Origin of the sequence: Pseudodesulfovibrio sp. S3, from assembly GCF_004025585.1 — a bacterium.
In the GTDB taxonomy this organism is placed as follows: Bacteria; Desulfobacterota; Desulfovibrionia; order Desulfovibrionales; family Desulfovibrionaceae; genus Pseudodesulfovibrio.
This window is the reverse complement of record NZ_QTZO01000001.1, coordinates 283,835-399,177: the sequence shown is the minus strand read 5'-3', so window position 1 is coordinate 399,177 and position 115,343 is coordinate 283,835. Positions and strand designations below refer to the sequence as shown.

The window sequence follows — 115,343 nt, the reverse complement described above, 5'->3', positions numbered from 1 at the left end:
CTGGAGCGGGAAAGTCTCCTGATCGGCCTCACCAATGACCTCCAGGGTCTTGCCCCGTACCTCCCACTTCTGGCCTTTGCCGGGAGACTCGACCAGTTCGCCCGTTATGGCCACGGACGCACCGGTCCCCACCCGCGTCAAGGACTCCTCAATCTCGGGCGTGTGATCGACCACGACCTGGATGGTGGCCAGGCAGGAGCCGTCATTGAGGGTCAAGAAAGAGAACCCCTTGCTGTCGCGCTTGGAACGCACCCACCCCTTGATGCAGATGTCATCCATGGAAATCGTAGCGTTCAACGCATCCTTTATCTTGGTTCGTTTCATATTTTCATCCTTTTGGTGAATTTTTATCTCGCTCTTAGCCGCTTGACTGAGTAATGGCAACATGAAGGTAGCCATATCGTCTATTGCCACCAGTAGTCAGGTAGGCTATTAACTACGCCCGAACAACAACGATATCAATGTAAGAGGCCCTGGATGGGATTTTTTAGCAAATTGAAAAAAGCCTGGGCAAGCCCCGAAGACGCAGCGCAACAGGCTCTTGAAGAATACAGGAAAGAACAGGGATTGGAGGCCGAAAAGCCCAACATCCCCAAACCGACTCCGGCCGCACAGACTGTTGCGCCTCCCCTCGTAAACGAGGCCGCGCCAACACCCACCGAAGAGTGGCAGGCAGGCCTGACCCTGTCCCTGCGTCAGGCCGAGCCCAAACTCTCCCACTGGCTGAACATCATAGTTGAAGGACTGGACGAGAAAGGCCCGGCCCTATGGGACCGGCTCGCCTTCCTGTTCAAGGCTCTGGGAGCGCCGGAAGACGAAGCCCAGGATTTCATCAGAAAGTTCAAGGCCTGGTTGGACGACATGGGCTACGTGGCCGTGGCCGAATTCAAGTCCGAATTGCAATATCGTCTGGCTCTGGCTCTTGAACTCGAGGATGAGGAGGATGAACGCGATCGGTTGTTCCTCAAACTCTCCGAAGGCATTTCCAAGACTCGCGAGCAGATCACCAAGCGCATCGACAGCCTGCTCTCCTCCCATTCTTCCCTGAACGACGACTTCTGGGATGAATTCGAGGAAATCCTGATCATGGCCGACGTGGGCATGGAGGCCGCAGGCCAACTCATGGACAACCTCAAGGCGCGGGCGCGCAAGGCCGGGACCGACAACCCGGACGATTTCAAGGATATCCTGCGCGAAGAACTGGAAGAAATTTTCAAGGTGCCGCCACGAATCGAGGCCGTGAACCCGCCTGAAGTACTGATGATGGTCGGCGTCAACGGGGTTGGCAAGACCACGACCATCGCCAAACTGGCATACCGCGCCCAGTTGCAGGGCCGCAAGGTACTCATCGCCGCAGGCGACACTTTCCGCGCAGCCGCCATTGAGCAGCTCGAAGTCTGGGCCAACCGCATCGGCGCGGGCTTCTTTGCCAAAGCCGAGGGCTCCGACCCGGCTGCCGTGGCCTATGAAGCCATGGACAAGGCGATCAGCGAGGGGTACGACCTGCTCCTGCTCGACACGGCCGGACGGCTGCACACCAAGACCAACCTCATGGACGAGTTGACGAAGATTCAACGCGTAGTGGGTAAAAAACACGCAGGTGCGCCCCACCGCAACGTCCTGGTCATTGACGCAACCACCGGCCAGAACGCGCTGAGCCAAACCAAACTTTTTCACCAGGCAGTGGGCGTGGACGAAATCATCCTGACAAAACTCGACGGCACGGCCAAAGGTGGCGTTGTGGTCGCCGTAACATTACAAAACAAACTCCCGATCACCTTTGTGGGGCTCGGCGAGAAGATGGAAGACCTTCGCCCGTTTGACGGCAAGGACTTTGCCAAGGCTTTGCTTACATAAACCTCAATTAACAACGGTGACTATCGTGTCCGAAGAATTCAAAGATCGTAATGGCGTGGAAGAAGGCGAAGCGTCCTTCGCCGAACTGTTCGAACAGTACAGCGAAGGCGGCGGGGATGACCTGAGCATCGGCGACAAGGTGTCCGGCACCGTCATCCAGGTGGGCGAGACTTCGGTCTTTGTGGACACCGGAACCAAGCTTGACGGCGTGGTGGAAAAAGCTGAACTGCTGGACGAGGACGGCAACTGCACCGTTGCCGACGGCGACACGGTTGAGTTATACGTGGTCGGCAAGGATTCGGGCGGCATCAAGCTGTCCCGCGCCATCTCCGGCATCGGCGGCCTGGCCATGCTCGAAGAAGCTCAAGCCGGCGGCTTGCCCGTGGAGGGCAAAGTGGAATCCACCTGCAAAGGCGGATTCAACGTCACCCTTCTGCAACGACGTGCATTTTGCCCCGTAAGCCAGATCGACGCCCGCTTTGTGGAAACCCCCGAGGAATACGTGGGCAAAACCTTTGAATTCCTCGTCACCAAGCTGGAACAGCATGGTCGCAATATCGTGGTCTCCCGCCGCTCCCTTATCGAACGCGATGCCGCCGAATCAGCAGAAACCTTTATCTCCGAGACCAAAGTGGGCGACGAAGTGGAAGGCACCATAACCCGGCTGGCCGGTTTCGGCGCCTTTGTTGAAATCCTGCCCGGACTGGAAGGATTGGTCCATATCTCCCAGATTTCCTATGGTCGCATCGGGCATCCCGAGGAAGCGGTCACTGTAGGACAAAAGGTCAAAGCCAAGATCGTCCGCATGGAGAATGACGACAAGGGCCGTCTGAAGATATCCCTGTCCATGAAGGAATTGGCTCAGGATCCGTGGGACACCCTCTCCTCCACTTTCGCCGAAGGCGATATGGTCACCGGCAAGGTCGTCCGTCTGGCCGACTTCGGTGCATTCGTCGAAATTGCACCCGGCATCGACGGCCTGGTCCACGTATCCGAAATGAGCTACACAAAGCGCGTAAACAAACCTGCGGACTTCGTCTCTGAAGGTGACCAGGTCACGGTCAAGATCAAATCCATCGACCCGGATCAGCGGCGCATCGGCCTGTCCATGAAGGACGCCGAAGGCGACCCCTGGGGCGACGTGGCAGAGCGCTATCAGGCAGGCCAGAAAGTCCAAGGCACCGTGGAGAAGCTGGAACAGTTCGGCATTTTCATCCAGCTTGAACCGGGCATTACCGGCCTGCTGCCCAAGTCCGTCATTGCCCGCTCTGAAAAGCCTGCCACCTATGAAAAACTGCATGCCGGAGACACCGTGGAAGTGGTCATCGGCCAGGTCAAAACGGCTGAACGCAGGATATCCCTGACCACTGGTGACGTACAGGACGACGGTGACTGGAAGGAGTTCGCTCCCAAGAAACAACAGTCCTCGGGAAATTCCGGAAACATGGGCCTGCTCGGCACCAAACTCCAGGCAGCCTTCGACAAAAAAAAATAGGTACCCTACACGAGTGATAAAGCCCGGTTCCGAAAGGCAACCGGGCTTTTTTCTTATATTCCCTTTTTTATAAATCCGGGCTATGGATTTGGCAATTCAAAGCTCACTCAACTATGAACCGCACAATTCTCTATATACTATTGCTTCTTTTGGCAGTGCCAGCACATGCTGAAGTCATCAAAGTAGCCACCTCCGCTTATTGCCCATTGGCATGTTCCCCGGAGGAATACCCTCACGACGGCATCATGCATGAAGTCCTTCGCAAAGCCTTTGCCGGTACCGAATACACACTGGACTTCACTTACATGCCCTACGGCAGGGCCATCCAGGAGACACTGGACGGCCTCCATGACGTTGTGACCTATGCCGGAACGCCGAATACGCCAGATTTCGTGTTCGTGCGCAATCTGGATATGATCAACGTGGTTCAATTCGCAACCCTTGCAGGAGCCAAATGGAGTTATACAGGCCATGAATCCTTAGAAGACATTCGCTTCTCCACACCTGCCGGATTCAGGACAGGCGACCCCTTCATCGACAATCTCATTACTGGACATGAGCAGAACCCGCCACGAATCAAGACGACATCATCCCCCAGCCCGTCAGAAGCGCAGAGAATCAATCTCCAATGCCTTCTGGAAGGACGTATTGATGCCATGCTAGTAGGTTCCCTTGCATTCAGGCACATTACCCGAAAGACAACTCTGGAGAACAAGCTTCGCCTCGACCAGACCCCGGTGGCGATGTTCTACAACAGAATAGCCTTTTCGCCGAAACACCCAAATGCCGATATCCTGCGAGACATCGTTGAGAACAGAATCAGGGAAATGCGTATATCAGGAGAATTGGGAACCATACTCGACCATTACGGGGTTAAACCTTGACCCCCTGCCTCAGAAAAGCGGCGTAGACTCGGCCCAGAAACCGGGCAATTCAATACGCTGATGATGCAACATCAGCCCCTTTGAGGATTCGCCCTCGCCGTAGAGAGGATCACCGACAATGGAATGGCCTATGGACGCAAGATGCGCCCGTATCTGGTGACGAGCTCCCTTCATGATCAGGCAGCGGACCAGCGAGGTGTTCGCTGTGTTGTCATGGGACAACGCCGTGACATCCGTCCAGCGGCGTATGTCAGAATCTCGAGTCGCCAACACCCTGGTCTTCTTCCGGTCGTCGGAATCCAGCTTGCTCCGAATGGAGACGATGCCGTCCAGTCGTCCATGGACCCGGGCCAGATAAAATTTCTTGATCGCCCCGTCCTCTTCCCGAAGCAGGTAGGCCTCACGGGCCTCAGGGGTAAGGGCCACTAGCAGAAGGCCAGATGTGAGATAATCCAGCCGATTCAACAACACCGGAGAATTTTTTGGAAAAAGCACCGACAAAACGCCTTCGACGCTTGGCTCTTCCTTGCCCGCAATGGCCGCTGAATGTATGTTGCCGGGCTTATTTATGGCCGCAAATCCCGCTTCCTGCTTGACGACCTTCAGTCCCAGTTCTCTCGGTTGCATCCCCTCTCTCCCCTGCAAAATCTCCACATGTTGTCCGGTGCGGACCTTATACCCCGGCCTTTGCACCTTCCCCTCCACCAAAACTCGACCTTCAGTACACAACCGGCGCCTGAGCCGCAAACCGGCACCGGGCAGGACCATTTCCAGGACCTTGTCCAGCCGCCAGCCGTCCGCTTCCGCACAGACATCGAATGCATCGTCCCACGTCATGCGAGGGACCTTACTCATATCCCCAGGCTGCCGCAAGAGTTTCCACTTCCGTTGACGGGGCATTCAAATCGTCCTAAAACGAGTTTCCAATTCAATATACTACATTCAAAAGGACACGAAATGACCGCTGAAGTACTGTGGATATCGGCCAAAGAAATTAATCAACTCGGCATCTCCATGGTTGAAATAATGGACGCGGTTGAAACGGGATTTGCAACGTTAGGCCGGGGGGAAGGCGAAATGCCTGCCAAGATCGGCATCCACCCCCGCGAAGACTGTTTCATCCACGCCATGCCATGCTACCTCGGCGGCGACATCGACCGAGCCGGTGTCAAATGTGTCTCGGGCTACCCGCCCAACCCGGCCAAAGGGCACCCCTACATCACCGGTATCATGGTCCTGAACGATGCCGCCACAGGTCTGCCTCTGGCGGTCATGGACGCGGGATGGGTCACTGCCTGGCGCACAGGGGCGGCCTCCGGCGTCTACGCCCGCCACTTCGGCAATCCCGAAACCACGACCGTGACCATCGTCGGAACCGGCGTTCAGGGCCGCGTCAATCTCCTGGCCATGAAAGAAGTCTTTCCCAAACTCAAACAGGTCCGCTGCTTCGACCTCTTCGGAGCTGCTGTGGAGCGGTTCATCACTGACATGCAGCCTCAATTACCCAATGCCGAATTCATTACCTGTACCGACATGAAAGACGCCGTGACAGACACGGACGTGCTCATCACCTGCACGCCCATCGTGGAATCACCGAATCGGGCCATCCCCTTTTCCTGGATCAAGGACGACTGCCTGGTCATTGCCGTGGACTACGATTCCGCCATCAAGGAAGATGTCTTTCGAGGCGCGAACTTCACCTGCGACAACCGCAACCAGTACGTCTGGACCCAGGAACATGGAACCTACTTCCAAAACGGCTACCCCCTAGCGGCGGACATTGATGCCGACATGTGCGAGGTCTGCGCCGGGCTGAAGCCGGGCATACGTGAAGGCCGTCGCGGAGCCGTACTCATGGGCATCGCCTCCCATGACATCATGACCGCTTCCCTTATCTTCGACCGCGCCGTCAAAGCCGATCTGGGCACCAAGGTAGAACTGTAAACATGACCGGATTCTTCTATGTCCTGGCCGCCGCCTTCATGTGGGGCCTCATCGGCGTTTTCACCAAATACATCCTGGCCGAAGGAATCGGAGCGTTGGAAATAGCTTTCTGGCGGGCCATTTTTGCCTGGGTATTTTTTCTGGTCCATGCGATCATGGCCAAACAGGTCAGGGCACACCGATCCGACCTGCCCGCCCTGCTGGGCTTCGGCGTCATCTGCGTGACCCTGTTCTACGGTGCCTATCAGGTCGCCATCCGTGACGTGGGCGTGGCCATGGCTGCCGTACTCCTTTACACCGCCCCGGCCTGGGTGGCCTTCCTGTCCTGGCTGGTGCTCAAAGAAAAGATGACCACCGTCAAGACAACCTGCGTGGCCATGACCATTCTGGGCGTAGCCTGCATCAGCCTGGGCCCCAAACTCATGAGCGGCAGCACCATCAACCTCAACCTGTTCGGCCTGGCAGCGGGGTTGCTCTCCGGTTTCACATACGCCCTCTACTACATCTTCGGAAAGGCGTTCCTGTTTCGCTATCCCACGCCGACCATTTTCGTCTACGCCTTGCCCTTCGGCGCACTCCTGCTCCTGCCCTTCATAGATTTCACGCACAAATCCCCGCAGGCCTGGATGCTCCTGGCCGTCATGGCCCTGGTCACCTCCTACGGAGCTTTTTCGGTCTACTACGCAGGTCTCAAACGGATGGAGGCCACCCGTGCGTCGGTCATCGCCACCTTTGAACCGCTGGTGGCGTCCGTGTCGGCCTACTTCCTGTTCGGAGAGAAGTTCACCCTGCTCGGCTATGTGGGGTCCTCCCTGATCATAGCCGCCGTGCTTATGGTCATATTGTTCAGATCCGGCGCCAAGACCGTTAGTGCCGAAGAGGTATAGACATGTCCGAACTCAAACAGGTCAAGGCTTCCGCCGGGTCCGGAAAAACATACCAGCTCACCCGCCGTTTCCTGACGCTGTTGGACGCATCCGGCGACACCACCCGCCCCTTCGTGTGCACCAAGGCTCCCGGCAAAGGCTTTTCCTGGCCCGAGATCATGGCCGTGACCTTCACCAACAAGGCCGCCGCCGAGATGAAGGAACGCGTGGTCGACGGACTGAAGGCGAGCGCCCTTTCCCTTGACGACAACCCCGCCTGCTCCCCGGAAACGGCCAGACAGACCCTGAGCGCCATACTGCGCCGCTATCACCGCCTGAACGTCCGCACCATCGACTCCCTGCTGGTCCTGCTGCTCAGGCTCTTTGCCCTGGAGTTCGGCATCCGGCCCGATTTCGAAATCGTGTTCGACGAAAGGGAGCTGTTCAACGCCATCTTCGACCACTACATGGGCATCTGCGAAACAGAAGAAACGGAACATGCCCTGCTGTCCAATGCCCTGACCACCCTGATCATCGACGAGGGCCGTGCCGGTTTCTGGGTTCAGAACACCATCCGCGACCGACTCCGGGAACTGACCAATTGCCTGGATTCCCACAAGACCTCCATCCTGATCGACCAGGACGCCATCAAGGATCTGCTCGCCCTTGAATACGCGGCCCTGGTGAAGGCCGTTGACCGCATGCAAAGCTATCTTGCGGAAACCGGCCTGCCTGTCCACGCCAATTTCCCGAAACTCCTGGCCAAATACGATGGACTCGGACTGTTCGACACCCCGGAATCCAAGTCGGCCTACCTGTACAAGGAGTCCCTCTACGAGTTTGTGAACAAAGCGGGAAAGTCCATGGTGGACGACCGCGCCGAAGCGATCTACGCAAGCTTCAAGGAGACCTGCCTGGGCTACGCCAACGCCCACGCCATCCTTGCCGGAGCCTATTTCCTGGCTCCGGCCATAGGGATCGCCCTGCGCCTGATGAACGGGCTGAACGTACTGCAACGCCAGCGCGGCATGGTTCTCAACTCAAGCGTTGCCAGGCACGTCATCGACCTGCTCTCCGAAGACGGGTCCGTGTCGGAAGCCTACTGCCGACTCGGCTGCCGTTTGCACCACCTCCTGGTGGACGAATTTCAGGACACGAACCGGGATCAATGGCAGGCCATTACCCCCCTGGCCGCAGAATGCCTGGCCAAGGGCGGCAGTCTTTTCTTCGTGGGTGACGTCAAACAGGCCATCTACGGCTGGCGCGGCGGAGACTCCGCCCTGTTCGACGAGGTCATGGTCCAGCCGGACATAGCCGGGCTGGCCGAAAAAGCCGAGGCCGACACCCTGCCGGACAACTGGCGCAGCTTCCGCAACGTGGTGGAATTCAACAATGGCTTTTTCAGCAATCTCGAAGACCCTGACATGGTCGCCGATCTGGCGGACAAGCTCTTTTCCGGCGCTCCAAACGATTTCAAAGGAGATTTCACAGGTCAGGTAAACCGCAGCTTCTTCAAATGCGCCCAGTCCCTGCCTGCCAAAAGCATGGAGACCGGAGGCTACGTCCGCATGGAGCGACTCCCGGCGGATGGCGATACCGAAGAATCGACCCTGGAACGGCTGGACGCACTCATGGACGACCTGACCGCCCGGCGCAGTTACCGGGACATCGGCATCCTGGTCCGCTCCCACAAGCATGCCTCTCTGGTCTGCGACCTGCTGGTGCAAAAGAACATCCCGGTGATCACGGAAAACTCGCTGCAACTGGACCGGCATCCCGTGGTGCGCCAACTGGCCGGACTGCTCGGGTTCCTGGATTTTCCCCGGAACGACACCGCCTTCCTGACCTTCATCGGCGGAGCCGAACTCTTCCTTGCGGAATCGGGATTGGCCGAAGCGGACCTGTTGGACTGGCTGGTCACCCCTAGGAAAAAACCGCTCGGCGTCCATTTCCGGGAGGAGTATCCGAAATTGTGGCAGCGATTCATCGAGCCGTTCTTCAATCAATCCGGCCTGATGACCCCGTACGACCTGACCATGGAAGCCATCCGCGTCTTCCGTGTGCTGGAGCGACACCCCGAAGCGGAACTCTACGTGCGCCGCTTCCTCGAAGTGGTCCACCTGGCCGAAGAAAACGGATACGGCTCTCTCTCTGCCTTCCTCGACTTCTGGGAAGAAAAATCCGACCAGGAAAAGGTTCCCCTGCCCGAAAACATCGATGCCGTGCGCATCATGACCATCCACAAGGCCAAGGGGTTGGAGTTCCCGGTGACCATCGTCCCCTTCCACAACTGGGACGCGAAAAAGGACAGAAATTTCATTGTGCAGGAATTCAAGGGCCACGAGATGCTGGTCCCCATGAAAAAAGAACTGGGCCAGCCCTATTTCGAGAGCCTGGGACGCACCGTGCAGGAACAGCTCAACCTTCTCTACGTGGCCTGGACCAGGGCGCGCGAAGAACTCTACGGGTTCTTTACGGAAAAACCGGTCAACTCCCCGGCGCTGGCCGTCATGGACCTGCTCCTGGACCTGGACGACCACGGGATATTCGAGCAGGGACTGACCCCGGTGGAAACCTGTCCGTCCAGCCGTGCGTCCGTACCGCAGCCGCAACAACTGCCTGACAATGACACGAGCGTCGACCTCATGGCATGGCTGCCCAGACTGCGGGTCTACCGCCACAATCTGGATGATTATTTCTTCAATGAACGCATGCGCGGCGAGGTGGCGCACCGGGTCATGGAGCATCTCCGCGTGACCGACGACGATTCCGCCGACGCCCTCCGGGCAGTACGCCTCGCCTGCGAGGACTTCCCGGAGCTGGGCGCACTGGCCGAAGACGAACGAAAGACGCTGGCCAGCGACCTGCACGCCATGGCCTTATGGGCCCTTGGCGAAGACCGTCTGCGCTCCTGGCTCGCCCGTGGCGTGCGCGAACCGGAACTCATGGACGACAAAGGACAATTCAAGCGGCTGGACCTGCTCTATACGGACGAGGCAACCGTGATCGTGGACTTCAAAACCGGGCAGCCCACCCCAAAAAATGATGCGCAGGTACGGAAATACATGACGATACTCGATGCCATGCCGGGTTACGGTTCACCCTCCGGCTTTCTGGTGTATCTTGACCTCCGGGAAATTCGTGCAGTCGGGAGGGAGGCGTAAATGCGAACCATTCCCCTGATACCGTGGCAGATCGATTTCATGCCTGCCCTGACCGACATGGTGGTCGAGTTCGACAACCTTGCCGACCTGATCGTCCTCTTCCCGCACAACCGCCCGCGCCGCCATCTCAAGGGGATGCTCGCGGGCCACCACGACATGAACCGCCCCGCGTTCATGCCGCACATGACCTCCATTGCGGACTTCATGACAAACCTGCACCGGCAATTGGCCCCGCAGCCGCCGGTCAAAGCCAACCAGCTCGATCTGGTCGAGTTGCTCCATCAGGTTGTCCGCGACCTTGGCGAACGGCAGGGAAGCATCCTTGCCCGATTGCCCGAACTTGATCGTGAAGCCTTTCTTCCCTGGGGCATGTTGTTGGCCCGACTCATGGACGATCTCCTGCGCCAGGCCATTGATCCGCAGGATCTCAAGTACATGGAAGGCGAGGTCTCGTCCTTTGCCGCCGGTCTGCTCGAACAGTTGCACGACATCCACGAGGCGTATCTCTCCAGGCTTGAAGCCAAGGGATGGACCACCCCGGGCCTGAGCGCCCGATTCATCCTGAACAACATGAACTCGGTGACCGAGGCCTTGCGCGGAAAAACCATCTTTGCAGCCGGGTTCTACGCATTGAGCGGCACCGAAGACAACCTGTTCAAATCCCTCTGGGAACAGGGCATACTGCTCCCGATCCTGCACTCCGACCCAGCCCTGGCAACCGGCGGACAACCGCACTGGGCCGCAGCCGAGCATGTGGCCTGGCTCCGGCGATGGCATGTCGGAGCCGAAATCCCACCCGATGCGGAAACCGCTCCCGGAACACCGCAAATCCGGTTCTGCGAGGGGTACGACCGCCACTCGCAACTGGCCGGGCTGGCCAAAGACATGCAAAAATGCGCCACTCTCGATGCTACCGCAGTGGTCCTGCCCGACGAAGGAGCGCTCCTGCCCGTACTGCACATGCTGCCGGACGTGGACCCGGACCTTGAGCCGAACATTTCCATGGGATACCCGCTGGAGCGGACCTCCCTGGCCCGCCTCATCGAGACCCTGCTCACCCTGCAGGAGAATCGCAGCAAGGATGGGCGGTATTACTGGAAAGACTTTATCGCACTGATCCGGCACCCCTACCTGCGACTGCTCGGATCGGAAAACCGACCCCTCAGACCCATTTTCCATCTCTGGGAAGCGAACATCCGCAATGGGGACAAATTCGTGGATCCCCTGGCCTGGGAACCGCCATGGGAAGAGGATGCCCTGGAGAACGTGGACCAGGCCGAAGCCGCCCCCCTGCTCCGGGATATCCTGCACTGCTGCCTGACGACTTTCGAATCCGCCCGCAGCCTGGCCGAACTCGGCAACGCTCTGGCAGGCGTGGTCACCCTGCTGCACACCAGGGGCGAAAGGCTCTGGCATACCTATCTTATCGACGCCGAGTGCCTGTTCCGGCTGACCAACTCCGTCATCCCGCAACTCAAGAGCGCGGAAATGAGCCATGAACCGTTCAGCCGGTCAACGCTCCATTCCTTCCTGCGCAGGATGCTCTCCCTGGAACGCGTCTCCTTCGAGCCCGACCCCTTGTCCGGGCTGCAGGTGCTCGGTGTGCTGGAAACCCGCCTGCTGCACTTCAACAGACTCTTCATCCTCGATGCCGTGGAGGAACGCCTGCCCGGCACCAACCCGTATGACCCGCTCCTGCCCGACCCCCTGCGCAAACTGCTCGGCCTGCCGGATGCCCGCGAACGGGACAATGTCTCGGGCTACAACTTCTATCGCCTGCTCATGGGCGCCGAAGAGGCGGTCATATATTACCAAAACGGCGTCCAACCGGGCCTGCTCGACTCCAAGTCCGTGCGCAGCCGCTTCGTGGAACAGCTCCTGTGGGACCGGGAGCAGGAAGCGCAACGGCTCCTGACAACGGATGACGCCCTCATCCACGCCGTGACCTTCCCGGCCAGTTCGCTGCCGTCAGGCCCTTCGCCCATTTCCATGACCGATTCCATCCGCGAAGCCTTGATGGACAAACTGCGCGAAAAGGGCCTCTCTCCGTCCAGCCTTGACCGGTACATGAACTGCCCGAAACAGTTCTTCTATTCCTACCTCACCAATGTCCGCCCGGTTGCCACGGTGGACGAGGAAGGGGACAAGAGCGAGTTCGGCTCCCTCATCCACGAGGTCCTCAAGGACTTTCTCACGCCCTACATCGGCGTTGAGACCGAATTGTGCAAGCTTGACAGCGCGCCCCTGCTGGCAGCCTTCACCGAAAGATTCAGAACCAGCCCCCTTTACTCACGCCTGCCCCTGGACACCCGTATGGGACTCATGGAAGCCGGACGCTATCGACTGGGCCTGTTCCTGACGAACCAAAAGACAGCCACCCTGCTCGGATTGGAAAAAACACTGAAATCACAGATCGAAGCATATGGCGTGACCGTTCCCCTGAACGGACAGATCGACCGCATGGAACGACGCGGCGAAGGTGTTTTCATACTGGACTACAAGACCGGCAACGCCCAACTGCCCCGGAAGGATTTCTGGCAGGACATGGAACTGCAAGACAGAATGGCTTCATTTGACCGGGACGTGGTCGACCCCACCCTGTTGCCCGACCTGTGCCGCTCCGTTCGCAGTGTCCAGCTCCCGGCCTACGTCCATCTCTACAACGAAAGCGAACACACAGCACCGACAAACGCCGGACTGATCAAACTTGCAGACAACGGCAAGGAACAACTCCTCTTTAATCAGAAATGGACTGACGAGGAACTGGCCGAAGCAGTGGACGACCGGACGCCGCTGCTGATACAAACCCTGATCCGCCACATGGTGCTGGCCTCCCGCTTTGCACCGCAGCCCGGAGAGCGCTGCAAGTGGTGCGACTTCACCAACCCATGCGGGCAGACCCCGCCGAAAGACAGGAACAGGTAACCCATGCAATACAGCCAGGGCAGCATCGGCAGGATATTCACCCTGCGCCTTGAAGACGACGAGCGGGTGCCGGACTGCATCGAGCAATTCGCACGCGATCACGACATCAAAGCCGCCATGTGCACCATGATCGGCGGCATTGACCGGGGCAACATCGTGGCCGGGCCGAAAGACGGCGAGTCCCCAGTCATCGACCCCATTCTCCATGCCATAGGCGAGGCGCACGAAGTCCTGGCTATGGGCACCCTGTTTCCCGACGAATCCGGCGAACCGGTCCTACACATGCACGCCGCACTGGGTCGCGACGGTCAGACCCGCACCGGCTGCATCCGTCCCGGTCTGGACGTCTGGCTGGTGGGCGAAGTGATCATCATGGAAATTCTGCACACCGACATGTTGCGCAAGAAAGAAGCCAAGAGCGGCCTGGCCCTGCTCTGCAAGGGATAAACCGATGTTTGCAGCACACACCGTCATCTGCGGCGCAGGCATCCTCGGTCTGACCATCGCCCGCGAACTTATCAAGGCCGGATGCGGTGACATCATCATTTTCGACAAGGAATTAGCGCCAGGCAAGCACGCCTCGGGTCGGAACAGCGGTGTGCTCCATGCGGGCATATACTATGATCCCGGCACACTGAAGGCAAAGATGTGCCTGGAAGGAAACCTCCGCATGCAGGCTTACTGCGAAGCACACGGCCTGCCGCTCTTCAAGTCGGGCAAGGTTATCGTGGCCAGAACCGAAGACGAGTTGCCCACCCTTGACGAATTGGAACGGCGGGCAACGGCCAACGGCGCCACCGTGGAGATGATCGACGAAACCCAACTGGCTGAAATCGAACCCAATGCCCGGACAGTCCAACGCGCCCTTCACTCACCACTCACCAGTGTGGTCGATCCGAAAATGATCCTGACGGCCATGAGGGATGAGCTGGAAAGAAGCGGCAAAGTCCGGTTCTTCTTCGACACCCGATTCACGGGAGCCGGGACAAACATGGTCCACACCAGTCAAGGAGATATCGGCTACGACCTGTTCATCAACGCAGCCGGAGCTTACAGCGACAAGGTGGCCCAGTCTTTCGGCATTGCAAAGAACTACCGACTGCTTCCCTTCAAAGGCATTTACAAGGTATTGCGAAAACCCGCGGCGGACAAAATCAGAGGGTCCATCTACCCGGTTCCCAACATCAAGAATCCGTTTCTGGGAGTCCATTTCACCCGCAGCGTCCATGGTGACGTGTACGTCGGTCCCACGGCCATCCCCGCCTTCGGGCGGGAAAACTACGGAATTCTCAAGGGACTGGACTCGGAACTCTTGTCAATCCTATCCCGCGACCTATATATGTTTATGAAGAACGAAAAATTCAGGCAGGTCGCCTTGGAAGAACCTCGCAAATATTCTTCCAATTATTTTTTCAACGATGCGGCCAAACTGGTGAAACATATCACCCCACACGACGTACTCCCCTCATCCAAGGCGGGCATACGTCCCCAATTGGTGGATATCGAAACCAACGAGCTGGTCATGGATTTCGTGGTAAAACGACATAACAACAGCGTTCACATCCTCAACTCGATCTCCCCGGCATTTACAAGTTCCATGTATTTCGCCGAGTTAGTCGTCAAGGAATACACGACAACCCCTTGATGCCTGTTTCAAACAATCGTTTATCTTGACTTGACCTTCAATTCAGCGCAAGGGACATCTAGCATTAGTAATATACGAGGTATGAGAATGAAACTTCCGAGTCTCAATTTTGGTGATTTAAGCGCCAGACTGCCCATCATTCAGGGTGGAATGGGTGTGGGTATTTCCCTCTCCGGCCTGGCAAGTGCCGTTGCAAATGAAGGCGGCGTAGGCGTCATTGCCACATCCATGATCGGCATGCGAGACCCGCAGCGGGCCAAAGACCCCATCGGGGCCGACCGCCGGGGTTTGATCGACGAAATCCGCAAGGCGCGGGCCAAGATGACCGACGGACTGCTCGGTGTGAATATCATGTGCGCCCTGACCAACTACGGCGACATGGTCCGCACTTCCATCCGCGAAAAGGTGGATCTGATCATATCCGGTGCCGGTCTGCCCCTGGACCTGCCGGGCTATCTCCGCGAGATGTCCGGAGAGATGAAAGAGGAGCTGCGCACCAAACTCGTGCCGATAGTCTCCTCTGGCCGTGCGGCCTCCATCCTGTGCCGCAAGTGGGCAAATAAATTCGATTATCTTCCTGACGGTTTTGTGGTGGAAGGCCCCAAGGCTGGCGGTCATCTCGGTTTCAAGGCCGAGCAGATCGACGACCCCGACTACCAATTGGAAAAAATTCTGGCCGAAGTGGTCGAGGCCGTGACGCCTTTCCGCGAACAGCATAAAAAGAATATCCCGGTCATCGCTGCCGGTGGTGTCTACACCGGTGAAGATATCGCCCGTTTTCTCGAGATGGGCGCCTCTGGGGTGCAAATGGGCACCCGCTTCGTGGCCACCAAGGAATGCGATGCCGATGAGGCCTTCAAGCAGGCCTATGTCAACGCGCACAAAGAGGACGTGACCATCATCAAGAGTCCGGTAGGCATGCCCGGCCGGGCCTTGAAGAACGCCTTCCTTGACGCCGTGGCCTCGGGACTCAAAAAGCCCAAGAAGTGCATGCACAAGTGCCTGCATTCCTGCGCCGAGGAAAAGTCCCCCTACTGCATCGCCCAGGCCCTGGTTAACGCCTACAAAGGCAGACTCAAGCACGGCTTTGCCTTTGCCGGCGCCAACGCCTACCTCGTGGATAAGATCGTTACGGTCAAGGAACTGATGACATCACTCAGGGAAGACGCCGAACGCAAATTCCAAGAAGCCGAGAAGATTCTGCGCGGCTAGACATTATCCATCTGAAACACAAAAAGGCCTTCCATACGGAAGGCCTTTTCATTCATTGGTGCCTATTCGAAGCGACGAGCGGTGATGATGGAAACAGGGTCCACAGGGACATCGGCAAACCCCTGGTACGTCTTTGTCCTGGCCTTGCTGATCTTGACGGCCACGTCCATCCCGTCAACCACTTCCCCGAACACGCAGTAGCCGAAGTTTTCGTCTTCTTCCCCGGTATGATCCAGGTCCGCGTTATCCGCCACATTGATGTAGAACTGTGAAGCGGCACTGTGCGGTTCCGGCAGACGCCCCATGGCAACCGATCCGGTAACGTTCTTCAGTCCGTTGGCGGCCTCGTTCTCGATAGGTTCGTGGGTCTCCTTCTCCTGCATGGAAAAGGTCAGCCCGCCCGTCTGGATCATGAACCCCTTGATAACCCGGTGAAACAAGGTGCCGTCATAAAATTTCTCATCCACGTAGCGGAGAAAGTTCTCCACTGTTTTCGGTGCCTTGTCAGGGAAAAGTTCAATCAGAATTTCGCCTTCCGGGGTCTCCAGAAGAACCATGGGATTTTCCATTATCTACTCCGTATCATGTGTTGTTTTTATCAGAATCACCCACCCCGGCCAGCGGGTGGGCAGAGTCATATACCTGCATGATGCGCTGCATGTCCAGATGCGTATAGCGCTGTGTCGTGGTCAGGTTCTCGTGTCCCAAAAGCTCCTGCACGCTGCGCAGGTCTGCCCCCGCCTCAAGGAGATGGGTGGCGAAACTGTGCCGAAGCATATGCGGATGGACATCCTTGGGCAACCCGGCCAACTGGGCCAGCTTGGCCACGATGCGATTGGCCTGCCGCCGATTCAGCCGTTTGCCCGCCCGGACGCTGAGAAACAACGCCTGCTCGGAATAATCGTCCTTGAGAAATGCGTGGCGCTGCTCCATGTACCGCCGTATGCGCTGGATGGCCGCCCCTGAAAGAGGAACAATGCGCTCCTTGCTTCCCTTGCCCACAACACGAATCATGTCGGAATCCACATCGTTGAGATCAAGGCCGATGGCTTCACTAATGCGCAACCCGGAACCGTAGAGCACTTCCGCCAGGGCAATATCCCGCAACCCCTCGGGGTCCGGCTCCACGGCCGCCTCCATCAAGGACACGGCCTGATCCACGTTGAGCATCTGCGGATGCCGCTTTTCCTGCTTGGGGTTACGGATACCCGCCATGGGGTCTTTGGCAACCTGCTTGTGCCGCATGAGATATTTAAAATATGCCCGCAGACTGGAGAGCTTGCGGCCCATGGACGTCTTGGATATCTGCCGCCGATGCAGTTCGGCCAGGAACCCGCGCACATGGTCCCGGTTGACGCGGTTCGGTCTTTCCAGCGACTGCTTTCTGGATTTCAAGAAAACCTGGAACTGTTCAAGATCGGTCCCATACGATCGGACAGTGGCTTCGGAATACCCCTTTTCCACCGCAAGATACGCGAGAAATCCCCGAACGAAATCGCCCTGTTCGTTACGCCTTTCGTTGATCGATGACATAGCTGCTCTTGGGATCTTCCTTGGCTTTCTTCTTCAGCTCCATGGCAATGGAAGAAACCTCTCCATAATGCTGAATCTGTTTCCCGGTGTTGACCACCACGGCCAGGGAAATGGCCATGAGCGGAAAGACCTTGGTATTGCCCTCCCGGTCAATGGAGGTGATGTTGCCCCGCTTGCGATCATCCGGGTCATAAAAATGGGGCACGATGTCGTCAAAGGCCGCAATGATGCGCTTGCAGGCGTCTTCCACCTTGTCCGGCGGCAGGATGAACACGAAATCGTCGCCACCCACATGCCCCACGAAACTCTGCACCCCCTGGTAGCTGCGGATGGTGTTGACGATAAGCCGGGCGGACATCATCAGAATTTCATCTCCTCGGGAGAAGCCGTACTTGTCATTGTAGGACTTGAAATAATCAAGGTCGCAATAGGCCAGGGCAAAATCGTCGCCATTGTCGATGAGCTGCTGAATGCGCTGGATTATCGAGGTGTTGCCCGGCAGTTTGGACAGCGGATTGGCATCCAGGGCGCGCATGGCGCGGCACAGCGTCAGGTTGATGCGATCGCGCACCTCGGCCGGATTGAACGGCCGGACCAGAAAATCGTCAACTTCCACCTGGTTCCAGTTCCACGGCTCTTCCACGTCGATGGGGTCCACGCACATGACCACCGGCAGTTGGCGGTACACGTTTTCACTCTTGACCAGATTTGCGACCTCCTGGCCGGTGATATCCTTGAGACGATTGTCCACCACCAAAAGATCCGGCGGTTCATTGAACATGTGCTCGATGGCCTTGGCCCCTTGGGTAAAGACCGTGAATTCCATGACATCGGGAGACCATAATGTTTGCAACATCTCGGCAAGAAACTTGTCCGGCGAAAGCAAAAACCCCGTCTGCTTGCGCTGAAACAGGGATTCTTCAAGGGTTTTGTTCATATGAAACAACCTATCACCGGCCGGGGGTGCAGGTCAAAAGTTAGTGTGGAACCGCTAAAAAGTCAGATCGGAAACTTCGATAAGCTGGTCGGACATCTCATCCATGACCTTGTCGAGATCGCTCATCTTGAATTTGAGCTCGATGAGCGCCTCGGGACGGAGATAGGCTGTCTGGTCGTCACCGGAATTACCGAACTCGAGCAACCGGACCAGGAAATCACCGATGTGGACCACGCAGGACATGGGTTTGTAGAACTCGGCCAATTGCGGGGTATGATGGCGGCTCATGGCTTCGCGGATATTGGGCGGCAAACCCCAGTGCCGGGCGAGCCAGGCGTTGATGCGGTCGTGCCCGAAGCCCAGAACATCCTTCTCGGCTTGGAAATAGGTCATCTGCTTGACCTGGACCGTATCGAGAATGGAGGCGTGCAGTTCCGGGAGCTGGACCGCTGTGACGACCTTGCCCAGGTCATGGAGCAAACCGGCCACGGCATACTCTTCCGGGTCCTCGAACCCGGCCCGGCGGGCAATGATGTTGCATGCTGTGGCACACCCAAGACTGTGCTCCCACAGCCCCTTCATGGCCTGAACCATCATGTCGAAAACCGAAGTGGATATGATGATGCCCCGGACCACGTTGAACCCCAGAAGCACCAGCGCGTGTTGAATGGAGCTTATGCGACCGGGAAAACCGTAAATCGGCGAATTGACCATCTTGAGAACCTTGGCGGACAGCACCTGGTCCGTGGAAATGACCTTGGCAATGGCTTCACTGGAAGCATCCGGGTCCTCCACGAGCATGGTCAACTTTTCCAGGACGTGCGGGAGTGTCGGCAGGTCCTTGACCTGAAGGATTTCTCCCTTAACACTGGTTTTCAGATCTTCGTCCATTCCTATGCCCCGCTCCCGCCGTTTTCGACTTCCGCCTCGTCCTCGTTGGACTCGATGCTCTTCATGGCTTGCATCTTGGCCTCCTGGGCCGCAGCCTTGATCTGGAAATACTGCCCCATGCGATCTTTGACCCGCGTCATCCATTTGTCGTCGGCATGTTTTCGGAACAAATAGTCGAGTCGGTCCTTGCGTTCGCCCCACTTGGTACCGGAGCCAGCCCCCCCCATATCCACGGGATGCCCCTGCACGGTGATCCGATCGATTTTCATGGCCTCCAATCGGGAAATGAGGCTGTCCGTCAGCTCCATACCCTCGGCCATGATGGTCATGCCCCCCTCCTTGGTGACGGGCTTGGCCAGCTTCATGCCTGCAGCGGCGAGATTGATGGGTATTTTTTGCATGCGATAAAGCTTCTGTACGGTTTAAGGTTCAAAGGAAAAGTACACTTCGACCGGATTTCCCACAACCCCGAAGATCAGACTTTATCAAAGAATATCAGACATCCCATCAGCACAAAGGCGACTGCCGCAATCTTTTTGATAACCTGCGGCGAGATGTACTGACAAATGAACTGGGCAAACATGACTCCAAGGAAACTGACAAGAACCAAGGCCAGAGAAGAACCGAGGAACACTGTCCAGGGTTTTTGCGTCTTGGCCGTCATGAGCATGCAGGCAAGCTGCGTCTTGTCGCCCAGTTCGGCGACGAATAGAGTTCCAAAGGTCGTGGCTAGCAATTTCCAATCCATGTTTTCCTCTGCTATTTATGATTCCCGCACAAGATACCACATGCCGGGCAACTGCTGCACGGCACCACGCATCTCAAGCATGAGCAATATGCGGCTGATGGTGGAGGAATCCAAATCCAACTGCCGCCCCAGGGCGTCGATATGCATCTTGTCCGTCGTATCGAGAAGATCCAGCACCCGTTTCTCGTCTTGGTTCAAAGCCATGGAATCCCGATCGGCACGAGATGTCCGCCTTTGCGATGCAGTTGAAGACGCCCCCTCCGGCTTCCCTGTTTTTTTATTATTCTTAACCACAGCCTTTTCCACATCAACCCCTTTCTCATCCCGAGCCGGGGCCGGATCAGGCACATGGGCCAATTCACGGGCAAAGTCGTAGCGCAGAATCTCGACAATATCGGCGGCGGATTCAATGAGGGCCGCCCCCTGCTTGATGAGTCGATGGCAACCGGTGAATGTCGGCTGCCCAATGGGACCGGGCACTGCAAAGACATCCCGTCCCTGCTCTCCGGCCAACCGGGCCGTGATCAGGCTGCCGCTATTGTGAGCGGCCTCAGCCACCAGCACCCCCAGCGCAAGCGCGCTGATGATACGATTCCGATAGGGAAAATAACCGCCCCGAGGTTCTTCTCCGGGGCCATGCTCCGTGACCACCAGCCCTTTGCGGTAAAGCTCCTGCCTGACGTCGGCATTGCCAGTGGGGTAGTCTATATCCAAACCGCACCCAAGGACCGCGATGGAACTGCCGATCCCCTTGAGGCCACCCAGATGCGCCTGCCTGTCGATACCGAGCGCAAGGCCGGACACCACGGTAATGCCGATTTTCGAGAGCTGCGCGCTGATGCGCCCGGCTGTTTCCAGCCCCAGACGGGTGCATTCCCTGGCACCGACTACGGCCACACCGGGATTCTTGAAAAGCGTGATGTCCCCACGCACATACAGCATGGACGGAGGATCGGCTATCATCTTGAGCGCATCGGGAAACCTTGGATCGAACCAGGTGACAAAATCCATCTCCTGCTTGAGCACCGCCTTGTATTCCCGCTCGGCCTTCTCCCTCCAGACCTCCCCGGCGCAGGCCACGGCCACAGCGTTGCCAGCCAACGACAGCACGGGCCATCGCGCCGCGTCCTGCACGGCATCGAAAGCACTCGGATAATGGGCGAACAATTCCTTCCACACCTTGGGACCAAGGCGGGGCGTATGTTTGAGGGCCAGGCAGGAAAAAAATTCTTTTTGCAGATCCATGGAAACGCAGTTCCTCTCAAAAGCAGCATGGCCGGACCCCGAACATGGCGAGATACCGGCCATTCATGCCATTCATGGTCAATGCAGACGTCAGCCGCCCAAACGCTTCAGTTCCTTACGGGCCAGACCGGCGGCATCGGAATCCGGGAAATCCTCCAGCAGAGCACGCATGTAAAAAACCGCGTTGTCCCGGTCTCCGACCCGATCATAGGACATGCCTATCTTGAGCATGGCCGAAGCGGATTTGTCGTGCTTGGGGAATCGCCCCGTAACCTCCTTGAAGGTCAGTATTGCCTGGGCATAATCCTTCTGAGAATAGTAGGTCTCCCCTTTCCAATACAAGGAATTGGGAGCTAGCGGATCATTGGGATACTTGGCCAAAAACGTGTCAAAAGTAGCGCGGGATGCATCGAAACTTCCGGCATTGTATTGGGCATACGCCTTGTCATACAAGCCCTTGGAAGAAGACGTCTCCTGTAACGGCTTAACTTTGATAGGCTTCTTGGCCTCAGGACGTTTGATCACTTTCGGCGCGGGAATAACTGCCGGCGGCTTGGGGACAGTGGCCCACGGCTTTTCCTCATCGCTTTCGATCATGGGATTTTCAGCCGTTTTCTGCCCTTCCACCCATCCGTCATCCTCCGGCTTGAGATCGGTCACCCATCCTTGATCCATGGGCGGGGCCTCGTCAGGGGCATCAGTTACGCCGCCTGTCCGCAAGGCTGCAAGCTCGGTCTCGATGTCCGCCAGGCGTCGGTCGAGCTTTTCCATGTTCTGGGTATTTTCGTCAGCCGCCTGCCGCTGCTTTTCACGAAAATTCAGGAAGCTTTCTTCAAGGCTCTTTATGCGCCATTCCGTGCTAGCCGAAGTGGTGTCCGCATTCTTCTTTGTCGTGGCACAGCCAACGAAAGACAGGCAGAACAGGGTGAGCAAAACGAGCTTCAGGCATTTCATCAAGGGAATCTCCGCTATTTCACGGTTGAACGTTTCATAGGAAATAGGCGATACAACGATTTATTGCAAGGAGTCGATGACCTGAATCCGATAATCGCGCCCAAATGGCCCCTTGCATGCCTCACGTTTTTCAGGCAAAAACGCGCACAGGACATCATTCCCTTTAGGCAACCCTACCGGAGTTCCAATCAACCATGAGCATACAAGAAACCCTGACCCTCATCGCCTTCCTGCTGGCACCGGCATTTTTCAGCCTGCTCGGCATGGGAGCCCTCGGCAGCCCGGCCATTGCTTTCCTTGCGGAAATCTCCGCAAAAACCCGAAGCAAGGTTTTCATCGACAAATACGGCCAACAGACAGCTTCCATGGGCCTGATCCTGATCGTGGCGTTGGTCCTCATATATGCGGCCACCCTCGGCCTGACCCTGTTCAAGTTTCCGCACCTTCTCAAATCCTACCTCACGCCCGGCTCCCCCTTCAACAATGGGATCATCGCATTCGGAGTATTTGCCATATCCGGCCTGACCTATTGTCTGACCTGGAAAAAACTGCGCAACTCCAAAGGCATGCATATGGTTCTGGGCGGTGTGGCCACCTTGTCCGCCATGACGGGCCTGGCCATTGTCATCCCGGCCAAGCTCGCCCTCAACCTCTCTCAGGATACCCCGGCGGCCGAAGCCACAGCCAATGCCGCGATTCTGGCCCTGCCCATGTCCACCATGTATGCGCTTCTGGTTCTCTCGGCCGCAGCCGCACTCAGCCTGGTCTACATGATCATCAGGCGAAACAAGGACGACTTCGGACGAGACTACTACAATTTCTCGCTCAGATTGGCCGCCCGCTGGGCCGTACTGCCCATGATCGGCTTTCTCGGATGCCAAGGCTGGGTCTTTGCCAGACTCCCCGAAAATATCAAGACCATCGTCCTGGGAACGCCGCTGGCATACGTATGGGCGGGCCTGACTGCCACCGGTGCCGTCTGCGCCTTCATCTGGATCATTTTCGCCCGCAGCGAGTCGCCCCTCAGACTCAAGGGCCTGGCCTTTCTGACCGTGGGCCTTTTCTGGCTCATGCACGCCCTGAACGCCACCCTGTTCGTGAACTTCATGACCATGATGTAAGTATCCAAAATCGGACAAAAAAAAAAAGCCGGGAACACATGCTGCCCGGCCTTTTTTCATACTTTAGGAAAGACGCTACTTGCCGCTCTGCAACGCCCCGGCCACGGTCAGTGGTTCCTGCTTGCGTCCCATCTGTGTGGACAGGCTGTATATCTCATGCGGATCGAGAATCAGGACCACGGAACCATCGCCCATGATAGTCGCGCCCGACAGCCCTTTCAAATTGAAATTGTTCAGATATTGCCCCAAAGGCTTGATAACGATTTCCTGGCGTTCCAGGAGTCTGTCCACCACCAGGCCGAGCCGACGGTCGTTGTCCTGAATGACAACCATGGGCAGCACGTCCCGTTCGTCCATGGACTGGGGCAGGTCCAGCAGTTCGGCCAGCTCCACGATGCCCAGCACCTCACCGCGCAGGGTAACGGCTTTGCGGTTGTTGATATCGGACAGTTTTTCCACCTCGATTTTGGTGGTCTCGGAAACGGCATCCAGGGGGATGGCGAAGGTATCGCCTGCCACCTGAACCATGAGCGCGTCGATGATGGCGAGAGTCAAGGGCAAGGTCAGGGTCAGCTTGGAGCCTTTGCCCACCTCGGATTGGGTGTGCACACTGCCTTTCAGGTTCTTGATGTTGGTCTTGACCACATCCATACCGACACCGCGACCGGAAATATCCGTGACCTTTTCTGCGGATGAAAAACCCGGAGCAAAAATAAGGTCCAAGGCCTCACGGTCATCCATGGCATTGGCTTCATCCTGGGTAATAACACCTTTACGGACGGCCACTTGTTTCAATTTATCCGGGTCCATACCCCGTCCATCGTCCTCCACCTCAATGGCGACGGAATTGCCTTTGTGGTAGGCTCTGAGCCAGACATGCCCCTTGGGTTTCTTGCCTGCGGCGACACGCTCGGCTTCGTCCTCCAGACCATGATCGACCGCATTCCTAACGAGGTGGACCAACGGATCGCCGATCTCCTCCACCACGGACTTGTCGAATTCGGTCTCTTCTCCTTCAAGAATCAGTTCCACCTGCTTGCCGGATTTTCGGCTCAAGTCCCTGACCAAGCGGGGGAAACGGGAAAATACGGTCTGCACCGGCACCATGCGAACCTTCATGATGGTATCCTGAAGATCGTCGGAAATACGGGCCATGGCATAGGTGGTTTCCGTGAGTTGCTGGGCAACCACATGGACGGCCTCCTGCCCGTCTTCAAGGGCGCGGGCCAGCATGGCGTAACGGTTCCTGTTGATGATCAACTCACCGATGACATTCATGAGATGGTCAAGTTTGTGATGGTCCACACGGATGGTGCTTGAGCCCTTGGGCTTGGACCCAGATTGACTTTCGCCATCCTTCTTGTTGACGCTGGACATAGGTGTAGTCGCCGCCTTAGCGGGCTTGGGAGCGGGTTTGGGTGCAGGTTTGGGGTCCGGGACAGGAGCCTCGACCTTTTGTACCGGGGCGGCGACGGGCTTGGACGCAACCACCGGTTCGGGGACAGGAGCAGGATCAACCTTCGCAGGTGCAGCTGCAACGGCAACTACCTGAGGCTCTTCGACAGTACTACCGGCCAATTTCTCCAAAACAACCATGATCATATCTTTGAGAATGGCGTATTCCTGCTCCAGAATATCGAGCATCAGGGAAAAATCCATATCGGATTTGCGGGCCTGATCAACCAGCCCCACCGTCCGGCCAGCATATTCCTTGATCTCATCGAAGCCCATATAGCCAGTGGAATTCTGAATGGTCTGAAACGTTCTGAACAACCCGTCGATGATATCCTTCTGCCCGGAATCCTCCTTGAGCATGTCAAAGGCCACCACGACAGCCTCAAACTGCTGATTGATGGTCTGCACGAACAGAGCGACATCCTCGGAATCATACTCGGCGCTCGCAGCGACTTCAGGTTCAGCGACAACGGTATCGGCTGCCTGAATTTCTGGAATGGAAGCCTGGGACTCGGCCTGGACTGGAGCCTGAGATTCCACCCTGGCCTCCCCGTTCTTGGCATCGCTGACAATACCATTGACAGCGTCCACATTGCCGTCCTCGGTTACCCGTTGCAATACCTGCACCATGATACTGGTATCCAGAGGCTCAATCTTGCTGGTCTCCACATCCACTTTGGAAACCAATGCCTCGATTAAATCCACAGCGGCCAGCAAAAGGTCTATCAAACCCTGACTCGAAGCTATCTCGCCCTTTCGGACCTTGTTGAGCAGCGTCTCAGCCTCATGGGTCAGAGAATTGAGTTCCTTGAAGCCGATGATTCCGCTATTGCCCTTCAGGTTATGGAAATACCTGAATGTGTCATTAATCAATTCATCATTGCCGTCATGATCGCCTTCCAGGGCCAACAGACAACGGTTCAAATTTTCAATGATCTCCTGGGCTTCCTCAAGAAAATCTGCCAGATGCCCCTCCCCGACCGTGGTCAGACCATACGGGGTGGCGTCGAAATCGGGATCCGGTTGCGGATTGAACGCTTCGGTCACAGGCTCTTCAACGGAAACCGCCTCCTCAAGAACAGGATCCGGTTCCTTGTGCGCTGGCTCGACCATAGCGACCGGTTCAACAACCGGCGCAGACACAGGGGCTGAAGCGGCCTCCACAACCGGCGGAGCATCTTCTACGTCAGGCAACTGGCCTGCAAGGGCCAGCTCGATCTGAGCAATAATGGGCGCAGTGTCGACATGACCCTCGACACCGCTGGTCTCCAGATTGTCAACCATGGTCCGCAGGGCGTCAGTGGCCGAAAGGATCAGATCCATGATAGCCGCAGTGACGCGCATGGACCCCTGGCGCAACTCATCAAGTATGTTTTCTGCCTTATGCGCCAAGCCATTGATCTTGTTCAGCCCAAGAAAGCCAGATGCCCCTTTCAGGGAATGCATGGGCCTGAAGATTTCATTGAGAAGACCAAGGTTGTCAGGGCTCTTCTCAAGCTCCAACAAGTTGGGCTCGATGGTCTCCAAATGCTCTTTCGCTTCGACAAAAAAGTCGGATAAGATTTCCGGATCGAGAAAGTCCTGGTTCATCAAGTTCCCTCTGGCTGCGGGACAGCGTTATGATTCAAAAGCCGTTTCCCGCCGCGTCGGTTGGATTTCCACCGATTATATAAGGCGTTACCCCAGCAACATTTTGACGTTTCTCACCAATTTCTCTGGTTGAGCAGGTTTTACCATGTAGAGGTTCGCGCCCACTGTAAGCCCGGTCTGAACATCCTTATCCTGGCCCTCGGTAGAAAGAACCACGATAGGAATATCCCGATACGCCGCTTGTTCCCTGACAGTTTTAATAAAAGTCAAGCCGTCCATGCGAGGCATATTGACATCTGAAACGATCAAATCGACTGCACCGAGACTGTACAGCTTTTCCAGGCCGTCCAAACCGTCTTCAGCGGTCGTCACCTTGAACCCTTCCTTTTTCATGATGAAGGCCACAAGGTTCCGGACAGTCTTCGAATCGTCCACAATCAGAATATGTTTAGGCATACTTCCCCCTTGAATAACATAATCCGGGTCACTTTATCAAATCCGATTAAGTGCATACCCTACTCTTCCTTCTTGTAAATTATAGCGCCAGGATAGTGAATGGGTTTGAACGCACGCGTGATGTTATGCAACGATTCGGAATGCCCGATAATCAGGTAACCGCCCGGCAGCAAATTGTCGTAAAATGCGTTGATAACCCGCTTCTTCATCTCATCATCAAAATAAATTATGACATTTCGGCAAAAAATCACCTGCGATCGCTCTACCCGTTTTACCTGTACTCGATCCCTCAGATTAATCTGCCCAAAACTCACCAGCCTTTTGACTTCCTGCTTGATCTTGTTCTGTCCATTGTCCATGACAAAATACCGCGCTACGATATCTGGAGGAGTCGTCCTGAGAGTATAGTCATTATAAATCCCCTTTCGGGCGGACTCCAACACTCGATCGGACAGATCGTTGGCCGTAATCCGAATATCCCACGAAGCGACCTCGGCCTTGAGCATCTCATGAATGATCATGGAAATGGTGTACGGTTCTTCGCCCGTTGAACATCCGGCAGACCAGATGCGCAACTTCCGTCCCTGCTTGCGACAGAAGGCGAACACTTCGGTCAACACCTCATTCTGAAAAACACTGAGCTGCGGCGGATTGCGATAGAAGCTGGTTTCATTGGTCGTGATGACCTCGAACAACTTCTTCATCTCCTGAGCCTTGCCCACATCGAACCGAAGCAGGTTGTAATACTCGTCAAAATTTTTCAGATTCAGTTTCTTGAGTCGATTCCCAAGACGATTTTCCAACAGATACTTGCGATTATCCGCAATATAGATTCCACATTCTGCATAGATGAAGTCCCGCAGATGGGAAAACTCCAGATCCGTTATCCTCAGATCTTTGCCAAGGGTTATGGTTTTGGAAAAAAGGGATGACATTAAGAGCGCCTACTCCTGTGAGTCCTGTATCTTGGCGATAGCTTCCTCGGCCGCGCTCACCAACTCATACTCATCGCTGTTGGTGACTTCCAACAGCGCCGCAAAGGCCTCTCCACCACCGATATTGCCCAAGGCCTCAATGGCCTTCATAACGACAAACCGGTTGGAATTATTCAGCATATCAATCATAAGCGACACAGCCTGAGGCGTGGAGTGTTCTCCCAAGGCATCCATGGCCCTGATTTTGACCCAGTCATCATCGTCGCTCAAGGCATCAATAAGATGCGGAACCATATCGTCGTCATAATGCTGTCCCATGATCTCAATGACCGTCAGGCGCACATCCTTGCTCTCGTCGGAAAGACGATGCAGCACCAGGGGCCGCCAGATATCGTCATGCCCTTCAACAGACGCCAGGGCCTCCACTGCAACCTTGCGAATATCCGACAACTCATCCTCGACCGCCTGTTTCAGTATGTCCAGATTCTCCACGGGGGCGAGCTTGCCGAGGGCATAGGTGGACATGAGCCGGGATATGGGGTCCGGGCTGTCGAACATATCACGAAAACGTGCCATGACCTCAGCCCCGCCGATGGCAATGCAGGCATCAAGGGCAGCTTCCTTAACGTCATCGTATGGGTGCTCCAAAAGCGGAAAAATCCTGCCAGCAACTTCTGCCAGCCGAAGCTGTTCTCCCAAAAGATAGACAGCGCTCTTCAACACGGTGCCGTCGTCGTGTTCATTCAATATTTTGACAAAAAAGTCCTTGGCCTGCTCGAACCCATGAGCAGCCACAACACTGACTATCTGCCGCTGCACAGGCAACCCGGCCTTCCAAAAAGCACCCATGAGGATATCGCAGACCTTCCTGTTCTCCTCAACCCCCTTGGGACTGATCTGGGAAAGCGTCTGCACGGTGACCCTTGCAACATCCTGATTCTCGCCGAGCAAGCCGACCTTGAGGGCCTCGGTCAGACCTATCTGCGCCAGGAAGGTTATGATCGACTGCAGCCGCTCCTGATCCCGATCCTGATCCAGGGCACCGGCAATCTGCAGAATACCTCTCGAAGCCTCTTCGCCGCCCAGATAAGCCAGTCCCTGAATGGCAGCGTCCTGAATCTCCACATCCTCGTCCTGAAGAGCAACCAGCAGATAGAGCTTGAACCGCTCGCGCTCGTCGTCGCTCAACAGGGTCAGGGACTTGCCGCCAAGAATCTTGACTATGGCCTTGGCGATCTTGTTGCGCAGTGCAGTCGGGGAGTCGGACATACGTTTGAGCAACATGGTCACGGCCTTGACGTTGCCCATTTCCCCCAGTGAATCGATAATCATGGACGCCACCAAATCCGAGGCTCCATCCAGGGCCTTGACCAACGCATCCACGGAACTGGCATGGCCGATCTTGGTCAATGCCTCGATGACGGAATACTGGACCCATTCCTCGTCATCGATGGCCTTGTTCAGACATGGGGTGGCGTCTTCCATGCCCAATTCGCCCAGACTGACGGCGGCTTGATATCGGACGTTGACCTCCGGATCCTTGAGCAGGGCGTCACACAGGGGCTTGACCGCCAGGATGCTATTGGTGGAACCAAGTATGTCGGCGACAAAAATGCGGATATCCGTGTCTTCATCCTGAGTCAGATGTATCAGGGAGGCCATGTCCTGATTCCCAACCTCACGCAGGATATCCATGGACAGGTTACGCACGGGAGCCTCATCGGAACGCAGGAGCGGAATGACGGCCTGCACGGTCTCCTTGCCGCCGATCTTGCGCAAGGAACTGTCAACCGCTTCCTGAATGCCCAGATGGTTGGTCTTGAGCAATTCAGCCAGCTTGGGTACCGCCTCCACACAATTATCCTCGCCGGCTCGAAACGCGCTCTCCCGCACAACTTCCTTGTTGTCGCTACCCAGCAGCGCCAGATACTCGGTGCAATCCGCCATTTCGTCAGCCCTCCCACTATGTGGATTCATGGATCCTTGTTTGTTTTCTACTTGAATAAATTCGCGATGATGGACTCGGCCATATCGTCAAGATCAACAACCTCATCGACAAGGTTCTCGTCAACAACGGCCTTGGGCATACCGTACACCACGCAGGTGGAATCACTCTGGGCCAGGGCACGGCCCCCTTTAGCCTTGAGATCACGTATTCCTTCACATCCATCGTTGCCCATGCCGGTCAGGATCACACCGAGCCCCCGACGTCCCACGGCTTCCGCTGCAGAACTGATGAGCACATTGGCTGAAGGTTTGTACAAGGCTTCCCGAGGCTCTTCGGAAACGATCAAATCGATACGACTGATTTTCTGGTCAAGGATCACATGCCTTCCGCCAGGAGCCACAAAGGCGTGTCCGGCCTTGAGCACGTCACCGGTCTCGGCCTCCTTGACCTTGATATTGCTGACACTGTCCAGACGCGCGGCAAAAGGACCAGTAAATGCGGCAGGCATATGTTGGGCGATAACGATACCGGCCGGGAAATCGGCAGGAAGCGAAGACAAAATCTTCTGCACCACCGGAGGTCCCCCCGTGGACACGCCAATGACGACAACATCCCGTAGAGGTCGACCGGTCGGACGCGCGAAAGGTGCAGCCGGTTTAAGTTTGGGGCGGACCGCAGTTCGGGCCACCACATGCCGCATCTTGCGCGCGGCAACGGCTTTGACCTTTTCGATCAGATCCTTCTCGATCTTGATAATATCCAAAGATACTTTGGATAATTGCTTGGGGATGAAATCAACAGCCCCGAGCTCCATGGCCTTCAGCGTGGACTGGGCCCCCTCTGTGGTCAGAGAACTGACCATGAGTACAGGCCTGGGAGACTCCATCATAATATGCCGAAGGGCGGTCAAACCGTCCATTTTCGGCATTTCGATATCCATTGTCACGACATCGGGATCAAGCTCGCGCACCATGTTCAGCCCTTCCTGGCCGTCACGAGCAACACCCACCACAACGATGGAGGGGTCCTTGTCGAGCATGGTGCTGATGGCCTTGCGCATGAAGGCGGAATCATCAACGACGAGCACTTTAATCACAAACAACTCTCCTTAGAGCTAATGCCGGCAGACAATCAGCAGGCGACGTCCTCAAACCAATCCGGGATTGCATTTTGCAGCAAACATCCCTACGGACTGCCATGACTACCTTTTTTTATTCATTCAAATTCTGACTTTAGGCATCTTTAATTCCTTTGTCCACAACCTTGGCTCCAAGTTGCATTTTTACCTTGCCTTTTTGAAACCTGTGGACTAAACATCCCTCTCACGCAATCGGGATGTGGCTCAGTCTGGTAGAGCGCTGCGTTCGGGACGCAGAGACCGGAGGTTCAAATCCTCTCATCCCGACCAGATATTACAGGCACTTACGGAAGTTTTCGTAAGTGCCTTTTTCTGTTCATCACATAATTTGTCACATTTTTCCAACGCCAAATCAAAAAAAAGCCAAGATTCTGACATAATATCAACGATATGCTTTGCGCTCTGAACGCATAGATTGCTCCTCGTGCGTTCATTGATTGCTCTGATAAAAAGATATACTTAAATATCAGTCTACAGCCCTTGCCACTATAAGTCCTAACCCCGTACCAAGAGATTGCCATGTGGGAACTAATTAAGGACATAGGAATTCCAATTTTGACTTTTGGCCTAGGATTCCTGTCGAAGCGGTATATCGACAGTAAAAACCTCACTACTGAACATGATATCAGGGTATTTCATACGCTTGATGCCATAGCCGACGAAAATACTATGAGAGCAATCTACGGAGGCGCACGCTCAAGCTACCATATTGGTCAGGCTAGAAATAATTTTTATCACTATCTCTCAGAGGCACCGAAAGCATCTAACAAATTCCTTTTTGATATTATCGAGAACAAAAAAACGCAGCTACTGAAAGCAACCGATGAATTACTAAGCTACTATGCCATAGAGGGACTACCCACCCGTAACGATGATCAGTCTATTGACCCCGCAACGATGGAGGGGGTCTTTGATCGGGATCGAGAAAGGGTCAGGTTCGAACAAGAAGTAATGCCCAAAAGCGACATACTCGCAGATGCATTCAAAGCAGCCTTCATTGATTACCGAGCCACAGTAAAAAAAAGGCTAAAAGTCTAATCAATAGAACAAAACAGTACGACTTGATACTGTCACATTTCTTGTTACATTTTAGACCCATTTTACGGGTATTTTTCATGTGACATACAAAAATAAATACAGTGACTACAAAGGATACAACGTAATCCATCCCGTTCGGGACGCAGAGACCGGAGGTTCAAATCCTCTCATCCCGACCAGATAAATCAAGGGTTTATGGAATCACTCCATAAACCCTTTTCTTTTCCAGCACCTGCACACCGCCTTGAGATGGGCATGCCGCCAGACTGCCAGTGAGGTAGGACTCTTCTGATACGCACCGCATATGCAGACGCACGTACATTTGTATTGACTTTTGACCACCCCGCTCATAACTCCCGCTTTCATGTTTGAGAATCAGAAACAGCTGATGCAAAAAACCGTTTTTTCCCAAATCCTAATTCGGCTGGAGGATATTTGAATGACCCCACCCTTGGAAAGATGGACCGTTGAACGATCCACGGAACTCTATGGCGTTCGGGATTGGGGTGCCGGTTTCTTCGGCATTTCCGAGTCCGGTGATCTTCAGGTAACCGCTGCGCCAGGCAACTTCGGAAACGCGGTCAGCATTCCTGAAATAATCGCGGGCATTCAGGCGCGGGGCCTCGACATGCCCGTACTTCTCCGCATCGAAAACCTCCTCGAAACACAGATTTCCCTGCTCAACAACAGCTTCATTGCAGCCATAAAGAACCTTGACTACCAAGGATCGTATCTTGGCGCATATCCCATCAAGGTCAACCAGCAACAACAGGTGGTGGAGGCCGTGACCCGTCATGGCAAGAAGTACCACCACGGATTGGAAGCCGGCAGCAAGGCCGAGCTCATTGCGGCCATGGGCATGCTCAACGATAATGAGGCTGTACTCGTATGCAACGGGTACAAGGATGAGGAATTCATCAACCTGGCCCTGCACGCGACCCAACTGGGTTTCAATTGCGTACTGGTAATCGAAATGCCTGGTGAACTACCACTCATTGTCGAACGCTCCAAGGCGCTTGGGGTCAAGCCCAATCTTGGCGTTCGCGTCAAGCTCTCCACACAGGCCAACGGCCTTTGGGCCGATTCCGGCGGCGACCGTTCCATCTTCGGCCTCAATGCAGCGCAGGTCATCGACAGCATCGACAGCCTCAAGGAAGCCGGGATGCTCGATTGTCTGCAACTGCTTCATTACCACCTGGGCTCGCAGATTCCCAACATCCGCGAAATCCGTAGCGGTGTGGCCGAAGCAAGCCGAGTCTATGCAGGCTTGGTGGCAGAAGGCGCCGGAATGCGCTACCTCGACCTCGGCGGTGGTCTTGCCGTAGATTACGACGGCACAAAGACCAACTTCATGAGCAGCCGCAACTATTCAGTAGATGAATACTGTGTCGATGTGGTCGAAGGCGTCATGACCGTACTCGACGAACAGGGTGTGCCGCATCCGACCATCATCACCGAATCGGGTCGGGCACTGGTCGCGTACTATTCCATACTGCTCTTCAATGTACTGGATACCGCCCGCTTCGTACCGGAGCCGCTTCCAAAAGAACTGCCTCAAGATACCTATATTCACATCCTGCACCTTCACGAAACAATGCAGTCCTTGAATCTGCGCAATGTCCAAACCTGCTACAACGACATCCTCTACTACCGGGATGAAGTCCGTCAGGCCTTCAATCAAGGCAATATATCCTTTCGGGAACGCGCTCTGGGGGAAAACGTATTCTGGCAAACCATCCAGCGCATCGCGACAATCGCCAGGGACCTGCCCACTATCCCCCAAGAGCTTGAGGGCGTCATTCAAACACTTTCCGACATTTACTACTGCAATTTCAGTGTGTTCCAATCTTTGCCCGACGCATGGGCCATCGGACAGCTCTTCCCGATCATGCCGGTACACAGGCTCGGCGAAGCACCGACCCGCGAGGGATTCCTGGCCGACATCACCTGCGACTGCGACGGCAAGATCGACCGGTTCATCGACCGACAGGGCGTCAAACGAACAATGCCTCTGCATCCATTGAAGAATTCTGAAGAATACCACCTTGGCGCTTTCCTTGTCGGGGCATACCAGGAAACACTCGGCGACCTGCACAACCTGCTCGGTGACACCAATGTCGTCACTGTCAGGATAGGCGAGAACGGTAAATTCGATTTTGTCGGCGAATTGGAAGGCGACACTGTGGAAGATGTCCTTTCCTATGTGGAATACGACACCAAAGCCCTGCTGACCCGCTTCCGGGAAACGGCTGAAAACAGTGTGCGCCAAGGCCGGATAACTCCGGCACAGAGACGGGAAATCCTCCAGGCATACAAAAGCGGCCTGCAGGGCTACACCTACCTGGAAAGATAAACCGGAGACATCCAAACCCAGTCGACTCCTTCGCCTGCCAGCATGGGGCACCCCTTCTCATCCCGGCCAGAAAAAAGGACTTGCGGTCACTCTCCGCAAGTCCTTTTCCTGATTATGTCGTCCAAGGAGACACAGGGGATACAAACCCCGCCTCTTTAGTGCGTCTTTGCCTGTCCGCTCACATCTGCGTACGTCGGCTTCACATTCCACATGGGGATGAAGAGCAATTTCTTCCCGTCCAACGGCAGCTTGTCAAAGCTGACCTTCTTGTAGTCCTGATCATCATAAGTCCGGAAGTACAGGGCTTTTCTGTTGAAATCGTATACAGTGGTCCACTGCGTATAGTCGAATTCCTGTTTCCCGTCGCCGCCGATCCCGCTGGACAGTCCCTTGGGGATGGAGAAGTTGGCGATCAGGTTCATGCCCAGAGTCACGGAGCCATCCGCATCCTCGGGTTGAAGCGCAGTGTTGGCATAGAAAGCAGCCCGCACAAACCGTGAAGGCGGAGTCTGGTCGCCGGGCAACCCGAGCAGCCCCGTTCCCTGCCCCAACGGCGTGATCTTGTAATCACCGAGCTTGAAGGGCTGCACATTGTCCGGACGCAAATTTATATACATGCGCAGGTGGTTCAGATGCCAACCGAACGACGGGGCATTGGTGAAAACGCCCACAGGATTTTCCGAAACCGTAATCACCCCGCCTATGGACTCGATAACAACGGCCTTGCCGCTCGCATCCACCACGGACCAGTGGACGAGCGGGGACATATGAAGAAACTCAACCTCAACTCCGGTCAGCTTCAATTGGGGGACCCTTTCCTTCACTTCAGCCACCGAGGCACAATTGCCCAGGAGCCAGGCTCCAAAGTCAGCCTGGGATATTGTCTGGGAATAATCGGCAGGCTTGATCTTGGGATACTCCGACTCCCCTGCCGCCATCCAAAAACCGCCAACGTACAGGCCCTTCTCGTTCATGCCCTCAAGGGGACTCTCCATTGCAAATCCGTTGGGACCGACGAAGGCATATTTATTGGTCCACTGCATGCCTTTTTTCCCGTCGGGGGCCGAGGAAGTCCATGCCATGCCTCGCGGCACGATCATGATATCGGATTTGGTTGAAGTGCCGAATTCCATGGAACGAACCCACACCACCGAGCCGTCCTTTGCAATGACGCGCATTCCGGTGCACGCATATGAGGCGACCGAGCCGACCAACAACACTGTGCTGAAAAGAAATAACAGCAGGAATAGTCTGAAACGAGAATGAACCATCGAATTTCTCCTCCACTCGATTAAAAAAATATGACTCTCAACTTGCCCAACAGCCCTTCCCTCACCCTCCTATTTCTTACGGGCATGGCTTCATGTCAACCTGATTAGGGTAAATCTTTATTCATCCAATAAAAATAAAGGAACAATTGAGTCATTTCTTAATTTCATAATCAAACACCATGAACAAAAAAAAGGATTCGCGGCAATTCACCGTGAATCCTCTGTGCACCAAAGCTCAATCCACCTATTTCAATTGGGCCATCTCCGGTTTGTTGAGCACGCCGAGAACGTATTCGCCAAGGTGTTGGGAGGTGTTGATAAAACTGAGCACCTGAAAAAGACGGCGGGCAGAGAAACGTCCGGTCACCCCCTGGCTTCGCAGCTCGATGAAACGGTTTTCAATGACGTCCACAGCCGCAGCCAGCTCGTGGGTGTCGTGCGGAACACCCTGACCAATGGCCCGCAAGGCCTCGGAAGTGGCCTTGGCCAATCTGGTAAGCTCAGGGGCCATGATAATGTCAAACCCATCACCCTCCACGTCGTTCAACAGGATGGGCATGGATTGAAGCCGCTCGAGCACGGACTGAAGCACGGTCACCTGCAGGGAGAGCAACCTCACGTCGTCCCTGAAGAAACGACTTTCCGTGACAAACACCTTATGAAACATCTCACGATTCTTCTGGGCCTCTACCGCCAGATCAAAAAACAGGTCCGGGTCCGTCTTTTTTTGCCGCTTGAGAAAGTTGTCCATGAGTATGGTATAGTGAGTGGCCAGTTCCTCATACTGATCCCTCAGCTTCCCGCGCAGAACCGCCCCGGCGCGACTCGGCAAGACAACAACCGAGACGACGAACGCGCAGAGTACGCCAACACCGATCTCCACCACCCTGAACAGGGTGAACTCGATACGATTCTCCGCGTCCAGACTGGTCAGAAACACGATGGCCACAGTGATGGCCGCCATGCGGAATCGCTCATTGTAGCGTGTCAGATAGGCGCAAACTCCGGCTCCGACAAAAAGGCCGAGCATGGTGGCGCCGGGCGTGGGCGGAAAGATCAGAATGAGCAGTATGCCTATGACCGCGCCAATGGCCGTGCCGGTAAAGCGATACAGGCACATATTGATTGAGTCCGCCACGTGCATCTGCATGACGATAACGGTGGTGATGACCGCCCAATAAGCGTAGGGAAGCCCCACAAACCCGGACAAATAATACGCCAGTACACTGGCCAGCCCGACCTTAAGGCCGTGCCGCACGTGCCCGTTAATGAAATGTTCCCTGATGAAAGACATGGTACGCCTTGTTGAGTGTCCGAGAATGCAACCATACCCGTATTGACAAGCAGGTCAACGTTGCACCGCCCTTTCTCACACTCACAGAGACGGGTCAAGCCTCAAGTGTCATACTGATCCCGATTCATCGGATACGCCGGAACCATTGCCGGAAACACACCGGCAAGACTGGCATGGCTAATCTCCGGGATGCTTGAGCAACTCCATTCGCTTGAGCTTTTCCCTGAGCGTCTTTCGATTGATGCCAAGGACTTCTGCAGCACGGCTCTTGTTGTCCCCGGTCATGACCAGAACATTCTTGATATGTTCGAATTCCACTTCATCGAGCGTACGGTTGACGCTCCCCTCCCTGGGCAAACTGAACCGCATGGTCTCGGGCAGGTCCGTGATTTCGATGGGGTCATGATCCACGATGACGACCAGCCGCTGAATGAGATTCTCCAGCTCTCGGACGTTGCCGGGCCAGTCGTGCCTCCGTAGCGCCTGCAGGGCTTCATCCGTAAGACTCGGCGGTGTCCGGTGCATGACCTTGGAGAACTGCGCCAAAAAGTGGTTGATGAGCACGAACATGTCGTCACCGCGTTCGTACAAAGGCGGAACCTTAATGTCCACCACATTGATGCGGTAGTAAAGGTCCTCGCGGAAGGTCCCTTCATCCACCATGCGGCGCAGGTCCTTGTGAGTTGCCGCCAGGATGCGCACATCCACGGTCTTCACTATGCTGGACCCAACCTTGCAGAACTCCTTGGACTGGATGACCCTGAGCAGTTTGGCCTGCATACTGGGACTGGTGTCACCGATTTCGTCCAGGAAGATGGAACCTCCGTTGGCTGCCTCGAAAAACCCGGCCCGGGACTCCTTGGCGCCGGTAAAGGCACCCTTGACGTGCCCGAAAAGCTCGCTCTCCACCAGGCTGTCCGGAATGGCCGTGCAGTTGACCGGCACGAATGAAGCGGTCCGGCGGTCACTGTTGTAGTGCACTGCCCGAGCCACCAACTCCTTGCCCGTACCGGACTCGCCACTGATCAGGACATTGGCGTCAGTAGCCGAAGCCTTGCTGATCCGCTGAAAGACATGCTCCATCTCCGGAGAGGTGCCGATGATGCCGAAATTATGTGGCGGGGTGTCTGCCGATGCAAGCACGCGCCTTCTCTGCAAACGCTCCACAATGCGATTCACCGAGGACAGCAGCTCCTCCGTGGTGAACGGTTTGGCCAAGTACTCCCCTGCCCCGTCCTTGATGGCTTCCACGGCTCCGGGGATGGAAGGATAGCCGGTGATCATCATTATTTCCACATCAGGAAGGTTGGCCCGTACGTGCTTGATGAGATCCAACCCCGAAGACACAGGCATCCGATAGTCGGTGATGACCAGGTCTATGGTCAGATCCTCCAACAAGGCCAGGGCCTCATCCACCCGATTGCAGGTAAAGACCTCGTAGCCCGCGGGTTGAAGGTTTCGCTTGAGCACCTCCAGGGTGGACTTGCTGTCGTCCACGGCAAGGATACGGATAGCACCACTCATCATTCATCCCCCTTGCACTGCTGCGGGCAGGGAAAGGCCACTTCCACCCTTGTCCCCTGTCCCGGTGCACTTTCCACCTGAATAACGCCACCGTGGGCTTTGACTATGCCGTGGATCACGGACAATCCGAGGCCTGATCCCTTGTCGACGTCCTTAGTGGTGAAAAAAGGCGTGAAAATCATCTTGAGCACGTCCGGTGTCATGCCCGGCCCATTGTCTTCAATAATGAGATACGCGTCATTCTGGTGGCTCATGGTACGGATGGTCACCCTTCCGCCCTCGCCCATGGCCTGGATGGAATTCACCACCAGATTGACCACCACCTGCTTTATGTGCTGCGGGTCCGCCAACAGCTTCGGCAAGGATGTGTCATACTCCCGCACCAGTTCGATATCGCCGCGCATGGCTCCGGATTCAGTAATGCGCAATGCCTGCTCAACGGTATCGTTAAAATCTATAAGGGTCGGTTGCGGCGGAAGCTGTCGGCCGAAGAACATCAACTTCCGAATTATTTCGCGAGCATGCAACGAGGAGTCAACAATATTGTTGAGATCGGTAACCAATTGTTCGGACAGGTTCGGAGTCTGAAGAGCCAGCTCGGCAAATCCGAGGATATTAGCCAACGGCTCATTGATCTCATGCGCCACCCCTGCGGAAAACTGCCCGATCTTGGCCAGCCGATCGGATTGCCGGAGTTGCCGCTCCAGCTCCAGTTTGGCCATACGCGTTTCCTTCTTGGAAATCAGCACCACCACCTGCTGCACCACCGTGGCGAACAGATCTCTCTCGTCCTCAATGAATCCGGGACGAAAGGCATCCTCACTGACAGCAACGCTCAGAGAGCCCCGCTTCTCCATGTTCACCATCAAATCGGATCGAAGCATGAACTCCGTATCCTCATAGCCCGGGGTTTCCCACTTCCGATGTCCCAGCCGAAGCTTCACACGGGTCATTTCAGGATTCTGGAAAGCGGAGGGCAACAGATTCACGACTTTGCTCAACGGCACTCCAAGGTCCTCATTGACATCGCCCATGAGCTGACTGATGGCATACAGGCAACTCAATTCCTTGTTACGTTCAATAAGGGTAAACCGCTCCCGCAAAAGCCCTTTTTCTCGCAGGACCAAATCCGTCACGTCCTGCCCGACACACAGCAGGCTGACGAATTTGCCATTGGAATCAGCCAACGGCTTCAGATTCCAGTTGACGTAGACTGTGTCACCATCCTTGGCCCGAATTCTCCCGGCAAAGGCGGACATCCCCTGTCCGTGTGCGCTTTCAAAAATGGCACGCCGGGCGACAGCACGTTCATCCTTGAATATGAAGACCTCAAACCAATCCTTCCCTGCCAGCTCCTCAATCCTGTAGCCGGACAGGGTTTCGAGTTCGGTATTGCCGTGAATGATTCCTCCATCGTAATCGAGCGTCACCACTATCCCGTGGCTCAACTCCATGACGGCGTCGTAATAATTCTGGAGGTTCATGCAGACTTCCTCATCGGGAGAAAATACAGTTAGTTCCAATGCAAGTAAATCGTTTCATCATCAGGACGCATGGCCCGGCAGGCAGACTGCTGCCGGGCCATGCTAGGGCTAAGGTTGGTATGCAATTAAAACTAATGACTGAGCCTGAGTCCCCATCCTTCAAAGATGAAGAGAATGGCGAAGCCGTACCACAAGGTATAGAACACGTAGAAAGCAAGGGAGAAGATCACCAATCCGATCTTGTCCATGATGTGCACCGGCTCCACCTTGAAGTAGTTGTAGGCGGCTTCCACGGCCTTGGCCTGGACAACACCTATTATCTTGGCGGCCTTGAACTCTCCCTGCGTCGTCAGCACCTTGTCCATGAGCTTCATGCTGGTCCACCAATTGAAGACGGCCCGGCGGGCATCAAGCCCGTACCTGTCTTCTATGGCCTTCGCGTCATTATGATACATGGCCTCGGCATCGACCAGGCTGGCGGCCAAAATGGCACCCAGCGAACCCGAAACCTGCAAGACCTTGCCATCGGCAACCGCGTTGCTGCCAGCCTTCTCGAACAGCAATTGGGATTGCTGCGCTTGGGCTTCGGTTCCGTAGGTCAACTTGAAATCCACGTTCTTGTCATTGAAAGCATCGGTCTCCGCCTTGAGTTGGGGAGCATAGTTAACCGATCCCTTGGAAATGGAGTTGTACAGATTATCCAGGTACTGCATGGCGTTGTGTCCATCAAACAGTGGCTGGAACATGAAGAACAACACCAGGAAGAACACCGACAGGAGGGATACTCCCAAATAGAATTCCTTCTTGTTATAAATCATGACCCTATGCCTCCTTTCTCTTGAGCGCGGATATGTTCATCAGGAACGTCCCGATGACCCAGACGGAAAACCCGCCGATTACGATGAAAAATGCCCAGATACCAATGCTGTTAAGCACGCTGCCAACTCCAGGCGACATGGAAATGATGTCCATTTCGGCAAGCTTGCCCGGCAGGGCGAAGATACGGTTCATGAAACCGGCCAGGACCGCCATGGCATAGAAGCCACGGATGGTGATGCCGGGTACGACCTTGGTAACCAACGCCCCAATCTGAATACCCAGCAAAGAACCGATGAGCATCCCCATGGCCAGGGTATAGAAGATGAAGCCGTAGATGGCGTACTGGGTGATGGAGGCAAAACCCGCCGTAAACACGATCTGAAAGATGTCGGTCCCAACGGTGGTCATGGACGACACGCCCAGAACATAGACGAAGATCGGGAAGGTCAGGAAGCCGCCCCCCACACCCATGATGCCTGCGGCCAGTCCGACAAGCGCACCGGACAGAACCAGGAAAATCCAGGAGATGCTCCGTCCGCCGGGAACCAGATCCTGATCGAACTTGACCATGGGCGGGAAGTTGACATCCTGCAGACTCCGGGACATGGCGCCGAGCTCCACACCCTCTCCGCCATGTGCCCCGCCGCCGCTGGCCGTCTTGCGGGAACGCAGGAAGTCAGTCAGGGCATAGAAGCCGAGGAAGCCGAGCATGAAGGAATAGACCGAGGTGATGAAAGCATCGCTGAGCACGGGGTTGATCTCATACAGGATACGGTTGATGAGACCGCCTGCCGTGGCCCCGATAATGGCACCCACGAGGAAGACCGCTGCCAGCGGCACTGATACGTTGCCGAGCTTGCGGTGAATAACGCTTCCCATGATCGCCTTGGCAAAGATGTGAAACAGATCGGTACCGACCGCCAGGATGCCCTTGATCCCTGCTGACATGAGGGCCGGAGCAATGATGAATCCGCCTCCGGCACCGATGCAACCGGTGATCAGACCGGCGCCCACGCCGATGGCAATGGACACGAAAAAGATGCCCATGCTGTAGAAGGCGGGACTGTAGGCCTTCTTCCCGCCCAGCAACTGCGGCAGGACAGGGCCAAGCTCATCGGCAAAGGCAATACCTCCCAAAATGATGGGAATGATCATCAATCCAATGATTATAAGCTTCTTTCGGCTACTCGTTATGGACTTGGCATTTTCGATTTCCCATTGAGCGAGAGCACCGGCCCCCGCCAACATGAACCTTCCCCACTGATTAAAAAAACGCATAACTATTCCTCGCTTCCTCTTGTTTGGTTTATGCCCATCCGAAGCCTTGGCGCTGCGCCCCATCACTCCAGATTGCTTTTTTTCCTTGCTGCCGCGTCCTCGATCTTGAGGATCAGGGCATCCACGTCCACCGGTTTCATCAGATAATCGTAAGCCCCCATGGCCAAGCTCGAAATGACAAGATTCGTGTTGGCGTGACCGGTAAGCATGATCACCTCCACCTGAGGGTGCCGCTGTTTGATCTCGCTTAACGTCTTGATTCCATCCATACCGGCCATCTTGATATCAAGCAGAACCACATCGAACGTTTCCCGCGCCATAAGCTCAAGAGCCTGCCCCCCTCCGCCTGCCAGGGATATTGAGAGTCCCCTGCGGTCGAGACGCTTGGCCAAGGTCGTGATATAATCGACCTCATCGTCGATGAGCAGCACTCTGATATCACTCATGAGGACACACTCCCTGCACCCAGGCGCAATGCCTTGCCATACAGTTTTTCAAAGTCAAAAGGCTTGGACAAATACCCGGCTGCACCGAGCTTGATACACTCGTCACGAGCCTCTACACTCCCATGCCCCGTGAGCATGAGCACTGGCATATCCGGCGCCATCAGTTTAAAAACCTTCAGGATTTCAACACCGTCCATCCCCTGAAGCTTGAGGTCCACGATGGCCAGATCATACTCGTTTCGGCGAAGCAGGCGCACAGCTTCCTCGCCGTTTGAAGCCGGAGTAGCATCCACCCCCCGTCTTCTCATGCGCTTGCACAAGACTTCGGCAAACCCTGTCTCATCATCAACGATAAGCAGCTTCACGCTCCGGTCTCCGGCCAATGTCCCGCACACGTTTTTACCCGCACCTTACGCCATACGACCGGATATGTCATTGATCCTGGCCTCAACCACCTCTTCGTCATGCTCCTCCTTGAGCGAGCGGGCTTCCCGAATCTTCTGATTCAGCTCGTCAAAACTGCACGGCTTCATCAGGTAATCGAACGCGCCGTGCTGCATGCCTTCCACGGCCGAGGGAACAGTTGCATGACCGGTCAGCATGATGACCTCCACCAGGGGATAGGTTTCCTTGATCTCCTGCAGGACGACGATCCCGTCCTTGCCGGGCATCTTCATGTCCAGAATCACGACCTGGATGTCTGAATGCGCAGCAAGCTGATTCATGGCTCCGTCTCCGTCGAAGGCCTGGTAGACGACCATGTTGCGCTTCTCCAACCGCTTGGACATGGTTTCCACAAACCCCACCTCATCATCTACTATCAGAACAACGGCATCAGTCATGGTGATTCTCCTGTTGGTTTTCACGTTGCTTCGGCGCTAACGACAAAGGGAGCCGGAGGGTAAAACGGGTCCCCTTGCCAACGGTGCTTTCCACGTCTATCTCCCCGCCCATCTGATGAATTATTCCATAACAAATGGACAGCCCCAGACCGCTCCCCTTGCCCACAGGCTTGGTAGTGAAGAACGGATCAAAAATTCGATTCAGATTGGCGGCCGGAATGCCGGGACCGGTGTCCGCGACCTTGATCACGGCATGGTCTTCCTTCATGCCGCAAGAAATGGTCAGGATTCCGCCTTCCGGCTCCATGGCCTGAATGGCGTTGGTTATGAGATTGAGCAAAACCTGCTGCAACTCGGTGGCTGATGCGCGAATGGAAGGGATGTTCTCTGCCAACTTGAGGGAAAAATCCACCTGTGCAAATCGTGCCTGCTGCATGGAAAGATCAACCACCTCACGAATAAGCGGCTGCAAGGCAACTGCTGTCACCCGCGGATCGGTCTGGCGTGCGAAACTGAGCAGCTTGTGCGTGATATCCTTGCAACGGCGGCCCTGATTCGCCACCTGCGCCAAGGCACGATTGATCTCATTGGAAGAAGGCATATCCGAGCCTTCATCCTCAAGAAGATCGCTGACCCAACCCGCTTCCTCTATCATGATGGCCACAGGATTATTAATCTCGTGAGCAATACCGGCGGCCAATTCACCGATAGCAGCCAGCTTGCCGGTCTCCACCATCTGCCTGGTCATCATCTCCGACTCCTGATCGGCGATCTGACAGCGGACCACCAGCTTGCGGGAAATGACGACCGCCATGACCACGATCCCCAATCCCCCAAGAAGGAATATGGCCAGCGTCACCAGCTCCGTGCGGTTCATGGCAGAAAAGACGTCCGAAGTCTTTTGCTGATAGACCAACTCCCATTCCCCGCCCTTGATGGGAGCGGAAACCGTCACATACCTGTCGCCGGCATCGTCGATTGATTCGTATATAGAAACCCCGACAAGGGAAACCTCGTGCTTCAGTTCCCGGTGCGGCGTCAATTCGAGATCCTGATTTACTTCATCCTTGGGCCGGGTCTGGTATACCCCGCGGCTGTTCCGGATGTATGCAAAACCGGTCTCACCGATTCGGATGTTCTGCACCAAATAACTGAAGGCGAGAAAATCGATTGTGGCCCTTAACGTCCACCTGCTTCCAAGAGGACCGTTGTTTATGGAAATAATAAAATGAGGAGATTGACGCAGCCCCTCGAAGACGTCGCTGATACCGGCATTGGCCCCCTGTGAATTGAGGAACCACTCCGCCTTGGAGTAGTCCGCTCCAAGCAGATTGAAGGGACCGGCATAGGCAACTTGAACACCTTCTTCATCCACGACCCCAAGGTCGACAAAAATGCGCCCGTACTGCTGCTGCATCTTCTTCAACGTCTTATCCAGAAACACGGGAGAACTGAGCTGATCAAAGGTAAAGGTCCGGCTGACGTACTGGACCTCGGCAAGCTTGTCTTGAAGAAATGTATTGATATTGTGGGCGTGCTTGTCAACGACCTCTGCCAGATGGGCATAAACCTTTTCCCTGTATATCGAACGGAACTGATCAAAGATGACACTGCCCAGGAGTATGAGTGGAGCGATGGACACCGTTATCACGGTCAGCGCGATGTTGCGTGACAGCTTTTCATATGGTGATTTCTTCTCGAGATGCATGGCATGTTCTCATTGTGACCGCAGTAACCCTATCGCCTGATACAATTCTCCCCTGTCGATATCCATCATGAGCAAACAGCGTGCCATCAACTCCTACCGCCATCAAATATCCGGTTGATTTTACCCACGCACTTAGCATTGAAATAATTACTTTTTTACAAAAACCCACTCCGAACCCTGGTCAAACACACTCCCCCCACCTCAAGCAAAAAACACCATAGGGGCTGTTCTCAGCCACATAGTGGTACATTTTGCCCCGTCGATACAAAATGTACCACCTGGGCAATATCCACCCGGAGCCCCTGTGAAGGGGAAGCTTTCGATGACACCTTAGCACAGAGTGGGGCGTTATGCCCCATCTAAATGCATACCCGCTTGTTTCTCCTGATCAATCAAAAAATAAAACAAGAAGACCCCATTGGTTAAAACAGAACCATCACACCATAACATGCTCTATAAACAGATATATTCTGAAAGCTTCAACTGGATAAAAAAGTATCGAACACCATACGGTCCACACGTCACTGGCATGGTCATTGTATTGTCCCGGCTGAAACCGGAGTGAATATCGTGCAGACTTCCATACGCGTCCTGATTGTAGATGATGAAGCCGATTTCGCCCTTGCCCTTTCCAGGCGATTGCGCCGCCTGGGGGCATCGGTAAATACGGCGTCGAACGCAGTGGATGCATACGAAATACTGGAAACAGATCCAATGGACGTGGTCCTGCTGGATATGAACATGCCTGACCTGAACGGGCTGGAAACGCTCAAGATCATCCGCAGGAACTTCGGTGGGGTAGGGGTTATCCTTCTGACCGGGGGTGGAGACATGTCCAAGGCCATGCAAGCCATGAAGGCAGGAGCTTTTGACTACCTCCACAAACCTGTCCCCCTGGATCGACTCTGGGAAAAAATCAGGAATATGGCCGGGACAAAGCCGCATTCTTGAAACAACCAACGGGCATCAGAGGTGATACCCGTGATTCCGGCAGGACTTTGATACCCTGCTGGGGACAGCTACGGGCCGACGGGCAACAATCCAGCCTCACGGAGGCGAGCACGCCTGACATCAAGATCCGCCTCGACAAGGGCCGACTGCACATTGAGCAATGCATCCAGCCGGGAAACATGCCGCTCTTCCAGGATATGCCGATGCGCTTCGCTCCGCATGACAGCCCCATCCGAAAGTTGCTGAAAATGGCTGGACTCCCGCAGATGCACGATATGAACGTCACCCAGGTAGGCGGCAGGTTTACCCTGAACCAGTCGTCTCAGGTCCAGATCAAGGTCGTCAAACTGGCTGGGCGAAAAAAGAATATCAAACCCCTTGCTTTGGACGAGACTCTCCACCTCGAACAGGTGGCAGCATCCGGTCACGGAGGCAGCGTACCTGCGGTAAGACAGGAGCGACGGCATCAAGCACTCGACACAGGGTTCCTGAAGGACGAGGCTCTGCTGCGTGCGGGCCGCATCCTCCCGGCCGAGAAGAAACCCGTCACCATGCTGAGTCAGACTCTGCGAACTGGCATCGCCCACCCGGCAACCCCATACGCCTGCGTCAGGGAATGACTCCACGCCCGCGGCAAACCCATACAGCCAATCCGAAGGCACCAGCACGTCGTCATCAAGATAGACGATCCATCTGGCACCGTCGCGTACTGCACTGTCGAGCAGCCAGTTCCGAGCCGCCGGTGCGCCCACATTGACAGGCAGGGCCACCACGTCCATGACGCCGCCAAACCGGGCTTGCGCCCTTTCTGCCACGGCCAGACTATCGTCACCGCTCCCGTTGATCAGGACGCGGACAGAAATATCACCCACGCCACTTCCCAGATCCGAAGCCAGAACACTGTCAAGGGTCCGGGCAAGCTCTTCGGCTTTATTGTAAGAATAAATACTGACCACGCACTTCCCCTGCAACCGGGCAGACCGCTGAACAGGAAACGCCAAGCTGTCCATATACAGCAGAGCGGAAGTGTGCATGGGGAAATCCGTCAGGATGGCCTTGAGCAATTCCAAACTTCGCGTGGTTTCACCGGCCAAGGCGTGAGCTGCGGCCAGCCGCAAACCCCACCCCCGGATGCCGTAGAGCCTGACCAGTTCCTCCAGAACCGATACCGCCGAGGCGTACCTGCCCCCAGCCAGATAAACATCACCCATCAACAGCTGGGCTATCTCTGGATCTAGCGGAGCCACTATCTTTTTGAGATACTCCTCAAGCCAGTCCCAGTTGGAGAGCACCCCCTGGAATTGATACGCCTGCCCGACCATGGGCACCAATGCTCGCGCATCCGTGTTGGCCTCAAAGAACAGACTCATGCCATCATAATCCCCCTGTCCAAACAGCAAACCGGGTTGAACAGGACCTTCAACCGCATTGGTTCGAACCAGCCTTCGGGCGAGTTGTACTCCCTTCTCCGTGAGCGCATCGCAGGAGAACATTTCAGAAAGGCGAACAAGCTCGGCAGCAAGGGGAACATTAAGTGGAAACTCAGCCCAAGCCATGCCAAAAAGACTGGCCCCGGTGGAAACAAGGGAAGCCGCATCATCAGGCGCACCTGCATTTCCGGCCAATTGAAACGCCTTTTGCGCAGCCGACAGCAGATGGTTATGCCCGATTGTCCCGATGGAGAGATAATCCTTCACGTGGTGATCTTTTCCTTACTATCTTTGGTCAACATATGACCCGACTGTCAAAAACATGGTCCCCGAATAGGGTAGAATACAATTTCCGTTCCATCCAGAGTCCCTTTGCAGGGGGCACGGCATTAAAAAGGCTTCTCCTCAATCGGCACTTACTGTATGATTACTGCCAACAAATACCATAAGGAAATGAAGAACCATGACCCCCATCACCACTTCCCTGTTCGAACTGCTCAAGGTCGGCCCTGGTCCGTCCAGTTCCCACACCATCGGTCCGATGAAAGCCGGGTTCGATTTCATGAACATGATCCGAGAACTGCCGGACAAAGACCGCCAGAGCGCCGACGCCCTTGAAATCAGACTGTTCGGCTCCCTGTCCGCCACGGGTGAAGGACACGGCACCCCGCGTGCCATCCTGTCCGGCCTGCTCGGTTCCCAACCCGACACCTGCCGGTCCGACACGCTGGAACAGTTCATGGATAAGGGGAAGGCATTTGAGCTGGACTTGGGCGGCAAGTGTCTGTCCTATGCGCCGGGCGACATCATCATGGATGCTGTCCAGCACGATTACGCCCACCCCAATGCCATGATCTTTCGGCTCAAGTCCGGGCAGAACGTGCTTCTGGAGCGCATCTACTATTCAGTAGGCGGCGGATTCCTGCGCTGGGAAGGCTGGCACGAACCAATCTGCGGCGACCCTGTCTATCCATACAACACCATGGCTGAACTGAAGGCGCACCTGCGCCAGAACTCCATCCGCCTCCACGAACTTGTCATGGCAAACGAATTAGCCATCACCAAAGCGACCGAAGATGAAGTCAATGATGGAATGGATCACATCATCGCCGTCATGGAACAAGCCGTGGAACAGGGAATTCAAAGCAACGGGGTGCTGCCCGGCCCCATCGGCCTGCAACGCAAAGCAGCCATTTTGTACAACCGCGCAAAGCAGGAATACTTCCAAGGGCCGGGTTTTCTCAAGGCCCTGAACGCATACGCCCTGGCCGCCTCCGAAGAAAACGCAGCCGGCCATTGCGTGGTCACGGCCCCCACCTGCGGAGCCGCAGGCGTCATCCCGGCCATCGTCTTCATGCTGAAACGACACATGGGAGCCCTGCAAACCGAACTCCGCGAAGGTCTCCTGGCCGCCTGCGCCATCGGTTTTCTGTGTAAGCACAACGCCTCCATTTCCGGTGCGGAAGTTGGATGCCAGGGAGAAGTGGGAGTGGCTTCGACCATGGCCGCTGCCCTGCTTGCCTATGCCCGCGGCTACCGTTTTCAGATCACCGAGAACGCCGCCGAAATCGCTCTGGAACACCACCTGGGCCTGACCTGCGACCCTGTGGGCGGATTCGTCCAGATTCCCTGCATCGAGCGCAATGCCATGGGAGCGGTCAAAGCCTTCAATGCCTACCTCATCGCCTCCACCCTGGATGAATCCTATCAGAAAGTGGACCTGGACAAGGCCATCAGGGCCATGGCCCAGACCGGCCGGGACATGTCGCAAAAATACAAGGAAACTTCCCTTGCAGGGTTGGCGGTAAGCTTCACGGAATGTTAACATTATCCAAAAGATATGAATTAACGCGACCGTACCCGCCAGGAGCTGCAAAGCAGAACAAGCTTCTGTAGCAATGCTCTCAACCTGAATAACGATTGCTTTTCCCACCTGTTTCAGTTATAAATATCTCTTGTTTTTTGCCCATTTCTATTCCCGGAGTTCACAGTGATTTCTTTCAAAGGCGTCAACAAATGGTATGGGGACTTTCAGGTTCTCAAGAATATCAATCTCGACATCACCAAGGGTGAAGTCGTGGTCGTGTGCGGTCCCTCCGGCTCCGGAAAATCCACCATGATCCGATGTATCAACAGGCTGGAACCGATTCAGGAAGGCGACATTGTCGTAGACGGCATGAACGTCTCCGATCCCCGCACCAACATGACCCTGCTTCGTGCCGAGGTGGGTTTCGTGTTCCAACAATTCAATCTCTACCCGCACATGACGGTCATGGAAAACATCACCCTGGCCCCGACCCTGGTTCGCGGCATGAGCCGTGGGGACGCCACATCCATTGGCATGGAGCTGCTCAAAAAGGTGGATATCCCGGACAAGGCCGGCGCGTATCCTTCACAGCTCTCGGGCGGACAGCAGCAGCGCGTGGCCATTGCCCGCGGCCTGGCCATGCAGCCAAAGATCATGCTCTTCGACGAACCCACTTCCGCCCTTGACCCGGAAATGATCAACGAGGTTCTGGACGTCATGAAATCCTTGGCCCGCGAGGGCATGACCATGATCTGCGTCACGCACGAAATGGGCTTTGCCCGCGAAGTTGCGGACCGGGTCATCTTCATGGACGACGGCTATCTCGTCGAAGAGAACACGCCCGAGGAATTCTTCCACAATCCGCAATCGGATCGGACCAAGGACTTCCTCAGCAAGATTCTCAGCCACTAAGGATTTTCGCCCTTGCCGGACACGGTGTCCGCCAGGGGCTTTTTCATACGGACTCAACTATCAGGAGAGGTAAATGAGAGTTCTCAAAATCACTGCTCTGGCCGCACTGCTGGTCATGGCCGCATCCGTGGCTTTCGCAGGTCCCACCTACGATCGCGTCATGTCCACCAAGGTCCTCAAGGCCGGCATCACCAACCAGGGCATTCCCTTCGGTTTCATCGACGACAAGAACGAATGGGTCGGCTTCGACGTCGACATGGCCACCGAGATCGCCAAACGTCTTGGTGCAACACTGGAAAAGACCGTTGTGAACAACAACACCCGCATTTCCTTCGTGCAGACCAACCCGCCCAAGGTCGACATGGTCCTGTCGAACATGACCCACAAGCGCGTACGTGACGAAAAGATCGACTTCTCCATCACCTACTTCTTCGACGGCCAGAAGTTCCTGGCCAAGAAAGGCACCGTCAAGGACATCAAGGATCTGGCTTCCATGAAGGTCGGCTCCATGCAGGGCACCACCTCCATCGTCAACGCCACCGAATACCTGAAGGGACTCGGCAACGCCGACCCCAAGGTCACCGGCTACGACGGTGAAGTTGCCATGTTCGAGGCCCTGCGCTCCGGTCGCGTACAGGCCATCACCACAGACTCCACCATCCTGCTCGGTTACGCCGCCAAGGTTCCCGGTCAGTTCGAACTGGTCGGCGAATTCATCTCTGATGAGCCTTACGGCATCGGCCTGCCCCAGGACGATTCCGCATGGCGCGACGCCATCAACTTCACCATTCAGGATATGTGGAAAGACGGCACTTACATGACCATCTACAACAAGTGGTTCGGTCCTGATTCCGCCTACCCCTTCCCCATGACTTCCAAGATCGAAATGTGGCCCTAAGCTGCGAGCTTAAAGCCTGATAACGGGTCCCGGAGCATTTCACTCCGGGACCTTCTTCCATAAAAAGAGCACGATGTTTAAACGGTATTTCGAAAAAGCCTGGGTCCAGAACCTCAGCCTGCTGTCCATGGCCAGCCTGGTTGCCTATTATTTCACCTTCATTTTCGAATTCAAATACAATTTCGACTGGGCCGTCTTCTTCGTTGAAGGCCAATACGGACACATGGGCCACCTCATTGTCAACGGCCTCAACACAACCCTGACCATCACGCTCTACTCGGCCGCCATTGCACTGATCATGGGCACCCTCTTCGGTCTGGCCCGGCTGTCCAGTTTCAAGCCGGTATACTGGGTCGCCACCTGCTATGTGGAACTGTTCCGGAACACCCCGCTCCTCATCCAACTTTTTTTCTGGAACTTCGCCCTGCCCTACGCCTTCCCGGAGGAACTCCGCTTCAAGCTCTTTGAAATGGATTTCGAATTCTGGTGCGCCACCATCGGTTGCGGCATCTTTACCGGCGCGTTCATGGCCGAAATCATCCGTGCAGGCATCCAGTCCATTCCCAAAGGGCTGTTGGAGGCTTCCTACTCCTCGGGCCTGAGCTTCCCCCAGACACTGCGCAAGATCATACTGCCCCTGGCCTTCCGCGAGATCATCCCGCCCCTTGGCAGTGAATTCCTCAACAACATGAAGAACACGTCGCTGGCCATGACCATCGGCGTAACCGAACTTTTCTGGGCCATGCAGGAAGTGCTGTCTCTGACCTACCGCACCTTCGAATCCATCATCGCAGCCACGATGATCTACCTTTTGCTTTCGCTGATCATCGCCTGGATCATGAACATCATCAACGAACGACTCATAATAATGCCCCAGGACACGACCACCACGTTGCGAAAGATCGCCGACGTCCTATTCATCCCCATGGATATCGTGGGCCGGGGGCTGGAATATGTCTTGTGGCATTTCCGCCGCTCCCCGGACAAAAAGACCGTCTCGCCGATCACCCGACTGATCAAGTCCTCGGTCAAAGCCGTCACCATAGGGGCCAAAGTCCTGTTCGTGGCCGTTCTGGGCTATCTGCTCTACATGCTCTTCAAGGGACTCATGGGCTTCAACTACGAGGTCATCTGGGCCAACCTGCCCGCCCTGCTCATCTGGCGCTTCCCCCACGGAGAATCCACCGAGTTCTTTTACGGCCTCGGCGGCCTGTCCGGCTCGCTGTTCATGGCCGTCATGTCCATCACGGGCAGCTTCATCATCGGGTTGATCGTCGGCATGGGACGCACGGCAAGAAGCCATGCCATCCGCATTCCCTGCACCCTGTATATCGAACTGGTGCGAGGCATTCCGCTCATCCTGGTCCTGTTCTGGTTCTACCAGGTCATCCTGGATTTCGTCCTCAAACTCCAGCTCCACCCCTTCTGGGCCGGCACCATCGCCCTGACCTTCTTCTTCGGAGCCTATATCGCCGAGACCATACGCGGCGGCATCCAGAATATCCCGCCCGGACAGGTGGAGGCAGCCAAGGCATCGGGACTGAGCTACTTCCAGACCATGCGCAAGATCGTCCTGCCACAGGCGCTCAAGCAAATGCTGCCCGCCCTGGTCGGCATGTTCATCGCGGCCTTCAAGGACACCTCCCTGGTATACATCATCGGCTACATGGACCTGACCCGAGCGGCCTATGCCATCAACAACCGGATCATGATCCACCCGTTCGAAATCTACACCACGGTCCTGGTGCTCTACTTCGTATGCAGTTACGTCCTGTCGCTCTATGCCAAACGACTGGAACGGAAACTCAGCCCGGAAACCGTACGCATCGAAATGTAACGTACGGAACAATTGAATCACTCAAGGGGAAGCACACCGCTTCCCCTTTTTTGTCTCCGATGGGATGTGAGGCCCACCCGACAACCGCTTCTATTCCTTGAGTCAGGGCAACTGCGCGCACCCGTGCGCAAAAACGGTACACGCCAATAACAAGTCACACATAAAACACCATCATTTCAACAGAATACATTCGGCACGATCATTGCGACAGTCAGTGCATACCTGAACAACAACCGCTGGAGGTTTGTATGCACCGCTTCACCACCATCACCCTGACAATCTGCACCCTGCTCCTGGGCGCCAGTCTGGCCGCGGCCGCACCCAAGGCACCGGGCGAACTGAAGCTCGGACCGCCGGACGGTATCGCTGCCACCAAGACACACGTCACTTTCTCCCACGCGAAGCACGACGCAGCCAAGGTCGAATGTGTCACCTGTCACCACACCTGGGACGGCACGAGCGACATCAAGCAATGCTCCACTTCCGGCTGTCACGATCAACCCGGAAAGAAGGACGCCAGGGCATTCTACACTGCTTTCCATTCCAAGAAGACGGAAAACAGCTGCCTCGGCTGCCACAAGATAGTGAAGAAGAATGGCAAGCCTGTTCCGGTAAGTTGCGGATCCTGCCACCCCAAGTAGAACCTATTCCCTCGCCATCCTACCCCCCAAAAACGAAAGCCCCGCTCATTTGCGGGGCTTTCAGGGGAATATGCCGACATGACCGATCTAGGAAACGCGCAGGGCTTCCTTGACCGCCTTGAGCTTTTTCACCTCGGCCAGGGCCGAATAAAGCTGGTTGAGATCCGTGACCTCCACGGTAAAATTCAAGATAGAGGTGCCGTCCACCTTGGACTCGAAGTTGCCGTGGTCGATATTGACTTCCATTTCGGCCAACATGGAGCATATCTTGCCGAGCATCCCCGGCTTGTTCAGACACTTGATCTTGACTTTGGCCGGATACGGTTTCTCCTCGACCCCTTCCCAGTTTACCTGAATGAGACGCTCATCTTCAAAATTGGAGATGTTGGGGCAATCGATACGATGTACGGTAACGCCGCGGCCACGGGTGATATATCCCAGAATGGGCTCACCCGGCAGGGGATTGCAGCAACTGGCAAAACGGACAAGCACATTGTCAACGCCGGAAATTTGCAGCCCTTCTGTCTTGGGCTTCTTCTTGGCGCTGGTCCCGGCAGCCGATTCCGCTTCGGCTTCTGAACGGGCCTCGGCTTCCGCCTTGTCCTTGATCTTGCGCTCGTCCAAGGCTTCGCCGGGATGCATGAGGGCATAGAACCGCTTGAGCACCTTGCGCGGCGTGAACCGGGAAAAACCTATCTGGGCCAGGAGTTCATCCACACTCCCACAGTTGAACTCTGCGGCCAGTTGCAGGAAGTCCCTGTCCTTGAGGGCCTTCTGAACGTTGATGCCGACCCGACGCCCTTCCTTCTCCAGCATGTCCTTGGCCAGACTGATGGCACGCTCCATCTCAACGGTACGGATATAATGCTTGATCCGGGTGCGGGCCTTGGCGGTCTTGACGAACTTGAGCCAGTCCCGACTGGGCACCCGGTTCTTGTCCGTGATGACCTCAACGGAATCACCGTTCTTGAGCGTGGAATGGAGAGGCACGATACGGCCATTGACCTTGGCACCAGCGCATTTGTCCCCGACCTCGGAATGGATGGCATAGGCAAAGTCCACAGGCGTGGCGCCTTCGGGCAATTCCTTGATGTCACCGTTGGGCGTGAATACGTAAACCTCTTCCTGAAACATCTCCAGCCGCAGAGAGGACATGAATTCACGCGGATCAGACAGTTCCCGCTGCCAATCCATGATCTGTTTGAGCCAGGAATACCGTTCGGCATCGCGTCTGCCCGCTGTCTTGCCTCGCTTGGCCCCCTTACCCACTTCCTTGTACTGCCAGTGGGCGGCCACACCGTTTTCTGCGATCTGATGCATCTCTTCAGTACGAATCTGGAATTCGATACGCTCACCGTCCGGGCCTATGACCGTGGAGTGAAGCGACTGGTACATGTTCGCCTTGGGAATGGAAATATAGTCCTTGAACCGACCGGGAACGGGCCGCCAGGCCGCATGAATAAGGCCCAGCACAGCATAGCAGTCCTTCAAGGATTTCAAAACGATGCGAAATGCTATCAGGTCGAATATCTCATCGAAGGTCAATTCCTGCTGTTCCATCTTCACATGGATGGAATGCAGGTGTTTGGTGCGCCCGAAGACCCGGCCCTTTATCCGGTTCTTCTTGAACATCTCGTTGATAAGCCCAATGACCTTCTCGATATACGGCTCACCGGCTGCCCGGTGTTCGGATACGGCTTCAGAAAGTTGATCGAAAACGTCCGGTTTCAGATACCGCAGACAAAGATCTTCCAGCTCGGTCTTGACCCGATGCAGACCCAGCCGGTTGGCCAGGGGAGCATAGATATCCTGCGTTTCCTGGGCAATGAGCCGCTGCTTGACCGGCTTCATATATTCCAGCGTGCGCATATTGTGGAGCCTGTCGGCCAACTTGACCATGAGCACACGGATATCCTCGGCCATGGCCAGTATGAGCTTGCGGATGTTCTCCGCCTGCTGCACGGCCTTGGACTCGAAATCCATCTTGCTGATCTTGGTCACCCCGTCCACGATATCGGCCACATCGGCCCCGAACAGCTCTTCGATCTCGTCAACGGAGGTATCGGTATCCTCCACGGTGTCATGCAAAAGCCCTGCAGCCACCGTGGCCTCGTCAAGCTGCATGTCCGCAAGAAGATAGGCCACATTCATGGGGTGGGAAATATACGGCTCCCCGGACCGCCGAACCACGCCGTCATGGGCCTGGGCGGAAAAGACATACGCCCGCTGAATCAGATCCAGATCGGGGTTGTCGATATATGACGCCACCTTGTCGGTGATCTCATTGATGCGAATCATATAAGTCCGTTCTCTCTTTAAGGTTGCCGCTGCAACGTCCGTGGTATCCACCACTTTTCTGAATTATAGGATATTCCGGCCGGGGCCGCCTTGATATTTTGCACACGTGCCTGAACTATGGGCAGAGACATGGGAATGTAGAGGAAACAATAAGGCACTTCGTCGTAGAGAATCTGCTGTATTTCATCATATACGGGCTTGCGTTCCTCCTGCACCACCATGTGCCTACCGCGCTCCAACAACGCATCCAATTCGGGATTAATATACTTAATTATGTTAAGGCCGCCGTCAACCGCCTTGGAGGAATGCCAAACATTATAGATATCTGGGTCTTGTAAAATATTCCATCCCAAAATCAAGGCATCATAACGTCCTTTGTCCACGAATTCCTTGAGAAAAGCCGCCCATTCCACGGTCCTCAACTCAACCTTTATGCCGATATCCTTCAGCCGTTGCTGAATGATCACCCCGGTCTTGATGCGCTGGGTATTGCCCTGATTGGTGATGATGGAAAAAGCAAAGGACTTACCATCCTTGTCGAGCCAACCATCGCCATCAGAATCGATCCAGCCCGCCTCGGCAAGAAGTTGCCTGGCCTTTTCCTGATTGAATTCTCGCGGCCTGATGGTGGCATTATACTGCCACGTTCCCGGCTTGTACGGCCCGTTTGCCGCCTCACCCAGGCCGTACAGCACCCCCTTGACCAATTCCCGACGGTCAATAGCGTAGTCAATGGCTTTACGAACGCGAACATCCTGAAAAAACGGGTGCTTAAAATTGAAACCGAGAAAAGAGTAACCAAAGGCCAAGAACTTGAACTTGTTGAAACTCCCGTCCCAGCCCGGCCCGGAGGTCTGGTAGAGGTACTGCAACGGATCCAGCGCCATAGTGTCGAGACTGCCCGCCTTGAGCTCCAGGAACTGGGTTCCCATATCCGGAATCATACGGTAGACAATCCGGTCGATGTAGGGCTTGCCCTCAAAAAAACTTTCGTTGGCCTCAAGGGTGATCTGGCTGCCGGTCACCCATTCCTTGAGTTTATATGGCCCGGCACCCAGTGGTTCGCGGCTGTATTTGGTGTCGAGCAAATCTTCATTCTCAAGCGCATGTTTTGGCAGGATGTTCATGGCCCAAGTGATCAAGGCATTGGCAAAAGGCTGGTCATACTCCACTTCAAAAGTAAATTTTCCAGTACGGCGAAACGTCTTCACCAGCTTGAAATTGCCCGCATAAGCCGTAGGCGTTTTCGGGTCGATCATCAGCTTGTAGGTGAACTCCACATCCTCGGCCGTAAGCTGGACACCGTCTGTCCAGTATATGTCCTCCCGTACCTTGAACCGAAGCAGCTTGCCGTCGTTCAGGACCTCGTAGGATTCTGCGGCATAGGGAATGAGGTTGATGTCCTTGTCGTACTTGAGCAGGCTGACGTAAATCTGACTGCAGATGGTAAACGAGGCGCTGTCCGAGGACAGGGGAGGGATCAAATTGCTCGGCTCACCAAGCATGGGCTGGACCAGCGTGCCTCCATGCTCGGGCACGGCGGGAATACTCTCCGGATTGACCGGAGCAACCGGCGTGGCCGGACCACTCCCGTCTGAACACCCTGAGAGCAATATCAGACACAACGTAACGGCGAATAGATTGATAACTCTCATTTTCTCTTGCAAAAGTAAGTTGGTTGGACCATATATTTAAAGGAGCATTGCATGCTGGGTTCAGTATGGACCAACGGATATGAAAAGCCAAGCATCCATACCGACATAAGGGAAACAAATGCGACTTGCCCATTGTCCCATATATATGTAAGAAGTTCTGTTCTATTTCATCGACAAGTGAACGGAAGAGTCCCCTGAATGAGCAACGGCGAAGAACAGATAGTCAAATCCATACTGCAAAAATTCATCGGCGACAGCATCCCGGATTATATCCTGGAAAGCGCGCATGGAATTGTTGCCGATAAAGGTGTGACCAAACTGGACCTCAAAAAACGAGATCAGTATTGGGACATCGACGGACAGGTGCATGGCGATGAATTCCAGAACTATACTTCGGAAATCGGCCTGAACCTGACCGAAAAAACCATTAATTACTACTGCAACTGCCCGGACTCCTTCTCCGGGGTCTGTCGGCATGTGGCCGCCACGGCGGTCAAACTCCTGAAGTCGCTGGACACCGAATCCGGCGGTGAAATGCCCATTCCGCGCACGGATTGGCGGCAAACCTTTCGCCCCTTCTTCGCCACCGAACTGGAGCCGGAATCGGGACGCCACTATATCATATACAGAATTTATCCCGAACTCGGCCGGCTCCAGGTAGCCTTCTTCCGAGCCCGCCAGAACAAATCCGGTATCTCCCAGGTCCAGAATGAAATCACACTGGCCCAGATCGTCGAGAATCCGGACTGGTCAGACACCTCCCCGGCCCTGCCGGGCGTAGCCGAACAGATCGGCCATTTTCTCGACTACTGGGGCCACAAGGTTGAAATCCCGGCCGGTCTCCACTCCTGGTTTTTCAGGGCGATCAAGGGCGAGTACTACCTGTACCTGCGCGAAACAGATCAGCCCGTATCCATCGAGTCCAAGACCATGCAACTGAAGCTCTCACCCTCCTTGAGCGAGGACGGTCTGGCCTTCGACATCCTGCTGGCCCGAGAGGACAAAATGCCCTTCCCCATCACAGATGAGGAAGAGATTTATTTCTACGGAAGGCTGCCGCTGTGGGTCTACTACAAAAACTCGTTCTACCCCGTGCAGACCGGACTCGACCCCAAGCTCGTCCAGGGCATGGTCGAGAAAAAGCCCATTGTACCGCATGCCGACGTTTCCGAGTTCCTGGACCGCGTCTGGACCCAGATTCCCGTATCCGACCTCTACGGACAAGAGGATTTCCTGGAGCGAGTCGGCCCCATCTTCCAGGATGCCGAGTACGATCCCAAGCTCTACCTGGACGAAGAAGGCAGCCTGCTGGTGCTCAAGATCCAGAACATCTACACCAATGAGCACGGCGAATTCATCATGCCCGGCCCGAACCCGGACCTGCAGACGGGCAGTTATCACGACGGCGGCAAGTCCTATCTCATCCGCCGCGCCCAGGACGAAGAAGCGCAATTGTTCGCCGAGTTGCAGGACATGAATTTCCAGGCCAGAAACAATCACATCTGGTTCATGGAGCAGGAAGAGGCCATCAATTTTCTACTCGATTACTACCCGCAACTCGTGGAAGCCTATCGCGTCTTCGGCGAGCAGAACCTGACCCGCTACAAGGTGCGCACCACGCAGCCCATTGTGGTGGCCGAAGTGGAGACCGACGAAGAGGAAAAGTGGTTCAACCTCGAACTGTCCGTGGAATACGACGACCAACGCGTCCCCATCGAACTCATATGGGAAGCGTGGACCAAGGGCAAAAGGTATGTCCAACTCAAGGACGGTTCCTACACCAGTCTGCCTGAATCCTGGCTCAACAAGCTGGGCCACAAGCTCAAGGCCCTCGGGTTTGACCCGGAAAAGCCCCCCAAGCAGCAGTTCAACCAGTTCGAGGCCCCGGTGCTCGAAAAAATCCTTGAAGATCTGCCGCAGGCCCAGACCGATGAGTTTTTTGTCAAACTCAAGGAAAAGATCAACAACTTCGATCAGATCAAGATCATTGAGCAGCCCAAGGCCTTGCAGGCCACCCTGCGGCCCTACCAGGTTCAGGGGCTGAGCTACCTCAATTTCCTTCGCGAATATGGTTTCGGCGGCATTCTGGCCGATGAAATGGGACTGGGCAAGACCATCCAAACGCTGTCCTACATCCAGTCCCTGGTGGATAGAGGTATCGACGGCCCGAACCTGATCATCGTGCCCACATCGGTATTGCCCAACTGGGAACGCGAAGCGCAGAAATTCGTCCCGACCTTGAAACGGCTGACCATTTACGGAGCCAAGCGCGAAGGGCTGTTCCAGCACATCAAAGGCTCCCACCTGGTCATCACCACCTACGCCCTGCTGCGGCGGGATCTGGATGAACTGCTCAAATTCGATTACGCCACCGTCATCCTGGACGAAGCACAAAACATCAAGAACCCCAACACGATTACGGCTCGCTCCGTACGCAAACTCGATGCAGGGCTGCGCCTCTGTCTGTCGGGTACGCCCATCGAGAACAACCTGTTCGAGTTGTGGTCCCTGTTTGAATTTCTCATGCCCGGCTTCCTTGGATCCCAGCATTCCTTCCAGCGCGGCATCGTCAAACCCATCAAGGATGGCGACGAAGAAACCCTGGACTATCTGCGCACCCGCGTAAAACCTTTCATTCTGCGCCGCACCAAGGCTGAAGTAGCCAAGGATCTGCCGCCCAAGATCGAAACCACCCACTATTGCGAACTGGTGGATGAACAGCGCGAGCTGTACACGGCCCTGGCCAAGAAGCTCAAGGATCAGGTTCTCAGGGACGTGGACGAGAAAGGCATGGCCAAGAGCCAGATGTCCATTCTGGACGCCCTGCTCAAACTCAGGCAGATCTGCTGCCATCCGCGTCTGCTCAAACTGGATATGCCCGGCTTCAGCACCAACCTGCCGTCCGGAAAATTCGACGCATTCAAGGATCTGGTGACGGACATCATCGAGGGCGGCCACAAGGTGCTCGTCTTCTCCCAGTTCGTCCAGATGCTCCACGTCATCCGCAACTGGTTGCAGATACGCGAGATTCCTTTCACCTATCTGGACGGCTCCTCCAAGGACCGCTTTGAACAGGTGGACCGCTTCAACGACAGCCCGGACATTCCCATCTTCCTGATCTCCCTCAAGGCGGGCGGCACCGGCCTGAACCTGACCAGCGCGGACTACGTCATCCACTACGACCCGTGGTGGAACCCGGCCGTGGAAAACCAGGCCACTGACCGTACCCACCGCATCGGACAGAAACGTCAGGTCTTCGCTTACAAGATGATCTGCCAGAACACTGTCGAAGAACGCATCCTCAAGCTCCAGGAGCAGAAGAAGGGCGTTGCCGAAGCGATCATACCCGGACAATCCGCACTCAAGAGCCTGACTCGCGACGATCTGGAAATGCTGTTCGATATATAGCGGTCGAGAATATAGTAAACATTCCTATTTACTCATATACGTACTCCTGATAGATCGTCTTGACTGTCCCATGAAGATTTGACTGATCACTCTAGATGCAGAGGCTCCATGAAACATCCCATGAACACACTTTATGACTGGGCGACCTTTGCCTTTGATCCGCTGCATTTTTTTTGGGAAAAAGATTCCACACAGCGGACGGTGGCTGGCTTCCTGGTGGTCGTTTTCGCCCTGACCCTCGGAGCGATTGAAATAAAACGCCAAGGCTGGATCGCAGGCCCGGTGGGAGACTTGATACCCACCAGTCACTACATGGCCATTAACCTGGCCTTTACGCTGGTCCTGGTTTTAGAGGTCGTCAGCCTGATCTTCACCCTGCCCTGCTCCATTTCCAAGGCCGTGGGCAAACAGTTTGAAATCCTGGCCCTGATCTTACTCAGGAGTGCTTTCAAGGCATTGGCCGACTTCCCGGAACCGATCAGCGTCAGCGGCCATGAACAGGAACTCTGGATCATCATAGCCGACGGCGGCGGCGCAGTGATCATCTTTGCCCTGCTTGGTGTCTACACCCTGCTCCGGCAGAAACTGGACGAAACCCTCAAGGGCGGCCCGACCCTCTTCAAATTCGTGGCGGCCAAAAAAGTCGTGGCCCTGGTCATGCTCGGCATATTCATCGGCATGGGGTTGAAAAACAGCCTGATCTTCCTTCAGGGCGGACAGCCCTTCCATTTCTTCCAGAGTTTCTACACGGTCCTGATATTCAGCGACATCCTGCTGGTGCTCATCGCCCAACGGTTCCTGCCGGAATTCCGGGCGATTTTCCGCAACTCCGGGTTCGCCCTGGCCACCCTGCTCATCCGGCTGGCCCTGACCGCTCCGCCTTACTACAACGTGCTCATCGGCATCGGCTCGGCACTCTTCGCCTGTATCCTTACCTTGGTTTACAACACCTTCTATTCCAGCAATTCGAAATACACGCGCAAAAAAGCGTAACAAAAAAGGGCGAATCCGTTGTGGACTCGCCCTTTTTCACACCAAATTCATTCTGCCCTAGAAAGGCACGTCATCCATGCCGCTCGCCTCGGACGGGAAAGCGGGACCGAGATCCTCGTCTTCCTGTTGCGGCGGCTGGGGTTGTCCCTGCGGCTGCTGGTAACCGCCCTGGGGACGACCTTGCTGCGGAGCATTGTTCTGCTGATACCCGCCGCCCTGCTGCTGGTAGCCGCCCTGCTGCTGACCGGCCTGCGGGCCGTCCGGAGAACGATCCAGTCCCTGGACGTTGTCAGCCACGATTTCGGTCATATAGCGGTCCTGCCCGGTGCTTTGGTCCTGCCACTTGCGGGTCTGCAATTTGCCCTCGACCATAACCAGACGTCCCTTGGCCAAATAGTTGCCGCAAAATTCCGCTGTCTGACGCCAGGCAACGATATTGTGCCACTCAGTCTTCTCGACCTTCTGACCGGTCTGCCTGTCGCGATATCCCTCATCCGTCGCGATGGAAAACTTGCAACGGGCCTGGCCGTTTGGGGTATAGGACATCTCGGGATCACGCCCCAACCTGCCGATGAGAATCACTTTATTCATGCTGCCAGCCATTTCAAAACTCCTTGCCTTCTATATTTCGTATGAAAAATCAGTATCAAAATTTCTCTGCAATGTCTTCCAACACATCAAGGGTGTCTTCCAATGCGTAGATTAGCTTGTCCGCCTCGGCAGGCTTCCAGTCGGCAAGGGCCTTTTCAACGGCCAGGCGCAGATCATCGACCTTGTCGGCCTGTTCCTTCAATGCCTTGGCCTGATCATCGGGAATAAGCCCCGCCCGGACAGCATCAAACACCGCTGCGGCCAGTTCGAGCACGCCTTTCTTGGGGATGACACTGCTGTCCTCCCAGACCAGATTCCACAGGGAAGGCCACTTCTTTTCGACCTCATCCTCACTGAATGTCCACGCAGAAACCCGAACTTGCAGCAGTCTGCCCATGTGATTCCCCTTTGGTCTTGAAGTCGGTTACGCCTCTTCTTCCCACTCGCTCTGGATACGGGCGACCACATCCTGAATGACGGTAAGCTGGTCTTCGGGACAGACGCCGATGAGAGGTTGTCCCTCGTCGACATTGTCACCGCGACCGAAATACACGGAATAGATGATGCCCTCAGGCCCGGAGTAGACCAGGGGGGTCTCCCTTTTCATGCGGGATACGATCAGGAATTCCATGCCATCATGGACCTTGACCGAACGTTTGCCCGAGACCTTGAGTTTCTGATCCACTTCAGGGACAAAATAATATTTTGCCCGCTCAGGAGCCCGGAACAGGAACAAGGCCTCCCGAAGGATCAACTCAATGACTTCCTTGCGGGTCATGTAATGCTTGATGGTCACCAAGGGTTCACCCGCTTCCACAAAACGGCCTTCGTGCTGCAGATGCAGGGCCTCGATCACACCCTTTTCAGGGGCGACGATGGGCTTCCTGTTCTTCTCGCGGGTGAGATTGACCAACAGGGTGCCGGGCTTTTCCTTGAAATCCCCACCAGGGCCGCGCACCTTGTCGCCCTGCTTCAACTCGGCAAATTCGACTACACCGGTATGGGGAGCCTCGACCACGATCTCGCGATAGGGAGACGCCTTGACCTTATCAAGCAAACCTTTAATATTAAGCACTAAATTTCCTCTATTATCATCTTTTTTATCCGTGTTTAAAACACGGGACGCGCTGGATGTATCGCATTAGTTAACGATAGTAAAGGTTGCGCCCACCCATGGTCAAGAGAGATTGGTGAAGGTTCTTCTTGACCTCCCGTCGATCCCATATGCCATGGATATGACCGCGGGACAGCGCGTGATACGCCCTGTGATAATCCGGTGCGACAGTGATCCCCGTGGTCTCGGTGATGACCCCCGGCCCTGCGAACCCGATATTGGAGGACTGCACCGCGAATTGATAAGGGGAACAGCCAAGAAAACTGGCCACTGGACCGGCATAGGAATTGGTGTCGTAGAGCACCAGGTAGAGGCCGCCAGCATCAATATACCGACGCACGGCAATGGTGCAACGCGGCATCTGGATAACGCCGTTGACGCCCTCCTGAATGCGGATGCCTGCGGTGCCGTGAACGTATGCGATGAACGGCTGACGCTTGCGAGTCGCCCGCTCCGCCGCCCGTATGAACTTTTCACCCTCGGCAGCCCCGACACTGCCGCCCCTGAACGGGGCGCACAGAACCGCCACCACCGTGTCCACTTCTTCAATGGATGTCTCAAAGGTGATGCAAGCGGATTTCAGGCCAGTCTGCTCCTTGGCCTTGTCCAACTTGAGATCGAATTTTTCATAGCCAAGGGGATTGATGGATTCAAGCTGCTGGTTGAATTCCTTGGATTCATAGTAATCAAAGACATTTTTCAAATACCAGCGGTATTCCATGGGGAAATGATGCCCGCAAGAGGGACATACTCCCGCAAAGTCGCCGAACAGATCCGGCACCCATAGGTCCGGGCAGTGTTGAGTTCGTACATTGGGACAGGTTATGGTCCGGTCCTCCTGACTGCGTGGACTGGTCCAGGCCCATTCGCTGCCCCCCAGGCACGCCCCGTCCTCGGGACAGGAAAGCCGGGTCAACTTGTCCAGAACTTCCTCGCCCCCTCTTATCTGTCCGGCACCGTTGCCGGGCAGAAGCTTATCCACGGCCCGCTTGATCGGCATAAGCAGCTTGTGACGCACCAGATGGGCCTCGGCTCCGAGATCTTCAAACACGGCATTCAACCGCTTTTTTTGCCGCCCCAGCAGATCGTAACGCAAAAATGAATGGGTGGCCCAGATGCTTCCCTTGGTGGCCGCTACAGCCCGGCTGATTATGCCGGTACCATCCAGACGGGCATGACGGCTCATTGCCCGGAACTTGCGCTGGCGCATCTCCACCAACCGGTTGAGACCGGACTTGGATAGATTCCACCGCATATAGATGGATTCGGCGTCATCGGTCTTGCTGGCACGAACGGCCATGGCCCGATACAGCTTCATGGGCTTGACCTCGCTCACCGCTTCATTGGTGGCCTGGATCAATTCCCGCCGCAATTCATTGAAAAAATCATAATGATGGGGTCGCGCGCCCAGCGGAGGTTCCTGAAGCACCCGATCCACATACCCGTTGCGAAGATTGTCTTCGGCCGTGATGCACAGCAGGCGGGCACATTTTTCGATCAGCTCAGGCGTGGCCCTGGTTCCGCCCCGCAAACCGGCTTCAATGGCCGCTGCACCCTCGGGAGAAATCACGGAATAATAGCCATGAGAGAGCATGATTCGACGATCCGCCAGACCGATAGCCTCGGCTCCCCCTGAACCGCCCTCGGAAAAAACGGAAATGACCGGCACGCGAAGCGCAGCCAACTCATAGAGATTCCTCGCAATCTGCTGAGCGGCACCGGGCCAGTCCTCCACGGGATAGGCTCCCGGAGTGAACACAAAGGCGTGAACCGGGATATTCTCGGTCTCAGCCACTTTCATGTAATGCAGGGCCTTGGCATTGCCCCAGGGCTTAACCGACCCTCCGTTGCGGAAAGCCTCCCCGTGTCCTTTTTCCTGTCCGATGACCATGACCATCTGATTGATGACCTTGCCGCCCACGCGTCGGGAAAACACTGCTCTTGCTATCAGCATACTCGGGTCGATGTTGTACTCGCCCCGGCCACCGATCTCGGTGTAATTATCGTAGACGTTCTCCAGGATATCCTTGAGACACACGCGCTGGGGATGACGCACTATGCGCACCCGATCCATGGGGGTAAGCGTGGTGTCGAGCTTACGCTCGGAGAAATCGAACAGGTCCGCTATCCGGGAAAGCTCGTCGGCTTTGACGCCGGCCGGAAGGCTCTGATGTCGCTCCAACAATTCACCGAACTTGGCTGAAAGCAGGCGGATTGACTCATCTTCCCGATTCCCGAAGATGTCTTGAATATAATTCAAACGGTCCTTGATACTCTGGATTCTTCTTTCTCTATCCATGATCAGAACTCCAGAAGTCTACCGGTTTTTGCTTTCAGATACTGGATGTTGGTATAGAACACTTCTGCATTGCCACATACGTTTCCCTCCAGGACCAACGCATCGAGGAACTCCAGCCCGCGCGCCTTGGCCTCGGCCAGGTCGCATCCCCATATGATGGCCAGGGCAAGGTTCGGATCAAACTCCATGGGAATTTCATATTCGCAGTCCAGGGGCACATGCGTGTACACATCAAGCCAGTCCCTCTCGGGCCAGTCGAACCGGGTAATCCGTCCGGCGCACGGCGTAAACCGATTGGCCGTATTCTCGGCCACGATGCGGTACTCGATGCCCACCCCGTGAAAATCGATATCAGCCTGTCCGTAGCCCAGCGGTGCCCCCAGGGCCAGACGAATCTGCTCGGTGAGGATATCCACGGGCTTGTCCTTTACCCTAGAGATAACTGCCGAGACCCCGTTTTCAACCTGAATTCGCGTGTTGACCTCCATGAGAAACGGCTCGCCTTTGGGTGTAATGATCCACTCCCAGGTGCCCACGTTGTCGTAACCCGACTCGCGAGCCATGGCCAGCGAGTGTTCGGTAATTTCGGTCAGGACCCGACCTGCGTCAAAGGTATACGGGACCACGTCCGGCGTGAAACCCGGTGCCACCTCGATGCGCTTTTGTTTACCCGAAGACTGCACCGAACAATTCCGTGTGCCGAAGTGGACATGATTCTTGCCTTTCCGTTCGGAAACCACCTGCACTTCCAGGTGGTTGAAATCGAAAATGCGCTGCTCGATGAGTACACCCTCATCGCCAAAATTCCGTTTGGCATAGTTGCGAATCCGCCTGAACACGGACCGGAACTCATTGAAATCCCCGACCTCCTCGATCCCCATCCCGCCGCCGCCGGCCGAGGCTTTGACCATGACCACGCCGTCCACAATGCCCTGGCTGGCCTGAAACTCGAACAGGCTGGAGGCAATCTCATCGGCCTCAAGCTCACTGTACACGGGCCTGTCCGACCCCGGCACGGTCGGGACGCCCAGAGAACGGGCGATACGCTTGGTATTGATCTTGTCTCCCAAGTCACGGATGACCCACCAGGACGGCCCTATGAACACCATGGGCCGATCCCGACGCACCACCCGCCTGGCAAACCGAAAATCCTCGGCGAAAAAACCGTATCCGGGATGCACGGCCGTAGCGCCACTGGCATCGGCCACGGAAAACAGCTCGTTGGCATCAATATACGAGGTGATTGTGTAGACCGCTTCTTTTCCCGCCAGTTCACGGGCAAGCTTCACATGGCCGGAAGTCCGATCCTCTGGCGTACAGACGCAAACGAAATCCAGGTCCAGACGCTGACATGCGCCCATGACCCGCATGGCGATTTCACCTCGGTTGGCAATAAGGACCTTATGGCGGTCGATGTTTTTGAAATTCACGGTCAGCCTTGCTCGCGTTTCTTCTTGCGCAGAGCGATGAGTCGTTTCTGAACCTCAAGAACCAGCTTGTCGAGCTTGATCTGCTTATTGCGATCAAGATCGACGAAATTCATGCCGACGATGCCGTTATCGAGTACGCGCATGATAATGGCGGTGACGCCGCTTATGAACAATTTGTTCTTGATCAAGAGTTCCACTTCAAGGGACTGTTTTTCCTTGAAACCCTTTTCCGAATCAAGCACGGCAAACCCTGTGGCGCTCAAATCCATGACCTCCAAGACACGATTGAGTGCCGGGAAACGGACGGTCAAACCGGGAACCTTGGTGCGAAAGGCCTTACGCAGCTTTTCGTCTTCATCGGGTATGTTTATCTCAAAGTCCATTCTTCCCCCCAAAATACAATGAAACCCCAGAAAAACCTACTTCCCTGAAACCCGTTTTTCAAGCACGAACTCAACCCTCCGGTTCTTGGCCCGATACTCTTCCGAGGTGTTCGGATAGAGAGGATTGAGATAAGCCAACCCCGTAGCCGTCAACCGGGTGGATTCAAGCCCCATCTTAAGCAATTCGCGCAGCACATTGACTGCGCGCAGGGCCGACACCTCCCAATTGTCCTTGAACCTTGATTTCGAACTGGGACGGACATTGTCGGTATACCCGACGATCTTGATATTCTGGTCCTTGTGTTGAATGAAAAAATCCTTGAGGGCCGTCACCAAAATCACTCCCTGGGGCGTGAGATCGACCTGACCGGATGGGAACATGACGTCCCCGGGTACACGTATGGTGATGACACCGTCTTCGAAATTGGCGCTGACCAGTCCTTCCACTCCCTTCTTGGTTTGAAGGGTCTTGACCTCGGCATAGACCTTGCGCTGGGATTCGATGATCTGTCGGCGCATCAACGCCTGGTCGATGAGCACACCAGCCTCTTCACGGGTGATCTTGCTGGTGGAGATCTTATCCATTTTCCCTTGCAATGCCTTGGTAACCGAAGAAAAGGTATCGGAAAACTTCTGTGTATCCAAGGTGGACATGGAATAGAGCAGCACGAAAAAGACAAGAAGCAGCATGGAAAGATCGGCAAATGTCGTCAACCACTCGCCGCCCTCGGCCTCGTCTTCTTCAATTATATTCAATGACGTATCATCATAATCACTCATCAGCGCGTCTCCCTATCTGCCGGGGCCAGGAAGGATGACAGTTTTTCATAGACAAGCCTGGGGTTGTTGTTCTCCAGGATGGACTTGGCTCCTTCGAAAATGACCTCCAGGTTCAACTGCTCCTGCAGGGTGCGGGCTTTGAGCTTCGCGGCCATGGGAATGAAAATGAGTGTGGACATGGCCGACCCGTAAAAAGTGGTCAGCAGCGCTACGGCCATAGCCGGCCCAATGGATTTGGGATCATCAAGCTGGGAAAGCATCTGGACAAGCCCTATGAGTGTTCCCATCATCCCGAAGGCCGGAGCCAGGGAGGCCAGCCGCTTGAATACATCCTGCCCCACCTGATGACGTCGGCGCATGGAATTGATCTCGATGGACAGTGTGGAACGAATGAGGTCCGGGTCGGCGTTATCTGCGATGAGCTGGCAGGACTTCTTGAGGACCATGTTTTCAGTCTGAACATTTTCCAAGGCAACGAGTCCTTCCCGGCGGCTGATCTCGGCGACCTTGACCATGATGTTGACCACGTCGCGGACCTTGCTCTTTCTGCTCACGAACATCTTGAATGCCGCTGTGAACGCCTGTATAACTTCTTCGAAAGGGAAGGCCACCATTATGGAGGCAAGGGTGCCGCCGACAACGATCATCATACCGGGAACATTGATAAAGACATCAACAGCTCCACCGATGATAATCGCACCGATTATGAGCGACAACCCGACAGCAAGACCAAGTAGAGTCACGATATCCATAAAGCGAGCCTATCCTTAATTGTCTGTTCGGTCCGTTAGCTAAAAAGAGTTCTTCCTGCCCAACTGCATGTGCAAACCAAAGGAACCAGCATGGAATACCATAAAAAGATACAACATTCTGCCGCATACATACATGAAAAGCTAGGCATAATTCAAGATGATACTGTCGCTTTCGTTACAGGCACCGGTCTAGGCGGTTTGACCGCAGCAATAGCAACCCCGACCTACCTCCCCTACAGGGAGATCGACCAGTTCCCCGTATCCACCGTCAAGAGCCATGCCGGGCGGCTGATCTCCGGAACCATCGACGGAGTGCCGGTGCTTGCCCTTGAAGGCCGTTTCCACCTCTACGAAGGCTTCACGGCCCGGGAAGCGACCCACAACATCCGCGTCCTGGGAGAACTCGGCATAAAGACACTCATCCTGACCAATGCGGTGGGCGCGCTGAATCCGTCATTCGAGACGGGTTCCCCCATGCTCATCGAAGACCACATCAACCTGACGGGAACCACCCCGCTTCGCGGCGAGAACAATGATGCCTGGGGAGACCGCTTCCCGGACATGTGCGCCGTGTATGATCCCGCCTTGCGCCGTCTTGCCGTGGACAAAGCCCTGGAATTGGGCATACGTCTTGAGCGCGGCGTCTTCATGCAAATCATGGGACCGAACATGGAAACCCCTGCAGAAACCCGCATGTACCGAGCCATGGGCGCAGACGCCATCGGCATGTCCACCTGCATGGAAGCCATTGCCGCCCACCATATGGGCATCCGAATCCTGGGCATCTCCTGCCTGACCAACAAGAACCTCCCGGACTGCATGGAGGAGGCCTCTCTTGATCACGTCATCGCCCAGGCCGAAAAGTCCTCGGCAGCCATGACAAAACTTATTCGTGCAATCCTAAAGGAAATCTGAAAAACGACCGAAGAATCTCATGAGCGTATTCGCTCACGATTCGACGTATGATTTCAATCGCGACACCGGGACGGCAGTACATGAATAAAACGGCGTTGAGTATCCTGATGGCAGTCACCCTTCTGTTTACGCAGGGGTGCGGCAACCGCATGTGGGAAGACAGCAAGGATGCTACATCAGATACATTCAATTACGTGTTCGACACCGCACCAACCGCCCGCGCCTACCATGACCTCGAAGAAATACCCATCATCGAACTCAACCATCGGGCAGCCGATGTTCTCTATTCCAATGTGGCGAAAGCGGAACTGACCAATCAATCCGCCATATACGTCAAGCGTTTCACAAACCAGAACGACCCCGGCGACACATCCATATTCGGTTCCGTCATGTCCCAACAGGTGGCTGACCGTCTAGTACAGCGCGGCATGCTCATCACCGAAGGTGAACCCGGCGCAACCGACCTCCTCTACGGGGGCGGTACAACGGCTGCGGACTACCGGAAAACCGGCGGCCTTGCCGGAGCCAAAAAAGAACTACCGCCCAGATCAGGAATGCTTACAGGAACCTATGTCATCGGGGACAACTACGTCTACGTGTCCGCAAAGGTTGTCAGGCTGGTGGACTCGGCAGTGGTCTCGGCCAACGACTGGGTCCTGCCCATCAGCGACAATGTCCGCCAGATGCTCCCCCAACTCAAAAAGGATGAAGGACTGACCCCCAGCGTCAAAACCTCCTTCGAATAACCCGACCCATAAAGCAAAAACGGGGTGCCGGACAACCGGCACCCCGTTTTATTATTCAACCAACTGAGGTTATCTGAGGATTTTGACGTCGCCGTCATGCCAGACATCGCCGGCGTCATCACCCCATTCCTTTTTTGCCATCCGATGACCGAGGTTGAAAGCCTTGGTATTGACGGTCCGGATCTTGGGCGGCAGTACCGACTCCAGGCTTTTGCGCATGGTCCCCTGATTCATGAAGGGAAGCAAAAAGGAGAGCGCCCCCAAAACCACGGTATTCATGGCCTGGGCAATGCCCACCTTGTCTTTGGCAAGGCTGGTGAACGGCAACCCGAGAAACTGGTTGGTGGGCGGCTGCTTGACCAGATCGGATTCAAGCACCAGCACCCCTCCCGGTTTCAGATACGGGAAATAGGCATTGCACGCCTCCTGAGAAAGGGCCACCAGCAGATCCAGATTCTCAGCCTTGGGGTAACTGATGGAGTGGGAACTGATGACCAGATCGCACTTGCTGGAGCCGCCGCGCGCCTCAGGGCCGTAGCTCTGTGTCTGGGTAACATTGTAGCCATGGCCCAATGCCAGGCCCTGCCCCATGATCTTGCCCAGGGTGATGATACCCTGACCACCCAGACCGGAAAAGCGTATCTCGAAACGATCGAGTTCCTGTTGGGCTTTCATCTACTTACCCCCCTTTACGGTCGGCTTGAGGAAGTCTGCCTGCATGGCATAGTACACTTCCTCGAATCCGGGGCGATCCCGATCCACAAATACCCCGATGGGCAGACGGTCCCCGCGTTTTTCCTCGGGAAGCTCATTGTAACGGTCCACAGACATGGCCGTTGACTTCAGCCACTTATACATGTCCACGGAGCTCTTGTACTTGTTCTTGCGTCCGAACTGGGTATGACACGGCGTTATGGCCTCCACCAGACTGAATCCGGGGCGACCGATTGCCTCGGTCATGATCTTCTCCAGCCTGTTGACATGGAAGACCGTGCCGCGGGCCACATAGTTGGCCCCTGCACCCTTGGCAAGCTCAACTGTGTCGAAACTGCGATCAAGCTGACCGTAGGGGTTGGTCATGGTGACAGAGCCCTCGGGCGTTGCCGGAGAACTCTGACCGCCTGTCATGCCATAGATATTGTTGTTCAGGACCAAGGCGGTGACCCCGATGTTGCGGCGGGCCGCATGGATCAGATGATTGCCGCCTATGGACAAAGCATCGCCGTCGCCCATGAGTGCGATAACATTGAGCTTGGGATTGGCCATCTTGATGCCCGTGGCAAAAGTCAATGCGCGGCCGTGGGTGGTATGGACCGTATTGAAGTCCACATATACAGCCAGACGCCCCGAACAGCCTATGCCCGCCACCACGACCACATCGTCCTTGGGAATCCCCAGAGAATGAATCGAACGGATAAGAGTTCCCAACACGATGCCGTGACCACATCCGGCGCACAGCACATGAGGAAACTTCTTGTTGTGCCTCAGATATTGATGAATTATTTCGTTTCCGGTGATTTTGCTCATGTCGCTACCCCTGCATGATGACCTTGAGGATTTCCGAGGGAGTGACGATCTGGCCGTCCACGCGATTGATGGTCCTGACTGCGGCATTACCCATGGTCACGCGTTTCACCTCGCGGGACATCTGCCCCATGTTCATTTCCGGCACTATCAACGTCTTGGCGTGAGCCAATACCTTTTCGGTATGCCTGCGGGGATACGGGAACAAGGTTTTCAGCTTGAGCAGCCCGGCCTTGACGCCATTCTGACGGGCCTGGTGCACAGCCAGTTCGGCGGAACGGGCCACGCAGCCGTAAGCGATGACACAAATTTCTGCATCCTCTGTCTGAATCTCTTCCACCAATTGGATATCATAGAAGAACTGATCGATCTTGCGATGAATACGGTCCATGAGTTCCACCACTTCTTCGGGGCGCTGGGTGGGAAACCCGTTGCGGTCATGGGTCAGGCCCGTGACATGAAAGCGATAGCCCGAGCCCACGGGCGGCATGGGCGGCACCCCGCGCACGGTTTCTTCATAAGGCTTGTACCATTCCGGCGGCATACTCGGAACCGTCCGTGAAAAGACCTCGAACTCGCCCGGATTGGGCAATTCGATCTTTTCACGGGTATGGGACGTAACCTCGTCCAGAAGCAGAATGACCGGAGTTCTATACTTCTCGGCCATATTGAAGGCAGTGATGGTCATGTCCAGGCACTCCTGAACATTGGAAGCGGACAAAACAATTATGGGATGGTCGCCATGGGTACCCCATCGGGCCTGCTGCACGTCGCCCTGCGCAGGACATGTGGGCAATCCGGTGGACGGCCCGCCGCGCATGACATTGACCAGCACCATGGGCGTCTCGGCCATGATGGCATAACCGAGGTTTTCCTGCATGAGCGAAAAACCGGGACCACTGGTGGCGGTCATGGCCTTGCGCCCGGCCAGGGAGGCCCCGATCACGGCGCCCATGCTGGCGATTTCGTCTTCGAGCTGAATGAACACGCCGCCTTCGGTTTTAGGCAGGCGATTGGCCATGATCTCCATAACCTCAGTGGACGGGGTGATGGGATACCCGCCGTAAAACGTGCACCCGGCCAACAACGCGCCTTCGGCAACGGCCTCGTTGCCGAGCGCGAATATTTCCGTGCGTTTCTTGCGTCTGGGCATGATGTACTAAGCCCCCTTCCCGGTTGCTTTCTTTTTCTCCGTCTCGACGTCCTCGAATTTGACAAGCTCGGTTGCCTTGTCGAATTCCTTGTCACAGACCACTATGGCGAAATCAGGACAGTGCAATTCACAGAATCCGCACCGTATACAATCCGCTTCCCGCTCCACAACCGCCTTTCCTTCAGGACTCATTACGAGCACCTTGCTCGGGCAGAATGCGACACAAATACCGCACCCCTTGCACCAATCAGGATAGATGGTCACCTTGTTCTTGCCTTTGTTTTTTCTGGGCATAGCTCCTTCCAGCGCTGAGATATTCAATTAGGCTTCAAGCCTGAAAACACACAAACCCATCAGTTAAAGCATCCGCTACATGTGATACTCACCTGAATTCCTAACAGGATTTTTCAGCGTGTCCAACGTTTTTGAAAAATTCATTTTCAACTTTCAAAAACCGAAAGTAAAAAAACACAAAATGCGCTCGAAAGAAATTCTTTCGAGCGCATTATTCGCATTGTAAAATTGTAAAATCAAACAGCCAAAACAGCCAGTGCGTTGACAACCGATGCAGCCAAAGCACTTCCGCCCTTCCTGCCCTCAATGGAAATATAGGGAACATCTCGACTCATGAGCAGTGCCTTGGACTCGGCTGCGTTCACAAAGCCAACAGGCATGCCAATAATCAACGCGGGTTTTTTAGCCCCCATATCCAGATGTTCCACGAGCCGAATGAGCGCTGTTGGCGCATTTCCCACTACCCAAATGTCCGGATTCAACCGGGCCACGGCCACGTCAACAGCCGCTTTAGCCCGCGTGACACCTTCAGCCGCAGCCCTTGCCGCGACGCGTTCGTCATTCATCAGGCAATGGACAACACACCCCAGGGGATCTAGCCGCCGGACCGGCATTCCGCGCTTGGCCATTTCCGTATCCGAAACAATGACCGCCCCGCTTTGCAGCGCCTTGATGCCGGAGTCCACTGCTTTTTCATGGATGCGGACAAGGTCAAGCAGCTCGAAATCGGCCGTGGTATGGATCATCCGGCGTACGATAGTCCACGCTGCGCCTGTAAATTTACGCGGCTCAGGCACTTCTGAATCGATAATGCGAAACGATTCGGTCTCAATATCTTCCGGTTTCATGAAATTCTGAAAGGTTATTTCATTCAAAACGCTGCCCTCTCGGTACGATTTTCATATTTTTATGATCTTGTTTTTCTCAAAAAAAGAAACGGTCCGGAACAGATTTCAACCATTTCACGGACCGCTTCGGTACACGTCTTACCGTTTTTCGAGGCCGGACGCCCTTTACACTACCTGTCTCTGGCCTGGTAGCGGGACAATTGAGCCTCAAGCCTACGGCTGTAAGAGGTCAACACATAGCAAATAGTGAAATACAAAGCAGCAATCGTGATCCAAACTTCAAAGGATGCGACCATCTCCCGGTTATCCACTTGAACACCAGTTCTGGTCAGCTCGATGACGCCGAGAATGGCCGCAAGAGAAGTATCCTTTGTCAGGGAAACGAACTGATTCACAAAAGAGGGAATCATGTTCCTCAAGGCCTGTGGCAGAATAACCAACTGCATTGCCTGAACATTCGACAACCCCGTGCTTCTGGCTGCCTCCATCTGCCCCTTGGGCAGAGCAAGGACACCGGCGCGGACAATCTCACCCACGTATGCTCCGGTAAACACCATGAAGCAGAACATGGTGGTGGTGAAAGCGGGCATGGTCTGCCCGGTAACCACCGGCGCCATGTAGTAAAACCAGAAAATGAGCAGCAACAACGGCATGCCGCGAATCATTTCAATATAGGCAACGGCAGGCAGCTTGACCCACCGTCTCCTGGACAAGCGCATGAGACCAGCGGCCAGACCGATCCAGAACGCACCGAAAATGCCGAAAATTGCCAGAATGACGCTGGCTACAAGCCCTTCCGGATTGTGGATAAAGGGAAAGGTAAAATCAACGACAGTATTCCCGTAAAGGAAATACGTGAAATCATGTGCAGGTATATCCCAATGCATCTTCCTTCTCCTAGTACATGACCTGGATCATGAAGTGCTTGTTGTACATGGTGATGCAGAACGAAACGACCAGGGAAATGGCCAGGTAGATCAGCAGTGCAACGGTAAAGGCCTCAAACGGCATGGCATGATACGATTCGACCTGGCTGGCCTGATACATGATGTCGGTAACACCCAAGACCATGACCAGCGACGAGTTCTTGATCAGGTTCAACGCCTGGGAGATAAGCGGCGGTATGACGATGCGCAGGGCCTGGGGCAAGATGACAAAGCGGTATCCCTGTAAAAACGAAAGCCCGGAAGCGCGAGACGCCTCCAGCTGATTCTTGGGAATGGAGAAAATACCTGCCCGGATTTCTTCGGCGATGAAGGCCGAGGTGTACACGGTCAGAGCGATGATGCCGGTGAAAAGCTCCACATTGAAAAGCATCCACTCACCGACGTATTCATGACCGAACAGGGAAAAGGAACCGGGGAACCAGTAATAAAGGTCGTTCATCCACTGATTGATACCGGCGGGGATGACGAAATGGGCCGCATTATACCAGAAAAAAATTTGGACGAGCAGCGGCGTATTCCTGAAAAATTCTATGAAAACAATACTGAACCACTGAAAAACCTTGAATGGAGTCAGCCGTAATACACAGATGATGATGCCCAAAATCATTGCACAGAACAACGAAGTCACCGATATCTGCATCGTGGTGACAAACCCTTCCCACATCCATAAAGCGGGCTCACCTGTGAACATTTTAGCCCATTGAAAATTATAATCCAAAATACAATCCGTATGTTGATGTGATAATCGGAGAACCGGGAGCGCTCATGCGCTCCCGGTGATTCAGACTATATCCGTATTACATGGGCCAAAGCTCAATCTGCCAACCTGCGGGCAGATCGTAACCCATCCATTTCTTGAACAGCTTTTGGTAGGTGCCGTCCAACCACATTTCGTTCAGGGACTTGTTGACGAAATCACGGAAAGCGGAATCGTCCTGGGGTACGCCCAAGCCGTAAGGCTCGGAAGCAATGAAATCACCAACGATTTCCCAATTATCGGGATTGTCGTCGCTGGCCTTCAAACCTGCCAGGATGCCGGAGTCAGTGGTCACAGCCTTGACCTTGCCCTGCTTCAGGGCCATGAAGGCCTGCGGGTATTCATCGTAGGAGATGACCTGAGCGGCAGGCTGAGCAGCCTTTATATTCTTTTCAGAAGTGGATCCCTTGACGGTACCGACTTTCTTGTTGGCCAGATCGGCAGCGGAAGCGATGCCGGAACCCTTTTCTACCAGGAGCTTCTGACCGTCCATGAAATAGGTAATGGAAAAGTCGATCTGCTCGTCACGGGAGAATTTGTGCGTCATGGTGGCGGCCAGAAGGTCGACCGAACCCTGTGTCAGCATGGGAATGCGGTTCTTGGATGTAACAGTCTGAAATTCTGCTTTCACGCCAAGCTTGTCAGCGATGTATTTGCAAATATCAATGTCGAAACCGGCCAGTTCCTTGGTCTCGGGATCGATAAAACCGAACAGGTAAACAGAGTCTTTGACTCCACAGACCAGAACACCCTTTGCTTTCACATCTTCAATCTTGCCGGCGGTGGCCACGGATGCTGCAAACATAAAGGACAGCAGCAGTGCCAGGACGATAACCAAACGTTTCATAAATCCTCTCCTCTCTTGAGATTACAATAACATACCACTTAAAGAATTTCCTTGAGGAAGTTCTTTGTACGCTCATTTTGCGGGTTCTTGAAGAATTCATCCGGCGGAGCCTGTTCAACCACCACGCCGCCGTCCATGAACAGGACTCGGTCGCAGACTTCACGAGCAAAACCCATCTCATGGGTGACGCAGAGCATGGTCATGCCTTCGCGTGCCAGGTCCTTCATGACGTTAAGAACCTCGTTGATCATCTCCGGGTCCAAGGCCGAAGTGGGCTCGTCAAACAGCATGACCTTCGGCTTCATGGCCAGGGAACGGGCTATGGCGACGCGCTGTTGCTGACCACCGGAAAGCTCTGCGGGATATTTGTGCGCCTGATCATGGATGCCAACGCGCTCAAGCAGAGTCAAAGCAACGGCCTCGGCCTCATCTTTCGGCATATTCTTGACCTTGATCGGGGCCAGGGTGACATTTTTCAGAACAGTCAGATGCGGATAAAGATTGAATTGTTGGAAAACGATACCAATTTCGGCCCGCAGGTCGTTAATATTAACGTCCTTGTCCTGGATATCCTTGCCGTCAAAAAGGATATTCCCCTTCTGATACTCCTCAAGCCGATTGATACAACGAATGAAAGTGGACTTACCCGAACCGGAAGGGCCGCAGATTACCAACACTTCGCCTTTGTTTACGGATTCGGTTATTCCTTGAAGAACGTGAAAATCGCCATACCATTTGTGCAGCTTCTGCACTTCTATCATTGCCATTTGAAGGTGTCTCCAGACGTAAATATGGAAAAGGAATTGTAAAATCCTGCAATCGGCTGTGCATTCAGACAAACCGGCAGGACTTCAAACACAGACCATAAATATTGCCCGAAAATGAAACAAAGTCAAGGTGCCCGCCGAGAATACGTTCCTGTCATCCCCCTAAAACGTTTACAAAAACGTATACTATTCAGATTGATACCGACAAAAATGTAGACAATGGCTGCGCAAGGCATGAAGAAAATTCGAATCCTCAAAGCATTTCAGACCAATGCCATGGAACCAGACAGATGGATGCACCGACAACCACCCGGATATAATTCTAAGAATCATGCAAAAAAACTATTTCAACCCAACTTCCCTGTAATACCTCATTGCTCCGGGATGAATGGGCGCGGACAGTCCTCGCAACATGCTTTTTTTAGTCAGTTCGGAAAAAGCCGGATGCAGTTTCTTGAACTCATCAAAATTCTCAAAAACCTCTCTGGTGACCACATACACGACGTCATCAGGAATATCGGCAGAGGTAATCAGGGTGGCTTTCACGCCAAAACTCATTACATCGGCACCGCTGTTGAGGGCATCAGGGTAATACCGCATGGGAATAATGGACGGGGCATAAAATGGGTATTTGGCAAAGAGGGAATCCACTCCTGTGATGGACACGATATTGACTTTGCGAGGCCCCTGGCAAACCTCCCCAATGGCTTTGGATGGATGACCCACCGTATAAAACAGAGCATCTATGCTCCCGCTTTGCAAAAGACCGGGAGCAGCTGTAGCCTTAAAATTGGTACCGTTAATATCGTCGAGGTGCAGGCCCACGGCTTCCAGGGCATCAATGGAATTCTGATACTGTCCCGAACCGGGGTTACCGATATTCACTGTCTTGCCTTTGAGGTCTGCAATGGTATTGATGCCGGAATCTGCTCCGGCGACCAGAGTCACTGTTTCCGGATACAATGAAAAGACGGCACGGAGCTTTGCCCGAGGGCCTCCATTTTCCCATTCCGCAAGACCGTTGACGGCCTGGAACTGGCGGTCGGACTGCACAATGCCGAATTCCAGATCCCCTGCCAAAACAGCATTGATATTGAACACAGAGCCACCGGTGGATTCTACCGTAACCGAGAGACCATAGACTTCCCGCTTCTTGTTCACAATATTGGCTATGCCCCCGCCTGTCGGATAGTAAACCCCGGTGATGCCACCGGTTCCGATAGTCACCAAAGTGGATTTCATAGGTTTGACGGGGGGGGCTGCAGCCATTGTCGTTTCAGTGTTCCCCTGTTTCAATGCAACTGGAATTTCCGTGTTCTCGCCCTCCGGATCATCGCTGCATGCAAACAGAGAAAGGGACAACACGAAACACGCAATAAGGACAGCAACCAACTGATAATAACTTTTCATCTTGCCTTCCGGAAACATGACACGATCCAGAGAAAACCAGCCCCCCGTATGCCGCTAAAAAAGACACTTCCTGCAAACTCTTCAGGCCCTTCAACGAGGGGCATAACCATTTGACCCGAATTGACTTATCAAAATTATATATCAAACTTACCCGTTTCCTGCAAAGCCTCAAGTATTAAATATCACGACAGTTGGAATCATGAACACCTTAGAGCGTAATTCGGGGGACATTTTACAGTTACGGGCACAGGTTGATACGAAGCCTCGACAAGCTGAGGGTTTGCAAAACCACGGCCCTTTACCAACAAAAAAAGGCCTGCTCGAAAGCAGGCCTTTGATTGTGATGGGGTTGTGGAGACTAGTTCAATTCACGTTCCTGCGGGAACAAGGGCAGGTAACGATACACCAGACTCAGCACCAGGAAGCCGTACGCGATGATCATGATGGACGAGGCATATTCCACCCAGTTGGGGACGTAAACCTGCCAGGAGTCAAACGGCATGGCCGGGAAGGCAATGGTCTGAACCGTAAAGATGTAGCGGTTCAGAGATACACCGATGCAGTCCAGAATGGCTGCGGTATAAAGCAGCCCCGGACGATTGCGGATGGCCGGGACGATCAGCATGATCGCCGGGACAACACCACACAGGACGATCTCGGAGAACATCAGCCACTTGCCGTACACCAGACCATAGAACATGTCGTCAAAGGTCAGCCCGACAGAAGGCAGATAGCCGGTGGCCCATGCCCAGGTGTCGAGGATCTTGAAGAACATGTAGACGCACAGCATGGTGCCGGCGATCTTGCCCATAAGGGCCTTGGTCTTGAAGTCGACCAATTTCTTTCCGGTGAGCTTCTCCATGAAGGTGGCGACCAGAACGGTGAATACCGGGCCGGAGCCGACAGCCGAGAGCACGAACAGGAAGAAGGTCCAGGGCCAGATGAAGAACCCTTCGCGGAAAGCGAAAGGACGGCCGATCAGAACGCCGTACATGCCGCCAAGAGAACCCTGGTGGAAGGTGGACAGAAACGCACCTATACCAGCGAACAGGGCCATGTTGACATGCATGTTGTGGGCGAGCGCGTGAATGAAGGGAATCTTGTTCAACTGCTTCTGCTCCAGGACCAGCGGGACGAACTCGATGATCAGGACGGTGCAGTAACAGGTGATGCAGAAGATAACTTCTGTCAGCATGGAGTGAACGTTCGGATGCCAGTAACCGAACCATGCACGGCCCGGCTGCCCGATGTCGAGCGTCAACACCAGCATGGCGCCGGAGTAACAGATAAAACCGACCACAACGGTCAGATTGATAATCTTTTCAAGTTGTTTGATCTTGAGGATGTACTTGAGCAGACCGGTGAAGAATGCACCGGCGCCGAGTGCGATCACGGCAAGGTCAAAGGTAATCCAGGCACCGAACCCGAAGTAGTTGTCCAGGCCGGTGGTACCGATTCCGTTATAGAGCACGAGCACGGCTGCGTAGAGACCCCAGGTAAAGAATCCCAGGATCACGGCTGTCCAGATCAGGAACTTGCCGAACGAGCACCGCTGCACCCCTTCCGGGAAGAGTTTGCTATCCATTGTTCAGCCTCCTAGTGTCCGCCGCCACCGGCGTTGTAGTTGTCACCCTGCTTGCGGACCCATTCACGCTCGGACATGTAGTAGACCTGCGGGGCCAGACCGAGTTTCTCGAGCAGACGGAATGCATGCGGGCTCTTGGCGAGATCGTGCACCGCGTGTTCGGGATTGTTCAGATCACCAAAAGTGATGGCCTTGGTCGGACAGATGTCTGCACAGGCGGTGTTGTATGCGCCGTCTGCCAGGTTCATCGGATCTTCACCGTCCATACGGGCCTTGTCCTTGGCATCCAGGTAGCGGGAATGGCAGAAGTTGCACTTCTCGACCACGCCGCGGGGACGAACGGACACGGCAGGGCTGAGGCCCTTGTCCATGCCTTCCGGCCAGAGCGGATCCCACCAGTTGAAGTAGCGTGCATGGTAGGGACAGGCAGCCATACAGTATCTACAACCGATACAACGGGGGTAGATCTGAGAGACGATGCCGCCCTCTTCGTTCTTGTCCGTGGCAATAACCGGGCAGACCGGCACACACGCGGGGTTGCCGCACTGCATACAGGGCCTGGGCAGATAGGCAGTCTCGTGCTCCGGGAAAGCCTGGCCGTTGGACAATTCGTAAACGGTCATCCAAGTCAGAGTCTTGAGCTTGTTGGAGGCGTCGTCGCGATCCTTGGTCAAGGCCTGAACGTAGTTATAGGGGTCCTTTTTGGTCATGGGAGCGATATTGTTCTCCACCTGACAGCCGACCATACAGGCCCCGCAGCCGGTGCATTTGTCAATATCAATGACCATGCCCCACTTGATTTTGAATTCTTTTGTTTGCATGTCGGTTCCCCCTAGATTTTGGCGACATTCACAGTGGAACCGGCCCAAGTGGAGGCGCCAGCGGCAGCCTCTGAGCTCACCGTGAGGATCTTGTAGACATTATCGCCCTTGCCCTTCGAGAACTCGTCGCCGACAGTGTGACCCAGGCCCAGAGGGGCAGCCACGACGCCGGGCAGGACGCCTTCGAATATCTGTACCAGGGCTTCGCATTCGCCCTTTCCACCGGAGAGCTTCACCTTGGAGCCAACGGTCACGCCCAACTGCTTGGCCGTGGCCGAAGCCATCATGACAACCATGTAGTCGCCTACAAGCTGATTGTTGCTGATGGTGCAAGGAGCGTTGGGTGTGGTGGCCTGATTGGCGGTACCGATGTTGAGCAGGGTATAAGGAGCGAGTCCCACGGCCCCGGTTCCCTTGACGGGAACGGCAGCCTTGCCCAGCACACTGGCGGCGAAACTCGTCGCAACAGGGGTTTCCCCGTCGACCACGAATGCCGCACCTTCGATCAAACCGGCCATGTCGGCACCGACGGCGTCAACCTTGGCGCCCAGGACATCCTCGAAGGTCTCGAAGCCGAGATCGGCCAGACCGAGCATGAAGGTGGCTGCACAACCCGCATTGACGGACGGCTTGGAAACCGGTGCGCCAAGGGCGTAGGTAGCTGCACCCACACCATAGGGGCTGACCAGGTCGTCGAACCGCTCGTACCCGTGCAGGGTAGGCAGAACCAAATCTGCGGTAGCGGTGGTCTCGTTATGGACAGTATCAAAGGCCACTGTGAAACCGGCCTTGACCTTCTCGGGCAAGGCATAGGCGGGATTGGCTTCGTAGACGAACAGCAACTCGGTGTCGACGCCTTTCAGGATATCCGCCTTGAGCATCTCGGAGCGGCTCATGGAGGAAGCAACGGCCTTACCAAACTCGGGCAGAGCCTTCATGGCACCGCCGAGCAGCAGGTTCAGGGCAAAGGCTGCGCCGTGAGCTGCAACGGAACCACCGGGAACAACCACGGGGTTGGAAGCGGTCAGCAACTGCTTTGCAATGGCAGCCATCTGATCGGCTTTGACGCCGGTGGCGGCCTCGACCTTGGCCGGGCTGTAGTCATTCATGACCATGGCCTTGAACTGATCGAAATCAGCCACTTCCACGGTATTGCCTGCCTGCAGGACGTAATAGGTGATGCCCAGGACAAAGGCGGCCATGCCTTCTGCCGGGACCGGCACCCACTTGTCGGCGACTGCGGCAGTTTTGGTCTGCATGGGACCGGCAAACAGGAATTTGCCGGATTCATTGGCAGCGAAAGCCTTGAGGTTGGCAACCGTCGGACCCCAGGATTCCAGGGCGTCGGCACCGGCCAGCAGGACTACGTCAGCACCTTCCAGATCGTAACCGATCTGACCGGAACCGCCCATCAGGCCGTTCCATGCCTTGTCGGCAGCCTGCATGTCGCAGGGCATGACATAGAAGGCATCGCTTCCCTTATCGGTAAGCAGTGCGGAAAAAACCTCGTTGACAGTGCCGTTCTGATCGCCGGAGATGACAGCGACCTTGCTGCCGGCGGCTTCCAGTTTCTCGGCCACGACTTCCTTGGCTTTTTCCCAGGTGATTTCCTCACCGTTCAACATGGGAGCCTTGATCCGGGTCGGGCTGTTCTTGACCTGGACGCCATTGGCGCACAGGGGACAGACACCACCGCCGGAAAGCGGATTCTCGAGGTTGCCCTCGACACCGAAGGCTTCACCGGCAACGGTGCGAACCTTCACGGCACAACCGGACTCACACATCTTGGACACAGTCGGCATCCCTTTGACTTCCCCGTATTTCAACTTGGGGATCCAGGGCCAGTTCTGAGTCCAAATGGACACATCATCAAGGGCGGTCCAGACCGTCGGTGTAAAAAGGATACCGACGGTGGCGCCCACACTCATCTGAATAAAAGCTCTGCGTGCTACGCTCATTCTCAGTACCCCTTTACTTATGGCAGGTGTAGCAGGCGTTAGGCTGGCCCTTGAGGGCGTGACACCGTTCGCACTTCCACATCTTCATGGTCATCTTGCTGTAGCCGGAAAGGATGTTCCGCTGGAATGCCGGAGGCACATCGTTCAGCTGAATGTCCTTCATATGACACAGGTTGCAGTTCTGCTCAGGAGCTTCGCCCTCGAACACTGCAGAGTCGACCACGCTGGACAACTCCTTCTTCATCCCGGCCAGCTCTGCGATACTGAGATCCTTGTGAGCAGCATGAGAGAAGTAGACGTTATCCGGCTGATACTGATAGTTCAGCCAGGGAACTTCCTTGCCCTGGATCAGGTACTTGACCACGTACTCGCGTTCAGCCTGCTTCGTGTTGTCTTCCGAGGAAGCCAGATTGTCTTCGATGGCTTCGATCTCGGCTTTCATGATGGCTTCGTAGTCCGACGGATCGATACCGGCTTCGGCAATGGCTTCCATTGCCTCTTCAGGATCGACCGCATGACACTCGGCGCACACTTCGTTGGTCGGGAAACCGGCATAAGAGCCGTCGTCCCGGAAATAGTGACAGCTTTCGCAATCCATTCCTTGGCCGTCTACGTGGATGGCATGGCTGAACCAGACAGGCTGCTCCTCTTCACAGAAGAACATGCCGGGGATTACAGCCCACCCCAAAACGCAAGTGGCCAGAAAGCCGATGATAAAGGGAAACACCCCTCCACACCGTTTCGATGCTTTTCTCTCCTCCATAACCTCGCCCCATCACTCTAAAGTTAATGTGAAAATCACACCAATTGAACTACGTTCCCATAAAGCACCAATCGTTTTGGTGTCAAGAGAATATGAAAATTTTCACGATCTCTTTTACTTGGAAAACTATATATATTCCAATTGGTAATCCGCAAACAATCACACAGGAACTTTATTTCTTCACACGCCCGTACACATCCTCAAATCTAACGATATCATCCTCCTCCAGATACGGGCCGCTCTGAATCTCGATAATATTCAAGGGTACTTTTCCGGGATTGGCCAGACGATGCTGGGACGCCTTGGGGATGTCCACGGACTGATTCTCGACCAATATCACCGGCGTATTATCCACCTCAACTTCGGCCGTGCCGTCCACCACCACCCAGTGTTCGCTGCGGTGATGGTGCATCTGGGAACTCAGACGGGCGCCGGGATTAACCTGGATACGCTTGATCTTGTACTGCGGCCCCTCCTCCAAGACGGTGTAGTTGCCCCAGGGCCGGTACACGGTGGAATGACTTTCCACGAGCTGACTTCCTTGGGCCTTGAGGGCGGCCACCACGTCGCGCACGGACTGGACCTGGTCCATGGGACAGGACAGAGTGGCATCGCGAGTCTGCACCATGATCATGTCGGACAATCCCGACACGGCCAGTTTGCCCCCTTCGCTGATGAGCAGGGAATTACGGCAGTTCATGGCCAGGACATCGCCCTGGATGACGTTGCCGTTTTCATCCTTGTCGCCCACGCGGTACATGGCCTCCCAGCTTCCAAGGTCGTCCCAGGCAAAACCTGCCCGGATCACCGCAATGTTGTCGATCTTTTCAACCACACCGTAGTCAACTGAAATATTGGGAATATCCCTATACCCCTGTACCAGGGGCGTTTCATCCCGCGACATCCACCAGTCCCACAGGACCGGCTCGCAACGGGCAACCTGAGTCAGGAAATGCTTGGCGGAAAACAGGAACATGCCGCTGTTCCAAAGGTGGGAGCCTTCACGAACAAACCTTTGTGCAGTGGCGAAATCCGGCTTTTCCACGAAGCCTTCCACCCGGTATGCGCCCTGCCCCAGATCTTTGCCCAAGGCTATGTAACCGTACCCGGTTTCGGGCTTGTCCGGCTCCACGCCGAATGTCACGAACTGCTTGTCTGCGGCCAGGAGTGAAGCACGCATGAGATCCGACACCCAGGCCTGGCCGTTGCGAATGAGATGATCGGACGGAAAAACCGCGGCCAGAGCCTTGGGATCGGCCTCCACCACCTTGTCCAGCCCCAGCATGATTGCGGGCAGGGTGTTCCTGCCCAAGGGCTCGGCCAAGACCTGCCGTTCCAAGGCCTCGTCTATGGAAGCCACCTGCTTGCGCACTTCGAAGACATGCTCTTCGTTGGTCACAACCCAGACGCGCGAAGGATCGAATGCCTCGAGCACACGGGTCACGGTCTGCTGCAGCAATGTGGTTTCGCCGCCCAGGACCAGAAGCTGTTTGGGGAGGAGGTTACGGGAAAGCGGCCACAATCTTGTGCCGGAACCGCCCGCCAGGATGATGGCGTGACAGTCTTGGGAAAAACTTTCTTTGACCGAACCGGTATCATTCATATGTATTAATCCTCGTAGGTGAAGGGGGAATCGAAATCGGCAAGCCTCGGCAACCGCCTGTCCTTTTCGGACAGTATGGGCGCCCGGCCGTCCAGACCGCTTTCCCATTCCATGCCAATATCAGGATCATTCCAGATGATGCCCCCCTCGTGCTCGGGGGAATAGGGGGCGTCCACCTTGTATTGAAACTCGGTGTCAGGCATGATGGTGACATAACCGTGACCGAATCCCCGGGGAATGAACATGCGTTTGAAGTTGGCGGAACTCAGGATGACGTGCTGCCACTTTCCATAGGTCGGCGACCCCTTGCGCAGATCCACGACAACGTCAAGGACCGCGCCGCGCGTCACCCATACCAGCTTGGCCTGGGCCGCAGGCGGCACCTGGAAATGGAATCCGCGCAGGACGCCGATATCCCTTGAATAGGCATGATTGTCCTGCACGAAATCGCAGTCTATTCCAATATTCTTGAATAACTGATGATTATAACTTTCCAGGAAAAAACCTCGCTCATCCTGGAACACTTTGGGGACCAGAACAAGGAGGCCGGGAAATTCTGTCTCGTGGACCTGCATCCGCTTCTCCATTTGTGTGTAGTGACACGTGACTGGCTTCCATGTAGCCGAGATCAGCCATGGGCACAAGCCCAGCCAATTGTTTCCATCACGGCATCAAAAATAAAACACGCTTCCTTGTTCACATTTGTCCGGCAGTTTGCTAGGTCCTTTGTTTGGGAACACACTTCAGCAATTCAAGGACGCATTTGTATGAATTTTCTGGATATCATTCTCATATGCATACTCATTTTGTTTCTCTTGCGTGGTTTTTTCCGCGGCCTGATTCAGGAAGTTCTCTCCCTGATCGCAGTAGTGCTGGCCATTTTCCTGGCCTCCAATTTCAATCACCTGATCGCTCCGCACGTCAAAATGTACATCGACAGCGAGATCACGGTCAGCGCGCTCTCCTATTCACTCATTTTCTTCGGCACCCTCATCGTGATCTGGCTGCTGATCAAGCTGCTCAAGTCCGCATTGGAAATCAGCCTGCTCGGATGGATCGACAGGACTGCCGGCGGCATTTTCGGCTTGATCGAAGGGGTGCTCATCTGCCTGGTGGGCCTGATGTTCCTCCAGACATTCGCTCCGCGCTCGGATATCCTCACCGAATCGGCCATTGCGCCCCAGGCACAGCACATGGTCAACAAAATGGGAGAATATGTCGACCTGCCTTCCCCCGAAGAAGCCCTTAATTCCGCCAAGAGCGTATTGGGCATCAAAGGCAATGATTCGGCAGAGTAACTCCCCAAATCGTCTCAACACACCTTCGGAGGATATTCGCCATGGGCGAAAAGAGATATGACGCCCCTGCCCGGGCCATGAAAGAACTTCTCGCAGTCATCGACGCCCTGATCGCGCCCGACGGCTGCCCCTGGGACCAGGAACAGACCCCCCGCTCCATGTGCGACTACCTGATCGAGGAGGCCTTCGAACTCATCGAGGGCATCAGGTCGGGCGACACCCGCGAGGCCATGGAAGAGTTGGGCGACGTCATGTTCATCCTCCTGTTCGTGGCCACCCTCTATGAGCGGGACGGCGCGCATACCCTGGAAGATTCCATCAATTACAGTGCAGCCAAGATGATCCGCCGACACCCCCATGTCTTCGGCAACAAGAATTTCAAGAACATCAGTGAGCTCTGGGACAACTGGGAGCGCACCAAGCGCGCAGAGAACGCAATGACCGGCAAAAAGGGTATGTTCGATTCCCTCCCAACCGGTCTCCCTCCCCTGCTCAAGGCCTACCGCATCAACTCCAAGGCCGCCCGCAATGCATTCACCTGGGATTCGGACGAGGCTGTGGAGAACCAGCTCAAGGAAGAATGGCAGGAATGGCAGGAAGCCCTGGATTCAGGCAACCAGGAAGAATCGGAAAGGGAATTCGGCGACTACCTTTTCACCTTGGTGGAACTGGGACGGCGCAAGGGTATCAAGGCCAATGCCGCACTGGACTTCGCCAACCAGAAATTTCTCGGACGGTTCGGCAAAATGGAAGAACTGGCTGAAATGCGCCGCCTCACCATGTCCGAACTCAGTCTGGAAGAAATGAACAGCCTCTGGGATGAAGTGAAGAACTGGGACGAATCCTAACCGAAGAGATATTTCAGGAAAAAGAATGCGGCGACGCCTGCGCCGACAGCCGCATACATGAGGAGTCACGGCACACAGCGGCTCCGCAATTTCCAGATCAGGAACGCGGCCACGCCGACTCCAACTGCCGCCGCAGCCACCATCATGCTCAATTGATCCATTATTCCACCCTTCCGGCCATCAAGGCCAGCCTGTCCTGCCGGTGCCGAAAAGCACATTGAGTATATAGTAGACCGCAAAAAGTGTCCCAATCACGACCACCAACAGGTACGGAACGGACAGTGCCGGCTTCTGACGCCTGTACAGCAGAGCGCCGATACCGACGGAAATAATCACGGCAACAATAAACCAACCGATCTCAATTTCCATAGAGCCTCCCATCTCCCGATACACTGTACCGTATTCATTGGCCAACATTTTTCGTCAATCCGCCCTAAAGATATCGAGCAAACTGCCGATATGGCAGACAAGCGTTATTTCCGGCCTACGGCCAGGGAGGGTACCACATATGACCATGGCAATCGACGGTCTCGGAGGCTACACGCCCTTTGATCAGCAGACATTCGGCGCAGCCGTGGTTTCCGAGACCCTGGACTACATGAACGATTCCGGCAGCGGCTCGAGCTACGCTCCGGTGGACAAAGTATCCGCCGAAGCCTCGCTCGTTTCAAAAACCTTGGACTACATGAATCCCGGCTCTTCGTCATCGGACAAGACCGGCATGGCCCAAAGTTATGACTTCCAGACCAACGTACTCGGCGCTCACGCCAAAGGCGTGGTCGTCGACTCAATCATTTGAACCCCTGGGAATGACGCCCTGAAAAAGGAACCCCGCTCTTCCACAAGAGGGCGGGGCTACTTTTTCCCCACAAACGGCCACGAAAAAGGCCTGCCAACCATATGGCAAGCCCTTGAATTCGTTACAAAAAAACTTGTTCAACGCCAGTTATAAAGCAACCGGCCTTCCGGTGCGAATGGATTCGTCAGCAGCAAAGACGATGCGCAGACTGTTGACGGCATCCTGCATATGTTTAGCCAGATCGATATTCTCCCGTATTGCCTTGAGGAAGTATTCCTGTTCATACAGGCACAACTCGTCGTGCCCGGGATCGTGCTCCATTTCGATCAGCTCGTCGGCTCTAACAAAGCCGCCGTCCGCATCCGTCTGTGCATGGTGCAGGCGCAGAAGATTGGCCTTGGTGTGTCCGTCAATGTCCGATGACTCGTGCCCCTGTCCAGCCTGCTCTGCCGCCACAATGCTGACGCACCCCTTGGGACCGACCACATCCTTCACGAAAAAGGCGGTCTCGCTCATCATCGGCCCCCAGCCCGCTTCATACCAGCCCACGGAGCCGTCGTCGAAAAACACTTGCAACTGACCGTAGTTATACATGTCCTTCGCGATCTCATCGGACAGACGTGCGCCCATGGCATTGACCCTGACCGGACGCGCCCCGGTCATCAGACACATGATGTCCACGTAATGCACGCCGCAATCCACGATGGGCGACAGACTCTTCATCAACTGCTTGTGCACACCCCATTCGGAGCCGCTGCTCTGCTGGTTCAGGTTCATGCGCATGACCAGCGGCTTGCCCAAATCCTGGGCAAGCTCCACGAACTTTGCCCAGGAAGGGTGATGGCGCAGGATATACCCCACCACCAGCTTGCGGTCAGCCCTGACAGCGGCATCCACCACCTTTCGGGCCTCGGCCACTGTCTCGGCGATCGGCTTCTCCAAAAAGACATGCGCGCCCGCCTCAAAGGCCTTGCAGGCGAATTCTGCATGGGTGTCGGGCCAGGTATTGATGCTGACGGCATCCGGCTTGAGTGCTTCAAGGGCGTTGAAATAGTCGTCGAACCGGGGGTACCCCGCCAATTCGGCGGGCAGCCCGGTCATGCTCGTTGCCTGTCGGCTGCACAACCCGACAATCTCGAACCCGTCCAATCCGTGGTATGCCTTGGCATGGGCAATGCCCATGTTCCCCAACCCGACAACCAGCACTCTCACTTTTTCCTGCATGACTCTCTATCCTTTATCAGGCGGAGGCGGCCTTGCCGCCAATCCATGTTTCCTTGACGTTCAACCCGTGGTCCAACAGCACGAAATCCGCCTCAAAGCCAAGGGCAATCCGGCCCAGACGATCATCCAACCTCAGGAACCGGGCCGGATACAACGAGGCCATCCTCAGGGCCTCCTCCAACGGCAGGCGCAGGTGTTCCACGGCATTCCTGACCGCTCCGGCCATGTCCAGATCGGAACCGGCCAGGGTTCCCTGAGCGGAACAACAGCGGCCTCCGTCAGCGGTGATGGGCTGGCCTTGCAGGACGAAGAATTTGTCTTCTGCCCCTACGGTCGGCATGGCATCGGTGATCAGCAACATCTTGCCCTGTGTCTTGGCGGCCAGCGCCACCCTCAGGGTGGCAAAATGAATATGATGTCCGTCAGCAATGACGCCGACCCAACTATCCTTATCCTCCAAGGCCGCACCGACCACGCCCGGTTCCCTGCTCGTCAGGGGCGACATGGCGTTGAAAAGATGCGTGAATCCGACAATACCGGCTTCAAGCCCGGCCCTGGCCTGTTCATAGGTGGCCGCAGTATGCCCGGCGCACACCAGGACTCCGGCCCTGGCCAGTGAGCCGATATATTCCGGGGACACTTTTTCCGGGGCCACAGTGGTCATCACCACGCCCATGTCGCCCGAGGAGAGCATATCCAGAGCCGCTTCATCGACTGAACGGATATTCTCCTCCAGATGAATGCCCTTGCGATCCACATTGATATACGGACCTTCGAAATGGACGCCGCGCAAACCTGGCATCCGTTGCGCAATACCCCGCCTCACAGCCTCGGCAGCCCGGACCATGCCGTCCCATCTGTCGGAAATGAACGTGGGAAGCAGGCTGGTGGTACCAAACCGACGATGCGCCTCGATGATCGTTTCGATGGTCTTCATGTCCGGAGTGTCATTGAAAAGCACCCCGCCGCCCCCGTTGACCTGGATATCGATAAATCCGGGCGCAAGCAGGTTGCCGCCGAGATCAACCACCCGGGCATCTCCGGGCGGAAGTTCCTCGGGGTGCAGGGCCGTAATCATCCCGTCCCGCACTTCCACTCCATACCCGTCGGCAAACATGTCGCCGGTGAAAATTCGCCCGTTGACGAAAAACTGTCGCATCACAGGGTCTCCGTAACTTTCTTGAGCGAAGGCGGGGTATCCGGGTTCATGCCTCGGGCCAAGGAAAGCAGGTTCGCCATGCAGTAAAAGGACTGAATCATGGCGATGGGAGCGGCAGCGGGATGCATCCCCGGCACGATGGGCAGACGCCCCGGCATCGGCTCACCTTCTTCGGCCATGTAGAGCTTGGCCCCCTTGCCGCGCAGGACCCCGGCCAGTTCCAACAGGCCTGGACGGGTTTCGTCCTCCTGGCTGAAGGCCAATATCCTGGACCGGCGGCGTACAAGGGCCAGCGGACCGTGCATGATCTCCGCACCGCTGATGCCCTCGCCGTGGAGGCCGGAAGTCTCCTTGAGCTTGAGGGCGGCTTCCAGCGCCACCCCGAAACTCAGTCCACGCCCGATCACGAACAGATTCTCGGCATCGGCCAGCGGTTCCACTGCTTCGTCCCAGGAGAGTCCCAAGGCTCTTTCCAATTCCTCCGGCAGGGTGTTGAAGGCACGGCCCAAGGCCATGTCACCGGACACGGCGGCAGTGAAATGGAGCAATGCGCTCAACGAGGCGATATAGGATTTGGTGGCGGCCACGCTCTTTTCCGCTCCGGCCAGAAGGGGAATGACCGCATCCGCCATGGCTGCCGCAGGGGAATCCTCCCGGTTCACCAGGGCCAGGACGAAGGCGCCGTTGTCTCTGGCCCATTCAACACTGGCGAGAAGGTCCGGGCTTTTGCCGGACTGGGATATGACCACAAAAAGACAATCCTTGAAATTCATGGGACGCTTATATATCGACCCCACCGAAGGGCCCACGGACATGACCGGAATGCCGAGATGGATTTCCATCAGGTACTTGGCATAGGTGGCCGCATGGTCGGAACTCCCCCTTGCGCAGGTCGCCACCAAGCGGGGAGGATTGCTGAGAAAGCGGGCTGCGAGTTCGGCGCAGACAGTGTCGTTTTTCTCCTTTTGGAGCGCGACCACGGCAGGGGCTTCGCACGTCTCCTTGTGCATCAAGGTCGCGGTAGGATCAATCGCCTCGCTCATGGTCACTCTCCTCCTTCAAGATGCATGCGGGCCAGCAACAAGGCTCCGTCCAACGAATCTCCCGCAGGGGAAACAATCAGGTGCATCACGTCCGCGGGCAGCCACGGCTCAATGACCGAGGCCACGCCGCCTATGAGCGCAACGCATTCCGCACCCTTGGCCTCCAAGGCCCGAAGCAGCAATCCGGCGTCTTCGCCTGCCTCACGCATGATGCGAATTGCCAGGGGGTCACCCTCCATGGCCCATTTGGAGACACTGGGAGCAAATTTACCATATTTTCCAGGGGTGGCCGTCTCGGCCCAAGGCACGGCCTTCTCCGGTGAATTGCCCAGTTGTTCCATGATCTCGCTGGACAGCCCACCCCAAGGAATGACGCCCTCCAGGGCGAGCAGAGAAGCCCGGACAGCCTGGTAGCCGATATGGGCACCACTGGCATGATCCGATATTTCAAACCCCCAGCCGCCCACCGTGTGCTCCACACCGCCCAAAAGAGCGGTGCCGCAACTGCCCGTGCCGAGGATGAGAATAGCCCCGTCGGTCCGACCATGCGCGCCCAGACAGGCGATATAGGCATCGGATTCAACGGTCATGGAGGCAAAGGGATGATCATACGCAGCCACCATGTCTCGTTCCCGTTTGAGAGACAGACCGGCCAGCCCAAGCCCGGCGTGGATTTCCTTTTTCCTGTCCAGATCAAGGCCTGACGAAGCCAGGGCTATATCAACGGCAGCAATGATACTGCCGAAGGCGACATCGAGCCCCAAACGGGTGTTGGCCGGACCGCCCTGCCCTTCACCCAGGACTTCACCGTCCATGGTGGCCACCCTGGCGCGACATTTCGTGCCGCCGCCATCTATTCCTACCAAGAGCCTTTGATCTTGCATGGTTTACACTCCTGTATAAGACGTACCCAATAGACACTCCCAGTGCAAACAAATCGGCTAAACTCGGTGACCGAAATAAGTTGATTTTCTTTCCTGTCACACACCTGTGTGCTAAGAAGCCTCCTATGTCAGCAAAAATTGATTCCACTCCATCCGTCACGGAACACGTCAGCCATGGCTCGGCGGGAATCGACACCTGGCCCTCGGAAGCCGTGCTTTCGGTCCTGTGGCAGGACCAGCTCGACGGCGTGTCCGCCGTCGAAAAGGCCATAAGCCACATCGAAAAGGCCGCCCTGGCCACAGTAGAGCGATTGCGCATCCCTGACAGCCGCCTCATTTACGTGGGAGCTGGCACTTCGGGCGTACTGGCCGCCCTGGACGGACTGGAACTGCCATGCACCTTCGGCTGGCCCAAAGAACGTCTGGCCGTTTTCCGCGCAGATGATCCCAACAACATCCTGACCATTGAGACAGCAGGTGACGACGGCCTGGATGCGGCCCGAAACGATATGGAGAAAAGCGCTGTTTGCGAACTGGATGTGGTCGTGACGGTTTCGGCAAGCGGCAGCACCCCCTACACCTGCCTTTTTGCCGAACTGGCCAGAAAACACGGTGCCTTGGTCGTTGCCATTGCAAACAATACCGACGCCAAGCTGCTGCGCATCGCAGACCACCCCATCCTGCTCGAAACCGGGCCGGAAGTGATCGCCGGTTCCACTCGTCTCAAGGCGGGAACCTCCCAGAAAACGGCCCTCAACCTGTTCTCGACCCTGGTCATGATCCGGCTCGGGCATGTCTACGACGGCATGATGGTGGATCTGGAACCCGGCAACGGCAAGCTCAGGGACCGCGCCGCCCGAATGGTGGCCACCATCGCTGGAGTGGAAGATGAAACCGCCCGCAAGGCGCTTGCCGAAAGCAACGGGCATGTCAAGACAGCCGTACTCACGGCAACCGGATTGACTCCGACCCAGGCTCGGAGTGTTCTGTCCGAATCCGGACAGAATCTCCGCACCGCGCTGATTCGCATTGCCGAAGCCTGATCGGGTATGTATATTGTTGATAATATTTCCAAACCAGGAGGATTCATGCTGAAAAGACTTACCGGGATTGCCCTGGCCGCGCTGATGGTCACATCCATGATCACCACCGTAGCGCTGGCCGGCGCATCATTGACCATCGAAAGTTGGCGTAATGACGATATCGACATCTGGAACGACACCATCATCCCGGCCTTCAACAAGAAGTACCCGGACATCAAGGTCGTTTTCTCACCCATGCCCCCTGCCGAGTACAATGCAGGCCTCAACGCCAAACTGGCCGGCGGCACCGCAGGCGACCTGATCACCTGCCGTCCCTTTGATGCCTCCCTGGAACTCTTCAACAAGGGCTACCTTGTCGCCCTGGACAACCTGGACGGCATGAACGAATTTTCGGACGTGGCCAAATCCGCCTGGCAGACCGATGACGGCAAGGCCACTTTCGCCGTCCCCATGGCGTCCGTCATCCACGGCTTCATCTACAACATGGACGCCTTCAAGGAACTGGGCCTGACCGTTCCCAAGACCGAAACCGAATTCTTCGCCGTTCTCGACAAGATCAAGGCTGACGGAAACTACATTCCCCTGGCCATGGGCACCGCCGACCAATGGGAAGCAGCCACCATGGGCTTCCAGAACATCGGCCCCAACTACTGGGAAGGCGAAAAAGGCCGCAAGGCGCTCATCGCCGGTACGGCCAAGCTGACCGACAAACCCTACACCGACACCTGGAAACAGCTTGCCGCGTGGGCTCCCTACATGGGCAAGGGGTTCAAGGCCCAAAAATACCCCGACAGCCAGAACCTGTTCACCCTGGGCCGTGCAGTCATCTACCCTGCCGGTTCCTGGGACATCACCACCTTCAACACCCAGGCTGACTTCAAGTTCGGCGCCTTCCCGCCGCCCCTGCCCGCAGGTGCGACCAAAGGCTACATCTCCGACCACACCGACATCGCGCTCGGCCTGAACGCAGCCTCCAAGAATCAGGAAGCGGCCCGTACATTCCTGGCCTGGATGACCACCGCCGAATTCGCGGACCTCTACGCCAACGCCTTGCCCGGCTTCTTCCCCCTGTCCAGCCACAAGGTCACATTGAGCGACCCGGTCGCACAGGAATTCGTGAACTGGCGCAACACACACGAGTCCACCATCCGAAACTCATACCAGATCCTTTCCCGCGGCACCCCGAACCTGGAAAATCAGCTGTGGAACGTCAGCGCCCAGGTCATCAACGGGACAATGACTCCCGAGGAAGCTGGCAAGGAAACCCAGGCCGGCCTGGATAAATGGTATAAGCCCCAACAATAGCAAATGAAAACAAAGGGGCTCCTCAAAAGGGGTCCCTTTGTCTTTTTCAAGGAAACAAACCATGAGTTCACCAGGCAGCGGATTCAACCGTTTTCCGCACCACATTGTGCTGTTTCTGGCTCCGGCCACGATCATCTACACCCTGTTCATGGTTTACCCCCTGCTCGACTCCATCCGGCTGAGCCTCTACACCACGGACGGAACCGGCGCATACCATTTCACCGGCCTGGCCAACTACATCGACCTCGTCAGCAACCCCCAATGGTCGGAACCGTTCTGGAACGCGCTCAAGAACAACTTCATTTTCTTCTCCATTCACATGCTGGTGCAAAACCCCATCGGCATCATGCTGGCCGCGCTTCTCAGTCTGCCCAAACTCACCGGCAGGACCGCGTACCGCACGCTCATTTTCATGCCCACCATGCTCTCTGTGGTCATCATCGGTTTCATCTGGCAGCTTATCCTGAGCCCGCTATGGGGCGTCAGCGAGGGCATTCTCGGATTTGTCGGACTGGCCGACTGGTTCCAGCCGTGGCTCGGCCAGGAGAATTCGGCCCTGATCACGCTTTCCCTGATCTCTGTCTGGCAATTCGTGGGCATACCCATGATGCTCATCTATGCCGCCATGCTGAACATCCCCCATGAACTGGAAGAAGGCGCCATTATCGACGGCGCGACCCATTGGGACATTTTCTGGCACATCAAATTGCCGCTGATCCTGCCCACCATAGCCATGATCTCCATCCTGACATTCGTTGCCAACTTCAATGCCTTTGACCTGATCTATTCGGTCAAGGGCGCGCTGGCCGGCCCCAACTTCTCCACGGACATCATGGGCACCTTTTTCTACCGCACTTTCTTCGGCTTCCAGCTCCAGCTCGGCAACCCGACCATGGGGGCCACCGTGGCCACCATGATGTTCCTGGTCATACTCGCAGGCGTGCTCTTCTACCTGTTCGTCCTGCAACGGAAACTGCGCCGGTACGCGCTCTAAGGCAGGCGCAGACACATGTACAAAACAAAAAAAGCCGTCAGCATCGCAGGTATCCACGCCATTCTTCTGGCTTACACCGTGCTCGCCCTGTGGCCCATTTTCCTGACCATCATCAATTCGTTCAAAACGAGAAAGGCCATCTTCAAGGACCCCACGGGACTGCCCGGATTGGACACCTTCAGCCTGAACGGATTCGAAAAGGTGCTGCTGCGCTCCAACTTCGAAATCTATTTCATGAACTCCATCATCGTCACGGTGGCAACGCTGGTCCTGGTGTTGCTGCTCGGCGCCATGGCCGCCTGGGCCTTGTCCGAATACCGCTTCAAGGGCAACAAGTGGCTTGGCCTCTATCTGGCCATAGGCATCATGATCCCCATCCGGCTCGGCAGTGTCAGCCTGCTCCATCTCATCGTGAGCATGAACCTCGCCAACACCCTGACCGCCCTGGTGCTCGTCTACATAGCCCAGAGCCTGCCCCTGGCCATATTCATCCTGTCGGAGTTCATGCAGCAGATACCCAATGACCTGAAAGAGGCCGCCCGCTGCGACGGAGTGAGCGAATACACCATTTTCTTCAAGGTGATACTGCCATTGACGCGCCCGGCCATTGCCACGGTCGGGGTGTTCACGCTGGTGCCGGTCTGGAACGATCTCTGGTTTCCGCTCATCCTGGCCCCCAGCGACCAGACCCAGACCATCACCTTGGGCGTCCAGCAGTTCATCGGTCAGTACGTCACGGACTGGAACTCGGTCCTGGCCTCGCTGACCCTGGCCATCGTGCCCATACTGATCATATACATCCTGCTCTCCAGACACCTGATCCGGGGCATCACCGCCGGAGCGGTCAAATAAGGGAAGAACATGTCTGATATCCGATTGAAAAGCATCGACAAGGCCTTTGGCAAAGTCAAAGTCCTCCATGGCGTCGACCTCGATGTATCCGACGGTGAATTCGTTGTCTTCGTCGGCCCTTCCGGCTGCGGCAAGTCCACGCTGCTCAGGGTCATCGCCGGACTGGAAAACGTCACCGCCGGAAAAATCTTCATCGACGGCGCAATGGTCAATGATGTCCAGCCCCGCGAAAGGGGCATCGCCATGGTCTTTCAGTCCTACGCGCTGTACCCGCACATGACGGTCTACAAGAACATGTCCTTCGGTCTGAGACTCAAGAAGCACGACAGGCAGGAGATCGACCAACGGGTGCGCAACGCGGCCGCGACCCTCCAGTTGACCGACTACCTGGACCGACGTCCCGCCGAACTCTCGGGGGGCCAAAGACAGCGTGTGGCCATCGGTCGGGCCATTGTTCGAAAGCCCAAGGTCTTTCTCTTTGACGAGCCGCTCTCCAACCTCGACGCCGCCCTTCGGGTCCAGACCCGCATCGAGATTGCCAGACTGCACAAGCAGCTCAACGCCACCATCGTGTATGTCACCCACGATCAGGTGGAGGCCATGACCCTGGCCGACAGGATCGTGGTTCTCAACAATGGCCGGGTGGAACAGATCGGCGCCCCGCTCGAACTCTACAACAGCCCCGCCAACATGTTCGTGGCCGGATTCATCGGCTCGCCCAGAATGAACTTCCTCAAGGGGACGGTGGCCTCAGTCGCAGGAAACACCGTTGCCGTCCGTCTGCCCGGCGACAAGACCCTCCGTTTCGAGCACACCACGCCTGCCAGCGAGAACGACGAAGCCACCATCGGCATCCGACCGGAACATCTGCTGCTCGACACCGCGGAAACCGGCCTGCTCAAGGCCCAGGTGGACGTGGTGGAACGGCTGGGCGACGTCAGCTATATTTACTGTACCCTGCCCGACGGCACCCCAATCATCGCCAGCGCCCCCGGCACCAGCCTTGCCAAGACCGGCGACACGGTCCATCTGACCGCCCGAACCGAGAAGATTCATGTCTTCGGACCGGACGGCAACGCCTGGAAATAAACGCTCCAAAACCGCATACCGCCCAGAGGCCGTCGGAACGTCCGGCGGCCTTTCTGTTTATGTACATTTCAAACATTGAAAGAATCATCAGGGGAGACTATAGATCGGTTCAATCAAGGGAGGAAATCGAGTGCAGGCTGCCAACAGAGATCTCATGCGGGCCATCAACCGGGACAACGTACTTCGGACCATCCGGCTGCAAGGCAACATCTCGCGCAAGGAAATCGCCGAACAGACCGGGTTGGGACAGTCCACTGTTACGGACATCACCGCCTCGTTGATCGGCGAAGGCCTGATCTTCGAAAAAACTGCGCCTGGCAAACACACCGGACGCCCGCCCATCCTCCTGGCCCTCAATCCCGACGGGGCCTTTGTGGCCGGAGCCTATATCTCTTCCGGAAAAATAAGCGTGGTGGTCATCAACCTGGAGGCCCGCGTCATCGGTTCGCACGCCCTGCCGCTGGACAAAAGCATCACCACGCCCGAGGCCATCGCGGACAGGATTGCCGAAGCGGTCAGAACCTGCTGCACCCGATACGGTTTCATACCGGAGGATATCTCCGGGCTCGGACTCGGCATTCCGGGCCTGGTCAATTCCGACGAGGGCCTGATCCATTTCCATCCCGGTTTCAACAAGGGATTCGACTGGACCGATATTCCGTTCAAGGATCTGGTGGAAAAGCGCACCGGCTTCCAAACCTTCATCGAGAACAGTTCCAACACGCTGGCCATCTATGAACACTGGTTCGGCGCGTCCAGAGGCATCGACAATTTTTTCGTGGTCACCCTGGAGCACGGCATCGGCCTGGGACTGTATGTCAATGGAGCCCTGGTTCGTGGCTGGCAGGGCATTGCCGGAGAATTCGGCCATGTCAGGGGCGATGCGCGCGAGTGCACCTGCCGGTGCGGCATGAAAGGCTGCCTCGAAGCAATGGCCTCCCCCCACGCCATTCTCAAGGAGGCCAAGAAAGCGATCATCTCAGGCCGCTGGCACCCGTTGCATCCTGACCGGATCACACTGGAAGAAGTCATCCGAGCGGCTGAAAGCGGAGAAAAGGCGCTGCAGGATATATTTACCCAAGCCGGCACCATACTCGGCCAGCGCATTGCCGACCTGACACGCATCCTGGACCCGGAGACCATCATCATCACGGGCAAGAGCAACCTCGCCAAGGACATGCTCTTCGAACCATTGGCCCAGGCCATGGAAACCTGCACTTCAGAAGTATTCCGCGTCACCCCAAAGCTCGTGATCAGCCCCTGGCAGGAAGAAAACTACGCCCGCGGGGCCGGCGCCCTTGTCCTGCAAAAACTCCATCAGAGCTGCGCGTTGTAAAGAGACGATTCCGGCTCGATGCCCCCACATCCTCGCCCCCACATCCTCTGGACCACTGATCGGTCATTTTAAGATGAAATCCAGCGTCAGAGTTTATGCCTCCGAGGAGAAAGGACGCCGGAGTAGTTGCAGAGCGTAGACCGTCGGTGGCCGAGGGCGGAGCAAAGGCTTCGAGCCAATTCAATGAAAATTCAAGCTGCTCCCGTATACAGCAACGGGAGTTATTCTGTCCAACGACGAATGTCTGCGTTCCTCATTGTAGTATCGAAACAGCGCGTCAAACCATAATATGGCTCGATTCCATCAGAGTCCGACTTGGGATGGACATCCTCGTATTTCACCGTCCACCACAACCGCTCGATGAACACGTTGTCGATTGCGCGGCCTTTGCCGTCCATGCTGATGGCGATGCCATTGTCCTGCAAGACGTGGGGAAATTCACAGCTCGTGAATTGCGCCCCCTGGTCCGTATTGAACACCACTGGTGTAGATCTTTACAATGCCTTGTTCAGTGCATGCAGAAGGAACTGTCCATCGACTTCGATAGCTCCCACGCCAACACAAATCGGCTCCACCAGTCTCTATGCCTGCTACCAGACACAGAAAACCGCGCTGCATGGGGATATAGGCAATGTCTGTGCTCCAAGCTTTATTTTTCGCTGAATGGCAACTCATTTCAGCAGATATCGGAACTTGGGATGTTCAGGGTTGTGCTACTCACATGCAGCCCTGGAGTAATCGCTTGCAGCCTGATCGAATTTGCTTGTAAAACAACTCCAGCAGAGACCCGCAGGCCTTGCCGCCCGGAATTGTCCAGCGGACAAGGTCACCCGGGAGATGGTCACCCCGAGTCGGCCGAACTTAGCCTACTGACAATAAATATTTACATAATTTTACACTTTACACACTTAATTAATCACCTTAATAGAATTTTGCTACAGAATAATAATTGGAGATATTTTGGCTAACAACGTTAAATTGTTTAAATTTTCCAGCTGGTATTTGCTAAAACGGAGCATAGGCTATTTCGGTCCGTATAAATCGCGCATTCTATTTGCCATATTGGCCATGCTACTTTATGCCCCCATAGGCCCTGCACTGGCTTGGTTAACTAAATACGTCACAGACCAAGTCCTCATCGATAAGGACGCCGCAACGCTCAAACTCTGCATCCTCGCTTTCGTCATTCTTATCGTTTCCAAATGCATCACACAGATAGGCCAGGTTGTCATCATGAACGCCACGGGCCTGGAGGTTTTAAGAGACCTCCGCAGGGACATGTTCTCCAAGATCATCCGCCTGCCCATGGCGTATTTTGCCGATAGCGAAATAGGCATGCTCATGAACCGCGTCGGGGGTGACGTGACCTCGGTCCGCGCTTGTTTGCCAAACGTGATCATGTTCGTACGCCAGATATTTACTCTTGCCGGATTGATCGGCACGACCATTTTCCTCGACGCATACCTAGCTTTCTGGAGCCTACTGGTCATGCCCATAGCAATTTATCCATTTATCTACTTCGGCCAAAAGATTCGAAAATATGGCAGAAGAACACAAGCGAACCTCTCAGGACTTAATGTTTTATTGGAGGAAAACTTCTCGGGAATTAAAGTCATCAAGGGATTCGCAAACGAACAGCGCACGGAATCTGCCTTCGCCCACGAAAACGAGAACCTCACCAGATTACTCATCCGTAGTCTCCTTTACAACGAAGGGTCATCCCGGATTATGGACATCATTGCCGCCGCAGCCGGCGCCACGGTCCTCTGGGTAGGCGGAATGAGAGTGGTTGAAGGCGTGATGACGCCGGGAGACCTGACGGCGTTCCTGGTGTGCCTGATCCAACTGTACGATCCGATCAAAAAGATGAACTCAGCCAACCAATCGATACAGACCGGCTTGGCGGGTACGGAGCGAGTATTCGACATGCTCGACTCCCCGGACATCCAGGCTGAAACTGACGGTGACTTCGAATTCGACGGCCAGTTGAGGGAACTCACCTACGAAAACGTAGACTTTGCCTATCCGCGTACAAACCACCCGTCACTGAGCAACATCAACCTGAACATCAAGGCTGGGCAACGGGTAGCGATAGTCGGACCGAGTGGCGCAGGAAAGACTACCCTGGTAAATCTTTTGCCGCGCTTCTACGATTTGGACAAAGGACGTATCCTGCTCAACGGACGTCCCATCCAGCAATATACACTGAAGAGCTTACGCCAAGGGATTGGTTTGGTCTCACAGGACACCTTTCTGTTCAACGTCTCCGTTTCGGAGAACATCGCCTACGCCCACGATGACTACGATATGGATGCGGTGGTGCGTGCGGCCAAGGGTGCCTACGCCCATGAATTCGTCTCAGCCATGCCTGAAGGCTACGACACGGTCGTCGGTGAAGGCGGGGTCAAGATATCGGGAGGGCAGAAGCAGCGACTGACCATAGCTCGCGCGATCATGAAAGATCCCTCCCTGCTCATCCTGGACGAGGCCACCAGCGCCCTAGACACCGAGTCTGAACGTGTAGTCCAGATGGCTTTGGACAACCTCATGGAGGGGCGCACCTCCATTGTCATCGCGCATCGGCTCTCCACTATCCTCAACGCCGACGTCATCTTGGTCATGGAGAACGGCCGCATAGTCACCTCCGGGACACACGCTGAACTCATTGAGAGCTGCCCCCTTTATGCCAATCTTTACAAAATGCAATTCGAAGACAATCAAAAAAACGCAGAGTAGGCCCCCGTCAAGCTCAATCGATAGGATAGTCCATGCTTTCATATGAACAACTGACAATGAACTCCAACGTTGCGGACGCCTTTTTTGCATCCCGGGACAAGGCGGCACCCATCGTGTTCTTCGGCGCAGGCTTCGCGCTCAAGGGCATTCTGCAACGCTTTGAGCAAAAAGGATTCACGGCCCTGTCCATCTGCGACAACGACAAGAAGAAGCACGGCAGACAGATTTTAGGGTATACCGTCCAGTCTCTCGATCAGGTAGCCTCGCTGCCTGACACCAAGACCTTTGTCGTCACTTCCCCCGCCTACTTCTGGGAGATTAAGGAACAACTGGAGACTCAATTCGGTGCGAATTCGGTCTGCCCCGTGGACTTCAACTGCACCCATTATTTCTCCGGCAAACAATTCCAACCCTACTTCACGCAACACATAGAACGGTTCAAGGCCGTGGAAGCTTTTCTGGCTGACGATCTGTCGCGTCAAGTTTATCGCCAGGTCCTGAAGGCACACAGCACGGGAAAACGAGAAGACTTCGAGTCCATTCCCCGGGTCGATGACGACTGGTACCTGTTCAAATCGCTGCTGGCGGCGGACGAGGACTCAGTCTATGTCGACTGCGGAGCCTTCGATGGTGACACCATTACGCTTTTCAATAAAACGTCCAAGGGCCGGTACAAACACATCTACGCATTCGAACCGGACAAAAACATCCTTGAAGCCCTTGCTGCGTGCATCGCCGACAACGGCATAGACAATGTTACGATCATCCCCAAGGGAGTGTACAACCGCAACGGTTCCATCGGCTTCAGTTGGGACGGCGTCTATTCCGCGGTCAGCGAATCAAACGCCTCGGTCATGGACAAAAAAAATGATGACGGCATTGAAGTAGTCAGAATCGACGATGAATTGAAGGACGTCCCTGTCTCAATCATCAAAATGGATTTGGAAGGGGCCGAGCTGAATGCCCTGAAAGGCGCGAAGGATACTATCCAGAAACACCACCCCAAGCTCGGCATCTGTCTCTACCACAACATCATCGACCTCCTGGAAATCCCCGAGTATATACACGACATCGCCCCGGACTACCGGATTTACATCAGGCACCACTCCACAAGCTGTAACGACACCATCATGTACACGGTCTAGCATTATGAAAGTTTATATCAAGACATTGAATATATGCCCCATGCGCAGAGTCAACACCACACAGTACAGGGAAGCCCTTCTACAGAACGGCCACGAGTTGGTCGATACCCCCGAGAAAGCGGACAAGGTTCTTGTCTGGACCTGCGCCGTGAGAGGCGACTTCCACGACAACAGCATCTCGGTTCTCAAGGACTTCGAGTCCAGGGGATTTTCGGTGGTGGCCGCAGGTTGCCTGCCGTCCATCGACCCCTCGGAAGTAGAGAACAATTTTCACGGCGAGATCATCCACTACAACAACGACCGTGAGGAGTTCGCCAAGGTCTTCGGGGTTGAGCATATGGACGCTCCGTACCCTGTGGTCGAGGCGCCCATCCCCCTGCCCATCGACGAGTACAAGAAACTCCACCCCGAATTAAAAATCGGCAACGACGACCAATACATCAAAATTTTCCTGTCCGAGGGCTGCACCAGGCTCTGTACCTACTGCACCGAGGTGCGGGCCTTCCCGCCCTACCGGAGCTTCCCCAAAGAAAAGCTCGTCGCCAAGGCCCGGGAAATGGTCGAGAAGACCGAGGTCAAGAATATCGCCCTCTTCGGTGACGACATCGGTGCCTATGGAGTGGATACCGGCACAACCCTCATCGAACTCATCCGGGAACTCAAAGCCATACACCCCGACGTCCGGATCAGCCTCAAACAGATCCACCCCGCCTGGTGCCTGCACTATACCGAAGAGTTGAGCGCGCTTGTCAAGGACGGCACGATCTTTCAGGCGCTCGTGCCTATCCAGTCGGCCAACGACAGGGTGCTAGCGGCCATGAAGCGAGGTTACACGAAAGAAGAGTTGCACACGGTGTTCAACTCGATCTTCGACGGCTCCCGGGTGGAATTGGAGACCCACGTGATCGCGGGCTTCCCCACGGAAACCTCCGAGGAATGGGAGGAAACCGTGGAATTCATCCTGCAGTACCGGTTCCGCTACGTCATGGGGAACATTTTCATGGCCGGGCCGAACACCGAGGCCGCCGCCATGGACGGCCAGGTCAACCGAAAGGAGAAGGAGCGCCGCATCCTGGACGGAGCGGACAGGATGGAGACCAACGGCACGGTCGTCGGACACGACCTCAGCGCCCGTTCCAAGGAGCACACCACTCTGAACAGAATCGACCTGATGGAACTCTAGGGAACCCGACCGCTGATCCAAAAGCAATCAACCACCCGCAACCAATCGACACGGACCTATATGCACTCTGACATCACCATAATCCTCCCGACGCACAACCGGCATCACCTGCTCGACGATACCCTGCCGTTTCTGGACGAATTCAACATAAAAACGGTTGCAATCGACTCCACGCAGACCCCGGTACGAGACACAAAAGACCTTTTCCAACATTCTCTATATTCATGCTCCGGGGATGCATCCGGCCAAAAAGATCCAACAGGCTCTCAAGAAGCAGGCCCTAATTTGATAAGGAGCTGTCCCAACTAAGAGCTAAACACTCCGCTTAGGTTTAGGGTGGCATCACTTACGAAAAAAAGCAGGCTCAACTCATTGAGCACTGGATTACATTTACGAAGGACCGAAATGAAGAACGAAATCACCTTGATTCTCCTGACGTTAAACAGGCACCACTTACTCGATAATATCCTGTCCTTTCTGGATGAATTCGAAGTTAAAATTATTGTCATGGACGCGACAGAATCCAAATTCATTCCTCAATTCGATTTCAAGAACATTGAGTACTATCATGCTCCGGGCGTCCATCCGCTGGCCAGATTTCGCGAGGCCACAAAGCGTACGCAAACCCCCTACACCATGGTTACCGCCGATGACATCTACCCATCGCTGTCCTTTTTGAAAAAAAGTCTGGCTTTCCTGGAAAGCAATCCAGACTATGCCGCCATTCAGGGAAAGGTTTTCTTCAATTCCAATGGGAAAATTGTCCTCAGAAGACCCGAGGCCCATTTTTTTCAGGCGGATGCAGACTGCCCGGCCACACGCTTACTTCAATTTTTCACCTATTATCACCCTGTATTTTACTCCCTGCAACGGACTGAATGCCTCCAGTTCGCCCTGGATCGATTCCCAGAGGGAGTTGTCGACTACAACTTCTGTGAATTATATTTCGCCCTGATCCTGATCGCTCAGGGCAAGGTGGCTACAGTCAACTCTTTCCATCAAGTCATTTGCGATGAACCGAAAAGCACCAAGAACTTCAAATCCGTCCTGGCAACCTCCAAGAACCTGGTCCGGAAAAACAAATACTATCCCGAACTGGCAACGCTGAAGAATGACATCGTGAACTACCTGGTCGAAGAAAAAGGGATCTCCACCACAAAGGCCACGTTCTACGTAGACAACACCATGCGCATAATGATGCTGAGCATTCTGCCCAAGAAGAATAAATGGTACTGGATGCGCGACCGCCCTCCCAAGACCTTCATGGATCGGATCAGGTTCGAGTTAAACGCCCTTTTCAGGCGCGTCGGCCTTCCCATTCCCAAACCACCCAAGCCCAGAAAGACCAGCATTCAGGACGTGCTCGCCGAAGATCCGACGGCAGCCGAAGATTACAAGAGAATCTGCAAGTTGATCGGCTGCAGCCATCAATAGCCACGAACCATTGTCCTCCCGAGCGAAAGGTACCATACAAACATGCCCACCATTCTCCACATCACCACACACCTGGGAGGCGGTGTCGGGCAAGTCGTCACCAATATCGTCGGCAGTTCCGGCGCCAGCAGTTTCATCCACGAGGTCGTCTGCCTGGACCGGCTCAGTGCCCACTCCCGGGATTTGTGCGCGCGCCGCGCAATCACGGCGCACTCCGAGGTTCCCTACGACCGAATATTGCGGAAAGCGGAACAGGCGGACATCATCCAGGTGGAGTGGTGGAACCACCCCCTGCTGAACAAATTCCTGTATTCGGTTACGCTTCCACCCGCGAGGACACTCTTCTTCTCCCATGTCTCCGGCTTCCATCCGCCCGCCGTCTTCACCCGTGACGCCCTCGATCTGGCCGACATCTTCTGCCTCTCGACCCCTTATTCCGAAGACCATCCGCTCATCCGGGCGCAACAGCCGGAAAAGGTCTGCACCCTCTTCATCGCCGGGGGGAGCACCAAGCGGGTCGCGGGCATCACCCCCAGGCCGCACACGGAGTTCAATGTCGGCTACGTCGGGACGGTCGATTTCTGTAAGATGCACCCGGAATTCCTCCATATGAGCGCGGCCGTCAATATCCCGGGCGTCCGCTTCGTGGTCTGCGGAGAAGGAGCGGCACGGCCGGAACTCGAAAACGCTGCGGCCGACCTGGGACTGGCGGGTCGGTTCTCGTTCAAAGGACATGTGGACGACATCGCCGAGGTCTTCCGGGAATTGGACGTCTTCGGGTACCCACTGAACGCCAGGCACTACGGCACGGGAGAACAGGCCCTGCTCGAGGCCATGGCCGCAGGCGTGCCCCCTGTAGCCTTTGCCAATGGCTGTGAAAGGACCATCATCCAAGACGGAGAGACCGGCTTGCTGGTGGACAGCCCGCAGGCCTACGCCGATGCCATCGAATTCCTTTACAGCCATCCAGAAGAGCGCAGACGACTGGGTGACAACGCGAGGCGGTACACAAAGACCCACTTCACCCTGGAAAAGACCGTGGACCGTTTCCACAAACTCTATGCCGAACTCCTTAAGCGGCCCAAACGGCTCCACGAGTTTGACGATGCGATCCGGCCTCCGCTCCCAGGCCACCGGATATTCCTCCGATCCCTGGGAGACAGTGCCGAGCCATTCGCGACCAACACCCTTTCGGAAGAACTTGACGTACTGCTTGAGACCGACCTGGCAATCGCCGACAGCCCGGAGGAGATGACCACCCCGACCAAGGGGAGCGTCATCCACTACGCCACCCTTTTCCCGGAAGACCCGGTACTCGGATTCTGGCACGGTCTCATCCGCCAGAAACAGGGGAATCACGCCCGGGCTGCCACCCTCTTTTCCCGGGCTCGGGAACACGGTTTCGGCCACTGGCGCATCCTGTGGCATCTGATCCAAAGCCAAGAGGCTCTCGGCGACATGGAAGCCGCTGACGCTTGTCACCCCCTCCTCGGGGAAGCCATGCCGGGTTCCCCGAACCCCACGGAGGCCGTCAGGCTATTGGACGAATTGCAAGCCCGAGCCCAGGCATACGCCCGCTTCAAAAACGAACTGAAAGCGATCCTCGAAACTCCCTTGCTCGTGCCTTCGCCCCTGCGCCCCGTGTCGGCGGAAGGCATCGTCCTCTACGGCGCCGGGAAGATGGGACAAATGGCCCTGGACTGCCTGGCCCATGCGGGCATCCAAGCGCGCCTGATCGTCGACAGGGACTACGGCAGCGACAGCCTTCGGGGCGTTCCAGTGGTCACGCCTGACGATATCCCCAAGCAGGCCAAAACGACGATGACCTTCGTCGTCTGCATCGCCACCCTGGAATTCGCTCCCCTGGCCGACTTTCTCAAAGGTCTCGGCTGCACGGATGTTCGGCATTTCTACGACCTCAGCGAAAGCACCTTTCCCGAAATCATGCCCAACGGCTGGGTCATCGAGTCGCCGGATAGGCCCCTACTTGAGCGCATAGGTAAGCAGCTGTCCCATGACCCTGGTTCCCTGTCGCATTTCTGCCATTTCCTCTGGTGGCGCGTGGCCCGACGCGAAGTAAACGACCGTGCCCATCCGGTCCTTTCGGGGCGAAAGTATTTCAATGCCCCCTGCGTCCCGGCTTCCCGGGGCGGGGAAAATCTGATCGACTGCGGAGCACACCTGGGGCAGACCATCGATGCCTTCATCGAGTACACCAGCGACCGTTTCGGGGCCGTCCTCGCCTTCGAACCCGATCCAGAGACCTTCAAGAAATTGAACCAGCGCTACGACGACCCGAGGATACACCTGGAGCAAATAGCGATATCCTCCTGCGAACGAAGGGAAAGCCGATTTCGACAGGGCATGGATTTCGCTTCCATGCTCTCCGAGAAAGGTGAACTATCCGTAAAAACAGCTTGTCTGGATTCAATGCCTGATGTTACGCAAAGCTTTCTTAAGATTCATGTGGAAGGAGAAGAACTTGCCGTGCTCAGGGGAGCAAAATCCTTCATTCAGCGAAACCGCCCCGTGATCATGGTCTTGGCCGATCACTCCGCCGCCGGCCTCGACGCCATCCCCGATTTCCTGATAGGACTCAATAGGTATAGGCTGTTCTTCCATCTGCATGACTATTGCGGCAACTCGGCGGTATTCTATGCGATCCCCGAAGAGCGACTCACGCGCAACCAAAACCAGGTCACGCGCCAAGTGAAATGACGATAAAAACAATGGACATGAAAGCAGTTACCGACACGACCATCAATGACCTCATCGAGGAACTCCTGCCCAAGGCACACGCCATTGTCGACGATTTCGGCGACGGAGTGACCCTTTACGGACAGGGCGTGGTCGGGCAATGGGGAGCCTCTCACCTCTCCGGGGTCGGAGCCGCCATCAACTGCATTATCGACAACGCCCCCGACAAACAGGGAACAACCTACAAGGCTATCCCTACCCTCCGGCACGATGACGGAATCGGACGAAGCCGATCGCTACTCATTTCCGCCAGGCACCACGTACAACCGATTGCCGCCCGCTGCGCCCCCCACTACGCCAACATCATGTCCCTGGACGCCTTTGTGATCGTCACCAATCGCGATCGGATCGCCCAAGCCAGGGACATGTTCGAAGATGACGGGATCAGTCGTCGTTCTTACAACGCCGTTATCCACGCCCTGCTGAGCAACTCTCTTGAGCAGTGCTACCCGGTGCTAGACAACAACATGTACTTCTCGGTCCCGCAGTTCGCCTGCGGCTACTCCGAATCCTTCGTGGACGCCGGAGCCTACGTCGGCGATACCCTTGAAAAATTTATCTGGAAGTGCGGCGGCTCCTTCGAAAGCATCCTGGCTTTCGAACCCGGCGCGCGACAGTTCGCTGCCATGAAAGAGCGCATCCGCAGACTGCGCGTAGAGTGGGCTCTGGGCGAAGGCGCTATCACCGCCGTCCAAGGCGCGCTGGCCGACAAGAACGGCCACATGGCGATCGACAAGTCCGGCCTGCCGACCTCGAACCACGGGGCCGGGGGCGTCAGGGCACAATCCGCGGACACCGTGCCGATCCACAGGCTGGACGACTTCATCGGAGACCGGCGGGTGACGATGATCAAAATGGACGTGGAGGGAATGGAGGCGCAACTGCTCTCCGGCGCCCGACAGACTATCGCCCGGCAACAACCCAAACTCGCCGTCTGTGCCTACCATTACCCCGTTGATCTCTTCTCCCTGGCCGAAAACGTTCAGGAGATCGCACCCAGTTACCGCTTCGCCTTCCGCTGGCATACCCCGGTCCTGGGCGACTATGTCCTCTATTGCTACTAGTTTATGCACCAAAGGAACAACTCAATGGATGATACCAAAGAATTTGCCCAGAGCGTTAAAGAAAACATCAAGAATCTCGGCGAGTCGAAACGATGCAGGGAAGTGACCCTGGAATGGCTCTCCGAGGTCCTCAAGTACAACTACTCCCATAACTTCACCTGGATGGGGCTGCCCATCATCCAGGCCCCGCAAGACATCGTCGCCATGCAGGAGATACTTTGGGAGGTGAAGCCCGACCTCGTCATCGAGACCGGAGTGGCCCGAGGCGGATCGATCATTTTCTATGCCTCGATGATGGAAATGATGGGATTGGACGGCCACGTCCTGGGCATCGACATCGACATCCGTGCGCACAACTACCGGGCGATCATTCAGCACCCCATGTATCGGCGCGTGACTCTGTTGGAAGGCAGTTCCATCGACACCGGGACCGTGACCAAGGTCCACGAATTCGTCAAGAGGGCCGAGCGCGTCCTCGTGGCCCTGGACTCCAACCACACCCATGACCACGTCCTGGCCGAGCTGAAACACTACGCCCCCATGGTAACCAAGGGCAGCTACTGCGTGGTCTTCGACAGCGGCGTGGAGAATCTGCCGGACAACCCCACCTGCAATGACCGCCCGTGGGGTAAAGGCAACAACCCCAAGACCGCCGTCCACGAATATCTCAAATCCGACGACTCATTTGCCGTGGCCCGCGAGATCGAGGACAAGCTGCTGATCACCTCCTGTTCCGACGGATACCTGAAAAAGATCAAGTAGCCGGACATAATTCCCTAAACGAACACGCCAAGGACCCCATGAGCGCGACCCTAGATACACGCATCGACCAAAGAAACCGGACACCACTGCAGGATGTTATTCCACTTGAGACTCCGTTCGTCCTGTTTCTAGACCCCTCCAGCCGCTGCAATTTCCGCTGCAACTTCTGCCCCACCGGCAACAAGGAGTTACTGAAGACGTCCAGCCGCCAAAACGTCCTCCTCGACTACGACCTGTTCACCAAGATCATCGATGATCTGGAGAAGTTCGACGGACAGCTCAAGGTGCTGCGGTTGTACAAGGACGGCGAGCCGTTCCTCAACCCGAGACTGGCGGACATGGTGCGCTACGCCAAGCAGAGCAACAAGATTCTCTCCGTGGACACCACGACCAACGGCTCGCTGCTGACTCCGGAGCGGGCCCTGCCCGTGGCCGAGGCCGGGATCGACCAGATCAATATCTCCCTGGACGGCATGAGCGACGAGCAGTTCAAGGACTTCACCCACACCAAGGTCGATTTTGCCCGGTACCGGGAGAACATCAAAACGCTCTACGAAAACCGGGGCGACTGCAATATCCTGATCAAGACGGTCAAGGAGATTCTCACCCCGGACACGGAAAAGCTCTTCTTCGAGTATTTCTCGCCCATCGCCGACAAAATCTTTGTGGAGCATGTGGCCCCCTGCTGGCCGGAGTTCGACGTCCTCGAGAAGATCGACGCGAGCCTGGAGACAGGCATCTACGGCCAGCCTATCGCCTCGGTGGACACCTGCCCCTACGTCTTCTACTCCATGTCCATCAATGCGGACGGTCGGGCCAGCGTCTGCTTCCTCGACTGGAAGCACGACCTCATCGTCGGCGACGCCAACACGGAAGACGTGAAAGCCATCTGGAACTCGGATGCCATGAATCGCTACCGACTGGATTTCCTCAAAGGCGAACGGCAGCACATGCCATTCTGCAAGGACTGCATGCAGCTCGCCTACGGCATGGCCGACAACATCGACGAATTTCGGGACGCCCTCTACGAAAAGGTCAGCCAGCACGCGGGACTTGTCTGATGCGAAATACCAAAACTTTACTCCGTCCCTGCCCCGTCTGCGGCGCGACCCACGGCACAGTGCTGCGGGCCATGCGCTTCGCCGTGTTCGATGACTGCCCGCTGACCGGCGAGTTCGAAGTGATCCTCTGCGACGAGTGCTCCTTCGTCTTCTACGACACACCCAACACCCTCGAGGACTTCACCCTTTTCTACGAACAGCACTATTTCGTCTCCGGTTACACCGCCAAGGGTGACGTGGCGGTCATGCGGGCCAAGAACTCACCCTTCGAGGTCATGGGGCCTCGACTGCGCGACGACGCCCGTATTTGCGACATCGGCTGCGGCAAAGGCGACCTACTCCTGTCCTTCAAGCGACAGGGGTACGCCAACCTGTTCGGCGTGGACCCGTCTCTGGATTGTGTGGAGTACCTCAACCGGGAGCACGACCTGAACGTGACCCTGGGCACGGCAACCGACACAGTACACCAACCAGGGAGCTTCGACTGCATTCTCTCGACGCACACCTTCGAGCACATTATGGACCTGCCCGAGGCGGCCCGGTCCATAGCCGACCTGCTCGCCGATGAAGGACTGGCCTACATCGAAGTCCCGGATCTGACCCGGTACGATGCCTTCCCGGGTAGGGCCCCGATCACCTACCTCTTCTACGAACACATCAACCACTTCACCCCGTACACCCTGAAGCGGCTGTTTGCCGAGGCCGGACTGACCATGATCGACTACGGCCGCAAGGTGCTGGACGAGGAACTAGAGCCGTCCATCCCCGGCTGCTTCGCGGTCCTGCAGAAGGGCAACAAGCTTGCAGTGCCAGACAAGGTCCAAACGCTCGAGCCAGGCTCTCCCGATGAATACCTCAAGCTGTTCGCCGGGGACTCCACCCCGGCCAACCGGACCCTGCAGAAGCTGGCCGAATCCGGGGCCGAAGTATACATCTGGGGCATCAACTTTTTCCTCCAGCGAGTCATGGCCATGACCCCGCTCAAGGACTGCAACATCGTCGCCCTCATCGACAGGGACGCAATCAAGCAGACCAAGACCATCGAGGGCAAACCGATCAGCCCACCTTCGGCAATAGAAGGTGCCTCTCCCGACTCCGCCGTGGTCGTCTGGCGCGGCCCCTGCGGGGCATCCATTTCCCATGATCTCAAAAACGCAGGGTACTCAGGCACCATCGTCGTGGCCTGACCCGTCGCCCCGGAGCATCATGAAAAAACGCATCCTTGTCACCGGCGCCACAGGCTTCATCGGCAGGCACGCAGTGCGCGCCCTGACCAGGCGTGGCGAGACAGTCACGGTCGTGGGGCGTTCCACTGATAGGCTGCTTTTTTTTAAGGATAACCCGCGCGTTTCCCGCGTAGTCCTGGATCTCGACGACCTCCCCAAAGACCTCCATAAAACCCTGGGGCGCCCCACCCACTGTCTCCACCTGGCATGGCCCGGGCTGCCCAACTATCTGGCAGACCGCCACATGGAACACGCCCTGCCGCAAAGCAAGCGGTTCCTCGACGCCCTCCTGCGGGAAGGGCTCCAACGGCTGGTGGTGGCCGGAACCTGCTTTGAATACGGCATGATCGAGGGAGAGCTTCGCGAGGATATGATAATCACCCCGACCACCCTATATGGCCAGGCCAAGAATCAGCTCAGACTCCACCTCGAGGATCGCGTCCGGGGGACCGGCTGCACTCTGAGCTGGGCAAGGCTCTTCTATCTCCACGGAGAGGGTCAGTCACCCAATTCCCTGTTCGCCCAACTGGACAGGGCCATCGATGAAAACAAGAGCGATTTTGACATGTCCGGCGGGAAACAGATAAGAGATTATCTACCAGTGGACACCGCTGCCGGGATTCTCGCAGTCCTTCTGCTCGACAACCCTCACCCCAGCACGGTGAACGTCTGCTCGGGCCGACAGACGGAACTCAGAACGTTAGTGAAAGAACACCTACGTCGCCGGAGCAGCTCGATCCGACTCAATTTAGGAGTTTTCCCGTATCCGGAATGGGAGCCGTTTCGGTTCTGGGGCAGCACTGACCGGCTCAACGAATTGCTGTCACAGTCCCCAAAAGCACAATTGTAACTCAACCATCCACAACCACAAGAGAATTTTATGGAAACCGTCATCCTCTGCGGAGGCCTGGGTACCCGTCTCCGCGAAGAAACCGAATTTAGGCCCAAGCCCATGGTCAACATAGGATCCCGCCCGATCCTCTGGCACATCATGAAGATATTCGCCCACCACGGGCACACCGACTTTGTCCTGCCGCTAGGCTATAAGGGCGAGATGATTCGTGATTTTTTCGTGAACTACGAATGGATGAACAACGACATTACCCTGGAACTGGGCAAACCCGATGCCTTATGCCTGCACGAATGCCATGATGAGACCGGGTGGCGAATCACCCTAGCCGACACCGGACAGGCTACCTTCAAGGGAGGCCGAATCAAACGCATTGAGAAATACATCGAAGGCGATACCTTCCTGCTGACCTACGGCGACGGCGTGGCCGATGTTGATATCAACAGGCTGGTCGAGTTCCACCATACCCACGGCAAGATCGCTACTATCACCGGTGTAAACCCGGCGCAGCGCTTCGGCGAGATGAAGATCGACGGCACCACCGTTGTCTCTTTCCGGGAAAAGCCTAAGGAGGCCGGGAACAATCTGATCAATGGCGGCTACATGGTCCTGAACCGCAAGATTTTCGACTACCTGACCCCGGACGAGGATTGTGACTTTGAGTATGGCCCGCTGGAGCGTCTCGCAATAGATGGAGAGCTCCACGTGTTCCAACACAATGGCTTCTGGGCATGCATGGACACCCTGCGCGACACTGAGGCACTCAACCAGATCTGGAATACGGGCGAGGCGGCCTGGAAGGTCTGGTAGAAACACGATGTTTGGGAACACCTTCCACGGCAAACGCGTCTTCCTGACGGGCCACACCGGTTTCAAGGGGAGCTGGCTGACCCTCTGGCTGAATCTGCTCGGGGCAGAGGTAAAAGGCTTCTCCTTGGAACCGCCGTCCACGCCCTCCATGTTCGAACTTCTAGACATGGACCGAGATTTCCGGGGGATCAAGGGGGACATCCGCGACCTCAAAGAGCTGAAAGCGGCCATGCATGACGCCCGTCCAGAACTGGTTGTGCACATGGCGGCCCAGCCGCTGGTTCGCCGCTCCTACCGCGAGCCGGTGGAGACCTTCACCACCAA

Annotated in this window: 101 protein-coding genes, 1 tRNA gene and 1 pseudogene (2 of these 103 running past the window's edge); 45 read left to right on the top strand and 58 right to left on the bottom strand. The window is 55.6% G+C overall.

Annotated elements, in window-relative coordinates; all coding sequences use genetic code 11:
* A protein-coding gene (gene asnS / locus DWB63_RS01965) for an asparagine--tRNA ligase (protein WP_128327114.1) crosses the window boundary here: on the bottom strand, window positions 1-324 show its 5' portion. 1,044 nt of this gene lie to the left of the window's left edge; the window shows 324 of its 1,368 coding nt (coding positions 1-324); it begins with the start codon at window positions 322-324; its stop codon lies beyond the left edge, outside the window.
* Window positions 325-477: 153 nt separating this feature from the next.
* On the opposite strand from asnS, the gene ftsY reads away from it, so the two are divergent.
* From ftsY to DWB63_RS01950, 3 genes are all read left to right on the top strand, one after another.
* A complete protein-coding gene (gene ftsY, locus DWB63_RS01960) occupies window positions 478-1,857 on the top strand; it encodes a signal recognition particle-docking protein FtsY (protein ID WP_128327113.1) in 1,380 nt (459 codons plus the stop codon).
* A gap of 25 nt (window positions 1,858-1,882) precedes the next feature.
* Window positions 1,883-3,352 (top strand): 30S ribosomal protein S1, encoded by a 1,470-nt coding sequence (locus DWB63_RS01955; RefSeq protein ID WP_128327112.1) that lies wholly within the window; start codon window positions 1,883-1,885, stop codon window positions 3,350-3,352.
* 245 nt (window positions 3,353-3,597) lie between these two features.
* Complete coding sequence (locus tag DWB63_RS01950) at window positions 3,598-4,236, top strand: hypothetical protein (protein WP_128327111.1); 639 nt, start codon at window positions 3,598-3,600, stop codon at window positions 4,234-4,236.
* 9 nt (window positions 4,237-4,245) lie between these two features.
* On the opposite strand, the gene DWB63_RS01945 is transcribed toward DWB63_RS01950, so the two are convergent.
* Window positions 4,246-5,091, bottom strand: a complete 846-nt coding sequence (locus DWB63_RS01945) for an RluA family pseudouridine synthase (protein WP_241648538.1) — start codon at window positions 5,089-5,091, stop codon at window positions 4,246-4,248.
* Between the two features lie 102 nt (window positions 5,092-5,193).
* On the opposite strand from DWB63_RS01945, the gene DWB63_RS01940 reads away from it, so the two are divergent.
* From DWB63_RS01940 to DWB63_RS01910, 7 genes are all read left to right on the top strand, one after another.
* Window positions 5,194-6,180 (top strand): ornithine cyclodeaminase family protein, encoded by a 987-nt coding sequence (locus DWB63_RS01940; RefSeq protein WP_128327110.1) that lies wholly within the window; start codon window positions 5,194-5,196, stop codon window positions 6,178-6,180.
* 2 nt (window positions 6,181-6,182) lie between these two features.
* On the top strand, window positions 6,183-7,067 hold the full coding sequence (locus DWB63_RS01935; RefSeq protein ID WP_128327109.1) for an EamA family transporter: 885 nt from the start codon (window positions 6,183-6,185) through the stop codon (window positions 7,065-7,067).
* Between the two features lie 2 nt (window positions 7,068-7,069).
* Window positions 7,070-10,210, top strand: coding sequence for a UvrD-helicase domain-containing protein (locus DWB63_RS01930; RefSeq protein WP_128327108.1), 3,141 nt, complete (start codon window positions 7,070-7,072; stop codon window positions 10,208-10,210).
* Complete coding sequence (locus DWB63_RS01925; protein ID WP_128327107.1) at window positions 10,211-13,135, top strand: PD-(D/E)XK nuclease family protein; 2,925 nt, start codon at window positions 10,211-10,213, stop codon at window positions 13,133-13,135.
* A 3-nt stretch (window positions 13,136-13,138) separates the two neighbouring features.
* Window positions 13,139-13,582 (top strand): PPC domain-containing DNA-binding protein, encoded by a 444-nt coding sequence (locus tag DWB63_RS01920; RefSeq protein ID WP_128327106.1) that lies wholly within the window; start codon window positions 13,139-13,141, stop codon window positions 13,580-13,582.
* Between the two features lie 4 nt (window positions 13,583-13,586).
* Window positions 13,587-14,780, top strand: coding sequence for an L-2-hydroxyglutarate oxidase (gene lhgO / locus DWB63_RS01915; RefSeq protein WP_128327105.1), 1,194 nt, complete (start codon window positions 13,587-13,589; stop codon window positions 14,778-14,780).
* Window positions 14,781-14,867: 87 nt separating this feature from the next.
* Entirely contained in the window at window positions 14,868-15,992 is a 1,125-nt protein-coding gene (locus DWB63_RS01910) for a nitronate monooxygenase family protein (RefSeq protein ID WP_128327104.1), read from the top strand.
* A 62-nt stretch (window positions 15,993-16,054) separates the two neighbouring features.
* Here DWB63_RS01910 and DWB63_RS01905 read toward each other — a convergent pair whose 3' ends face one another.
* From DWB63_RS01905 to ybgF, 8 genes are all read right to left on the bottom strand, one after another.
* On the bottom strand, window positions 16,055-16,561 hold the full coding sequence (locus tag DWB63_RS01905; RefSeq protein WP_128327103.1) for a peptidylprolyl isomerase: 507 nt from the start codon (window positions 16,559-16,561) through the stop codon (window positions 16,055-16,057).
* Between the two features lie 13 nt (window positions 16,562-16,574).
* Window positions 16,575-17,525 carry a tyrosine recombinase XerC gene (gene xerC / locus DWB63_RS01900; protein WP_128327102.1) on the bottom strand — a complete coding sequence of 317 codons (951 nt, stop codon included), beginning with the start codon at window positions 17,523-17,525 and terminating at the stop codon, window positions 16,575-16,577.
* On the bottom strand, window positions 17,500-18,462 hold the full coding sequence (locus DWB63_RS01895; RefSeq protein WP_128327101.1) for a diguanylate cyclase: 963 nt from the start codon (window positions 18,460-18,462) through the stop codon (window positions 17,500-17,502). The genes xerC and DWB63_RS01895 overlap by 26 nt, the downstream gene beginning before the upstream one ends.
* A 54-nt stretch (window positions 18,463-18,516) precedes the next feature.
* The gene (locus DWB63_RS01890; protein ID WP_128327100.1) at window positions 18,517-19,353 is read right to left on the bottom strand and encodes an HDOD domain-containing protein; all 837 of its coding nucleotides are present in this window, start codon (window positions 19,351-19,353) and stop codon (window positions 18,517-18,519) included.
* Window positions 19,354-19,355: 2 nt separating this feature from the next.
* Complete coding sequence (locus DWB63_RS01885) at window positions 19,356-19,754, bottom strand: hypothetical protein (protein WP_128327099.1); 399 nt, start codon at window positions 19,752-19,754, stop codon at window positions 19,356-19,358.
* A gap of 74 nt (window positions 19,755-19,828) precedes the next feature.
* Window positions 19,829-20,101 (bottom strand): TMEM165/GDT1 family protein, encoded by a 273-nt coding sequence (locus DWB63_RS01880; RefSeq protein WP_128327098.1) that lies wholly within the window; start codon window positions 20,099-20,101, stop codon window positions 19,829-19,831.
* Window positions 20,102-20,116: 15 nt separating this feature from the next.
* Complete coding sequence (dprA, locus tag DWB63_RS01875; RefSeq protein ID WP_128327097.1) at window positions 20,117-21,346, bottom strand: DNA-processing protein DprA; 1,230 nt, start codon at window positions 21,344-21,346, stop codon at window positions 20,117-20,119.
* Window positions 21,347-21,436: 90 nt separating this feature from the next.
* Complete coding sequence (gene ybgF, locus DWB63_RS01870) at window positions 21,437-22,300, bottom strand: tol-pal system protein YbgF (RefSeq protein ID WP_128327096.1); 864 nt, start codon at window positions 22,298-22,300, stop codon at window positions 21,437-21,439.
* A gap of 194 nt (window positions 22,301-22,494) precedes the next feature.
* Between ybgF and DWB63_RS01865 the strand changes: the two genes are divergently transcribed.
* Window positions 22,495-23,421 carry a hypothetical protein gene (locus DWB63_RS01865; RefSeq protein WP_128327095.1) on the top strand — a complete coding sequence of 309 codons (927 nt, stop codon included), beginning with the start codon at window positions 22,495-22,497 and terminating at the stop codon, window positions 23,419-23,421.
* A gap of 75 nt (window positions 23,422-23,496) precedes the next feature.
* Here DWB63_RS01865 and DWB63_RS01860 read toward each other — a convergent pair whose 3' ends face one another.
* From DWB63_RS01860 to DWB63_RS01840, 5 genes are all read right to left on the bottom strand, one after another.
* Window positions 23,497-26,466, bottom strand: coding sequence for a chemotaxis protein CheA (locus tag DWB63_RS01860; protein ID WP_128327094.1), 2,970 nt, complete (start codon window positions 26,464-26,466; stop codon window positions 23,497-23,499).
* Window positions 26,467-26,553: 87 nt separating this feature from the next.
* Complete coding sequence (locus DWB63_RS01855; protein ID WP_128327093.1) at window positions 26,554-26,922, bottom strand: response regulator; 369 nt, start codon at window positions 26,920-26,922, stop codon at window positions 26,554-26,556.
* Window positions 26,923-26,981: 59 nt separating this feature from the next.
* Complete coding sequence (locus DWB63_RS01850; RefSeq protein ID WP_128327092.1) at window positions 26,982-27,857, bottom strand: protein-glutamate O-methyltransferase CheR; 876 nt, start codon at window positions 27,855-27,857, stop codon at window positions 26,982-26,984.
* 9 nt (window positions 27,858-27,866) lie between these two features.
* Entirely contained in the window at window positions 27,867-29,804 is a 1,938-nt protein-coding gene (locus DWB63_RS01845; RefSeq protein ID WP_128327091.1) for a HEAT repeat domain-containing protein, read from the bottom strand.
* A gap of 47 nt (window positions 29,805-29,851) precedes the next feature.
* A complete protein-coding gene (locus tag DWB63_RS01840) occupies window positions 29,852-30,901 on the bottom strand; it encodes a chemotaxis response regulator protein-glutamate methylesterase (protein ID WP_128327090.1) in 1,050 nt (349 codons plus the stop codon).
* Between the two features lie 235 nt (window positions 30,902-31,136).
* Between DWB63_RS01840 and DWB63_RS01835 the strand changes: the two genes are divergently transcribed.
* The 3 genes from DWB63_RS01835 to speA all read left to right on the top strand — a co-directional run bounded on the left by DWB63_RS01835 (window position 31,137) and on the right by speA (window position 34,334).
* Window positions 31,137-31,213, top strand: a tRNA-Pro gene (locus DWB63_RS01835).
* Window positions 31,214-31,462: 249 nt separating this feature from the next.
* Window positions 31,463-31,981, top strand: coding sequence for a hypothetical protein (locus DWB63_RS01830; protein WP_128327089.1), 519 nt, complete (start codon window positions 31,463-31,465; stop codon window positions 31,979-31,981).
* Window positions 31,982-32,420: 439 nt separating this feature from the next.
* Window positions 32,421-34,334, top strand: a complete 1,914-nt coding sequence (speA, locus tag DWB63_RS01825) for a biosynthetic arginine decarboxylase (RefSeq protein WP_128327088.1) — start codon at window positions 32,421-32,423, stop codon at window positions 34,332-34,334.
* 155 nt (window positions 34,335-34,489) lie between these two features.
* On the opposite strand, the gene DWB63_RS01820 is transcribed toward speA, so the two are convergent.
* The 10 genes from DWB63_RS01820 to DWB63_RS01775 all read right to left on the bottom strand — a co-directional run bounded on the left by DWB63_RS01820 (window position 34,490) and on the right by DWB63_RS01775 (window position 45,000).
* A complete protein-coding gene (locus tag DWB63_RS01820; protein ID WP_164879742.1) occupies window positions 34,490-35,512 on the bottom strand; it encodes a linear amide C-N hydrolase in 1,023 nt (340 codons plus the stop codon).
* 337 nt (window positions 35,513-35,849) lie between these two features.
* The gene (locus DWB63_RS01815) at window positions 35,850-36,899 is read right to left on the bottom strand and encodes an FUSC family protein (protein WP_128327086.1); all 1,050 of its coding nucleotides are present in this window, start codon (window positions 36,897-36,899) and stop codon (window positions 35,850-35,852) included.
* A 177-nt stretch (window positions 36,900-37,076) separates the two neighbouring features.
* Entirely contained in the window at window positions 37,077-38,426 is a 1,350-nt protein-coding gene (locus tag DWB63_RS01810) for a sigma-54 dependent transcriptional regulator (protein ID WP_241648537.1), read from the bottom strand.
* Window positions 38,423-39,907: an ATP-binding protein gene (locus tag DWB63_RS01805; RefSeq protein WP_128327085.1), complete on the bottom strand. Its 1,485-nt coding sequence runs from the start codon at window positions 39,905-39,907 to the stop codon at window positions 38,423-38,425. Before DWB63_RS01805 ends, DWB63_RS01810 begins: the two co-directional genes overlap by 4 nt.
* A 131-nt stretch (window positions 39,908-40,038) precedes the next feature.
* Window positions 40,039-40,725, bottom strand: a complete 687-nt coding sequence (locus DWB63_RS01800) for a hypothetical protein (RefSeq protein WP_128327084.1) — start codon at window positions 40,723-40,725, stop codon at window positions 40,039-40,041.
* A gap of 4 nt (window positions 40,726-40,729) precedes the next feature.
* Window positions 40,730-42,004 (bottom strand): sulfite exporter TauE/SafE family protein, encoded by a 1,275-nt coding sequence (locus tag DWB63_RS01795; RefSeq protein ID WP_128327083.1) that lies wholly within the window; start codon window positions 42,002-42,004, stop codon window positions 40,730-40,732.
* A 62-nt stretch (window positions 42,005-42,066) separates the two neighbouring features.
* Window positions 42,067-42,450 (bottom strand): response regulator, encoded by a 384-nt coding sequence (locus DWB63_RS01790; RefSeq protein WP_128327082.1) that lies wholly within the window; start codon window positions 42,448-42,450, stop codon window positions 42,067-42,069.
* Complete coding sequence (locus DWB63_RS01785; RefSeq protein WP_241648536.1) at window positions 42,447-42,815, bottom strand: response regulator; 369 nt, start codon at window positions 42,813-42,815, stop codon at window positions 42,447-42,449. The genes DWB63_RS01790 and DWB63_RS01785 overlap by 4 nt, the downstream gene beginning before the upstream one ends.
* A gap of 45 nt (window positions 42,816-42,860) precedes the next feature.
* Window positions 42,861-43,292, bottom strand: coding sequence for a response regulator (locus DWB63_RS01780; protein WP_128327081.1), 432 nt, complete (start codon window positions 43,290-43,292; stop codon window positions 42,861-42,863).
* On the bottom strand, window positions 43,285-45,000 hold the full coding sequence (locus DWB63_RS01775; RefSeq protein ID WP_128327080.1) for a PAS domain-containing sensor histidine kinase: 1,716 nt from the start codon (window positions 44,998-45,000) through the stop codon (window positions 43,285-43,287). Before DWB63_RS01775 ends, DWB63_RS01780 begins: the two co-directional genes overlap by 8 nt.
* Before the next feature lie 570 nt (window positions 45,001-45,570).
* Between DWB63_RS01775 and DWB63_RS01770 the strand changes: the two genes are divergently transcribed.
* Window positions 45,571-45,951, top strand: coding sequence for a response regulator (locus DWB63_RS01770; protein ID WP_128327079.1), 381 nt, complete (start codon window positions 45,571-45,573; stop codon window positions 45,949-45,951).
* A 68-nt stretch (window positions 45,952-46,019) separates the two neighbouring features.
* Here DWB63_RS01770 and DWB63_RS01765 read toward each other — a convergent pair whose 3' ends face one another.
* Window positions 46,020-47,321, bottom strand: a complete 1,302-nt coding sequence (locus DWB63_RS01765; protein WP_164879741.1) for a glycosyltransferase family A protein — start codon at window positions 47,319-47,321, stop codon at window positions 46,020-46,022.
* Window positions 47,322-47,844: 523 nt separating this feature from the next.
* On the opposite strand from DWB63_RS01765, the gene DWB63_RS01760 reads away from it, so the two are divergent.
* The 5 genes from DWB63_RS01760 (at window position 47,845) to DWB63_RS01740 (ending at window position 53,476) form a co-directional block, all read left to right on the top strand.
* Window positions 47,845-49,206: an L-serine ammonia-lyase gene (locus tag DWB63_RS01760; protein WP_128327077.1), complete on the top strand. Its 1,362-nt coding sequence runs from the start codon at window positions 47,845-47,847 to the stop codon at window positions 49,204-49,206.
* 165 nt (window positions 49,207-49,371) lie between these two features.
* Window positions 49,372-50,100 carry an amino acid ABC transporter ATP-binding protein gene (locus DWB63_RS01755; RefSeq protein WP_128327076.1) on the top strand — a complete coding sequence of 243 codons (729 nt, stop codon included), beginning with the start codon at window positions 49,372-49,374 and terminating at the stop codon, window positions 50,098-50,100.
* 73 nt (window positions 50,101-50,173) lie between these two features.
* A complete protein-coding gene (locus tag DWB63_RS01750; protein ID WP_128327075.1) occupies window positions 50,174-50,998 on the top strand; it encodes an ABC transporter substrate-binding protein in 825 nt (274 codons plus the stop codon).
* A 73-nt stretch (window positions 50,999-51,071) separates the two neighbouring features.
* Window positions 51,072-52,835, top strand: a complete 1,764-nt coding sequence (locus tag DWB63_RS01745) for an amino acid ABC transporter permease (RefSeq protein WP_128327074.1) — start codon at window positions 51,072-51,074, stop codon at window positions 52,833-52,835.
* A gap of 248 nt (window positions 52,836-53,083) precedes the next feature.
* Window positions 53,084-53,476 carry a cytochrome c3 family protein gene (locus DWB63_RS01740; protein WP_128327073.1) on the top strand — a complete coding sequence of 131 codons (393 nt, stop codon included), beginning with the start codon at window positions 53,084-53,086 and terminating at the stop codon, window positions 53,474-53,476.
* A gap of 87 nt (window positions 53,477-53,563) precedes the next feature.
* Here the strand turns inward: DWB63_RS01740 and DWB63_RS01735 are convergent, their stop codons facing one another.
* Entirely contained in the window at window positions 53,564-55,774 is a 2,211-nt protein-coding gene (locus DWB63_RS01735; protein ID WP_128327072.1) for a bifunctional (p)ppGpp synthetase/guanosine-3',5'-bis(diphosphate) 3'-pyrophosphohydrolase, read from the bottom strand.
* Between the two features lie 17 nt (window positions 55,775-55,791).
* Window positions 55,792-57,429: a peptide-binding protein gene (locus DWB63_RS01730; RefSeq protein WP_128327071.1), complete on the bottom strand. Its 1,638-nt coding sequence runs from the start codon at window positions 57,427-57,429 to the stop codon at window positions 55,792-55,794.
* Between the two features lie 198 nt (window positions 57,430-57,627).
* Here DWB63_RS01730 and DWB63_RS01725 point away from each other — a divergent pair, with 198 nt between their 5' ends.
* Window positions 57,628-60,837: a DEAD/DEAH box helicase gene (locus DWB63_RS01725; RefSeq protein ID WP_128327070.1), complete on the top strand. Its 3,210-nt coding sequence runs from the start codon at window positions 57,628-57,630 to the stop codon at window positions 60,835-60,837.
* A gap of 120 nt (window positions 60,838-60,957) precedes the next feature.
* Entirely contained in the window at window positions 60,958-61,830 is an 873-nt protein-coding gene (locus DWB63_RS01720) for a hypothetical protein (protein WP_241648535.1), read from the top strand.
* A 57-nt stretch (window positions 61,831-61,887) separates the two neighbouring features.
* On the opposite strand, the gene ssb is transcribed toward DWB63_RS01720, so the two are convergent.
* The 8 genes from ssb to DWB63_RS01680 form a co-directional block, all read right to left on the bottom strand.
* A complete protein-coding gene (gene ssb / locus DWB63_RS01715; RefSeq protein WP_128327068.1) occupies window positions 61,888-62,433 on the bottom strand; it encodes a single-stranded DNA-binding protein in 546 nt (181 codons plus the stop codon).
* A 43-nt stretch (window positions 62,434-62,476) separates the two neighbouring features.
* The gene (locus DWB63_RS01710) at window positions 62,477-62,818 is read right to left on the bottom strand and encodes a hypothetical protein (RefSeq protein WP_128327067.1); all 342 of its coding nucleotides are present in this window, start codon (window positions 62,816-62,818) and stop codon (window positions 62,477-62,479) included.
* A 27-nt stretch (window positions 62,819-62,845) separates the two neighbouring features.
* Complete coding sequence (locus DWB63_RS01705) at window positions 62,846-63,496, bottom strand: biotin attachment protein (protein WP_128327066.1); 651 nt, start codon at window positions 63,494-63,496, stop codon at window positions 62,846-62,848.
* A 70-nt stretch (window positions 63,497-63,566) separates the two neighbouring features.
* Window positions 63,567-65,834 (bottom strand): acetyl-CoA carboxylase carboxyl transferase subunit alpha/beta, encoded by a 2,268-nt coding sequence (locus DWB63_RS01700; RefSeq protein ID WP_128327065.1) that lies wholly within the window; start codon window positions 65,832-65,834, stop codon window positions 63,567-63,569.
* A 2-nt stretch (window positions 65,835-65,836) separates the two neighbouring features.
* The gene (locus DWB63_RS01695) at window positions 65,837-67,264 is read right to left on the bottom strand and encodes a biotin carboxylase N-terminal domain-containing protein (RefSeq protein WP_128327064.1); all 1,428 of its coding nucleotides are present in this window, start codon (window positions 67,262-67,264) and stop codon (window positions 65,837-65,839) included.
* 2 nt (window positions 67,265-67,266) lie between these two features.
* Complete coding sequence (locus tag DWB63_RS01690; RefSeq protein ID WP_128327063.1) at window positions 67,267-67,647, bottom strand: PilZ domain-containing protein; 381 nt, start codon at window positions 67,645-67,647, stop codon at window positions 67,267-67,269.
* Between the two features lie 36 nt (window positions 67,648-67,683).
* Window positions 67,684-68,427, bottom strand: a complete 744-nt coding sequence (locus tag DWB63_RS01685) for a flagellar motor protein MotB (protein WP_128327062.1) — start codon at window positions 68,425-68,427, stop codon at window positions 67,684-67,686.
* Window positions 68,427-69,179, bottom strand: coding sequence for a MotA/TolQ/ExbB proton channel family protein (locus tag DWB63_RS01680; protein ID WP_128327061.1), 753 nt, complete (start codon window positions 69,177-69,179; stop codon window positions 68,427-68,429). The genes DWB63_RS01685 and DWB63_RS01680 overlap by 1 nt, the downstream gene beginning before the upstream one ends.
* 90 nt (window positions 69,180-69,269) lie before the next feature.
* Between DWB63_RS01680 and DWB63_RS01675 the strand changes: the two genes are divergently transcribed.
* A complete protein-coding gene (locus DWB63_RS01675) occupies window positions 69,270-70,094 on the top strand; it encodes a purine-nucleoside phosphorylase (RefSeq protein WP_128327060.1) in 825 nt (274 codons plus the stop codon).
* Window positions 70,095-70,201: 107 nt separating this feature from the next.
* Window positions 70,202-70,840: a FlgO family outer membrane protein gene (locus tag DWB63_RS01670; protein WP_241648534.1), complete on the top strand. Its 639-nt coding sequence runs from the start codon at window positions 70,202-70,204 to the stop codon at window positions 70,838-70,840.
* Window positions 70,841-70,909: 69 nt separating this feature from the next.
* Here the strand turns inward: DWB63_RS01670 and DWB63_RS01665 are convergent, their stop codons facing one another.
* The 16 genes from DWB63_RS01665 to rfbC form a co-directional block, all read right to left on the bottom strand.
* Window positions 70,910-71,515 carry a 2-oxoacid:acceptor oxidoreductase family protein gene (locus tag DWB63_RS01665; protein ID WP_128327058.1) on the bottom strand — a complete coding sequence of 202 codons (606 nt, stop codon included), beginning with the start codon at window positions 71,513-71,515 and terminating at the stop codon, window positions 70,910-70,912.
* Window positions 71,516-72,367 (bottom strand): 2-oxoacid:ferredoxin oxidoreductase subunit beta, encoded by an 852-nt coding sequence (locus DWB63_RS01660; RefSeq protein ID WP_128327057.1) that lies wholly within the window; start codon window positions 72,365-72,367, stop codon window positions 71,516-71,518.
* 4 nt (window positions 72,368-72,371) lie between these two features.
* A complete protein-coding gene (locus DWB63_RS01655; RefSeq protein WP_128327056.1) occupies window positions 72,372-73,517 on the bottom strand; it encodes a 2-oxoacid:acceptor oxidoreductase subunit alpha in 1,146 nt (381 codons plus the stop codon).
* A gap of 6 nt (window positions 73,518-73,523) precedes the next feature.
* A complete protein-coding gene (locus DWB63_RS01650; protein ID WP_206613115.1) occupies window positions 73,524-73,811 on the bottom strand; it encodes a 4Fe-4S dicluster domain-containing protein in 288 nt (95 codons plus the stop codon).
* 236 nt (window positions 73,812-74,047) lie between these two features.
* Window positions 74,048-74,659, bottom strand: coding sequence for a precorrin-8X methylmutase (locus DWB63_RS01645; RefSeq protein WP_128327055.1), 612 nt, complete (start codon window positions 74,657-74,659; stop codon window positions 74,048-74,050).
* 170 nt (window positions 74,660-74,829) lie between these two features.
* Window positions 74,830-75,546 carry an amino acid ABC transporter permease gene (locus DWB63_RS01640; protein WP_128327054.1) on the bottom strand — a complete coding sequence of 239 codons (717 nt, stop codon included), beginning with the start codon at window positions 75,544-75,546 and terminating at the stop codon, window positions 74,830-74,832.
* A gap of 10 nt (window positions 75,547-75,556) precedes the next feature.
* Window positions 75,557-76,324 (bottom strand): amino acid ABC transporter permease, encoded by a 768-nt coding sequence (locus DWB63_RS01635; RefSeq protein ID WP_128327053.1) that lies wholly within the window; start codon window positions 76,322-76,324, stop codon window positions 75,557-75,559.
* A 79-nt stretch (window positions 76,325-76,403) separates the two neighbouring features.
* Complete coding sequence (locus tag DWB63_RS01630) at window positions 76,404-77,210, bottom strand: ABC transporter substrate-binding protein (protein ID WP_128327052.1); 807 nt, start codon at window positions 77,208-77,210, stop codon at window positions 76,404-76,406.
* Window positions 77,211-77,248: 38 nt separating this feature from the next.
* Window positions 77,249-77,977 carry an amino acid ABC transporter ATP-binding protein gene (locus tag DWB63_RS01625; protein ID WP_128327051.1) on the bottom strand — a complete coding sequence of 243 codons (729 nt, stop codon included), beginning with the start codon at window positions 77,975-77,977 and terminating at the stop codon, window positions 77,249-77,251.
* Window positions 77,978-78,319: 342 nt separating this feature from the next.
* Window positions 78,320-79,387: a TAXI family TRAP transporter solute-binding subunit gene (locus DWB63_RS01620; protein ID WP_128327130.1), complete on the bottom strand. Its 1,068-nt coding sequence runs from the start codon at window positions 79,385-79,387 to the stop codon at window positions 78,320-78,322.
* Window positions 79,388-79,745: 358 nt separating this feature from the next.
* Entirely contained in the window at window positions 79,746-80,972 is a 1,227-nt protein-coding gene (gene qrcD / locus DWB63_RS01615; protein ID WP_128327050.1) for a menaquinone reductase integral membrane subunit QrcD, read from the bottom strand.
* 11 nt (window positions 80,973-80,983) lie between these two features.
* Window positions 80,984-81,793 carry a menaquinone reductase iron-sulfur cluster-binding subunit QrcC gene (qrcC, locus tag DWB63_RS01610; RefSeq protein WP_128327049.1) on the bottom strand — a complete coding sequence of 270 codons (810 nt, stop codon included), beginning with the start codon at window positions 81,791-81,793 and terminating at the stop codon, window positions 80,984-80,986.
* A gap of 11 nt (window positions 81,794-81,804) precedes the next feature.
* The gene (gene qrcB / locus DWB63_RS01605; protein WP_128327048.1) at window positions 81,805-83,751 is read right to left on the bottom strand and encodes a menaquinone reductase molybdopterin-binding-like subunit QrcB; all 1,947 of its coding nucleotides are present in this window, start codon (window positions 83,749-83,751) and stop codon (window positions 81,805-81,807) included.
* Window positions 83,752-83,764: 13 nt separating this feature from the next.
* A complete protein-coding gene (locus tag DWB63_RS01600) occupies window positions 83,765-84,514 on the bottom strand; it encodes a cytochrome c3 family protein (protein WP_128327047.1) in 750 nt (249 codons plus the stop codon).
* Window positions 84,515-84,686: 172 nt separating this feature from the next.
* On the bottom strand, window positions 84,687-86,117 hold the full coding sequence (locus tag DWB63_RS01595; RefSeq protein ID WP_128327046.1) for a mannose-1-phosphate guanylyltransferase/mannose-6-phosphate isomerase: 1,431 nt from the start codon (window positions 86,115-86,117) through the stop codon (window positions 84,687-84,689).
* 5 nt (window positions 86,118-86,122) lie between these two features.
* Window positions 86,123-86,692, bottom strand: a complete 570-nt coding sequence (gene rfbC / locus DWB63_RS01590) for a dTDP-4-dehydrorhamnose 3,5-epimerase (protein WP_128327045.1) — start codon at window positions 86,690-86,692, stop codon at window positions 86,123-86,125.
* A gap of 192 nt (window positions 86,693-86,884) precedes the next feature.
* On the opposite strand from rfbC, the gene DWB63_RS01585 reads away from it, so the two are divergent.
* Together DWB63_RS01585 and mazG are read left to right on the top strand one after the other, a co-directional pair.
* Window positions 86,885-87,415: a CvpA family protein gene (locus DWB63_RS01585; RefSeq protein WP_128327044.1), complete on the top strand. Its 531-nt coding sequence runs from the start codon at window positions 86,885-86,887 to the stop codon at window positions 87,413-87,415.
* A 41-nt stretch (window positions 87,416-87,456) separates the two neighbouring features.
* Entirely contained in the window at window positions 87,457-88,263 is an 807-nt protein-coding gene (gene mazG, locus DWB63_RS01580) for a nucleoside triphosphate pyrophosphohydrolase (protein WP_128327043.1), read from the top strand.
* 180 nt (window positions 88,264-88,443) lie between these two features.
* On the opposite strand, the gene DWB63_RS01575 is transcribed toward mazG, so the two are convergent.
* Window positions 88,444-88,632 carry a hypothetical protein gene (locus DWB63_RS01575; RefSeq protein WP_128327042.1) on the bottom strand — a complete coding sequence of 63 codons (189 nt, stop codon included), beginning with the start codon at window positions 88,630-88,632 and terminating at the stop codon, window positions 88,444-88,446.
* 139 nt (window positions 88,633-88,771) lie between these two features.
* On the opposite strand from DWB63_RS01575, the gene DWB63_RS01570 reads away from it, so the two are divergent.
* On the top strand, window positions 88,772-89,062 hold the full coding sequence (locus DWB63_RS01570) for a hypothetical protein (RefSeq protein WP_128327041.1): 291 nt from the start codon (window positions 88,772-88,774) through the stop codon (window positions 89,060-89,062).
* 147 nt (window positions 89,063-89,209) lie between these two features.
* Here DWB63_RS01570 and DWB63_RS01565 read toward each other — a convergent pair whose 3' ends face one another.
* Genes DWB63_RS01565 through DWB63_RS01550 form a run of 4 tightly spaced genes read right to left on the bottom strand, consistent with a single transcriptional unit; the run spans window position 89,210 to window position 93,372 of the window.
* Window positions 89,210-90,286, bottom strand: a complete 1,077-nt coding sequence (locus DWB63_RS01565; RefSeq protein ID WP_128327040.1) for a Gfo/Idh/MocA family oxidoreductase — start codon at window positions 90,284-90,286, stop codon at window positions 89,210-89,212.
* Between the two features lie 16 nt (window positions 90,287-90,302).
* Window positions 90,303-91,445, bottom strand: a complete 1,143-nt coding sequence (nagA, locus tag DWB63_RS01560; protein ID WP_128327039.1) for an N-acetylglucosamine-6-phosphate deacetylase — start codon at window positions 91,443-91,445, stop codon at window positions 90,303-90,305.
* Window positions 91,445-92,488, bottom strand: a complete 1,044-nt coding sequence (locus tag DWB63_RS01555) for an SIS domain-containing protein (RefSeq protein WP_128327038.1) — start codon at window positions 92,486-92,488, stop codon at window positions 91,445-91,447. Before DWB63_RS01555 ends, nagA begins: the two co-directional genes overlap by 1 nt.
* A 2-nt stretch (window positions 92,489-92,490) precedes the next feature.
* Window positions 92,491-93,372, bottom strand: a complete 882-nt coding sequence (locus tag DWB63_RS01550; RefSeq protein ID WP_128327037.1) for a BadF/BadG/BcrA/BcrD ATPase family protein — start codon at window positions 93,370-93,372, stop codon at window positions 92,491-92,493.
* A gap of 125 nt (window positions 93,373-93,497) precedes the next feature.
* Between DWB63_RS01550 and DWB63_RS01545 the strand changes: the two genes are divergently transcribed.
* The 6 genes from DWB63_RS01545 (at window position 93,498) to DWB63_RS01520 (ending at window position 99,991) form a co-directional block, all read left to right on the top strand.
* Complete coding sequence (locus DWB63_RS01545; RefSeq protein WP_128327036.1) at window positions 93,498-94,415, top strand: N-acetylmuramic acid 6-phosphate etherase; 918 nt, start codon at window positions 93,498-93,500, stop codon at window positions 94,413-94,415.
* 45 nt (window positions 94,416-94,460) lie between these two features.
* A complete protein-coding gene (locus tag DWB63_RS01540) occupies window positions 94,461-95,720 on the top strand; it encodes an ABC transporter substrate-binding protein (RefSeq protein WP_164879740.1) in 1,260 nt (419 codons plus the stop codon).
* 61 nt (window positions 95,721-95,781) lie between these two features.
* Window positions 95,782-96,714 (top strand): sugar ABC transporter permease, encoded by a 933-nt coding sequence (locus DWB63_RS01535; protein WP_128327034.1) that lies wholly within the window; start codon window positions 95,782-95,784, stop codon window positions 96,712-96,714.
* A gap of 15 nt (window positions 96,715-96,729) precedes the next feature.
* Entirely contained in the window at window positions 96,730-97,566 is an 837-nt protein-coding gene (locus tag DWB63_RS01530; RefSeq protein WP_128327033.1) for a carbohydrate ABC transporter permease, read from the top strand.
* 9 nt (window positions 97,567-97,575) lie between these two features.
* Window positions 97,576-98,655: a sn-glycerol-3-phosphate ABC transporter ATP-binding protein UgpC gene (gene ugpC, locus DWB63_RS01525; protein WP_128327032.1), complete on the top strand. Its 1,080-nt coding sequence runs from the start codon at window positions 97,576-97,578 to the stop codon at window positions 98,653-98,655.
* A 130-nt stretch (window positions 98,656-98,785) separates the two neighbouring features.
* On the top strand, window positions 98,786-99,991 hold the full coding sequence (locus DWB63_RS01520; protein ID WP_128327031.1) for an ROK family transcriptional regulator: 1,206 nt from the start codon (window positions 98,786-98,788) through the stop codon (window positions 99,989-99,991).
* 320 nt (window positions 99,992-100,311) lie between these two features.
* Here DWB63_RS01520 and DWB63_RS17460 read toward each other — a convergent pair.
* Window positions 100,312-100,627 (bottom strand): annotated as a pseudogene (locus DWB63_RS17460) (DDE-type integrase/transposase/recombinase); the annotation flags it as partial.
* Between the two features lie 324 nt (window positions 100,628-100,951).
* On the opposite strand from DWB63_RS17460, the gene DWB63_RS01510 reads away from it, so the two are divergent.
* The 12 genes from DWB63_RS01510 to rfbG form a co-directional block, all read left to right on the top strand.
* Window positions 100,952-102,727, top strand: coding sequence for an ABC transporter ATP-binding protein (locus DWB63_RS01510; RefSeq protein ID WP_241648530.1), 1,776 nt, complete (start codon window positions 100,952-100,954; stop codon window positions 102,725-102,727).
* 32 nt (window positions 102,728-102,759) lie between these two features.
* Window positions 102,760-103,872: an FkbM family methyltransferase gene (locus tag DWB63_RS01505; RefSeq protein ID WP_128327029.1), complete on the top strand. Its 1,113-nt coding sequence runs from the start codon at window positions 102,760-102,762 to the stop codon at window positions 103,870-103,872.
* A 4-nt stretch (window positions 103,873-103,876) separates the two neighbouring features.
* Window positions 103,877-105,055, top strand: a complete 1,179-nt coding sequence (locus tag DWB63_RS01500; protein ID WP_128327028.1) for a radical SAM protein — start codon at window positions 103,877-103,879, stop codon at window positions 105,053-105,055.
* A gap of 405 nt (window positions 105,056-105,460) precedes the next feature.
* Window positions 105,461-106,489 (top strand): TIGR00180 family glycosyltransferase, encoded by a 1,029-nt coding sequence (locus DWB63_RS01495; RefSeq protein ID WP_128327027.1) that lies wholly within the window; start codon window positions 105,461-105,463, stop codon window positions 106,487-106,489.
* A 42-nt stretch (window positions 106,490-106,531) separates the two neighbouring features.
* Window positions 106,532-109,207 (top strand): FkbM family methyltransferase, encoded by a 2,676-nt coding sequence (locus DWB63_RS01490; RefSeq protein ID WP_128327026.1) that lies wholly within the window; start codon window positions 106,532-106,534, stop codon window positions 109,205-109,207.
* Between the two features lie 17 nt (window positions 109,208-109,224).
* The gene (locus DWB63_RS01485) at window positions 109,225-110,310 is read left to right on the top strand and encodes an FkbM family methyltransferase (RefSeq protein ID WP_164879738.1); all 1,086 of its coding nucleotides are present in this window, start codon (window positions 109,225-109,227) and stop codon (window positions 110,308-110,310) included.
* Between the two features lie 24 nt (window positions 110,311-110,334).
* A complete protein-coding gene (locus tag DWB63_RS01480) occupies window positions 110,335-111,072 on the top strand; it encodes a cephalosporin hydroxylase family protein (protein WP_128327024.1) in 738 nt (245 codons plus the stop codon).
* 38 nt (window positions 111,073-111,110) lie between these two features.
* Window positions 111,111-112,133: a radical SAM/SPASM domain-containing protein gene (locus DWB63_RS01475; protein WP_128327023.1), complete on the top strand. Its 1,023-nt coding sequence runs from the start codon at window positions 111,111-111,113 to the stop codon at window positions 112,131-112,133.
* Window positions 112,133-113,320, top strand: coding sequence for a class I SAM-dependent methyltransferase (locus DWB63_RS01470; RefSeq protein ID WP_128327022.1), 1,188 nt, complete (start codon window positions 112,133-112,135; stop codon window positions 113,318-113,320). Before DWB63_RS01475 ends, DWB63_RS01470 begins: the two co-directional genes overlap by 1 nt.
* A 19-nt stretch (window positions 113,321-113,339) precedes the next feature.
* Entirely contained in the window at window positions 113,340-114,209 is an 870-nt protein-coding gene (locus DWB63_RS01465) for an NAD(P)-dependent oxidoreductase (protein ID WP_164879737.1), read from the top strand.
* 30 nt (window positions 114,210-114,239) lie between these two features.
* Window positions 114,240-115,019 (top strand): glucose-1-phosphate cytidylyltransferase, encoded by a 780-nt coding sequence (rfbF, locus tag DWB63_RS01460; protein ID WP_128327020.1) that lies wholly within the window; start codon window positions 114,240-114,242, stop codon window positions 115,017-115,019.
* Between the two features lie 7 nt (window positions 115,020-115,026).
* A protein-coding gene (rfbG, locus tag DWB63_RS01455; protein ID WP_128327019.1) for a CDP-glucose 4,6-dehydratase crosses the window boundary here: on the top strand, window positions 115,027-115,343 show its start. Its footprint extends 742 nt past the window's final position; the window shows 317 of its 1,059 coding nt (coding positions 1-317); the start codon lies at window positions 115,027-115,029; the stop codon falls past the right edge of the window.

Excerpts from the sequence above, each read along its gene's own strand:
- ftsY (WP_128327113.1), top strand. The coding sequence starts at position 478 with ATGGGATTTTTTAGCAAATTGAAAAAAGCCTGGGCAAGCCCCGAAGAC.
- DWB63_RS01950 (WP_128327111.1), top strand. The coding sequence starts at position 3,598 with ATGCATGAAGTCCTTCGCAAAGCCTTTGCCGGTACCGAATACACACTG.
- DWB63_RS01945 (WP_241648538.1), bottom strand. The coding sequence starts at position 5,091 with ATGAGTAAGGTCCCTCGCATGACGTGGGACGATGCATTCGATGTCTGT.
- DWB63_RS01940 (WP_128327110.1), top strand. The coding sequence starts at position 5,194 with ATGACCGCTGAAGTACTGTGGATATCGGCCAAAGAAATTAATCAACTC.
- DWB63_RS01935 (WP_128327109.1), top strand. The coding sequence starts at position 6,183 with ATGACCGGATTCTTCTATGTCCTGGCCGCCGCCTTCATGTGGGGCCTC.
- DWB63_RS01930 (WP_128327108.1), top strand. The coding sequence starts at position 7,070 with ATGTCCGAACTCAAACAGGTCAAGGCTTCCGCCGGGTCCGGAAAAACA.
- DWB63_RS01925 (WP_128327107.1), top strand. The coding sequence starts at position 10,211 with ATGCGAACCATTCCCCTGATACCGTGGCAGATCGATTTCATGCCTGCC.
- DWB63_RS01920 (WP_128327106.1), top strand. The coding sequence starts at position 13,139 with ATGCAATACAGCCAGGGCAGCATCGGCAGGATATTCACCCTGCGCCTT.
- lhgO (WP_128327105.1), top strand. The coding sequence starts at position 13,587 with ATGTTTGCAGCACACACCGTCATCTGCGGCGCAGGCATCCTCGGTCTG.
- DWB63_RS01910 (WP_128327104.1), top strand. The coding sequence starts at position 14,868 with ATGAAACTTCCGAGTCTCAATTTTGGTGATTTAAGCGCCAGACTGCCC.
- DWB63_RS01905 (WP_128327103.1), bottom strand. The coding sequence starts at position 16,561 with ATGGAAAATCCCATGGTTCTTCTGGAGACCCCGGAAGGCGAAATTCTG.
- xerC (WP_128327102.1), bottom strand. The coding sequence starts at position 17,525 with ATGTCATCGATCAACGAAAGGCGTAACGAACAGGGCGATTTCGTTCGG.
- DWB63_RS01895 (WP_128327101.1), bottom strand. The coding sequence starts at position 18,462 with ATGAACAAAACCCTTGAAGAATCCCTGTTTCAGCGCAAGCAGACGGGG.
- DWB63_RS01890 (WP_128327100.1), bottom strand. The coding sequence starts at position 19,353 with ATGGACGAAGATCTGAAAACCAGTGTTAAGGGAGAAATCCTTCAGGTC.
- DWB63_RS01885 (WP_128327099.1), bottom strand. The coding sequence starts at position 19,754 with ATGCAAAAAATACCCATCAATCTCGCCGCTGCAGGCATGAAGCTGGCC.
- DWB63_RS01880 (WP_128327098.1), bottom strand. The coding sequence starts at position 20,101 with ATGGATTGGAAATTGCTAGCCACGACCTTTGGAACTCTATTCGTCGCC.
- dprA (WP_128327097.1), bottom strand. The coding sequence starts at position 21,346 with ATGGATCTGCAAAAAGAATTTTTTTCCTGCCTGGCCCTCAAACATACG.
- ybgF (WP_128327096.1), bottom strand. The coding sequence starts at position 22,300 with ATGAAATGCCTGAAGCTCGTTTTGCTCACCCTGTTCTGCCTGTCTTTC.
- DWB63_RS01865 (WP_128327095.1), top strand. The coding sequence starts at position 22,495 with ATGAGCATACAAGAAACCCTGACCCTCATCGCCTTCCTGCTGGCACCG.
- DWB63_RS01860 (WP_128327094.1), bottom strand. The coding sequence starts at position 26,466 with ATGAACCAGGACTTTCTCGATCCGGAAATCTTATCCGACTTTTTTGTC.
- DWB63_RS01855 (WP_128327093.1), bottom strand. The coding sequence starts at position 26,922 with ATGCCTAAACATATTCTGATTGTGGACGATTCGAAGACTGTCCGGAAC.
- DWB63_RS01850 (WP_128327092.1), bottom strand. The coding sequence starts at position 27,857 with ATGTCATCCCTTTTTTCCAAAACCATAACCCTTGGCAAAGATCTGAGG.
- DWB63_RS01845 (WP_128327091.1), bottom strand. The coding sequence starts at position 29,804 with ATGGCGGATTGCACCGAGTATCTGGCGCTGCTGGGTAGCGACAACAAG.
- DWB63_RS01830 (WP_128327089.1), top strand. The coding sequence starts at position 31,463 with ATGTGGGAACTAATTAAGGACATAGGAATTCCAATTTTGACTTTTGGC.
- speA (WP_128327088.1), top strand. The coding sequence starts at position 32,421 with ATGACCCCACCCTTGGAAAGATGGACCGTTGAACGATCCACGGAACTC.
- DWB63_RS01820 (WP_164879742.1), bottom strand. The coding sequence starts at position 35,512 with ATGCGCGTCATTGCAAAGGACGGCTCGGTGGTGTGGGTTCGTTCCATG.
- DWB63_RS01815 (WP_128327086.1), bottom strand. The coding sequence starts at position 36,899 with ATGTCTTTCATCAGGGAACATTTCATTAACGGGCACGTGCGGCACGGC.
- DWB63_RS01810 (WP_241648537.1), bottom strand. The coding sequence starts at position 38,426 with ATGATGAGTGGTGCTATCCGTATCCTTGCCGTGGACGACAGCAAGTCC.
- DWB63_RS01805 (WP_128327085.1), bottom strand. The coding sequence starts at position 39,907 with ATGAACCTCCAGAATTATTACGACGCCGTCATGGAGTTGAGCCACGGG.
- DWB63_RS01800 (WP_128327084.1), bottom strand. The coding sequence starts at position 40,725 with ATGATTTATAACAAGAAGGAATTCTATTTGGGAGTATCCCTCCTGTCG.
- DWB63_RS01795 (WP_128327083.1), bottom strand. The coding sequence starts at position 42,004 with ATGCGTTTTTTTAATCAGTGGGGAAGGTTCATGTTGGCGGGGGCCGGT.
- DWB63_RS01790 (WP_128327082.1), bottom strand. The coding sequence starts at position 42,450 with ATGAGTGATATCAGAGTGCTGCTCATCGACGATGAGGTCGATTATATC.
- DWB63_RS01780 (WP_128327081.1), bottom strand. The coding sequence starts at position 43,292 with ATGACTGATGCCGTTGTTCTGATAGTAGATGATGAGGTGGGGTTTGTG.
- DWB63_RS01775 (WP_128327080.1), bottom strand. The coding sequence starts at position 45,000 with ATGCATCTCGAGAAGAAATCACCATATGAAAAGCTGTCACGCAACATC.
- DWB63_RS01765 (WP_164879741.1), bottom strand. The coding sequence starts at position 47,321 with ATGAGTCTGTTCTTTGAGGCCAACACGGATGCGCGAGCATTGGTGCCC.
- DWB63_RS01760 (WP_128327077.1), top strand. The coding sequence starts at position 47,845 with ATGACCCCCATCACCACTTCCCTGTTCGAACTGCTCAAGGTCGGCCCT.
- DWB63_RS01750 (WP_128327075.1), top strand. The coding sequence starts at position 50,174 with ATGAGAGTTCTCAAAATCACTGCTCTGGCCGCACTGCTGGTCATGGCC.
- DWB63_RS01745 (WP_128327074.1), top strand. The coding sequence starts at position 51,072 with ATGTTTAAACGGTATTTCGAAAAAGCCTGGGTCCAGAACCTCAGCCTG.
- DWB63_RS01740 (WP_128327073.1), top strand. The coding sequence starts at position 53,084 with ATGCACCGCTTCACCACCATCACCCTGACAATCTGCACCCTGCTCCTG.
- DWB63_RS01735 (WP_128327072.1), bottom strand. The coding sequence starts at position 55,774 with ATGATTCGCATCAATGAGATCACCGACAAGGTGGCGTCATATATCGAC.
- DWB63_RS01730 (WP_128327071.1), bottom strand. The coding sequence starts at position 57,429 with ATGAGAGTTATCAATCTATTCGCCGTTACGTTGTGTCTGATATTGCTC.
- DWB63_RS01725 (WP_128327070.1), top strand. The coding sequence starts at position 57,628 with ATGAGCAACGGCGAAGAACAGATAGTCAAATCCATACTGCAAAAATTC.
- DWB63_RS01720 (WP_241648535.1), top strand. The coding sequence starts at position 60,958 with ATGAACACACTTTATGACTGGGCGACCTTTGCCTTTGATCCGCTGCAT.
- ssb (WP_128327068.1), bottom strand. The coding sequence starts at position 62,433 with ATGGCTGGCAGCATGAATAAAGTGATTCTCATCGGCAGGTTGGGGCGT.
- DWB63_RS01710 (WP_128327067.1), bottom strand. The coding sequence starts at position 62,818 with ATGGGCAGACTGCTGCAAGTTCGGGTTTCTGCGTGGACATTCAGTGAG.
- DWB63_RS01700 (WP_128327065.1), bottom strand. The coding sequence starts at position 65,834 with ATGGATAGAGAAAGAAGAATCCAGAGTATCAAGGACCGTTTGAATTAT.
- DWB63_RS01690 (WP_128327063.1), bottom strand. The coding sequence starts at position 67,647 with ATGGACTTTGAGATAAACATACCCGATGAAGACGAAAAGCTGCGTAAG.
- DWB63_RS01685 (WP_128327062.1), bottom strand. The coding sequence starts at position 68,427 with ATGAGTGATTATGATGATACGTCATTGAATATAATTGAAGAAGACGAG.
- DWB63_RS01680 (WP_128327061.1), bottom strand. The coding sequence starts at position 69,179 with ATGGATATCGTGACTCTACTTGGTCTTGCTGTCGGGTTGTCGCTCATA.
- DWB63_RS01675 (WP_128327060.1), top strand. The coding sequence starts at position 69,270 with ATGGAATACCATAAAAAGATACAACATTCTGCCGCATACATACATGAA.
- DWB63_RS01670 (WP_241648534.1), top strand. The coding sequence starts at position 70,202 with ATGGCAGTCACCCTTCTGTTTACGCAGGGGTGCGGCAACCGCATGTGG.
- DWB63_RS01665 (WP_128327058.1), bottom strand. The coding sequence starts at position 71,515 with ATGAAAGCCCAACAGGAACTCGATCGTTTCGAGATACGCTTTTCCGGT.
- DWB63_RS01660 (WP_128327057.1), bottom strand. The coding sequence starts at position 72,367 with ATGAGCAAAATCACCGGAAACGAAATAATTCATCAATATCTGAGGCAC.
- DWB63_RS01655 (WP_128327056.1), bottom strand. The coding sequence starts at position 73,517 with ATGCCCAGACGCAAGAAACGCACGGAAATATTCGCGCTCGGCAACGAG.
- DWB63_RS01650 (WP_206613115.1), bottom strand. The coding sequence starts at position 73,811 with ATGCCCAGAAAAAACAAAGGCAAGAACAAGGTGACCATCTATCCTGAT.
- DWB63_RS01645 (WP_128327055.1), bottom strand. The coding sequence starts at position 74,659 with ATGAAACCGGAAGATATTGAGACCGAATCGTTTCGCATTATCGATTCA.
- DWB63_RS01640 (WP_128327054.1), bottom strand. The coding sequence starts at position 75,546 with ATGCATTGGGATATACCTGCACATGATTTCACGTATTTCCTTTACGGG.
- DWB63_RS01630 (WP_128327052.1), bottom strand. The coding sequence starts at position 77,210 with ATGAAACGTTTGGTTATCGTCCTGGCACTGCTGCTGTCCTTTATGTTT.
- DWB63_RS01625 (WP_128327051.1), bottom strand. The coding sequence starts at position 77,977 with ATGGCAATGATAGAAGTGCAGAAGCTGCACAAATGGTATGGCGATTTT.
- DWB63_RS01620 (WP_128327130.1), bottom strand. The coding sequence starts at position 79,387 with ATGAAAAGTTATTATCAGTTGGTTGCTGTCCTTATTGCGTGTTTCGTG.
- qrcD (WP_128327050.1), bottom strand. The coding sequence starts at position 80,972 with ATGGATAGCAAACTCTTCCCGGAAGGGGTGCAGCGGTGCTCGTTCGGC.
- qrcC (WP_128327049.1), bottom strand. The coding sequence starts at position 81,793 with ATGCAAACAAAAGAATTCAAAATCAAGTGGGGCATGGTCATTGATATT.
- qrcB (WP_128327048.1), bottom strand. The coding sequence starts at position 83,751 with ATGAGCGTAGCACGCAGAGCTTTTATTCAGATGAGTGTGGGCGCCACC.
- DWB63_RS01600 (WP_128327047.1), bottom strand. The coding sequence starts at position 84,514 with ATGGAGGAGAGAAAAGCATCGAAACGGTGTGGAGGGGTGTTTCCCTTT.
- DWB63_RS01595 (WP_128327046.1), bottom strand. The coding sequence starts at position 86,117 with ATGAATGATACCGGTTCGGTCAAAGAAAGTTTTTCCCAAGACTGTCAC.
- rfbC (WP_128327045.1), bottom strand. The coding sequence starts at position 86,692 with ATGCAGGTCCACGAGACAGAATTTCCCGGCCTCCTTGTTCTGGTCCCC.
- DWB63_RS01585 (WP_128327044.1), top strand. The coding sequence starts at position 86,885 with ATGAATTTTCTGGATATCATTCTCATATGCATACTCATTTTGTTTCTC.
- mazG (WP_128327043.1), top strand. The coding sequence starts at position 87,457 with ATGGGCGAAAAGAGATATGACGCCCCTGCCCGGGCCATGAAAGAACTT.
- DWB63_RS01575 (WP_128327042.1), bottom strand. The coding sequence starts at position 88,632 with ATGGAAATTGAGATCGGTTGGTTTATTGTTGCCGTGATTATTTCCGTC.
- DWB63_RS01570 (WP_128327041.1), top strand. The coding sequence starts at position 88,772 with ATGACCATGGCAATCGACGGTCTCGGAGGCTACACGCCCTTTGATCAG.
- DWB63_RS01565 (WP_128327040.1), bottom strand. The coding sequence starts at position 90,286 with ATGCAGGAAAAAGTGAGAGTGCTGGTTGTCGGGTTGGGGAACATGGGC.
- nagA (WP_128327039.1), bottom strand. The coding sequence starts at position 91,445 with ATGCGACAGTTTTTCGTCAACGGGCGAATTTTCACCGGCGACATGTTT.
- DWB63_RS01555 (WP_128327038.1), bottom strand. The coding sequence starts at position 92,488 with ATGAGCGAGGCGATTGATCCTACCGCGACCTTGATGCACAAGGAGACG.
- DWB63_RS01550 (WP_128327037.1), bottom strand. The coding sequence starts at position 93,372 with ATGCAAGATCAAAGGCTCTTGGTAGGAATAGATGGCGGCGGCACGAAA.
- DWB63_RS01545 (WP_128327036.1), top strand. The coding sequence starts at position 93,498 with ATGTCAGCAAAAATTGATTCCACTCCATCCGTCACGGAACACGTCAGC.
- DWB63_RS01540 (WP_164879740.1), top strand. The coding sequence starts at position 94,461 with ATGCTGAAAAGACTTACCGGGATTGCCCTGGCCGCGCTGATGGTCACA.
- DWB63_RS01535 (WP_128327034.1), top strand. The coding sequence starts at position 95,782 with ATGAGTTCACCAGGCAGCGGATTCAACCGTTTTCCGCACCACATTGTG.
- DWB63_RS01530 (WP_128327033.1), top strand. The coding sequence starts at position 96,730 with ATGTACAAAACAAAAAAAGCCGTCAGCATCGCAGGTATCCACGCCATT.
- ugpC (WP_128327032.1), top strand. The coding sequence starts at position 97,576 with ATGTCTGATATCCGATTGAAAAGCATCGACAAGGCCTTTGGCAAAGTC.
- DWB63_RS01505 (WP_128327029.1), top strand. The coding sequence starts at position 102,760 with ATGCTTTCATATGAACAACTGACAATGAACTCCAACGTTGCGGACGCC.
- DWB63_RS01500 (WP_128327028.1), top strand. The coding sequence starts at position 103,877 with ATGAAAGTTTATATCAAGACATTGAATATATGCCCCATGCGCAGAGTC.
- DWB63_RS01495 (WP_128327027.1), top strand. The coding sequence starts at position 105,461 with ATGAAGAACGAAATCACCTTGATTCTCCTGACGTTAAACAGGCACCAC.
- DWB63_RS01490 (WP_128327026.1), top strand. The coding sequence starts at position 106,532 with ATGCCCACCATTCTCCACATCACCACACACCTGGGAGGCGGTGTCGGG.
- DWB63_RS01485 (WP_164879738.1), top strand. The coding sequence starts at position 109,225 with ATGAAAGCAGTTACCGACACGACCATCAATGACCTCATCGAGGAACTC.
- DWB63_RS01480 (WP_128327024.1), top strand. The coding sequence starts at position 110,335 with ATGGATGATACCAAAGAATTTGCCCAGAGCGTTAAAGAAAACATCAAG.
- DWB63_RS01475 (WP_128327023.1), top strand. The coding sequence starts at position 111,111 with ATGAGCGCGACCCTAGATACACGCATCGACCAAAGAAACCGGACACCA.
- DWB63_RS01470 (WP_128327022.1), top strand. The coding sequence starts at position 112,133 with ATGCGAAATACCAAAACTTTACTCCGTCCCTGCCCCGTCTGCGGCGCG.
- DWB63_RS01465 (WP_164879737.1), top strand. The coding sequence starts at position 113,340 with ATGAAAAAACGCATCCTTGTCACCGGCGCCACAGGCTTCATCGGCAGG.
- rfbF (WP_128327020.1), top strand. The coding sequence starts at position 114,240 with ATGGAAACCGTCATCCTCTGCGGAGGCCTGGGTACCCGTCTCCGCGAA.